Genomic DNA, 115,343 nt, shown 5'->3' on the forward strand with positions numbered 1-115,343 from the left:
GTCCACTTCCTGCCCGTCGGCGCTCACGACGTGGCGGTCGGAGTCGATGATGAGCCGACGATCCGCCAGCGTGATGCGGTTGGCGGTGGAGGTCGGGGCGGACGCCGCCCGCGTGCGCCGGACGATGTTCTTCACCCGCGCCATCAGCACCTTGGGGCTGAAGGGCTTGGTGAGGTAATCATCCGCGCCCAGTTCCAGTCCCGTGACGATATCGCTCTCCTCGCCCTTGGCCGAGACGATGAGAATGGGAATGGACCGGGTGTCCTCGTTCCACTTCAGCCGCCGGCAGATCTCCAGTCCGTCGATGTCAGGCAGCATCAGGTCGAGGATCACCAGGGCCGGCTCGCGCCGCTTCACCGCCTCCATCGCGTGCTTGCCCGACTGCACCACCGCCGTCTCGAACCCCTCCCGGTCGAGATGAAAACGGATCAGGTCCGCGATGTCGGGTTCGTCCTCCACGATGAGAACCGGTGTCTTCGCCACGGGGGTCAATCTCCGGGAGATGCTCCGCAGGGTGAACGATTCCTGAACGCCGGCATGATCGTAGAAGCCGAATGTTCAGGACTGGTTCACGTCCGGTTCGCGCCCCCTACATCTTGGATCGCCGGGACGCTTCGCCAGCCATGCTACACTCGCCCATGTTCAGTGGAATGGAACGCTGGCCCGCCGATCGGTTTCACCTGCCGCCCGAGGCGACCCGCGAAGTGGCCGCACCGGCGCTCGTGGTCTTCATGGACCATGTACGCGACAACATCACCCAGGCCCTTCACGTGGTGGGCGGCGACGTGCGCCGCTGGCGACCCCACCTGAAGACCACCAAGATGCCGCTGGTGTGGGATGAGCTGCTGCGCACGGGGCTGCGCTCCTTCAAGTGCGCCACCACGCGCGAGGCCCGCGTGCTGCTGGAGGAGACCGCCGCCCGCGACCTGCCCGGCGTCGATCTGCTGGTTGCGTATCCTCACCGTGATCTCGCGCTCAGGCGGCTGGGCGATCTGGCCCGCGCTCACCCGCGCGCCCGCGTGTCGGTGATCTGCGAGGACGAAGCCATCGCCCGATCTGCTCCGCCCGAACTGGGCATCTTCGTCGATGTCAACGTGGGCATGCACCGCACCGGCGTTCCCATCGAATCAAGGGACGAGATCGTGCGGATCGCCCGCGCCGCCGGCGCCGCTTCCGGGGGCCGCTTTCGCGGGATTCACGCCTACGAAGGCCACATCCGGGGCGGCACGATCGACGACCGCCGCGCCCGCACGCACGCCGCGCTGGATCAAGTCGCCCGGCTGGCGGATGACCTCGTCGCCGCCGGGATGTCCGTGGGCGAAGTCATCACCAGCGGCACGCCAACGCTGGCCCATGCCGCCACGTCATCCTGCTGGACGCGCGCCGGGGGGCCGTTCTTCAGCGCGTCGGCCGGCACCGTGGTCTTTCACGACTTCGGCTACCACGACATGCTGCCGGAACTGTCGTTCACGCCCGCGGCGTTGGTGCTCACGCGCGTCATCAGCCGCCCCGCGCCGAACATCGCCACCTGCGACGCCGGATCCAAGTCCATCGCCGCCGAGTCGGGCGACCCCTGCGCGGTCGTGATCGGCCGAAGCGACCTCGCGGCGCTCAAGCCCAGCGAGGAGCACCTGCCGCTCGAAGTCCGCGGCGGCGCCGCGCCCCAGCGCGGCGACCTGCTGCTGCTCGTCCCCCGGCACGTGTGCCCCACGGTGAACCTGCACGAGGAAGCGATCATCATCGACGGCGGCCGCTTCGCCGGGCTGGCGCCGATCTCCGCGCGCGGGCGCGAGCGGCCGTTGGCAACCGGCTGACCAACGAGCCACAACCATGAGGAAACGGGAATCCACCGCTTCCTCACGGGCGCGGCTTATTGAATGACATTACTCATTGAACAACCGAATCTGCACGTTCACGAACTCGAAGTCGTCCAGGTCGCCCATGTCGTCGGACGACTGGATGACCAGTTCGTTCTCACCCTCGAACAGGAGCCGGATGTCGAACGGCGCCACGAACTCGCCGTAACTGCCGTCGCGCGGCGAGCGGTTGAGCCGCGTGGGCAGCACCCGACCGTTGAGCCGGATGCGGTTGCCCGCCTGCGCCCCCTTGACCAGCATGCGCAGCTCGGCGCGGCGGTAGTTGGGCGGCAGTTGCTCCGGTCCCACGCGGAACACCACGCTGTACACGGCTCCCTCCGCCGCGCGCTGGAACTGGCTGTTGATCGATCCCTCGAACCGGTCGTTGCCCAGGTGATGGACCTCCGGCACCTGCTCCAGCGCGATGATGTCGGACGTGAGCGGTTCGAGCGCGAAGTCACGCTCCAGCACCTGCCCGCGCAGCGCCTCGCCCTGGGCGGTCATTGACAGCGGCGCGAAGCCCGGCCTGGCCGCCGACAGCGCGAAGTGCTCGGGCATCTCCGGCGACTGCAGCGCATAACGTCCCTGCCCGTCCGTCCGCACCTGCAGCGCCTCGCGCCCGGGAATGTCCAGCGTCACCACCGCGCCCGGCAGCGGCTTGCCGTCGGATCGACTCGTCACCACGCCGCGGATCGTGCCCACCGCGTCGATGGCCTCGTCCGGGTTGGTGAGCGGGTCGTAGCGGTAGTAGACCTCCAGGCACAGGGCGGCGATGGCGGTCTGGTAGACGCGCCCGCCGATCTGCGACCATTGATCGTTGGGATCCCAGCTTCCCGTCGCTGGCCCGCTGCGATGCTGACTGGACAGCAGGGCGTTTTTGAGCGCCGCGTTCCAGCGATCCCATTCCGGCCCCTGGTGGTGGAACATCGCCAGCGTGCCGTAGTACCAGTAGTAGGTGTCCGGCGTGTTCTCCCAGTCGGGCAGGTTCTCCAGCAGGAAGAGCGCGCTGCCCGCCTGGGCGCGCTCCTCGCGATGAGCGCCCAGCAACTGGCGGATGAACATGCCCTCCGCCGTCATGGCGTTGGTGTACTGCCGGCCCGGCTGATAGGCGTATCGCCCCGGCAGCGTGGGGTGGCGGACCGCGTCCATCCACCGATGCACGTGCGTGAGCGCCTCGGCGGGCACGTCGATCCTCGCCCGCCTGGCGCTGGCCAGCGCCATCACCTGCCAGCCGGTGACCGAGGTGTCCCCGAACTGCCCCGGCGCGTAGCGCCACCCGCCCAGTTCGCGGTTGCGGGCCTGGACCACGAAGTCCGTCGCCCGGCGCGCCGGGCTTTCGAGCCAGGGATCGCCCGTCATGGCGAAGGCCTCGGTGAGCGCGATGGTCACGATGCCCTGCGTGTACATCGTCTCCTCGGAAAGGAAGCCGCCGTCCGGCGCCTGTCGATCGACCAGCCAGCGCAGGGCGCGGGCCACGGTGTCGCGGTAGGGGCCTTCCCGCTCGTGGGTGTGATCGGCGCCGAGGAACGCCAGCACCGCCAGCCCGGTGAGTGCGGCATCAATGCGCGCGTTCGACTGCCCGCCGCACTGCTCGCACTTGGCGTCGAACCCCGATGCGCTCCAGCGGCCGTCGTCGCTCTGGTGCGCCGCCAGCCAGCGCAGGGCGAGCTGCACGGCGTTCTCCGTCTCCTGGTTGCCGCCCAGCCGGTCGAGCAGCGACTCGCGACGGTCCGCCCCGCGCTGCGACAGCGGGTTGTCCACCGGGGGGCGCTCGGAGGGCAGACGCAGATCGTTCATGATGCGGTCGATGCCCGGCAGGTCCGCGACGACCAGCGCCAGAACGGGCGGCATCGACACGGCGTCCGATGACGCGGCATCGCTGGTCGCCATCGCGCCGTCTGTTGCGAATGACGACTCGGGGGCGGGCACGCGCCGGTCGGATGGGTCGATGCGCGTCGTCCGAGGCGCGGCGGGACCGGCGATCCGGCTCCATGCCGACGCGGCGCGGCGTGTCGCCGCCTGCTCCGGCGTGATTGACGGTCCCGCCGACAACTCGTCGTTGGCGGCTGGTTCGATTGCCGTTTCATCCAGTCCTGGCAGAGCAGTCGCCAGCGCCGGCAGGTCGAGCAACGACGACGCGACATCGCGCCGCGGGGACGATTCCGGCCTTGTCGAGGCGGACTCGGATTCGTCCGCCCGAGCCAACGAGCCGGTCGCGGCCCGCTCCGCAGACGCCGCGTCAGTCGCCACAATGGTCGCCTCGGCGGTCGGCGGATTGTCGCCAACGCCATCTTCCGGCGCTCGACGGCTCGCAATGTGCTGAGGCGCGGCGACGACCGTCGTCTCCGCGGCCAACGCACCCTCGGGCGCGGGCTGTGCGACGGGCAGCGCCACGGCGATCTCCATCCCAGTCCGCGGCACGTCCGACGCCGCACCCGTCGCGGGAGGCCGGGATGCTTCGGGGGCATCGGCCTCTCGCGATGCGGCGTCACCGACAATCGCGGATGAATCGCCCTCGCGCCGGTTCGACGCAGGCGCGACCGCCACGACCTCGCTGGATGGCGGCGGGACGGCTGGCTTCGTCGCCGTGACTTCGCCGGCGCGTTGTGACGCCGTCGCCGATTGCGCCGCGATGCGCGTCGTCGGCTCGGCGACGCTCGACGGCTCTCCCCGCACCTCGCGCGGCAGCGCAACCGCGGCGTCCATGATGCGCGGCAGGTCCGCCGCCAGGGTCGCCTCACGCGCGGCCTCCTCGATGGGCGCCGCCTCACGCGGAGAGTGCTGGCCGGCGAGACTGGTCGAGGTCGCTCCGTCGCGGCGCTGGGCCGGCGCGGGCTCCATCGCCGCCGTCGTCGGGTCGGCGGTCTCCACTGCGGGCGCCCGTGTTTCGGCGCGGTCAGTCGCTGGCGACATCGCCACGTCGCCAGCCGCCACTTCCACGCGGCGTTCCTCGTGATGCGCCCGCTCCGGCTGCATGGGCAGCGCCGTCGGCGCGTCCGTCAACGCGGGCGGCGCCTCGGCGTGCGTCACGAATCGCTCGATGACCTCCGTCGTTGGCGCTTCCCGCGTCGCGGGAGGCACCTGCGAGGCGTCGGTCGCGGGGCGGCGCGGCTCGATCGCCGCCGTCGCCGAAAGCATGGGCATCGGCTGGAGGAGCGGCGACTCGCTGGGCCGCTCGCCCCCTTCGGTCGGCTGCTCGGCGTCGATTGAGACATCCGTCAGCCCCCCGCGAATCTGGTTCGCCACTGACTCGGCCGCCGAGTTGGACGTGATCGCCACCCGCACAGACCCGTCCTTCATGCGCTGGGCGATCGTGCTGGTCACGCCCCACACCGTCAGCAGCAGCATGATGAGCAGGTGCGCCAGCAGCGACGTGAGCAGACACTTGGCCAGCAGCGACAGCCGCCGGAACTGCGCCCGCCGCATGAAGTGCAGCAGCGCCAGAACCAGCAGCAGGCCCAGCAGCGCCAGCAGCAGGAGAGGCCAGAGTTCCGACCACAGGCCGGCCCAGTCGATCCGCGCGGCGAAGGGGTCGGTCTCGGTGAACACCTCGCGCGACAGGGCGCGATGCAGATCCGAATCCAGGTCCGTCTCGGCGACGGAACCGGCGGCAATCCGGGGGCGGGGACGCGCGGAGGCGAAGAAGAGCGCGAAACCGCCGAAATCCACCGCCGGGTCGAGTTCATCGCGGAACGTATTGATCGCAGCGCCGAGGTTGCGGGCCGGCAGCACCGCCCCGCGCACCACGCGCGAGCGATACAGGTCGAACCCGCCGAAGCCGCCCGCGCGATCAGACGCGAAGTAGAGGAAGTCGCCCGGCGGGCTGAGCGCGGGCGAGGTCTCGTTGGCGTCCGTGTTGACCGCGTCCACCGCGTGCGCCGCGCCCGGCCCGTCGGCCAGCAGCGACGCGACGAACAGGTTGTAGTCGCCCCCCCGTGCGCGCGGGTCGCCTTCATCGAGCGGCGCCGTCGGGTCCACGGCCCGGGGCCGGTTGGAGGCGAAGTACATCGCCATCCCGTCGGAGGTGGGCGCGGGGCCGTACTCGTTCCAGCGCGTGTTCACCGCGGGGCCGAGGTGCATCGGCTCGCCCCAGCCGCCATCGCCCTCTCGGCGCGCGACCCACAGGTCGTATCCACCCAGCCCGCCGGGTCGGTCGCTGGCGAAGAAGAGCGACTGCCCATCGGCGCTCATCGCGGGGCTGATCTCATCGAATCGCGTGTTGACGCCGTTGATCGGCGTCGGCTCGGTCCAGCCATGCACCGTGCGCTGCGTCACATACAGGTCCGCGCCGCCGCCCGGCGCGCCCCGCACCAGGATCATGGTCATGCCGTCCGAGGAAATGGTCGGCCCGGCCTCGTGCCGGGCGGAGTTGACCAGCCCATCGACGGGCAGCGCCGGCTCCCACAGTACGTCGCGCGTGGTGGTGGAGCCGATGGGCACGCGGATCGACTGAGCGTCGGTGTAGAACGTGTGGTCGCGCTGGCGCTTCCACCACAGCCCGCCGCCCACGACCGCAGCGATGGCGAGCGATGCGAGCACGAACCACAGGATGCGTCGGACGATGCGCATGCGTGAATCGTCGGAACGGGACCGCTAGTCGGTGACGGGCACGGTGTCCAGATAGGGCTGCTGCACGCCCGCGCCCTTGCACAGATCGAGCACGCGGGCCACGTGCTGGTACGGCGCGTCACGGTCGCCTCGAACGGTCACCTTCTGCTCGGGGTTCTGCTGCACGGCCTGGATGATGCGCTGTTGCAGGTCCTCCGGCGAAATGACCGCGCCGTTGAGGATGATCGTCCCCTCCCTGTCCACGTTGATGACGATGTCGCGCAGCGCCGCGCTGATGGGCCCGCCGTGCGCCGCATGGGGCAGGGCGATCTGCATCTCCCGCTCGGTCTGGTGGAAGGTCGTCGCCACCAGGAAGAAGATGAGGAGCAGGAAGACCATGTCGATGATGGGCGTGAGCTCGACCGCCGCGCCCTGGTCGTGGCCGAAGTCCGCGCGGATCATGCCCGTGCTCCTGTCGTCGCCGTCGCGGCCTGGGCCGCCTCGATTCCACGTCCCGCGTGCTGACCGCTGATTTCCGCCTTCTGACCCCTGCCCGCGGCGCCGTTCTCCGACGCCGGCGCGACGACCGACTTCGACTCGGCGCGCCGGGCGGCGTACTCGTCCACGAAGTTCACCGTCATCTCGTCGATCTCCATCACCAGGCGCTCGACCTTGGAGACGAGGAAGTGGTAGAAGATGAGGGCGGGAATCGCGACGATCAATCCCGCCGCCGTGGTGACCATCGCCTGGTAGATGCCCGCGGCGAGCAGTTCCGTCTTGCCCAGCGCCTCGCCGCTGCGCGACACCTCGGCGAAGGCCTGGATCATGCCGAAGATCGTGCCCAGCAGTCCCAGCAGGGGCGAGACCGAGGCGATGACCGACAGCGCCCGCAGATTCCTGCGCAGGCGCAGCACCTCGCGCTGGCCCGCCTCGACGATGTGCTTCTCCAGCAGTTCGGGCGATTCGCCCAGTCTGCGGATGCCCGCCGCGAACACGTTGGCCACCGGGCTGCCGTTCCTGCGGCAGTAGTCGATGCCCTTCTGCCGATCGCCCTCGGCGAGCGCCTTGCGCAGCCCCGCGAGAAAGCCAGGCGGAATGACCGAACGCCGCCGCAGCGTGATGAGACGCTCCACCAGCACCGCCAGCCCGATGAGCGAGCACAGCCCGATGGGAACCATCAGCGGTCCGCCCTTCTGGACGAGATCCCACACGGTTTCCACCGCGCCCGCTGGAGCCGGCGCGGCGAGAAGCAGAGCGGTGAGACAGGTGACGCTGGTCACGATGGGAGCTCCAGTTGAGGGAACAGAACAATCCTGATGGCGCCGGCGGAATGCCGGCGCCACCGGAGAGGTGGATTGCACGCGCTCATCGCCCACCCCCTGATCCGCCGCCCCGTCCCGGCAGGTCGGGCTTGCTCAAGGCGGCCAGGCGGGCCGTCGCCAGCTCCGCCCAGCGGGTGCCGGCGTGCTGGTCGCGCACGGCCTCGAACTGCTGCCGCGCCTGACCGACCTGGGCCATGGCCTCGAAGCAGCGGCCCGCTTCGTACAGCGCCGCGGCGCTCCACTCCGGGTAGGCGTAGAGAATGTCCACCTTGAGCAGTTCGCGGGCGGCCTCATCGTACTTCTTCTGCGCATAGAGGCATTCGCCGATCTGGAACTGGCTGCGCGCCGCGGTAGGGCCGTCGTGCTTCTCGATCACGGCGCGGTACGAGGTGATCGCCTCGTCAAATCGACCCTGATTCTCCATCGCGAAGCCCAGGCCGAACCGCGCCTGGAACCAGACCTCTGATTCGGGAAACTCGCGCAGGAAGCGGCTGAACGCCTGTTCGCTCTCCTTCCACGCCTGCAGCGCGGCGTGGGCCTCGCCCAGCCGCAGCAAGGCGGGAGCACGCAGCCGCGCTTCCTCCGACTCCGCGGCCCTGGCAAGATGCGCCGCCGCCTGCCTGTGCTGCCCGCGGCGGAAGTGCGCCTCGCCAGCCAGCAGCCGCGCGGACGGCGCGAGCGAGCTCTTCGCATGCGACTTCAGGAACGCCTCGAACGCCCTGGCTGCCGCTTCATCCCGGCCCAGTTCGTACAGGCACGCGCCGAGCCGGTACCCGGATCGCTCGCCCAGGTCGCCCGGCAGGTCGGCTCGCTCCGCGATCGGCTCCAGGAGCGCGACGGCCGCGTCGTGTCCGCCCGCGCCGGCTTCGAGTTCCGCCAGCTCCACGCGGGCGAACAGGTCCAGCGAATGTTCGCGCTGATCCCCGAGCATGGCGCGATAGGTGGCGGAGGCGCCCTGCACGTCGCCCGTCTCGCGCTGCGACCAGGCCTTCTCGTAGAGCAGCGATGTCGTGACCTGGTCATCCAGCGAACGCGCCTGCTCGCGCAGCACGCGGTCAATCTGCTTCAGCGCCCCGGCGTGATCGCCGCCTCGCGCCGCGCACAGGGCCACGTTGGCGCTCGCCATCGGCGCGCGGGCGTGCCCGGGGGCCTGTTCGACGAACCGGGCGAAGGCGCGCCCCGCCTCGTCGTATTTCGACTGAGCCATGAGCGCCTGGCCCTGCTGGAAGAGTGCTTCGTGCTTCAGTTCCTCCGGCGCGTCCAGACCGGCCAGTTTCGCATAGTGCATCGCGGCCTCGTCGTACCGTTTGCCCCGCATGGCGATGGCGCCAAGATGGTTGAGCGCATGGGCGGCGAACCGGGACGCCTCGCGGCTCTCCAGCACGCGCTGAAGCACCTCAACCGCGTCGTCATCCCGCCCCAGCACGACCAGCGACTGCCCGCGCTCGAAGTTCGCCTGGGCCGCGTGCGGGCTGCTCGGATGACGTTCCAGCAGCCGCTCGAACGCCTGCAGCGCGGTTTCGTGCAGGTCGCGCCGCTGGCGGCACAGCCCGATGGTGATAAGCGCATCATCGGCGTCGGGTGCATTCTCGTCGGCGGAGAGGTACTCGCTGGCGCGGGCTTCCGCCGGCTCCCACTCCTGACGCGCGAAGTGAATGTCCGCCAGGTCGAGCAGCGCCGAGCGGTACGCCGCCGGCGTCTTCGCACCGTTCACCACGGCGCGCAGATGCTCCTCCGCCCGCCGGGGGTCGTTCAGCCGCACGTATGCCGTGCCCAGTCGATAGCGCGCCGCGGCGACCTGCCCGTCGCCGGGCCGAGAAGCGATGAACTTCTCAAACCGCGCCGCCGCCTCCCGGTGATTGCCGGACAGGAAGGCGTTCTCCGCCATCAGGAACTCGATGGCGGGAAGGAGCGCGTGCTTCGCATGCTTCTCGATGAACTCCCGCCCCAGCGCGTCGCTGGCCGCGTACTCCCGCCGCTGGTGATCGATGATGGCGGCCAGGTGCAGCGCGTCCGGCGCCAGGACGTGCTTCGGATGGGCGGCGCGGAACTCGGCCAGCGCCGCCTGCGCCGCGTCCGCGTCTCCCGCGCGGTGCAGGGCGACCGCGCGGTCATATCGCATCTCGGCCAGCATGGCGCTCTTCGGATGCCGCGCAATCGCCTGCTCCAGCCGCGCCGCGGCCTGTCCGGGCTGATCCTGCCGCAGTTCGCACCGGGCGGTCCACCACGCCGCGCTGTCGGCGAGCGCCTCGTCCGCCTCGACCGCCTCGGCGAAGCGCGACACGGCCTTGTCGTATTCGCCCGCGTCGTAGTGGACGCGCCCGCGCTCCAGCAGCGCCAGCGGGATGACGGGATGTTCCGCGTGATCCTTCAGCACCCGGTCGAGCAGCGCCGCGGCGTCCCGGGGCTTCCCGTCGCGGCGAAGCAGCCCCGCCAGTGAGTACATCGCCTCCGGGGCGAAGGCCGGGTCATTCCGCCGGATGACGCGCTGATACTGCGCCGACGCCGCCTCCCACTGCTCCGCAGCGTGCAGCGCTCGGGCGTGCAGCAGCGACGCGCGGGCGGCCAGCTCGCCATCGGGAAACGCCCGGACCATCGCTTCGTACCGCCTGGCGGCGTCCGCGTGGCGCTCCAGCGCCGTCTCCGACAGACCCGCGAAGAACTCCGCCCGCTCGCGTCGCGGTGAATTCGTCCACTTCGCCGCCATCACGGCCGCGGCCTCGATGGCCCGCTCGTGCGCCGCGGCTCGCGAGTGCGATTCCACCAGCAGCGCGCAGGCCGCATCCGCCTGGGCGTGCCCCGCGTGTCGCTTCACGACCACGTCGAACGCCGCCGCCGCGTCGGCGTAGCGCTCCTGGATCATGCGGCACTGGCCGAGCAACAGGCACGACTCCGCCGCGAACTCAAAGCGCTCCAGCCCGATGAGCGGTTCGAGCTCGCCCGCTGCCTCGTCGATCCGGTTCTGACGCTGCAGCGCCACCGCCAGCCCGTATCGCGCCACCGGCGCCTTGGCGTGCGTCGGATGCGCGGCGAGGAACTTGCGGTACTCCTGCTCCGCCAGGTCGTGCATGCCCCGGTTGAGCAGCCCGTTGGCGCTGTGGAAGTCACGCAGGGTGGCGGCGTCATCCTGCGATGCAGCGCACCTTGCCGCGGCGTGCGCATCGAGCGCGGGCCACGTCACCGCCGGAGCGAGAAACACCAGCGGCGAGGCCGCCGCCCATACGCGATGCACACGAGCCATGGTCACACTCCCTCGAGACCGGACGCATCATCCCACACGGGCCGCCCACCGGCCACCCCGCACCCACGAGATTGTCAGGTTTCGCGACGCCAAGCCGACGGGCCGGGCCGGGGCGCGCAAAACGCCACGGCGCGGTTCTGAGCAGGCCGCGGCGAGGGGTGCAGTCGTGTCCCCCATGCAGGTTGGGGGGTGGGGGAGGACACGTGTGCGGCCCCGGCCCGTTGGCCCGTCGATGCTCTCACGTCACAGGACGCCTCAGCGGCCGCCCTCCTTCGCCATCTCGGACAGCGCCTGCTCGACCCGCTTGATCTCCGCCTGCAGGGTCTTGAGCTGGGCCTCAAGCGACTGGCGGGCGGCCTGGGTGCTTCGCACCGCCGCGTCGGTGGCGTTGACGCGGGCCTTCAACTCCGTCACGCGGGCGATCTCTTCCGCGCGCTTCTCGGCGCCGGCATCCCGCAGCGCCATCTCCGAGCGGCGCAGTTCCTCGATCAGGGCGCCCCGATCGCCTTCCAGCGACGACGCCTGGTCGCGCAGCGTGATCCGATGGGCCTCGATTTCGGCGGCGGCCCGCGCCAGTTGATCGTGGTGGGTCCGCAGCCGCACGTCGCCTTCAGCGATCAACTCCTTCTGTCGGGCCAGTGCGGCGTGGTCGCGCGTCAGCGACTCCACGGCGGCGCGTTCCGACTCCAGCTGACGCGAACGCCGGGCGGCCACGTCGCGCAGCCGCGCCGCCTCGGCCTGCTCCAGCGCCGCCATCTGGCCGATCACGGCCTCCATCCGGCGGCTCTCCGCCTCCGCGGAGCCGGAACTCGACGCCTCGGGATGAATCAACTCAATGAACATGCGGAAGATGCGGTGCTGACCCTCGGTGGCGTGAACCTCGATGGCGTCTTCTCTGGGCGCCACGCGCACGGGCACGTCATCGCGGATCATCAGCTCGACGAGCTCCTTCAGCTTGCCCTTGGGCAGGCGATACGTGCGCGCCAGAATGGGGCCGTCGGCGTTGAACAACTCGGCGGCCGTCGCAACCGGCGACGTGGCGAGACCCCCGCCCCCAGGCGCCTGACCCGCGCGCGGCGCCTGGGCGGTGGTCACCGCGCCCCCCGGACCCTGAACGCCCGGCGGCAAGGCCAGCGGCGCGGGGTGGCCCGGATGGGCCGGAGCCGCGGTCGTCGCCATGCCCCCAGGCGCAGCGCCGGCGCCGCCGTGCGACCGCACGGCCGTGGGGGCCATCGGCGGCTGGGGTGCGGTCGCGCCGCCCTGTCCGCGCGGCGCTGGTTCCGCAGGCGGCACGGGACGCATCGGCGGCGCGGAGGTCGTGACGCCTCCCACGACGCCCTGCTGACCGGCGTGAAGTCGCTCGACCGCCTGCATGAGCCGCTCCAGCCGCTCCTCGAGCCGGCGCAGCCGCGCCTCCACGTCGTCATGCGCCTCGGCGGCCTCGCCCATGAAGAACAGTTCGGCGGGAATGGGATACTCAAACGAGCCGGTCTCCGGCGCCGCGGCGCGCTCGCGCATGAACTGCTCGAACGTGCTGTCAGCCGACGCGGGCGAGCCCGCCCCGGGCGCGGCCTGAGCAGCGCCGCCGAAGAACGCGGGCACGGGTGACGCAAGCGTCGTCGTCGGCCTGGCGTCCTTGAGCGACTTGCCCTCCTCCGGCGGACAGGCGGCGATCGGCGACACCAGCAGCCCGGCGGCGGTGAGCGCTCCCGCCAGGGCGACGCCCCGGATCGAACGACGCGGAACGAACTCTCGTGTCATCACCATCGTGAGTCTCCTTGCGAAACGTCGAGCGCGGGGCGTCGCCGTCCCCAGGCCCACGGCGGGCCCGGCGAGCGGCATCGCGCTCAGGTACTTCCGTGAATCGAGCAGCGCCTGCGCATACGCCCGACGACGCGCCGGCTGAAGATGCGTCACCCAGGCGTCGCAGCACAGGTCGGCCTCCTCCCGAACCTGACGCCTCACCCACCACGCCAGCGGATGCCACCAGAACACCACCCCCACCACCAGGTCGAACCAGCACACCCAGTGGTCCAGCCGCCTCAGGTGCGCCAGTTCGTGGCAGATCACCGCGTAGCGGCCCGCCCCATCCAGTTGCGACCACAACCCCGCGGGCAGCACCAGCACGGGGCGGCGACCGCACCACATCATGGGAGACACCCGGTCCGACACCATCACCACGTCCGGCGGCAGGCCCAGTCCCACGTCACGGGCGGCGCGCTCCACCATCTGCCGCACGCTCCGACACGCGGGCACGCCACGTCGAACCAGACGCGCAATCGCCAGAACCCGCACCAGCATCACCGCCACCATGATGGCCATGCCCGTGATCCACGCCGGCGCGGGCACGGGGGGCAGCGCGGCGACGGCGTCGCGCACCGCCAGCAACGAGGCGACCCCGCCAGGCCGCGAAGCATCGCCCGTCGTCGGCGCGGGACGCCAAGCGTCGGAGGACGGCTGAACACTCGACGCGTCCAGTCGCGGAGAGGCGACGACAACCGACGACGGCATCCGCTCCGGCAGCGCGTCGGACGCCGGTTCCTCACGGACGGCGGCGTCCGCGGCGCGCGATGCGTCCACCGCTCGGCGAACGACCGGCTCCACGATGCCCGCCAGCCAGAGGGAGTCGGCGGGCTTGAGCACGCGGCGTGCGGACGGCGATGGGCTCTCCGCCGCCGCGTCGTGCGATCGGCTCATCACCGGCGACGACGCGTCACTCTTGCGGCCAGGCGTGATCAGCCGGGTGAGGGGCGATTCGGACGCGGGCAAGCCGGGTCGCGGCGCCGACTCGCGCTGCGGGGTCTGGGTCGCGCGGGTCGTGGATTGATCGACCGGCGCGACCGTCTCTTCGTCGCGCGGGGCGCGGGCGACGGTGCGCTGGTCATTCGCATGGGTCGCGCCCAGGTACGCCGCCGGGTCGCGGCGCGCCTCGTGGGGCAGCCAGCCGACGACGAAGGACGGCGCCAGGAACATGGCCAGCACCGCCAGCCAGATGAGATGCCGCGTGGAAGGCCGAGCCGGGAAGACGCGGCAGACAATGATCGCCAGCAAAGCCACCGGGATGATGCCCAGCGCATTGAGCCAGAGTTGGCCGAGCGAGAAATCGGGCATGGTCAGCCGCCCCTTCCCTTCTTCCGTCGCTTCGTCTGTTCATCCAGACGGTCGATGAGCGACTGGAGCTGGGCGACTTCCTCGGGCGTGAAGGTGCCGGTCTGCATGAGCTGCAGCACCAGCGGACAGGCCGATCCGTCGTACAACTCGTCGATCAGGGCCTTCAGCCGGGAGTGGCGCACCGTGTCGCGCGGCACGGCGGCGCGGTAGACGTGCGCCAGGTCGGACTTGTCGCTGACGACGTAGCCCTTCTGCGCGAGCCGGGTCAGAAACGTGAGGACCGTGGTGTACGCCACGGTGCGCCCGCGCCGGTGCAGATGCGTGAGCACCTCGCGCACCGTGGACGGGCCTTCATCCCAGAGGATGGTGAGGACTTCCAGTTCGGCGGGGCCGAGGTCGTGCTCCGGCTCGCGTTCTCGTTCGCGTGGTGGCATGATCGTCCAGACCTCCTACGACTGTCGGAGGACATCCTACTACGAAAGTCGTAGTCGCTGCAAGAGGTTTTCCGGAAGATCGCCGGAAAGTTTCACGGGACAGATGGAAAGATGGCGTGCGACAACCCATCCGCCGCAATCCGGATTGAAACCTGGCGAGCATCGCGGCATCTGGAGACATGGAATAAGGGAGGTCGTTCAGTCGCTGGTTGCGGAGAGCGTCTGGCTTTGACTCAACTACCCGATTCACCTGTCTTGCCGCTCCTGGCGGCCAGTCATCCACAAACCATCCACACCATTCCACATCGAAATGGAGCATCACATGAAGATTCGTCCCCTTCTCGTCGCCGGAGTGCTCGTCGGGGCGGCTGGCATGACCGCGTTGACCACTCAGCCCCGCGTCGAAGCAACGACCGCGGCGGTCGCCGAGTCGTTCTCCACCGACCCGGTGCATTCCAGCGTGGTCTTCCGCGTCGGACACCTGGGTGTGGCGGTCTTCTGGGGCCGGTTCAACGAGGTGTCGGGCACGTTTTCGCATGACGCCGCCAGCCCCGGCGCGTCGTCGTTCAGCTTCACCGTCAAGACCGCCAGCGTGGACACCGGCAACCAGCAGCGCGACCGACACCTGCAGAGCGCGGACTTCTTCAACGCCCGCGAGTATCCGGAGATCACCTTCAAGAGCACCAGGGTCACGCCTGCGGCGACCAACAAGCTGGAGGTCACCGGCGACCTGACGCTCCACGGCGTCACGAAACCCATCACCGCCCAGATCGAGATTCTCGGCGCGGGTGAGACGGCCCAGGGCTACAAGAGCGGCTTCGAAGCGACCTTCACCATCAAGCGCAGCGACTTCGGCATGACCAAGTACCTCGAGAACAACGCCGTCGGAGACGAAGTGCGGATCATCGTCGCCATCGAGGGCAAGCGCGGGTGAGGTGGGGCAAGGCATCAGCATCAGGCATTGGGCATGAGGCACTGGGCACTGGGCACTGGGATATAGGCAGTGGGGTCCGGGGCTCTTCGCTTCGCCCCGGGCTTGGCCCGGGGGCTGGTGCGGCAACAGAGTCGCGCCCCGGTGCCACGGTACGGCGCCAGCCGTTCCGTGGTGGTGCGTCCGATGCGGGGCCGACGGCACGCCTCTCGGCGTACCGTGGCACCATTGACTCCTGTCAACGGCCCTACTGATCTCTGACCTCTGATCTCTGACCTCAGACCTCTTCTCCTTGCTCTCCTCTCCCCATGACAGAACAACTGATCCGCGAAGGTCTGCTCGGCGTGGGGTTGCCGCTCGTCGTGGCAGGCGCGATTCTGGCGCTGGCGTGGCGCGTGTGGCGCGCCCGCGCCGGATCGCCGGCGGCGCACTCGTCCGCCTGGGCGGGGGCGCTCGCCTTCGGCGCGGCGATGATCGCTTCGCACATCGCGCTCAACGGAGGAGTCAACCAGAAGTGGGAGCGCGTGGTCTATCTGCTCATCGCCGCAGGAGTCATCGGAATGGCCGCCGCGGCGGCACGTTGGACGCTGACACAGCGCGCCAAACACGCCGCAACGACCACTTCTGAATCGGTGTGCGCGGGGGCTCGCCCGGGCGACTGGCTGGCGTGGGTCATCGCCGCGATGCTGACGGGTGCGGCGGCCCACTTCGTGATGGCCGGCATCTTTCAGGATGGCGATCCGACCTGGATGCGAATTGCGGCTGCCGGCGCGCCCGTGGCCTTCGCCCTGATCATGCAGCCGCTGGCACAGCGGCGGCCCGGCGCGACCCTTCCCGCCGCGCTGACGCTCGCCTGCTTCGGACAGGCGGGCGTGCTGGTGCTCAGCGGAAATCAGACGTTCGCGCTCATCCCCGCATCCCTGGCCGCCGCGTCGATGGCGGCGGTCCTGGTCGGAGGCGCGGTGGCGCTGCGCGGCGGAAGCGTCTCAATCGGCTCTGGCGCCATGCCGCTGGCGAGCGTCGCACTCACCATTCCGCCGGTGCTGGGGCTGCTGTGGGTGACGGGCCTACCCATCGCTTTCGCGTGGGCGGCGGGATTGGTGGCCTTCGCGCCCGCGATGCTGTGGATCGGCGAGGTGGGGTCCATCGCCCGTCGAGGCGCCCTCACGCGATTCCTGATACGGCTTGCTTTGGTCGCCCTGCCCATCGCGGCCGGCCTGTTGCTGGCGAAGGCGAACGCCGAGACGGATGTGTACTTCGGGTGAGGCCCGCAGGTGGCGCGCCACCCGGGCCGCCGCGTCACCCTACGCATCGATCGACGCATCCGCCTCGCGAACCGCCTGACAGAATGCGCGGATCATCGCAGCGTCCTTCCGCCCCGGCGCGCTTTCCACGCCGGTGCTCACGTCCACCGCGAAGGGCCTCACCGCGCGAATCGCCTCCGCCACGTTGTCGATGTTCAGTCCGCCCGCCAGGGCGATCGGCTTGCGGATCTCGTCCCGCATCGCCGCCAGGGACGTGAAATCCCACGCTTGCCCGCTGCCGGGCCGACTGCCCTCGACCAGCAGCAACTCGATGTGCGTGCATCCCGCCCATTGACGCACCGCCGACGATGAGAAGCGGAACCCCTTGATCAGGCGACGGCCGCGCGACGCCTGGCGGGCGACCCGCTCGTCCTCGTCGCCATGAAGCTGCGCCCACGGCGAGAGCGTCTTCCACTGCTCAAAATCCGCATCGACGCCCTTGCCGGAGAGCTGAAACACGCCGACCGCGGTCACGAAGGGCGGCAGCGAGGCCACGATCTCGGCGGCGCGGTCCAGCGACACGCGGCGCGGCGAGGAGGGCGCGAAGACCAGGCCGATGGCGTCCGCTCCGCAGGCCACTGCGGCGGCGGCGTCCTCCACCGTGGTCAGACCGCAGATCTTGATTCGCGTGCGGGGCACGGAGGATTCCTTGTCGTCGGTTGCTGGAGTCCGCTCCCTGACGGTCGCGGCTCGCTGTGAATGATCGCGGCTCGCTGACATCATTCGCGTGTCGCCGTCATCGGTCGGTCCGTCAGTTCACGTCAGCTCCGCGCGCAGCTGCTCGGCCATGGCGCGCTCGTCGTCACTGCGCAATCCAGTGGCGGCCCGGTCCAGCAGTTCCCTGGCTCGCGCGGCGTTTCGTAGACGCCGGGTGTAGATAACCGCCAGCATGAGCCGCACCGGATCGGCCTCGCGCGAGGTGGGGAAGGCGCGCAGCAGATTCTCATAGGCCCGCGCCGCGTTGGCGTAGTCGCCCTCGTGGTAGAGCTGGTTGGCGACATCCAACTGCCGCCGCTCGGGCAGCACCGCGTCGGGCGCCAGGGCCAGCAGCGTGCGGAAGCGCGCCGCGGCGGCGGGCATGTCGTGCCGCTCGATCAGGCGCAGCACCTCCGCCCGCGCCGCGGCATGCTGCTGCTCCTCGGCGGACATGGGTCCGGCTTCGCGCCGGCGCGACATCCGCTCGGCGGAATCGGCCCTGGGCGCGTCCCACACGCGGGCGTCCGGCGCGGTGGCGGCACGGAACTGACGACGACGACGCATCTGCTTGAACAGAAAGAACACGTCCATCTCCTCGCGCGTGAGCACCCGCGCCGCCAGCAGCCCGAAGCACACGCCGAAGCCGTACACGTATCCCGCCAGGTGCGCCGCATAGGCCACGTTGCCACCCGCGCCCAGCAGCGATTCGTTGGTCTGGCGCAGCAGGTCCACCACGAAGTAGAACAGGATGAACCACGCCGCGGGAACGTGATAGAGCCCGATGATGAAGAAGATCACCAGCACGCGGATGCGCGCCCGCGGGAACAGCGCCAGGAACGCGCCGCTCACGCCCGCGATCGACCCGCTGGCTCCGATCACCGGCGCCTGGGGGTTGAATGCTCCGTGCGCCAGCGCCGCCACGACGCCTCCGATCAGGTAGAACGCCAGGTAGCCCACGCGCCCCAGGCGGCTTTCCACCGCGTTGCCGAACACCCACAGGAAGAGCAGGTTGAACAGGATGTGACCCACGCCCCACGGATCGTGGATGAACTGGTAGGTGATCAACTGCCACGCCCTGAACTCGCCGGGGTGGTAATGCCCCCATCGCGCCACCGCGTCTCGCTCGAACCAGCCGAAGTACGCGCCCGCCAGTCCCGCCAGGTAGACCAGCAGGTTCACCATCACCAGGGTTTCATTGATGACCGGGCGCCGCTTGGGCGGTCGATCCGTGGAGAGCGGAATGAACATGACGGCGGAAGTGTAGGAGCGGGAGCCGCGCCTCCCGTCACACAATCCATCGAGCGAGGCGCCGATTGACCTCTGACGCCTGCGCAGCGATTCGCCCGTCAAGAACACCGGCGACACTCCTCAGAAATGTCGCCGGTGCGTGAGATGGGGCCTCGGTCGCTTGATCGCGCTGTTCACGCGCGGCGGCGGCCGCGGGCAAGCAGGCCGGCGCCGGTCAGCAGGGCCAACGCGCCGGGCGCGGGCACGTCGCCCACGCGGATCGTGAAGGTTCCCACGCCGCTCAGGCCGTTGAGCGAGTACTCGGTCACGGTCGCGGTCATGCCGCCAATGGTGAACGAAGTCTCGCCGTGGTAGGGACCGTCAGGGCTGAAGCCGCCCCAGGTGTTGACGAACACGCCCTGCGCCGGGAAGGCCAGCTGGTTCTGGGTGTCACGGTACACCACAAGGTGGGGCATGGCGCCGTTGGGACCGGGGAAGTGATTGGCGTTGTCGCCGAACCACAGCCCGATCGCGTGGTCGTTGGTGACGTTCGCCCAGATCTGGAACGTGAACAGGTTGTTCCCCGGCTGAAGCAGGAACGTGGTGCCGCGCGGCGTGTTGTTGATCTTCATCTCCGCCGAGACACCGTTGGGAATGTTCTCGAACTCCCAAGCGCCCCCGGCGTTGGACCCGTTGTTCGGGTTCACGATCCAGGCATTGGCGGAAGTGAGATAGATGTCCGCCTGAGCCGCCAGCGAAACCGAGGCGGCCAGGACCATGAGGCCGCCGTGGATGATTCTCCGCATGATCTTCTTTCTCCTTGCTCTCCAAGCGTGGGGGCGATGGTATGCCCCCATACTCGCACCCGGTAGATGTAGCATGTCAGTGATGGACTCTGACAGCGAACCCATTCAGGATTGATGAATCCCCGGATCGCCGCCATAGATGAATCTGGAATCTATTTTTATAGGACATTGACTCCCGCCGCTCGGCCACGACTGACCTTCCCGCGATCGGATTTGCCCGTCAATCGGACTTCCGCTCGGTCCCGGCCGGGCCCCTCTTGATCCCGTACAATCTGCTCATCATGTCACGAATCCCTCTCGTCCAGGTGGTGGTCGCCCTGGTGTGGCCATCGTCGGTCCTCGTGCTCCCCACGGGGCAGGAGCCGCCTCAGACCACCGTCATCACCGTCTCGCGGGACAACACCGTCATCACGCGATCCGCGACGGTCAGCATCGCGGACGCGGCCATCGCCGACGCGGACGGCGACGGCGTGATCCACGTCGCGGCAGACGGCGTCACGCTCGACTTCCGAGGCGCCATGCTCAACGGCGCGGCGCGCGGGCGCACGCCCGATACCTTCGCGGGCGTCGGTCTGCGCATCACGGGCAAGAACGTCACCATCCGCGGCCTGAGCGTGCGCGGGTACAAGGCGGGCATCCATGCGACCGGCGCCGACGGGCTGACCATCGAGGACTGCGACCTCTCCGGCAACTTCCGCCAGCGATTGCGATCAACCCCCGCCGCCGAGGACGGGGGCGACTGGCTCTGGCCTCACCGCAACGACAACAACGAGTGGCTGACCAACTACGGCGCAGGGCTGTACGTGGAGGACGCGAAGAACGTCACCATCCGCCGCGTGCGGGCGCGGGAGGGGCAGAACGGCATCATCCTCGATCGCGTGACCGACTCGAAGGTGTACGACAACGACTGCTCGTTCCTCTCCGGCTGGGGGCTGGCGATGTGGCGGTCGAGCGGCAACGTCATCACCCGCAACGCCTTCGACTTCTGCGTACGCGGCTACAGCCACGGCGTGTACAACCGCGGACAGGATTCCGCCGGCATCCTGATGTTCGAGCAGTGCTCGGACAACCTGATCGCGGAGAACTCGGTCACGCACGGGGGCGACGGCATCTTCGGCTTCGGCGGGCAGGACGCCCTGGGCGAGCACTGGCTCAACGCCGAGCGGGCGCGGCTTCGCAAGGAACTGGGACGCGACAACGTGGATGACGCGGTCGTCTATCCGGCCGACGTGATCGAGCGGGCGAGGAGAAACGGCAACAACCGCAACCTCATCATCAACAACGATCTTTCCCACGCGCCGGCCCACGGACTGGAGATGACCTTCTCCTTCGACAACCGCATCATCGGCAACCGCATGGCCGACAACGCCATCTGCGGCATCTGGGGCGGCTACTCCCAGTCCACTCTCATCGCCGGCAATGAGTTCATCGAGAACGGCGAGATGGCCTACGGCCTGGAGCGCGGCGGGGTGAACATCGAACACGGGCGCGACAACCTCATTCTCGGCAACACCTTCCGCGGCAACAAGGCGGGCGTTCACCTGTGGTGGGACGCGGATGACGGGCTGATGCTCTTCCCCTGGTCCAAGGCCAACGACCCGGCGATCACCCCGGGTGAGGATGGATCGATTCCGCTCGCCGCCCGCCCGCCCGCGGGAGCGGACGGGGCGTCGCGCATGCTGCCTTCGATCGACAACGTGGTCGCCGACAACCTGTTCGAGGGCGATGTGCTGGCGGTGCATCTGCGCGACGCCGACGCCACGGTGCTGCGGAACAACCGCTACACGCAGGTGGGCCGCGCACTGGACGCGTCCAACTCCGATGTGCGCAGCGAAACGGAGCGCGATCTGGAATGGACGAGGCCGGACTACACGCCCCTTGGCGAAACGCAGCCGGTGGGCGCGCGGGCGTCTCTGCGAGGGCGCGAGCACATCATCGTCACCGAGTGGGGGCCGTACGACTGGGAGAAGCCCTACCTCCAGCGTCTGGCTGACGCGGAAGGCGGCGCCCACGTCTATCGCCTGCTGGGGAAAGAACCGATGTCCCTGCCTCCCCGCGCCGTGGGCGACGTGGTCGTGACGCACGAAGGCGACGGCGCGAGTGAGCGGATCGTCGTTTCACCGGCCAAGCCCGGAACGATTGCCGCCTACACGCTCAGCGTCCACACCGAGTCGGACGTGCTGACGCGGGATGGCCTGCTCATCGCCACGCGCTGGAGCGTGAAGTTCTTCCCGTGGACCATCGACCCGCGCGAGAACCTCGACGGCTGGCACAATGAGGCGGCCTTGCACGCCGTCACCGCCGAAGTCGGCGCCCTGGACCTGCCTTTCGGCATGGGCGGACCAAGCAACTTGGCGTCGATGCCCCAGAACATCCGCGACGCCAGACTGGGCGGCAACCGCTTCGGAACCATCGCCACCACCACGCTGACCTTCCCGGCGGGGAAGTGGCGGGTCATCACCCGGTCGGACGACGGCATCCGTGTGTGGGTTGGGGATACCTTGTTGATCGACGACTGGACCTGGCATGGCCCCACCGAACACCGGGGCGAGATCGCCTTCGACCGCCCAACCGAAGCCGCGATCCGCGTCGAGCACTTCGAGATCGACGGCTACGCCGTGCTATCCCTGCGGCTGGAACGAGTGGATTGAAGCCCAAAAAGTCCTATAACCGCACACTCTGATCCCGAGGCGTTCGCAGGTCGAATCCCACTTTTTGTGGGAGCGATCTGAGAACCGTCCGCTCTTGCCCATCTTCCCAGCGATCCATGTGTCTAAGGCATGGATATTCGATAAGTTACGAAACTTCTATTGCGGATGCCGCCTGTCGGGGTTAGACTGTCGGTGCCTCAGGGAAGTCCTGAGGGCGTGATTTCGGAACACAGACCAAGTGCCTCGGCGGGTGGGCCGGTGTGCGGACACCACGTCGAGGTTCGCTACTTGACCGGGGTCGGGCTGGAAGGCCCTTGTCCCCCTTGGAGGAAAGACATGAGAAACAGCATGCTGCTGGCCGCTGCCGGGCTGGCCATGGGTGTGGGGAGCCACGCGTTCGCCGCGGATAGCGGCAATCGCCGACTGAACGGACCCGAGCGAACGACGGCGTTGCCGGCCGCCAAGACGCCGTACCGCATCGCGCGGGTCATCGGGCGCGACAAGAACGGCATGCCCATCCCGGGCCCGTGGCACGCCTACCGCCCCAACCGCGCGGACGGGCAGACGCTCATCGAACTCTTCGACCATTACGAGGGCTCGACCTTCTGCACCGTGGGCATGATTCCCTTCCCGCCCACCGATGGCGCGGTGCTCGGCGGCTTCGGCGACTCGTGCGCCGGCCTGACCGAGTGCGACAACGTCGGCTTCCTGCAGACTGGCCGCTGGTTCCTCGGCGCCACGTTCCGCGCCAGCGGCTACATCGGCAAGGTGGAGACGCTCGCCCAGGGCATGAACCCCACCGCCTTCGACCTCGCCCTGGACTGGTTCGAGCTCGGCAACTCGGGCACCGCCGATCCCTGCGGCGACACCATCGACCGTCTGGTCATTTTCATTTCGACCTACGACGAGACCGTCGGCGACCTGATCGACGGCGTGACGCCGATCACGCTGCAGAACCTCGAAGACGGCTTCGTGGACGGCGTTCTGCTGGACTTCGGCGCACAGGGCGCCGCGCAGCTTCCGGCCCGGTTCGTGTCGCAGGTCTTCCTCGATCCGAACCTCGACCCGGACCTGCCCATCGAGATGGTCGAGGGCGGCGCATGGGAGATCTCCTTCGTCGACGCCACCCTCGTCGGCAACGAGCTGCAGCTCAACCGCTTCAGCGCCAACAACCAGGCCACGCTGTGGCACTCCAAGGACGCCGCCGGTCAGGGCAGCTCCAACGGCTTCCTCGGCATCGACGGCGACGGCACCGCCACGCTCTGCACCAATCCCGATCGTCTCAACGGCACCTACGAGGCCGATGAGGTCGGCGAAGAGGACTTCGGCACACCCTGCCCCACCCTGCTCACCGCCGCCGTCGGCTTCTACGGCGAGCCCGGCTCCACCGGACCCGTCTGTCCGGACAGCTTCACCCGTGTGCGCGGCCTGCCGATCGGCGGCAACCTCGCCTCGCTCTGCACCAGCGATGACAACCACCTGATCACCCGTCCCGACGTCTTCCGCACCAGTGCGGTTCCGCCCGTGCAGATTCAGCTCGACTTCACCTCCACCGACCAGAACCCCCCGGTCCTGCGCCTGGTGGTCGAATCGGCGGCCAACGTCAACAACATCTCCCAGCGCGTCAACCTGTTCAACTGGGATACCCAGGCGTACGAGCTCATCGCCACCAACGTGCTCACCCAGGTGGACACCACGCGCGAGTACCTGATCTCCACCAACCCCGGCCGGTTCGTGCAGGACGGCACCGGCGCGGTCCGGGCGCTCATCCAGTGCAACTCGCTGGCCTTCTCGATCGCACCGATCTGGCAGTACCGCATCGACCTGACCCAGGTGTCGAAGAACCAGTAATCCGGTTCCTCGATCCCCCACGGGTCGCACCCTTGGTTCACTCGCCGCAGGCCCCGGAGACGGGGCCTGCGGCCTTCCCGGCGGACCGGCGTCTGAGCACCGCCCCCCGTCCATCCCGACGCTGACCTGCGTCCGACACGCTTCCCTGTCTGGATTGCCACCCGCCGCGTGCTATTCTTTCCCTTCCCCTGAAATCCCCGATCTCCCCTTTCCGGCCTGAGTGAGTGCCCGCCATGACCACCGCCGTCGATGCCGCCGCCGTCACCTCCACCGAGATTCCCAATCAGGTCGTCATCGAAGACGCCGGTCCCGCCAAGAAGCGGCTGACCATCACCATCCCCGCCGAGTCGGTCAACGAGAAGATCGACGACTCCTTCAGCACGCTGGCGGGCGAGGCGGCGCTGCCCGGCTTCCGCAAGGGCAAGGCCCCGCGCAAACTCATCGAGCGGCGTTTCGGTTCGTCCGTGATGCAGGAAACCCGCAATCAGCTCATCGCCGACGCCTACTCCAAGGCGCTCGAAGACCACAAGATCAAGGCCGTGGGCGAGCCCGAGGGCGATGACCTCAAGGACGTCAAGGTCGAGCCGGGCAAGCCGCTCACCTTCTCCGTGGAGGTGGAAGTCGCCCCCGAGTTCGAACTGCCCAACCTTGAGGGCGTCAAGATCCGCAAGCCCGTCGTTGAAGTCACCGACGCCGACGTGCAGGCCGAACTCGACCGCCAGTGCTACCGCTTCGGCGAGCCGGAGGAGCTGACCGAAGCCATCGGCGCGGGCGACCGCATGCAGGGGCGCGCCCTGGTGACGAAGATCGAGGACGGCAGCGTGGTGGAGGATCTGGCCGAGGCCGTCGTCGCCATGCCCCTCACCGAGGACGACAGGAAGGGCCACGTGCTCGGGCTGTTCCAGGAGGACATGTTCGCCCTCTTCGGCGGCAAGAGCGTGGGCGACACCGTCGCCCTTGAAGCCACCATCTCCGAGACGCACGAGCGCCCCACCCTGCGCGGGCAGAAGATCAAGGTGGAGTTCACCATCAACCGGGCCGTCCGCGTCAAGCGGGCCACGCCCGAGGGGCTGGTGGAGATGTTCGGCATGGACTCGGTGGACACCGTGCGCAACGAGATCCGCAGCGCCCTGCAGCAGCGCGCCCAGCAGGAGCAGCAGGCCGCCATGCGCGAGCAACTCGCCGAGCACCTGGTCGCCACCATCGACTTCCCCCTGCCCGAGAAACTCTCGGCCAACCAGGCCCAGCGCGTGCTGGAGCGGGCCCGGCTGGACATGCTCTACCGGGGCATCTCGCCCGACGAGGTGGAGGTGCGCGTCGCCGAGCTGCGCGAGTCATCGGTCGAGGAGGCGCGGCAGGGGCTGAAGATGTTCTTCATCCTCTCGCGGCTGGCGGAGCAGATGTCGATCGAGGTGTCGGAGCAGGAGATCAACGGTCGCGTGGCCATGCTCGCCGCCCAGCGCGGCGTGCGCCCCGAGCAACTCCGCGCCCAGCTGGCCCAGGAAGGCCGCCTGCAGCAGATCGCCCTGCAGATCCGCGAGCACAAGACCCTCGACCGCGTCCTCGAAAAGGCCTCGGTGGAGGAGATCAGCGCCGCCGACTGGAACAAGCTCGTCGAGCAGAAACGCGCCGAACGGACCGGCGGCGCCAAGCCCGCCCCCAAGGGCAAGGGCGGAGGCAAGGCGAAGAAGTAGGCGGACCACCCGACACGCAACTGCGTGCCGCGGCTCTGTGAGCCGTGCGAACCGCAAGCCCCCGGAGCACGGCCGATACGGCCGTGGCACACGTGTCGGCGACGCGCGTGCCCGCGTGCCACGGCTCTGTGAGCCGTGCGAGCGGTCCGAGGTGATGATTGACGCGGCGACGACTGGAGCATCGCCGAGCATCTCACCGCCACCGCTATGATCCTCGGTCCTCATGCGCCTCCCCACCGACGCACCGGTTCCCGCGATCCTCGCCGACTCGACCCAATCCTGGGGCGACGTGGCCCTGTGGTCGGCGGTGCTCTTCCTGCTGCTCTGCGCTGGCATGGTGGTCATCATCTTCGTCCGACGGGGCGTGCAGCGGACGACGGGCGAGAGCGACACGCCCGACGGCTTTACCCTGCAGGGGCTGCGCGACATGCACGCTCAGGGGCTGATCGACGACGCCGAGTTCGAGCGGGCGCGGCAGGCGATCATCGAACGCGTCAAGTCCCGTCCCGCGGCGGACAACGAAAGCGCCTCGACCAAGCTGCTGCGCGAGCTCCGCGAGCGACGGGACGACGCGTAAGCGATGCGCCGCAGGCCGCACGTTGAGGCAAGCCCAGGGTTTCCCGGTCCCTGCTTATTCCACCGCCGCGAGACACCGGATGCCATCTGCTGACGGCTGATCACTGACGCCCCCACCCGCCTCGCACGCGACTCGATGGCGCGGTACCTTGCCCGCATGTCGCGCGTCTCCGATCTCGGGCTGCGGCTGAGCGCGGTCTTCCGCCGCACCGCGCCGGACCCGCTGGTGCTGGCGATACTGCTCACATTGGCGACGTTTCTGCTGGCGCTGACGCTGGGTCGGTTCGAGGCGGCGGATGGGGGCCTGCTCTCCCGCGCGGCGCGTCTGCTCGATGCATGGCGCTTCGACGAGACGGCGCCGCCGGCGGCCCGCGTGGGGCTGTGGAAGTTCCTCGAGTTCTCCATGCAGATGTGCCTGATCCTCGTCACGGGCCACGCGGTGGCGATGACCAGCCCGGTGCGCGCGCTGATCGACGCCATCGCCTCGCGCCCTCGCTCGACGGGGCAGGCGGCGGGGCTGATCGCCTTCACCGCCTGCGCCGCGGGGCTGATCAACTGGGGGCTGGGGCTGATCGTCGGCGCACTGCTGGCCCGCGAGGTGGGACGGTCGATGGAGCGGCGCGGCGTGACGGCTCACTATCCCCTGCTCTGCGCCGCGGGATACATGGGCATGCTCATCTGGCACGGCGGGCTGTCCGGCTCGGCTCCGCTGGCCATGACCACGCGGCAGGCGGCGGAGAAGGTCATCCCCGCGCAGTACCTTGCCCAGGTCGCCGCCGAAGGCGTGCCGCTCACGCAGACCATCCTTTCTCCCATGAACCTGTTCATCACCGGGGGGCTGCTCTTCGGCGTGCCGCTGATGCTGTCGCTGCTCGCTCCGACGCGGCGCGAGGACCTGCTGCCCATCTCGCGCTTCGACGTGCGCGACGAGCCGGAGCCGGACGACGGTCCGCCCCAGACGCTGCCCGATCGGCTGGACCGCAGCCCGGTCATCTCGTGGCTCATCGCCCTGCCCATGCTTCTGGGGCTGGCCCGATGGGTGACGGCGGAGGGCGACTGGCGGAGCATCGGGCTGAACCAGGTGAACCTGTTCATGCTGGCGATCGGCCTGATCCTGCACGGCTCACCCACGGCGTACATGCGGGCGGCGACGGATGGGGCGCGGGGCTGTGCGGGCATCATCATCCAGTTCCCGCTCTATGCGGGCATCATGGGCATGATGGCCGCCTCCGGACTGATCGGCGTCATCAGCGACCTCTTCACCGCCATCGCCGGGGAGCGTACGGTGCCGGTGCTGACGTATCTCTCGGCGGGCGTGGTGAACCTGTTCGTGCCCTCGGGAGGCGGGCAGTGGGGCATCCAGGGGCCGATCGCGCTGGAGACGGGGCTGGCCGCTGGCGTGACGCCCGGCAAGATGGTGATGAGCGTGGCGTACGGCGACCAGCTCACCAACATGCTCCAGCCGTTCTGGGCGCTCCCGCTGCTGGGCATCACGGGGGTCAGGGCGCGTGACATCGTGGGCTACACGGCGATCGTGATGGTCGCCGCCGGCGCGTGGATCGCGCTGGGGCTTCTGGTGTTCTGAGCACGATCGAGGCGGCGCGAACCTGTCGCCAGCGCCGCCAGGCGCCGATCATCGACGACCGATCGCCGCCATCACGGCGCCATCACAGTTTGGCGAGCAGCGCCTTGGCGTCCTTGGCGGCGGCCTGGTTGGCGCCGTTGATGATGGTGTCCAGACCCTCTCGCAGTTCGTCAACGCCCTTGTTGGACAGGGCGATGATGCGGCCATTGAGCGTCATGCCGCGCGTCATCAGCGGGCCGAAGGCCTTCACGTCCTGCTCCTCGAACTTGGCGGCGACGCGCATCTTCACCACCTTGCCGGTGGATTCGCGGATGTCGTGCAGCGCCTTGGCCGAGTCGGCCTTGACCTTGATGAAGTCCTTGTTGAGCTTGTCCGCGACCTTCACCATGCCGTCGGGGTTCTTCTCCAGCAGCGGGTTGCCGTTGAAGCTCTGGCACTTCTTGTGCAGCTCCTTGGCCTCGCCGATGAACGAGTCGATTTCCTTGAGGACTTCCTTGTAGGCCTTCATCACCTCGTCGAACTTCTTCTTGTACGCCGGGTCCGACTTGCTGGGAACGGGGTCGGCCCCTTCGCCCATGTCGTCCAGTTGCTCCTCCAGCCCCTCGACGCGCTTGTACAGCGCCTTGAGCGTGTTCTTGCACGGGTTGAGGCGCGAGGCGAAGTCTTTGAGCGACAGCTTGCCCGGCGTCAGTCCGTTGTCCTTCTCGGCGTTGCGCACCGCGTCGTCCTTGTTGAGCGCGGTCACGCAGTACTTGATCTTGCCGTTGGCGTTCTGCAGCTGCGTTTCGGCGCTGCGGGCGTCACCTTGCTTGATGAACGCCTCCGCCTTGTCGAGAATCTCGGGAATCACCTCGTTGAGCTGACGCTCGGTCTCGGCGAAGACCTGCAGGAACTGCTGCCTGGCCTTCTCGATCTTGCCCTTCAGCTCCTCGGCCGCGGCCTTGACCACCGCGCCGTTGAGCTTGTCCTGATAGGCCCTGGTTTGTTTCTCCCAGTCGTCGAGCAGGTCCTTGGTGGCGTCGGCCTGCTTGTCGCCCTTCTTGGCCTTGGCGAGCTTGCCGCGCGCGGTCTTGAGGGCTTCGTACATCTCGTTGATGGTCTTGATCGCGTCGCTGGCCTTCTTGGGGTCGTCGGCCACCTTGTCGGGGTCGCCGCAATGCTTTTTCCACGCATCGCACGCGGCTCCCACGCCCGAGCCCTTGCACACGCTGGTCCGGGTCTTCTCCCACGTCTTCTTGTCGGCGAACGGCATGGCTGTCTGCTCCACTGACCGGGTAATGACACGCGCCGCGTCGCGGGCGCCTGGTTTCGTGTATCCTACTGGAATCCACGGAGACACAACGGGACTGACGTGTCCCGGACGCGACTCTCTCGGACATTCAGCCCGGCATGCCCGGAATCGCCGCGCCTGTCAGACGCGTTGCGTCGCACGCCCGGCCAGATGATCGCAAACCGGTGTCTTGACTCAGGATAGGAGAAGATCCATGCATCCCGACTGTCGCTTCGTCTCACGGCTGGCCATTGCCTGTGCCGCTGCCGGGTTCTTCGGCTCACCCGCGCCGGCGCAGGACTTCGCCCTTGAGCGCCTGAACAACTCGCCGCGCCATCACGAGTGGGTGGAAGTGAAGCGCGCCGTGAAGGGCGAGGCGGGCGAGGCCGAGCGTGTCATCCACTGCTTCGTCGCCTACCCGGAGGTCGAGCACAAGGCCCTGGCCGTCATCGTGATCCACGAGAACAAGGGGCTGACCGACTGGGTGCGAAGCGTCGCCGATCAGCTCGCCGAGCACGGCTACATCGCCATCGCGCCGGACCTGCTCTCGGGGCACGGGCCTGGCGGGGGCAGAACCAGCGACTTCGAAAGCCCCGACAAGGCCACGCAGGCGATCGGGCGGCTGAAGCCCGAGGAAGTCACCGCCGACCTGAATGCCGTGGCGGATTACATCAAGGCCGTGCCCGCCTGCAACGGCGCGCTGGCCGTGGGCGGCTTCTGCTGGGGCGGCGGGCAGACCTTCCGCTTCGCCACCACCCGCGCAGACCTGAAGGCCGCCTTCGTGTTCTACGGCAGTTTCCAGCACACGAAGGATGACCTGGCCAGGATCACCTGCCCGGTGTATGGCTTCTACGCGTCGAATGACGCCCGCATCAACGCCACCATCCCCGCCACGCAGGAGGCGATGAAGGAACTGGGCAAGATCTACGAGCCGGTGACGTACGAGGGCGCGGGCCACGGCTTCATGCGCGCCGGCGAAGACCCGAGCGGGTCGGAGGGGAATCGGAAGGCGCGCGAGGCGGCGTGGGGGAGGTGGTTGGGCGCATTGCGAAAAATGGAGTCATGATGCACAATGCGCAGACCTCGCTGGCGATGGTTTTCGAGAGCACGGCCGCGACGAGGCAGGCACTCGACGCTTACGACGGGTTCGCCCAAAAGGCACGCGGGTGGTCTGTTGAGGAGAAACTCAACCTGTATCACCTTGCTTCGAGGGCGTGGGACGTCACAGGTTCGACGAAGGCTCGATCGAATGCCTTTGGGGAGTTGATGGGTCGATTGCGTGGATACTGGCAGTTGAATCGCCCCGGCGGGCTGATGTCTGACGACGACATCTACGCGACCCTTCGTCCACTTGAGCATGTTCGGCGGTTGGGGCGAGCGAGCGATTCGCTCGAGGACGCTCTTGCGCCCGTTTTGGCATTGCGCCGAGTCAAGAAGTCCGTTTCACGCTGGTACTCGCCGATGGCACTGTCGAAGATCCTCCACTTCTTCAATCCGTCGATTTACCCGATCTACGACACCGCCGTCGTCGAAGATCGCGTTCTTCATCGCTTTCGGAACGACTGGCGTGAGTTCGACCCGACGTTCACAGCAATCAGCATCCCGCTACACACAGGCGCGATCTACTACTTCAAGTACATGCTGTGGTGTGAACACCTCCTGTCCATCAATCGGGCGTCGGTGCTGCAAGTATTCCGGAACTGGATCGAAAGCCAAGACATTCCGCTCGCGACGGCAGCGCTTGCTCACGGCCTCGACGCCACCGCCTTCGAGATGATCGCCATCGGCGCAGCCCATCTTCAGGCGGATGCGACGCGTGGGAGTTCGCCTCCGTAGACGACCCGCCAGTTTCGCGTCGCGTTCTCGCGCAGCCCCGGCTCGGCCAGCAGGCCCGCCATGCTGGTTCGCAGCCGATCCTCGATTCGCGCCCGGTCCAATCGCGGGGCCAGCGCCCGCAGGTCATCCAGGTCCTTCTCGCGGCGGCTGAAAAGCTTGCCCGTGAAGATGTCCACCGGATCGACCAGCCGCGCTTCCAACTTGCCGAACCGTCCCAGCGGCTTGGCCCGCTCCGACCAGCCCGTGGGAAGGTAGTGGGACTGAAAGTGCGTCAGCGCCAGCCCATATCGCTCCGACAGCGACCGCAGCAACGCATGATCCGATCGGATCGGCTCGGGCGCCTCATCCACCACATCAATGTCCTCGGTGGCGCGCGACAGCAGACCCGCCAGAATCAGCGCCGTCGAGCCGCCGATGTCGATCCGGGCTGGCGATTGCAACCGCTCACCCAACTCCCGCAGGAACTGAAGCACTGTTTCGGGCCGCGTTGCATCCATCAGCCGCCTCCCCAGCGTCGGAAATCCCGTCTCCTCGAATCTCGCATCCAGCAGTTCTCCCATTCGCGCCGCCGCCGCGCCTCCATTGAGCCGCCTCAGCAGCGCCTCGCGCCCCCACCGGCACGCCAGCGCGGCGAGCCCCTCGTGCATCAGCAGCCGAGTTCGATAGTCGAGCGGCTGGGCCGTCTCCGCCGTCTGCCGGATGGCTGATAGCAGCGAGTTCGCGTCGATGGGCTGGCCACGGGAGACCAGGTTCCACAAGTCGGATGGCGATGACTCCGAGGGCATGGACGATTCTAGCGATTCGCGTCGATCCGCCGCCACCTGAATCGTCCCGCCCCCCGCGCCGGTAGAATCCCCGCGAATGACCTTTGTCACCACATGGCTCGCGGTGGCCGGCGCGGTCGGGATGTCCATCCCGATCATCATCCACCTGCTCTGGCGGCAGCGGCGGCGGCCCATCGAGTGGGCGGCCATGCGGTTTCTCATCGAGGCCTTCAAGCGCAACAAGCGCCGTCTGCAGGTGGAGCAGCTCATCCTGCTGGCGGTGCGCTGCCTCATCGTGCTGCTCCTGGGCGGCGCGCTGGCCCGTCCCCTGCTCGACGCGGCGGGGCTGCTGGACAACGACGAATCTCGCGCGGTCATCCTCATCATCGACAACGGCGTGACCGCCGCCACGACGCCCCCGGGCGCCGAAAGAAGCGACGCCCTCGCCCGCCACGTCGCCCACGCCATCGGCGTCATTCGCTCGCTCGGACCGTCGGAGGCGGTGGGGCTGATCACGGCAGCAAGGCCCATCGCGTCACCCGTCATTCCACCGTCGGTGGACCACGGCGCAATCATCACGCTGCTGGAAGGGTTGACCGCCTCGCAGTCGCCCAGCGATCTGGCCGGCGCGCTGCGCCTCGCGCGCGATACCGTGACCGACCTGCAGAAGGACGGCCGCCGCGCCGTCGTCTACCTGCTCAGCGACTTCCGCGCCGGGGCGGCTCCGCTGGATCAGCCGCTTGGCGACCTGTTCGCCGGGCTGGGGGATGATGTGCTGCTGCTCGCCTCGCCGCCCGCCGAATCGCCCGCGCCCAACGTGCAGATCACCGACCTGACGCCGGTGCGCCGGCTCATCCTGCCCGGCGCGGCGGACGGATCGCAGCAGATCACCGTTCATCTGGCGCGACATGGGGGCGACCTGCCCCGCGGGGCGTCGCGCCTGCGGCTTTCGGGCGACGACATCTCCGCCGCCCCGCGCACGGTGGAGTGGGGCGCGGGTCAGGCGGATGCGTCGGTCACCTTCACCATCAACTACGATCGGGCCCTGGGGCGCGAGATCGGTCTGACCGCCATCGTGGATGATGACGACGCCCTGGCGGCGGACAACACGCGGTACGTCACGCTGGACGTGCGCGACCGGCTTCGCGTGACGCTGGTGAGCCCGCCCACCTTCGAGCGCATCGCCTCCATCGAGCGATTGACGCCGGGGCAGTGGATCCGCCGGGCGCTGCGCACCAGCGACCAGAGCCCCATTGATGTGATCGACCTGCCGCCCGGCTCGGTGGATGATGTCGAGTTGCGCGCGACGGACGCCGTCATCATCGCGCAGCCGGATCGGCTGACGGAGTCCGGCTGGGGCGCGGTGCGGCGGTTCGTGGATCGGGGCGGGCTGGCGATCATTGTGCCGCCCGCGGACCTGAACGTTCACTCGTGGACGGAGGTCTTCGCGTCGCACCTCGATCTGCCGTGGCGCTTCCCGCTGGAGGCGTCGTCCCACCCGAATGGGCTTCTCATGGCCGACGAGCAGCCCGCGTCGGAACTGCTTCGGCTGCTGCAGGGCGAACTGCCCGACCTGACGCGCTCGCTCATCACCTACCGCTCGCTGTCGGTGGACACGGCGTCATCGCAGGCGGAAGCGGTGCTGGTGTTCGAGAACGGCGCGCCGATGCTCGTCATCGGCTCGCCCCGCGCGGCGGCGCCCGATCTCGCCGAGCGAGGCGGCGAGTCGCACCAGTCCACGCGCGGGCTGGTGCTGTACCTGGCCGTTGCGCCGCAGTTCCCGGAGTGGACGACCCTGCCCATCCAGATGTTCATGGTGCCGCTCTTCCAGGAAATGGTGCGTCAGGGCCTGAACATGATCCGCTCCACGCAGCGCATCGAAGTGGGCGACCAGCCCGCTCTGCCGGGGCTGGCCCGCGCCGCGGAGAGCGTGGTCGCGCCCGATGGCGTGACCTTCGCGCTGGACGCCGCCCGCCGCCCGACGCGGCCGCTGGAGAAGGCCGGTCTGTACGAGGTGGTCGATGGCGCGGGTCTGCGCGTGGGGCGCGTGGCGGTGAATCTCGACCCGCGGGCCGCCCGAACCGATCCGCAGAGCGCGGCGGCGGTGGCGGCGTGGCTGGGGGCGTCGGGTTCGTGGCGCGTGTTCGACCCGGCGCAGCCCGCCGCACTGCTCGCCGAGGCGGAGACCGGCGCCGCGCTGGCGGGGTATCTGCTGACGGTGGTGCTGGCGCTGCTGGTGGCGGAGACGATTCTGGCGCGCCGGTTCAGCCACGCCTACCGTGGCAGCGGCGGGGTCAGCACGACGGGCGGATTGAGTCCGACGTTGGCAGGAAAGGCCTGAGGCGCCGGGCATCAGGCGCCAGGCACTGGCATCAGAACTCGGAACTTCCACAGCATTCACTCTCCTTATGAACTCCCCACTCGTCCGATGGCTGCTCGACCTGGAACGCATCCCTGCGGAGGCGGAGGGTCTTCGGCTGGCGTGGGAGCGGTCGCTGCCCGGCTGGGCATGGACGATCATCCTCTTCGCGGCGGTGCTCTTCGCCATCTGGTCGTACGCGCAGCTCGAGGGCGATCGTCGCGGGCGGGGCATCCTGGCGGTGGTGCGCGGCGGCATCCTGCTGCTGGTGACGGTGCTGCTCTGCGGTCCGCTGCTCGAACTGCCGCGCGAAACGGTTGAGCCGGACTGGGTGCTGGTCCTGTCGGATCGCAGCGAGTCGATGCAGATCGCCGACGCCCCCGGAGCGGGAACCGGCCAGCGGCGTCAGTCACGCGAGGAGCAGCTGCATTCGCTGCTCACGCGGACGAGCGGCGCCTGGGCGGAGATGCAGCAGCGCCGCCGGGTGCTCTGGCTGGGCTTCCACGACAGTGCGTTTGATCTTTCCGGCGGGGCGGACTCCGCCGCGGGCGGCTCGTCTGGCGTCGGCGACGGATCGTTCACGCTGCCCGACCTGGGTGAGCCGACGGGCCGCCGCACCAGCATCGCCGCCGCCATCGAGCAGGCGCTGCAGAAGGCCGCCGCCCGGCCCATCAGCGGCATCGTGCTCTTCAGCGACGGGCGCACCATCGACCCGCCCAGCCGGTCGCTGGTGCGTCGCCTCCAGGCGGATCAGATTCCCGTTTTCACGGTGCCGCTGGGCTCGCGCGATCCGCTGGGCGACCTGGCGGTGCGCCGTGTGGACGCGCCCCGCCGCGCCTTCGTGCGCGACAAGGTGCCTGTCGTGGTGGAGCTGGACCGCTTCGGCGAGGCGGTGCGCGACCTGGGGGCCACGGTGCGACTGGTGGACGAGGCCACCGGCGAAACGCTGGACGAGCAGCCCCTTCAGCCCGGCGGGGGCGACAGCGTCACCCTCACCGCCGAGCCGGGTGCGGCGGGGGACGCCACCTGGCGCGTCGAAGTGCGCACCGCCACCGACGACCTGGTGCCGGATAACAACATCCGTCCCTTCACGATTGAACTGGTCGATCGTCCGCTGCGCGTGCTCTACGTGGACGGCTACCCCCGCTGGGAGTTCCGCTACCTGCGCTGGCTGCTGATCCGCGAGCAGTCGGTGCAGAGCTCGATCATGCTGCTCTCGGCGGACCGCGACTTCGCGCAGGAGGGCAACACGCCCATCACGCGCCTGCCGCGCAGCCCGGAGGAGTTCGCCGAGTTCGACGTCATCATTCTGGGCGATGTGCCGGGCACGTTCTTCTCGCCCAGCCAGCTCGAGATGATCCGCGACCACGTGGCGGAGCGCGGCGCGGGGCTGCTGTGGATCGGCGGCGAACGGTGGACGCCCGCGTCCTTCACGGGCACCGCGGCGGTGCTGGCCGATCTGCTGCCCATCCGCGGCACGCTGTCGCTGCCCGCCATCGGCAGGCCGGTGACCATCGAGCCCACGCCGCTGGCTGATCGGCTGGGCGTGCTGCGGCTGGTGAGCGCGGGGCAGGTGGGTTGGCCGCGCGAGCTGGCCGACCCGAGTTTCCGCTGGTCGCGTCTTCAATGGGCGCAGCGGATTCTGCCCACGCAGCTCAAGCCCACCGCGCAGCCGCTGGCGGTGACCACCGAGCCCATCGGTGGTGCTCAATTGCCGGTGGTCATCCACATGCGATACGGCGCGGGGCAGACAATCTATGTCGCCACCGATGAAATCTGGCGCTGGCGCTACGGGCGAGGCGACCTGCTGCCCGAGCAGTTCTGGGTGCAGATGATCCGCATGCTGGGGCGCGAGACGCTCTCGGGCGGCGACACGCCCGCGCTGCTGGAGGTGGAGCCGAGACGACTGGCCGTCGGCCAGCCCATGCAGATCACGCTTCGGCTGCTCGATGCGCGGCTGGCGGAACTGGACGCCCGCTCCATCCGCGCCACCATCGAGGACGCCGCGGGGGCGCGGCTGGCGGAAGTCGATCTGCGCCAGGTCGATGGCGCCCCCGGCGAGTACGTGGCGACCATTCTGCCGGACGTGGCCGGCACGCTGCGTGTGCGCGTGCAGGATGCGCTCATCGCCGCCCAGCCCCTGCTGGCCGACGCCGAGGTCTTCAATCCGGAGAATGAGCTTCGACGCCCGGAGACCGATCATGACCTGCTCGCCGCCCTCTCGCGCGACACGGGCGGGCGCGTGCTGGAGACGGCGTCGGACATCGAGCGGCTCAACACCACCCTGCTGCGCGACCGGTCGGTGACGACGCCCAACCCCCTCACCGAGCGGCTGTGGGACACGCCGCTGGCCTTCCTGCTCGTGCTGCTGCTGCTCGCGTCGGAGTGGGTGGGTCGCAAGGCGCTGCGGCTGGCGTAGGGACGGCCGTCGTGGTCCTGCCTCTGGGGAGCAGCCCTGGAGCGATCCACCCCCCCCACGCCCCCACGCCCCCACGCCGACGCTTCCCCCGCTACCCTCTCCCGTGTCATCCGCCGCCGATGCATCAGGCCATCCCGCCGCTCCCGACCGTCGCCCGAGGCGGCTGCACCCGCTGTCGCTGTTCTTCCGCTTCGCCTCCCACGTCCGCAACCTGCTGATCCCGGGGCTGATCGTCCTCTTTCTCGCCCGCGAGCGCGGCGGGTGGGAAGTGTGGCTGATGGCCATGTTCATCCCCAGCATTCTGTTCGAGCTCTTCACCTACTTCACGCTGCGATACCGCTTCGCCCAAGGCGAGATCGTCATCAACCGCGGGCTGCTCTTCCGCTCCGAGCGGCACATTCCCTTCGCGCGCATCCAGAACATCGACCTCACGCAGAACCTCTTCCACCGGCTCTTCCGTCTGGCCGAAGTGCGGCTGGACACGGGAGGCGGCAACGAGCCGGAGGCGGTGCTCAAGGTCATCACGCTGGGCGCGGTGGATGAGATTCGACAGCGCGTCTTCGCCGGACGCGACCAGCGGGCAGGGGCGATTCGAAACGAGGCGGGGGTTGGCTCCGTACCGATCTCGCCGGGCGATGAGACCACCCTTGCCGCCGCCGACGGGACAGTCGTCCTTCACCGACTGCCGCCCGTCGAACTGCTCAAGCTGGGCGTGGTCGCCAACCGGGGCATCGCACTGGTGGCGGTGGCGGTTGGCGCGGCGTGGGAGTACGACCTGTTCGAACGCATCCGCTTCCGTCAGCACGTGGAGAACTACCTGCGCACGCTCGACTGGGCGGGCGGGCTGCTCATCGGGGCGGGCGTGGTGGTGTCCGCGGCGCTGGCGCTTACGCTGCTCTCCGTCGTCTGGTCGCTCCTGCGCTTCTGGGGATACACGCTGGAGCGGCGCGGCGACGACCTGCGCGTGCAGTGCGGATTGTTCACCAGGCGGGCCGCCACCGTGCCCAGGCGGCGCGTGCAGTTCGTCTCCGTGCAGGAGGGGCTGCTCCACCGTCTCTTTCGGCGCGTGTCGATCCGCATCGAGACGGCGGGGGGCGGCAAGGATGAGGACGACACCGTCTCGGGCCGCTGGTTCGTGCCCCTCGTGCCGCGCGACGACGCCCCGCGCGTGCTGCGCGAGATTCACCCGGCCTTCGACGTACTCCAGCCGGCGGAATGGCGACCCGTTCATCCCCGCGGGCGTCGAAGACTGCTCTTCTCGCACATCGTCGGCTGGCTGATCGTGGCGACGTTCTTTTCGCTCGTCTTCCGCCCCTGGGGGCTGGCGTCGGTTCCGCTGCTGACGGGGTTCGCGGTGTGGGTGGCCCTGCGGGAGTATCGCTTCATGCGTTACGCCCTGAGTGACGGCAGCGTGCTCTTTCGCAGCGGAGCGGTGAGGCGGAAGTGGAGCGCCACCATCATCGAGAAGATTCAGGCCGTCACCCTGCGCGAGTCGCCCTTCGACCGGCGTCACGGCCACGTGTCGCTCGCCGTGGACACCGCCGGAGCGGGACCGGCGGATCATCGCATCCAGGTGCCCTACCTTGACGCGGAAACCGGCCACGCCCTGCGGCGCGAGATCGCTGCTCGCACGGGCCGTTCGGCATTCCGGTGGTGAGGTTGCGCGGCAGGCCGCCCGATCACGCCGCCAGGCGGAAGGAGCCGCGCTCGCCGGGGTCGCCGACGCGACCATCGATATGGCGTTCCTCATCCCAGTCGTATCTGGTCGCCCAGTTCTCTCGCACCAGCCGCTCGGCGTACTTGCGCCCCGCCGCGGTGAGATCCTTGGCGGGACGGAAGCCCAGCCCCTTGGGCGTCGATCCGGGCGTGAGCCAGCCGGCCTCGGTCATGGCTTCGACGTGCTTCTCCTTCACGTCCGCGAAGGGTCGGGTGCGCCCCGGCTGAAACAGGCACCAGCCGCGCCCGTCCACCAGGCGAAGCAGCCAGCCCTCGTAGATGGCCAGCATCACCATCTTCTGCGTGTTGGTGGCGCCGTGGATCTTCATGCCGTTGATCTTCATCATGGTGCTTCCCCTGTCTGTGTCGGTTGTCTTCTCACCATCGGCGGTTTTCGGACGCGGATTCAGTGGGAACAATCCTCCAGCATCCAGTGTTTCCCTCTTGGTGGACGGCTCAGGCGCAGATGCTGCGCCGCCGCGATACGATGGACGGGGAAAGGATGCATTCCTCATGGCGACCGCCTCAACGATTCTCAAGATCATGGCCATTCCCGCGGTCCTGGCCGGATACGTCGTCGTGGCGGGCTCGACCGGGTTCTGCCCCGCCTGCACCGCGGTGCTGAGCGCCGTGACGGGCGGTTCCACCGGCGCGGCGGCCCACTCGGATCAACCGATCCGCGGCGATGAGATGTCCATCCGTGGGATGACCGCTCGCACCCTGGACGGACGCGCCGTGGACCTGGGCGAGTACCTTGATGGAACGACGCCCGTCATCCTGGATTTCTGGGCCACCTGGTGCCCGCCCTGCCGCGACCAGCGGAAGACCTTCGCCGACATGGCGGATGAACTGGCCGGACGGGCCGTGGTTCTTTCGCTCTCGGTGGACGACACGGACGACAAGGTGCGCGATTTCATCACGCGGGAGCGGCGCAGCGGCATGTCGGACGGTCATGGCATCGACCTGATGGCCTCGCTCGAAACCGCCAACGCATTCAACATTCGCGCCATTCCCACGCTCATCTATGCCGATGGGCGCGGGGTGATCCGCTTCATCCGCACCGGGGCGCAGTCCGCCTCGAGCGTGCGCCGCGACCTGCACATGGTCGCCTCCGGGCCGTGAACCATGCGGCGGGTCGGGCGACCGGCGCCGCGAATCGCCGCGATGACGCGCGACGCGGCGCGTCACGCCATCCACGCGTCAGCCGCGACGCGCGGCGCGTCGGCGCATCCACTTCTCGAACGAGACGATCAGCGCGACGAACCACGACGCGCCGATGACCGCGCCCCACGACGCCAGGTCCAGCGGCGCCGTCTGGAAGAGACGGTTGGCGACCGGCACGTGCGCGACGCCCGCCTGGAGCAGGGTCATGGCCGCCACGCCAGCCCACGCCAGCGGATTGGTGAACCAGCCGACCGATGACACCGATCGCACCAGTGAGCGGCAGTTGAACAGGTAGAACGCCTCGCCGAACACCACCACCGAAACGGCGATGGTGCGCGCCTGCGCATCGCTCAATCCGCGCCACTGCGCCCACTCGAACAACCCGTAGCCGGCGATGGTCAGCAGCAGCGACATCAACCCCGTGCGCATGAAGAGTTCGAAGGTGAAGATGGGCTGCCGGGGATCGCGCGGCGGACGCGCCATCACGTCCGCCTCGCGCGGCTCGAAGGCCAGCGGCAGACCCAGCAGAACCGCCGTGGTCATGTTGATGTAGAGCGCCTGCACCGGCAGGATGGGCAGCTGCTGCCCCGCCACCACGGCGGCGAGGATGATCATCGCCTCCGCCCCGTTGGTCGGCAGGGTCCAGACGATGAACTTGGTCAGGTTGTCGAAGACGGTGCGGCCTTCCTCCACCGCCGCCTCGATCGAGGCGAAGTTGTCATCCGCCAGCACCATGTCGGCGGCCTCCTTGGCGACCTCGGTGCCCCCCAGTCCCATCGCCACGCCGATGTCGGCCTGCCTGAGCGCGGGCGCGTCGTTGACCCCGTCGCCCGTCATCGCCACCACGTGCCCGCGGGATTGCAGGGCCTTCACCAGACGCAGCTTCTGCTCGGGCGTCATGCGGGCGAAGACATGGGTTCGCTCCGCCAGGTCCGGCAGATCGGCGTCGGGCGTCTGCTCCATCGTTGCGCCCGTGACCACCTGCGGCGCGGGCTCGGTCACACCAGCGGGCGAGCCATCCGCACCACTCGCCCGTCCGTGCCCAGCGGAAGCGGATGCTCCGCGGCCGGGGCCCAGGTCGATCATCCGAGCGATCGCCGCCGCCGTACCGGCGTGGTCGCCCGTGATCATCTTCACCGTGATGCCCGCGTCGCGGCACGTGGCCACGGCGTCGATCGCCTCCGGACGGGGCGGGTCGAGCATCCCCTGAAGCCCCAGGAACGTCAGCCCACGCTCCGCCTGCTCGCGCGAGAGCGACGAAGCCCCGGGCGGCGCCGCGCCGCGCGCGAACGCCAGCACGCGCAGCCCTCGCCGGGAGAGTCGCTCCGCCTCGGCCAGTATGACCGGAGCATTCAGCGGGGCGCGGCGTCCCTCATGGTCAAGCATGTCCACGGACATGCCCAGCACGCGCTCCACCGAGCCCTTGACGCAGATCAGCCGCCCGGCGGACCCTCCTGTCCCCGGAGCGCTCGCTTCCCCGTCCGCTCCCTCACGGACGCTGCTCGCCTCGGGCGCCGCGTGCAGCGTGGCCATGTACTGATGCTCCGATTCGAATGGAATCACGTCGATCCGTGGAGAAGCCGCTTCAATGGTCGTCTGCGTCATTCCCGCCTTGTGCGCCGCCACGATCAGCGCGGCTTCGGTGGGATCGCCCTGGATCGTCCATCGCCCGTCGGCGCGGAGCAGCGAGGCGTCGTTGCACAGCAGCCCCGCCCGCAGGCACTCCAGCAGGGCGGGATGCGCGGCGGGGTCCGCGGCCGCGGCGCCTTCGCGGATTTCGCCGGCGGGGTCGTACCCCGTTCCTGTCACCTCGAAGCCCCGCCCCCCGGCCCAGACGTGCTGGACGGTCATCTGGTTCTCGGTGAGCGTTCCGGTCTTGTCGGAGCAGATGACCGTGGTGCTGCCCAGCGCCTCGACCGCCGGGAGTTTGCGGATGATGGCCCGGCGCGACGCCATGCGCGACACTCCCACCGCCAGCATGATGGTCATGGCGGCGGGGAGGCCCTCGGGAATCGCGCCAATCGCCATCGCCACCGCCGCCATGAAGGTGTCGGACACATCCATGCCCCGCGCCACCCCCACGCCGAACATCGCCGCCGCCACCGCGATGATCAGCCACAGCAGCACACCGCTGAACTGCGCCAGTTTGCGGGTGAGAGGCGTGTCGATGCTCTCGACCGAGGCGATCAGTCCGCTGATGCGCCCCACTTCGGTGTCGTCGCCCGTGGCGATCACCACGCCTACGGCATGGCCGCGCGTCACCAGCGTCGAGGCGTAGGCCATATTGCGCCGATCCGCCAGCGGCGTGGACTCGGGCAGCGGGTCGAAACGCTTGGACACCGCCATCGATTCGCCCGTCAGCGCCGATTCATCCACGTGGACGTCGCGCTCGTCCACCACGCGCAGGTCCGCCGGCACGCGGTCGCCCGCGGCGAGGATCACCACGTCGCCCGGCACGAGCAGCGAGGCGTCGAGGCGACGGCGCTCCCCGTCTCGCAGCACCGTGGCCTCGGCGCTCAGGGTGCGGGCCAGCGCCTCGATGGCGTGAACCGCGCGCGACTCCTGCACGAAACCCACCACCGCGTTCACCAGCACCACGGCCAGAATCACCGCGCTGTCCACCCACTCGCCCAACCCGGCCGTGACCACCACGGCGACCACCAGGATGTAGACCAGCGGAGAGTGAAACTGCGACAGGAATCGCATCAGCGCGCCGCGCCCGCGCCGCGGCGTGATGACGTTGCGGCCATGTCGCTCCAGTCGCTGACGGACCTCGTCGGCGCTCAGGCCGCGCGTCAGCGTGACGCCCAGCGCCGAGGCCACCTCCGGAACGGGCATTGCATGCCAGGTCGGGGGGCTGTCGCCGGTCGAGATGGAAGGCGCTGGATGCATGGATTCTTCGTGCGCGGCGGGCGCTCGCCACCCCGGACCGCCGATCGGCGACATCAGAGCCGGATCGTCCCGTCTGGTCGAGTGCGGAAAAGTGCGGGAAAGACGGGTGGCCCCCAACCATCTCCCACCCCCGTACAATCCTCCATGACCGCCACCCCGTCGCGACCCTCGTCGGTGCCCGAGATCGTACTGGGAGACGCCGCATCCCGCCCGCTCGCGTCGCCGCGGTTCGAGCCCATCCGCCAGCCGATGACGGCGCGGTCAATCGCCCGGCTTGTCGAAAAGGGCGAGCCCTTCGCCTGCCTCACATGCTACGACGCCACCACCGCCCGATGGCTGCAGCAGGCGGGGATTCCCGTCCTGCTGGTGGGCGACACGGCGGCGGAAATGATTCTCGGTCTGCCCAGCACCATCCATGCGCCGCTGGACTTCCTCATTCTCATCACCGCGGCGGTGAAGCGAGGCGCTCCCAACTGCCTTGTCATGGCGGACATGCCCTTCATGTCCTACCAGACCAGCGACGCCGACGGGCTTCGCAACGCCGGTCGCTTCATGACCGAGGGGTTGGCCGACGCGGTGAAACTCGAGGTGGACCGATCATTTACGGGGCTGGTCTCGAAGATGGCCCACGCCGGCGTGCCCGTGGTCGCCCACCTCGGACTGCGCCCCCAGCACGTGCGGCGGGAGGGCGGATACCGCTTCGCCGGCCGCACCGCGTCGGAGGCGCGGGAACTGATCGACGCCGCCCGGGCGATGGAGGACGCCGGATCATCCATGCTGCTGCTGGAGGCGATGCCGGCGGAGGTGTCCGAGGCGATCGTGAGCGCCGTGAAGATTCCCGTGATCGGATGCGGCGCCGGCCCGGCCTGTCACGGCCAGATCGTGGTGCTGCAGGATCTGCTGGGGCTGACCCCCCGCCAGCCCCCCTTCGCCCCCCCGCTGACGGATGGCGGCGGACACCTGATGGACGCCGCGGCGAAATGGGCCGACCGGGTGAAGCGGCGCGATCTGGGGGAGCATCCGTACCGTATGGATGCCGGTGAAATGAACGGGTTGAAGGGTGTTTCCGAAGGATGAGGGGGAGTTCACCGTCGATCAAAAGGAGTTGGGCATGTCATCGCGCAATCTGGGCGCGTACGGGCCGAGCGTGGCGGTGCTGGTGACGGTGGCGGCGGTGCTGCTGGCCGGACCGATGGCGGTTCGACAACTCACCTACGCCCGCACGCAGGCGTCGATCATCCAGGCCAGCGATCGGCTGCGCACGGACAACGTGCTGGAGCAGATCAATCAGGCCCACCGCGACATCGCGGCCAAGGTCGAGCCGTCGGTGGTCTACATCTCCACGTATCGAAAGGACTCGGAGTCGCGCCTCATGCTGCGCACCGGCCCGCAGGTGCAGCTTTCGTCCGGCTCCGGCTGGGTCTTCGATGAGGACGGGCACATCGTCACCAACGCCCACGTGATCGAGGAGGCCCAGCGCATCCAGGTGCAACTGCACGACGGCACGCTGCGCGACGCCGAGGTGGTGGGAACCGACCTGCGCACCGACATCGCCGTGCTGCGCATCGCGCCGGGCGGCCTGCACCCGGCGGAGCGAGCCGACTCGACCACCGTGCGCCAGGGCGACCGCATCTTCGCCTTCGGGTCGCCCTTCGACTTCCGCTTCTCGATGAGCCAGGGCATCGTCTCCGGCATCGGGCGGGACGCCCAGCTCGAGACGCTGCACTATCAGAACTTCATCCAGGTGGACGCCGCCATCAATCCCGGCAACTCGGGCGGACCGCTCACCAACATCTACGGGCAGGTGATCGGCATGAACACCGCCATCGCCACGGGGCGGCGGGAATCCACCACCAGCCAGGGCTCCTTTGCGGGCATCGGTCTGGCGATTCCCATGACCATGATCGAGTCCGTCGTGCCGCAGCTCATCAGCAAGGGCGAGGTGTCGCGCGGCTTCATCGGCGTGCAGCTGCAGCCCGCCATCTCGCAACCCACGCTGGCCCGGGGGTTCCAGGGCGAGGGGGTGGAGATTCTCAGCGTCAACGAGGGCGGACCGGCGGCGAACGCAGGGCTGCGGCCAGGCGACGTGATCCTCACCGTCGATGGCGGACGCGTGGCCACCCTGGCGCAGCTGCGGTCGATGGTCTCCTCCCGCTCCCCCGGCGACACCATCTCGCTGGACGTGTGGCGCTACGAGGAGGAGGCGAAGCAGGGCGTCCGACGCACCGTGGGTGTGACGCTGGCCGAACTGCGCCCCGAGCAGATGGTGCAGCCCGCGCTGCTGCGATTTCTGCGCACGCTGGGGCTGGTGCAGCTCTCCACCAGCACGCCCGAGCGGGCGCGGCAGCTCAACGTGCCCTTCCGCCGCGGCGTGATCGTGGAGCAGATCCTCGCGGGCCGCCCCGTGGACACCGTCATCGACCCAGGCACCATCATCACGCACGTCTTCGACGAGCCGGTCAACAACATCGACGAGTTCTACGCCCGCATGGAGCGGTACTTCTTCTCCTCACCGCGGGGCGTGGTGGTTCGGCTGGTGACCCCCAGCGGACGCGAGGACGTGATCAACCTGCGGCCGTGATCGCTACGATGGAGCGTGACCACCGGCGCCGTGCCATCACGAACGGAATCGGTCGGCGCCCCTGAGCAGCATGCCCCCGGCGCGGAAGCCCCGTCGCCTCTCCTGCGCGTGTGCAACCTCCGCGTCCACTTCCCCGTGCGGGCCGGGCTGCTGCAGCGCATCGCCGGCTGGGTGAAGGCCGTCGAGGATGTGACCTTCGATATCGCGCCCGGCGAGGCGCTGGGGCTGGTGGGCGAGTCCGGCAGCGGCAAGACCACCGTGGGACGGACCGTGCTGGGGCTGGTCCGGGCCACATCCGGCGAAGTGCTCTTCGACGGGCGACGGATCGTGGATGGACCCGCAGTCCGCCTGAGCAAGGCCGACCGCCGCCACGCGCAGATCGTCTTCCAGGACCCCGGTGGCTCGCTCAACCCGCGCCTGCGCGTGAAGACCATCGTGGGCGAGCCGCTGGAGGTGCATCGCCTCGCTCGGCGAGGCGAGCGGGCCCGCCGCGTGGCCGAACTGCTGGAGCGCGTGGGGCTGTGGTCCGGCGCGGCGGAGCGCTTCCCGCACGAGTTCTCTGGCGGGCAGAAGCAGCGCATCGCCATCGCCCGTGCCCTGGCGCTCAACCCGCGCCTGCTGGTGCTGGATGAGCCCACCAGCGCGCTGGATGTGTCGGTGCAGGCGCAGATTCTCAACCTGCTGGCCGACCTGCGCCGCGACCTTGGGCTGGCGTACCTCTTCATCAGCCACAACCTGGCGGTGGTGGACCATCTGTGCGACCGCATCGCGGTGATGCGGCAGGGCCGGATCGTCGAAATCGGTCCGCGCGAGCAGGTGATCGACTCGCCCCGGCACGAGTACACGCGGGCACTGCTTGCCGCCGTACCCGTGCCGGACCCGAGGCGGCGGATGGCTTTGGCATGAGGCGCTGAAGCGCGATCCGCTGTTCGATCGTGCCGGCGCCGCTCGCGCGTTATCATCACCCGACATGCGTCAGTATCTCGACCTGCTCCGCGACATTCTCGACCACGGCGTGGAGAAGCACGACCGCACAGGCACGGGCACGTTCTCGCTGTTCGGGCGGCAGATGCGGTTCGACTTGCGCCGGGGCTTTCCGCTGCTCACCACCAAGAAGCTGCACGTCCGCTCGATCATCTACGAGCTGCTCTGGTTCCTGCGGGGGAGCACCAACGCGCGCTGGCTCAACGAGCGCGGCGTGACCATCTGGGACGAGTGGGCCGACCCTGCCACGGGCGAACTCGGTCCGGTGTACGGCCACCAGTGGCGCTCGTGGCCCGCGCCGACGCCGGATGATCCCAACCGAACGATCGACCAGATCAGCATGGTGGTGGAGCGGATCAAGCGCGACCCGGACTCGCGGCGGCTGATCGTGAGCGCGTGGAACGTGGCGGAGATCGAGCGAATGAAACTGCCGCCCTGTCACGTGCTGTTTCAGTTCTACGTAACGCCGCCACGTGACGCGGAGCGTCGCGGCACGCTCTCCTGCCAGCTCTACCAGCGCAGCGCGGACGTGTTCCTCGGCGTGCCCTTCAACATCGCGTCGTACGCCCTGCTCACGATGATGGTGGCCCAGGTGTGCGACCTGGAGCCGGGGGAGTTCATCCACACGTTCGGCGACGTGCATCTCTACGCCAACCACGTGGAGCAGGCCCGTCAGCAACTGACCCGCACGCCGGGAGCGCTGCCGCGCATGAAACTCAACGCCGCCCGTCGGTCGATCTTCGACTTCGAGTACGAGGACTTCGAACTGCTGGACTACCGCCCGCAGCCGGCGATCCGGGCGCCGGTGGCGGTGTGAGGGGGAGGAGTTCACCACAGAGGCACGGAGGACACAGAGGGGGGAGGAGTCAGAGGTCAGAGCGACAGAACTTCAGACACTCAGCACTCAGCACTCGGAACTCGTGACTCGAAACTCGGAACTCGGAACTCACAATCCCCCGGTGGGCCTCGTGGACTCGACCCACCCGACAGCCGAGTCGACTGCCGACTCTCCAATGCCTGGTGCCCAGTGCCTGTCTCCTGATGCCTCATTCGCCCCATGCTCCTCTCGCTTATTGCCGCCATCTCGAAGAACGGCGTCATCGGACGCGATGGCGGGCTGCCCTGGCGCCTGCCGGATGACCTCAGACGCTTCAAGCATCTGACGATGGGTCACCACGTCGTCATGGGGCGGCGGACGTTCGACGAGATCAAGCGCCCGCTCCCGGGGCGCACCAACATCGTCATCACCCGTGACCGCTCATGGGCTCACGAAGGCGTGCAGGTGGCCCATTCCCTGGATGAGGCCATCGCAGGCATCAGCCCCGACGAAACCGAGGCATTCATCATCGGCGGCGGCGAGATCTATGCGCTGGCCCTGCCGCGGGCCGATCGCCTGTACCTCACGCGGGTCGAGGCGACGATCGAAGGCGACACGTATTTCCCCGCGTTTGACGCTTCGACGTGGCGCCTCGTGAGTGCGGAGCATCACGCCGCCGACGAGCGGCACGTCCATGCGATGACGTTCGAGGACTACGTGCGCGTGGAGTGAGGCACCAAGGCATCGAGGGATCGAGTCGTTGCGGTTGATGGCGCGTGCGCGCGACGCGGAGCGTCGCGCCACCCGCAGGCCGCCCTGTCGTCAATCGGGAACCTCGCTACTCCGCCGGTTCGGCGCGGATGGCGACGAGGCACACCATCGGAGCGTCCTCCGCCATCTGAATCTCCACCAGGCGCACGGGCGTGGGCACGTCGGTGCGGAAGAGGCCGCCCGCGTTGATGGTCTCGCCACGCTCATCCCAGAAGTCCCACAGCGACAGCCGCAGCGTGCCGCCCGCGCGAAGCACCTCGACGCGGCGGACCCAGCGCTGGTTGATCCACAGGTCGAAGTCGCGGTAGGTCGTGGCCGTGGCGTTGCGCAGCTCGATGGACTCACCCTCGCGGAAGACCTGAATGTCCACCACGGTGGTCGTATGGAGCGATTCGGGGTAGGCCCGAGTGGCCTTGTCCGCATCGTACAGGGAACGATGACAGCCGAGCGGGGACGCGCCCAGAACAAGCGCGGCGCCGAGGCACACGATGAACCGGCGGCCCGTGGAAGGAATCATCCGCATGACGTGATACGGTAGCCGATCCCGGCCAGAAGGGGTAGGCGAGGGCGCCGGTCACCAGCAGCCATCGGCCCACAGTCGGTCACCGACCCTCCCGAATCAGCCCGATCAGGCGCGGCTGGGCGTGGGGCGACACCTCGTTCAGCGACACCGAGTCCAGCACAGCCCCGTGCTCGAAGACGCCCTCGCGCGCGGCGTCCTTCTCCATCTCATGCTTGGCCTGCTGACCGCCGACCAGCACGGCCCGCCGGTCGATGAACACCACCACGTCGGCCCCATCCACACGGGCCAGCAGCGCGGCGCACCACGGCGAGACCCTGGGGCACGTCGCCATGCCGCGAACCTCCACGCCGGACGGAAGATCGCCGATGGCGAGCGGCACGCCCACGTGGTCGCCGACCGCCCGCAACGCAGCGGCCGGATCGGTCAGCGCCTTCTCGGGAACGAAGCCCGCCTGACGCAGTGCGAGGAAGGCGTCGAGCCGGGTCAGCTGCGTCTCGCACGCCTCGCCCGCGGGCATGGGGCGGAAGTACGCCCACAGACTCCAGCCGCTGAACGCAAGCATCGCCAGGCAGGCCGCCACCGCGGCGACGCGCATCCACGCGGGGCGAACCGCGCGTGAAGCGCCCGCCAATGGTCCGGACGATGAGGCCGTTCCCGATTCCGCGGCGAACACCGTTGGCGGAATGAACCCCGTCGCCGCCGGCGGCTCGAACCCGCGCGACAGCGCATCGTCAATCATCCGATCCACCGAGTCCGTTCGGCCATCGTGATGGTCATGGGGCATGGGAACCACTCCGTTCATCCGGTGCGGCGTCGGGCGGCGTCTGGCGTCCGGAGAGACGCTCCCGGAGCGTAGAACGTGTTCGATGCACGTGGCTCATTGCAGTTCCCTCGGGGATGCCGAGGATTGAGGCGATTTCCCTGTACTCCAGCCCTTCCACCACGCGAAGCAGCAGGCACGCCCGTGCGATATCGGATACCCCCTGCAGCGCCTTCACCACCGCGTCGTCAAAGCCCGACTGATCGACGCGCAGGCGACCGGCGCTGTCGATGACGGGCGCCGGGTCCACGACCGCGCCGCCCGGCAAGGCGTGGTCCATCTCCAGCGGGTCCACGCTGGTCGAAAGCCGGTGCTCGGCGCGGCGACGGTGATTGAGCGACTCGAAGCGGACAATCTGCGCCAGCCACGCGGTGAAGTTGGTGCCGCGACGGTACTGGTCGATCCGGCGCCACGCGATCAGCGCCGCCTCCTGCACCACGTCGTCGGCGAGCGTTCGGTCGCCGAGAATGCTCACCGCCAGCAGCCACGCCGAACGGAATGACCGTGTGAAGTGCGCGGCGAACTCCTCCCCGCTCAGGGGACGGGGCTCGACGCCGGGATTCATTGACTCGGGTCGTTCCGCCGACATGGTGACCTGCCCGCGGCGGAGGGTAGCCGCCGCCCGCACCAATCTTCTACCAGAAACCGCCGGACGGGGCATGGAAGAAAAAATCCGGCGATCGCCGCAAGACGTGACGGGTGACGCGACATGAATGCGTTGGCGGGCGTCAAGTCCGGCGTCATCATCACATGCAACGTGGCGCTGCTCGCCGGGGGATGGGGTCGGTCAGGGAGTTGGGAAAGGAGAGTCCTCGTGATGTTCCTTCGAGCAACGCTGGCGCTGGCGTGCTGTGCGTTCATCGCCCCCGCGGCGATGGCGGATCTGTTCTTCTTCCGATGCGACATGAACGGCCTCAACGAGGTGCCGCCCAACAACTCGCCGGGCACGGGCAAGGCCCTTCTGACGTTCGACGACACGACCAGCATGCTGACGCTGACCTCCGGCACATACCAGGATCTGCTGGCCAACTCGGTCGGCGCGCACGTTCACATCGGCCAGGCGGGCGTCAACGGTCCCATCATCATTCACCTGACCCACTCCAACAGCACGTCCGGCGTACTGACCGGCTCCGGCCCGCTCAACGCGCAGCAGATCACCGCGCTGTTCAGCGCGGGGCTGTACATCAACGTTCACTCGACGCTGTTCCCCGGCGGAGAGATCCGCGGGCAGATCCTCGCCATTCCGTCCCCGGGCGCCATCGCGCTGCTTCCTCTCTCAGCGTGGGTGACGCGTCCGGGCCGGCGGCGCGGCGGCTGATCCGTGCCCGTTCGGCGCGACACGGAGCGCGTCGAACCAGTGTGAGATCGAGTGCGAGAAGTCGAGGGAGGGACGCTCCGTTCTCTCTCGCTGGGGAAAGAGGCCGGGCCGCGGCGCACGTCGCGGCCCGGCTTATTCATCCGACGTCGCACAGGTCCGCGGCTCCGACCGCTCACCAGGGCAGGTCGCGCCCGCGCCCCAGCGACTCGGTGAGCCACTCCAGCAGCATGTCCGGTGTAACGCAGTGATGGGCGTCAAGGTGCAGCCGACCCAGCGACGTGGAGCCCTCGCCGCCCAGTCCGCGCACGCAACACGAGCCCAGATGCACCGCCAACCGCAATGACGCGGCGCCGAAGCGCTCGCGCTCGTCGCGGTTGATCAGGCGCAGAATGAACGCGGGCGCGGGGTCGCCGAGCAGTGCGCCGGGCGCGGCGTCCCATTCGATCATCGCGCCCCAGCGCGACCCGCGAAGGTCGAACATGGCGCGACCCACGGGGTCCACCAGCCGCGGATGCAGGAACGGCGTTGCAATCTCCGGCTCGCCGGGCCAGAGTTCGAGCACGTGGCAGGGCGGCTCGACGGTGACCCGTCGCGGCGGCTCGCCCACGAATCCGACCGCGCCGTCGATCACCGGAATGGACGCGGCGGGCTGATCGCTCGGCGCCGGTCCGCGCATGAGCACGCCGCGCAGCACGTCGATTCGGTCGTACAGGTGGTAGTTGCGCATGGCGCGCTGGACGAAGTCCATCGGGTGTCGCGGTCCGCCCGGCAGCGACGCCTGCTTCTCGCCCGGCCACATGCGCAGTTCCAGCCGCGTGCCTTCGTGCGGACGCACCAGGTTCAGGGTCCAGTGGTCGCCTTCGATGCGGCCTTCGCCGAACCAGCCGCACTCCGTCAGGTCGAAGACCGGCCTGCGATCCGGGCCGAGCAGGCGCAGCTGCTCCTCGAACCAGTGCGGCGCGATCTCGACCGGGTCGGCGTCGAGCGTGAAGGCGTCCGGCGCAAGGGTCGCGGGCTGAGCGGGATTCTCCCACCAGCGCGAGTTCGGCGCGGTATCGGTCGGCTTGGGCGCCAGCGACTCGAAATAACCGGCCCTGACGGGGATTGCTCTGGGCGACTGACGCGCGGCAGCGTCGATGGCGGCCAGTTCTTCGCGGGCGCGGGTGAGCGACATGACGGACCCGAACGGATCGAGCTTGGCCTGCTCCACCGCCGGCCAGATGAGCACCTGCCTGATCAGCAGGGGGTCATCCGCATGGACGAGGTGGAACGCGCGGCCGTTCTCGAACGACTCCAGCCCGAACAGTCGCCAGCGCGTCCCCAGCGTCGTGAGCAGGTTCCTTCCCGCCCGGTCGCGCAGGGTGAACTGGGTGAGTCGCAGCCCGTCATCGGTTGGGACGACATGCAGACGCCCTTCGCCCGCGTCGAAGATGGCCCGCTGCATGGCGCCGTAGTCCAGCCCGGCAGCGTGCATGCTGGCGGCGGCGACGGGGTCGGCCCGCGGCTGAGGGGCGTCGGGGAGTGGAACGCTGGAACTCGATCCGGCCTGACGCGACGCATCAGGCGCGGCTGGCGCGTGTTTCAGTGTGGGAACGAAAGAACGAGCGGAAACATGAGTCGGAACAGGGTGAGGGACAGGAATCGAAGCGCGCTGCGGCGGATCGTCATCCTCGGGCTCGGGCACGCCATATGACACGTGCCGCTGGGTCGCCACGAGCACGTCATACGAATCGACGTCGTCGATGGTGAAGGATTCGACTCCCGCCGCGCTCACCACGGCGAAGCGACGCTCATCCAGCGAGGTGGCGAGCTGCTCGTGGGTGAGGATGAGGATGGAGCGACCGTCCCTCAGCCGCAGCGCGACGGGGCGGAACGGCCTGGCGCGCCACAGAGCGATGAGTGGAGAGGAGGGCATGGTGTGGAACTCGACGACCACTGTAACGATCGCCTGCGGTCACCTTGGTGGAAACCACGTTCGAAGAATGTTCAGCAACCGCAGGAACGCTCGATCCTGGCATCGTGTGAAACTGACTTTTTGCGCAAGCCGTCCGAAGATGGAGGATGATGGCACGACGCGCCGATGGCGAGTGGCTCGCTCGAACGCCCGTTTCGGGTCGGGTGGCTTGGGCAACCCTGCGGGCCAGAGTTGTTCGCTGGCGAGCCACTCCCGTAGTTCGCTCGGGGAGTTCCATCCGAGTGCTTCAGCGACATGCGGCGAATCGCTCCACACCCATGCTTCCACTTCGGGCGCAATGCACACGCAGCGGCATCGATTACCCCAAACGTCATGACATCTTGCTTCAACGTCGGATTCGATGCGAGCCGGATCTTGGGAGGGGACTCCGTCCCACGCTAGGTCAAGCAGCACGAGGGCGCATTCGGCTTCGCCCTCGAAGGCCCGGAGGAGGTCATGTCCGGTGTGATACACGCCCGGATCGCGCCCCGGATGCGTGATGAGTTTGAATGAGTGGAGAGGCCGCATGCCGACACTCTCGGGGCGCAAGAGCAGGTGGTGGAGCGTCTGTTCGATGTCCTTGTCGGGAACCAGGATGACCAGTTCCGGCGTCACCCCAACACCCCCGCGGCGAATAGCGTTCCGAGGTCCAAGGCACCTTTCCAGTTCTTCAGACGGGGGTGCTCGTCTCCGCGAACGATGTCGGTCGCGCCATGCTCATCCTTGGCGAAGCACAGGAGGTCGGCTGGCTTGGCGAGACCGAGTATCACGGGCGAGTGCGACGCACAGAGCACCTGTGCGTTGTAGACCGACGAAAGCGACTGGAACACCGTTTCAACCGCCCGCGGGTGAATACCGTTCTCGGGCTCCTCGATAAGGTACACGCCTTCGATACCGTCGATGAACGCGAGAAGCGTCAGCGCCAGGAGGCGAAGGGTTCCGTCCGACACAACCCACGAGGGGGCCTTGAGACCGTTCTCGTACTCCACGACGAGATATCGGTGACGATCCTCCTCGCGCTCAATGGTCGTAACAGTCCTCAGGTCGGGTATGGCGGTTCGGAAGTGTTCAATCCAGCGGGCAAAACGGTCGCGATCCCGCGTCTCCAGTTCATGGACGACCCACGGCAGATTCGAGCCATCGGGCAGAAAGTGGCGGGGAGAACCAGGTGGACTCGGACGACGCATTGCCTCGGCGTTCAGCGTCACGCGCCGGATACCTTCCATCAGCACGCGCTTCACCCACGTCGCCACGGGAAAGCGATCCTCGTCCTCGGGCAGGTTGGCAAGCGCCGATTTTGCGGGGCCAAGCCGGAACGGGTTGTTCCAGCCAGTCGTTTCCGACATGAAGTAGTCCGTCCCGGCCTCCGTGTTCTTGGTGACGACCTTCTTCCAGCCCTCAGGTTTCTGTCTCCCGGGTGCACGCACGACCGATTCGGGAACGGCGGGAGGCGTGGGAAAGAGCGTTCGCTCAACGGTCGCACCGGCGTCGTCCGCCGGCGTCAGCCACAGCGTCTCAATGGCAATTCGCACCTCGCCGCGGTCACCCCCGACTTCGATCCGCGTCTCGTATCTCGCCCGCTTCGTGCGCCCGTTGCCCAACCGCTCCAACCGCGCCGCTGGGATGTCCATCTCGACCGCGAGTTCGAACCATCCGCCCTGACGCATCCAGCACAGGTGCATGGGATCGGCGGCACGCTGGGGAACCGCCATCCCTTCGCCTTGAATCGCACGCAGCGGGCCAACCCGAAGCAGGTCACCGAGAAATCCCACGACGTCCAGAAACGAACTCTTGCCCGATCCGTTCGGACCGACAAGCGTTTGAAAGGGCGAAAGTCGCTCCGACACGTATCGGAGTGAGCGGTAGTTCAGTGCTTCGATGCGGGTCAACACGCGCGGGCCTCGGGGAACGGACCAATCAGAGCATCGTAGCGAGTCGTGCCAACGTCGCCATCGGCTGCCACCGCGCCCGGTTCCTGCATTTGAAGAAAACAGCCGCGGCGACCACCGCGGCTGTGTCAGGGTGCTCCGAAACGCGCCGCCCGTGCGGCCATGCGGTCACTTCAGCCCCGTGATCAACTCCGCCCCGGCGGGCACCTGGGCGCTGGACTTCTTCACGTCATCATCAATCGGCTGGTACTGCCCGCCGAGATGCTGGGCCAGGAAGACCTCCGTCACGGCGAAGAACGCCATGCTGTTCTCAGGCCGGGCGAAGCCGTGGCCCTCGTCGGGGAAGAGCACATACGTCACCGGGATATTGCGCTCCTGCATGGCGCGCACGATCTGCTCGCTCTCGGCCTCCTTGACGCGCGGGTCGTTCTTGCCCTGACCGATGAGCAGCGGCCGCCTGATCTGATCGACCCTGGTGAGCGGCGAGATCGAATCGAGATACTCCTTCTCGTGCGCCGCGCCCACGCGGGTCTCGAACATGGCCTTGATCGGCTCCCAGTAGGGCGGAATGGAGGCCAGCAGCGTGCCCACGTGGCTGGGGCCGACGATGTCCACGCCCGCCGCGAACACGTCCGGCGTGAAGGTCAGACCGACGAGCGTGGCGTATCCGCCATATGACCCGCCCATGATGGCCACGCGGCGCGGATCGGCGATGCCCTTCTCCACCGCCCAGTTGACGGCGTCGATCAGGTCATCGTGCATCTTGCCCGCCCACTCGCGGTTGGCGGCGTTGATGAACGCCTTGCCGAAGCCCGTCGAACCGCGGAAGTTGACGCTCAGCACCGCGTAGCCGCGGTTGGAGAGCCACTGGTGCAGCGAGTTGTACCCCCACGAATCGCGCGCCCACGGGCCGCCATGCACCAGCAGCACCATCGGAAGGTGATTCGCAGGTCCATGCACCGGCTTGGTGAGATACGACACCAGTTCCAGCCCGTCGCGGGAGGGAATGATCACCGGCTCCATCTTCGCCAGCTTCAGCCCTTCCAGCGCCGGACGGTTGGAGAACAGGTACGTCGCCTTGCCGGCGGCACGGTCGTACAGGTAGTACTTCACCGGCCCGTCATCGACCACGTAGTTGACGACCCATTTGTCATCGGTGCGGCTGCGCGAGGTGATGTTCATCTCGCCATCTTCCACGGTGGACAGGTAGTCCCAATCCTTCTGGATGGAGGGGTCGAGGATGGTCCACTCCCGCCTTGCGTACTCCCACGACACCGCCTGCGGCCTGCCGGTCCTGGGGTCGCCCACCGCGCCGCTCAGGTCGGCCTTCTCGCTGGAGGCCACCAGCGTGCGCGGCATGGCGGGGTCGCTCACGTCCACCGAGAAGAGAGCCGCGGTGTTGCGGTCCGCCGAATCCAGCAGGTACAGCGTCTTGCCGTCGCGGGTGAACCCCATGGGGCTGGATGTCAGGGCGTCCTGCTGATCCCACTCCGCGAACCTGGTCCACTCGCCCTCGCCGGCGGGACGCAGGAACGCCGTGATGCCGCCGTCGGGTCGATACCGCAGCGCGCCGCGCACGCGATACTGGCTGTCGGCGATGACGCCCGCGAAGCCCTCGGTGTTCTCATGCACCAGCGTGCGGGCGCCCGTGCGGGTGTTCACACGCCAGGTGTCATGCAGCTGCGGCACGCGGTTGTTCACCGCGATGAGCATTTCGTCCGGGAAGTTCTCGTCCGACGCCACCACGCGGGCCTGCACGTGCTCGAAGGGCGTCAGGTCGACTTCCGCTCCGGTCTTCAGGTCCACGGCGTAGAGATGCCAGTTCTCATCGCCGCCGCGGTCCTGCAGGTAGATGATCTGATCGTTGTTCTCCGCCCAGAAGTACTGACGGATGGGGCGTCCGGTGGAGTTGGTGACGGGCCGCGCGTCCTGTTTCCCGACCGTCTGCACCCACACGTTCATCACGCCGTTGTGCGGCGCGATGTAGCCGAGCCGCGTACCGTCCGGGCTGATCTGCACCGCGGCCCGCTCGGGGTTGCCGAAGAAAACGTCGCGGGGAATCAGGTTCCCGGATCGTGGGGCGGCCTCAACCTCCACGCCCGCGCCGCCGGAAATGGTCTGAGCCAGACCGGCGGAGGGGAGCAGGAACGACGTGCTCAGCACCAGCGCCGAGCAGAACAGGCGGGATTCCAGCATGAGGGGTTCTCCGGATGGGCGACGCCGGAGCGTCCGGCCCGTGGGTGAGCGGTCGAAGGTGATCGTATTCCGCGGGAATCGCGGCTCAAGTTGTTGGGCGAGCAGGCCGGGACGTTGCAGTGGGCACTTGCGTGACTCGGTTTCATCGCGAAGATGGTTCCGGCGCGAGGAACGCGAGATCGATCCCCGCTCCCTCACGGTCGCGGCTCTCCTGAGGTCGTGGGTGTCGCCACGCGCTCCGTCAGTCCGTGCTCGAGGAAGGAACAACGCCATGACCAGCCCCGCCGATGGAACGACGGCAAGCCCCGCGCCTCGCCCGCCGCGCGGCGGTTTCATCGCGCGCTTCCTCACGCTGGTCGAGTGGCTGGGCAACCTGCTGCCGCACCCGGTGACGCTCTTCGCCCTGTGCGCCGTCGCGGTGGCGATCATCAGCGCGATCACTACGTACTTCGGCGTGAGCGTGGCCGATCCGCGTCCCGCCGCCGCGGACGGCGCCATGCTCACCACCACCAACCTGCTCAACGCCGACGGCATCCGCTGGATCGCCCAGAACCTCGTTCACAACTTCGTCTCGTTCGTGCCGCTGGGCACGGTGCTGGTCGCGCTGCTGGGCGTGGGCGTGGCGGAGAAGTCCGGGCTGCTCTCGGCGGCCATTCGCGCGCTGATCCTCGCCGCCCCGCCTCAGCTGGTCACGCTCGTGGTGGTCTTTGCGGGGGTCATCAGCAATACCGCCAGCGAGATGGGCTACGTGGTGCTGATCCCGCTGGCGATGGCCGTCTTCGCCGGGCTGGGGCGGCATCCGCTGGCGGGCATGGCCGCGGCGTTCTGCGGGGTGAGCGGCGGCTACAGCGCCAACATCTTCATCGGCACCGTCGATCCCCTGCTGGCGGGCATCACCGAGGAAGCCGCGCGGCTGATCGACCCGGGCTACGAAGTCCACCCCGCCGTCAATTGGTATTTCATGTCCGCCAGCACGTTCCTGGTCACGGCCATCGGCTGGTTCATCACCGCCCGCATCGTCGAGCCCCGTCTGGGGAAGTACAACCCGGCGGACGCGGACGACGCCGACGGTCCGCCCCCCAGCGCCGCCATGAACACCGTAACTGCGCGGGAGAGGAAGGGCCTGCTCGCCGCCGGGCTGGCCGCGCTCATCGTCGCGCTGGGCTTCGTGGTGCTGGCCGGTCCGCGCGTGGCGTGGCTCGACTGGGCGTCCTTCCTGCCCGGCTGGGGCGTGCTGCGCGACCCGGACGGCTCGCTCACCGGACCGGACTCCTTCCGCCCCATGCTGCGCAGCGTGGTGACGATGATCCTGATCTTCTTCGTGATCCCTGGCTTCGTGTACGGCCGGGTCGTGGGCACGATGAAGTCCGACCGCGACATCATCGACGCCATGGCCGGGGCCATGCGCTCGATGGGGCTGTACATCGTGCTGGTGTTCTTCGCCGCCCAGTTCGTGGCGTTCTTCAACTACTCCGGGCTGGGGCAGATCCTGGCCGTGGTGGGCGCGGACTGGCTGGTGGCGATGAAACTCGACAACCCGCTGGTGTTCATTCCCTTCATCCTGATGTGCTGCTTCGTGAACCTGATGATCGGCTCCGCCAGCGCCCAGTGGGCGGTGACGGCGCCCATCTTCGTGCCCATGCTCATGACCGTGGGCTACAGCCCGGAGGTGATCCAGGCCGCCTACCGCATCGGCGACAGCACCACCAACATCGTCACGCCCATGATGTCCTACTTCGGGCTGATCCTGGCGGTGGCGGTGCGCTACCAGAAGAACCTGGGCATCGGCACCATGATCGCCACCATGCTGCCCTACTCGATCGCGCTCATCATCGGCTGGACCGCCCTGTTCTACGTATGGGTGTTCCTGCTGGGTCTGCCGGTGGGCCCGGGGGCGCCCACGTATTACCCGGCGGGGTGATCGGCCTGGTGATTTGACAACCTGGCGTGACCGGGGTGGCGATCGAGACGAGTTCTCTCGTCGCATGACACGATCCGACGCCCGGCAGGATTCGCCTCACCGGCGGAGGTCTCCGCGGCTTCCTCACGACAACCGGCGGCGGACGATGAACATCACCGTCAGCCCCGCGGCGCCGAACAGGGCCGCCAGCAGAAACGCCGTCGCGTCGTGGCCCGCCTGCAGCAGCAGCCCGACGTACACGCTCGACGCCATGTCGCCCACCGCGTTGCCGCAGGCGAGGATGCCGAAGCCAAGACTGCGCAGATGCCGCGGCAGCAGTTCCGCCGCCACCGCCTTCTCCAGCGTCTCCTCGATCGAGATATAGACGCCCGAGAGCACGATGGCGACCACCACCATCGCGATCGATCCGCTTCCGACCGCCAGCAGCAGGTTCACCACCACGCCCAGCCCGTACCCCGCCGCCAGCACGCCCCGCTTCGAGCGCCGGTCGCCGACGTGTCCCGCCGGATACGCCGCCAGCGCCGCCACCAGGTTGTGACCCGCGTACAACAGCACCGCCATCGACAGCACGCCTCCCGTGGAAAAGTCCGCTCCCATGGATCGCGCCGCGATCCAGATCAGGAACGTGCGCGAGAAGTCGCCCATGCCGAACAGCACCACCACGATCAGGAACAGCCAGAACGCCCGCGGAAAGCCCGGCCAGCGCCCGGATCGTCCGGCCTCCCGCGCCGCGCCCACCGGATCGGCGACCTCCGCGTGGTGATCGCCCTTCTCCCGCGCGATGAAGAACAGCGCCCCCGCCGCGATCAGGCCCGGCACGACCGTCCACAGGATCAACTCGCTGAATCCCAGCCCCAGGGCGATCGCGCCCGCCGCGATCAGCGGACCCACCACCGCGCCCAGCATGTCGCCGGCGCGCTCCAGCCCGTAGGCCCGACCGAAGTGCGTCGGCTCCACCGCGTCCGCCAGCAGGTAATCGCGCAATGGCGAGCGGAACCCCCGTCCGATCCACGCCGTCGTGCGCAGCGACACGATGGCGCCCAGGGCGCCCACCAGCCCGATCGCCGCCGTCGCCAGCGTGGTCACCAGGTATCCCAGCGAAGCCCACGGTTTCTTGCGCTTCACGTGATGGCCCAGGTAGCCGCCCCCGAGCTTGGAGATGCTCACGAAGAAGTCCGCGACGCCCTCGATCAGTCCCAGCCCTGCTGGTCCCAGCCCGACCGTCGCCAGGTAGAAGGGCAGCACCGCCGTCGCCATCTCATGACTGACGTCGGAGAAGAACGTGGCCAGCACGATGCCCAGCACGGTGCGCGTGATCCATCGCCGGGATGGAGCCGTCCCGCTCGCGGAGTCAGTTGCAGCCATGACCGCAAGGATACAGCGTCTGACCGGCGCATGACCACGCCGCCCGAACATGACGACGGCGAACCGCAAGTGCGTGTCGTCCGGGCGTCAGGCGCAAGGGCAAGGGCGACCCGAGGCCCCTTCCACGCTCCTGAAGGGTTCATCCGCGATGGGGCAATCCAGGTTCCGGGGCCAGTTTCTGACGTGCGTTCTTTTCTCTATCCCCCGACGTGCTTGCGCAGATCCTGCATGAAGCGCATGATCTGGCCCTGCTCGGAGGGGGTGGCGACGGACTCCACCTCGCGGCGCCAGAAGTCCATGATGCGAACCGCGTCGCGCTCGCTCCACTGGCTGGCGTCCGGACCGCGCTGGGCCTCGCGCTCGCGCCCACGGGCGGCGTCGCGCTTGACCATGGCGAGCCGATCCTCGTCGCTCATGGCGCGTTCCTCGCCTCGCTCCATGCGCTCGCCGAACTTCATCCACTCCACCAGCCATTGATCGAGGTACCGGGCGCGCTCCTCGGGCGGGATGCTGAAGTAGCCGCTGGCGCCCTCCTTCATGAAGTCGCGGGCCAGGATGCGCACGTTTTCGCGCAGCTGGTCCATCGTCTTGCCGGTCAGGCCCGCCATGAAGGCCGAGAGCACCGCCGACTCCGACTGCGTCAGCCCCTGAAAGCGCTTGACGAAGTTGCCGATCAGCTCCATCCGCTCCTGCACCGAGAGCCGGTTGAAGTCGGGCGAGACGAAGAACGACGCCACGTCGTCGACGGGCGTGTCGAAGATGCTGGGGGGCCGGCGCGTGCGCCCCTCGAAGAACCAGTACCCGGCGACAACCACGATGAGCAGCACCAGCGCGGCGATCGCCATGCGGCGAATCCGCGCACCGTGGTCGCGGAAGAAGCGGTCGATCTCGTATCGGTCGGGAAGTCGCATGGGTGTTCTGCGTGCCGCGAGAGTACGGAGTTCCGAGTCCGAGTTCCGAGCTTTGATGCCTGACGCCTCACCCCTCCGGAATCGTGAACGGCTCGCCCACGCGCTCGGTGCGCCCGTCAATGTACAGGCCGTTGCGCGGCAGTGCGGTGCCGATGGGGTGACGATCCTCGCTGTCCCACACGATGGGAATCGAGTTGGCGGCCTGCTTTTCGAAGTACTCCGTCACCTGCCGCGCCGCCGGGAAGGGATCGGGCGGCAGGAAGAGCATAAACGCCCCCGCCACGTAGAAGTAGCTGGCGCTGACCCGCCCGCGCACGTGCCGGTGGTCGGCGGGACAGACCCAGGTGTCGCTGGTGGGGTCGATGAAGTGCTTCAAGGCCCCGCACAGCCCGTCGGGCTCGCTGAAGGGGTCGCCGCTGGGCAGAGGGGCGACGCGCGGCAGGAGCCGGTTGTGATTCTGCCGGTACCCCTCGATGGCCACGCCGATCTGGCGCAGGTTGGCCAGGCACCCCGCCTCGTGGCTCTTGTCGCGCACCGTGTCCATGACGGGCAGCAGAATCCCCACCAGCAGGGCCAGGATGCCCATGACCACCAGCAACTCCACCAGCGTGAAGCCCGCGCCCGCATGGCGCGACCGCGGGTGGCGACGGCGAAACCGCCCGGCTTGCACCGCCCCGGATTGTCCCGCCTTCGGTCCCATTCGCACGTTCACGCGACTCCACCAGACGCCATGAGTTCCTGCCCGCCCCATTCTTCGGGCGACGCCCGATGGCCGTTTCACGCTTCCCGGACTGTTCCCGCGCCCCACCCGCACCGACGGAACGATTGGCGCGGAGTTGTCCACAATCCATCCTTTTTCACTTGCACATCGCACGATCACGATTCATCATGGACGCACCAACACCGGGACCACATCCCGGTCACGAGCGACGTCCGCGGCGTCGTTCACCTTGAAGCAACGGGGCGATTTTGACGAGTCGCCCCGATGCTTTTGGTGAGAGGGAGTGCTGGCCAGCCGGTCACCCCAGTCGGATGATCGGCGTCGGTGACGGGTGCGGTTCGCACGCGGCGCTCAGCTGGGGCGGTGCCGCTCCACCTGCTCCACCGCCAGCCGGTCGCATCGCTCGTTTTCGGGATGGTCGTTGTGCCCGCGCACCCAGTGACTGCGGATGGTGTGAACCTGACGCAGGTCGTCGAGCCGCCGCCACAGATCGAGATTCACCACCGGGTGCTTGCCGCGTTTCCAGCCCTTGTTCTTCCACCCGTCCATCCATTCGTTGAGCCCGTTGACGACGTACTGACTGTCCGAGTACAGGTCAACGATTGTGGGGCGTTTGAGCGCCGAAAGCCCCTCGATGACCGCGGTCAGCTCCATGCGATTGTTGGTGGTGCGGACCTCGCCGCCCGCGCGCTCGACTTCCTTGCCCGACTCGGGGTGTCGCAGGATGTACGCCCACCCGCCCGGCCCGGGGTTGCCCGAGCAGGCCCCGTCGGTGAACAGCTCCACGCGGGTCATCACGCCCGCTTCATGCTCCCCACGACCACCGGAACTCATTGAACACGCTCCTTGCACCGACCCGGTCTGACGCACGCCGACCGTTCCCGATTCATCTTCCGTATGACAACGCCGGGGAGAAACAGTATGCTGGCCTCAACTTCTTCGAGGGAGCCCCATGATCATCATCAAGATTATCTTTGCCATCATTCTGCCGCCCGTCGCCGCCGCGCTGCAGGTGGGCATCTCCACCCACTTCTGGATCAACCTGGCCCTCACCCTGCTGGGCGGCATCCCCGGCGTGATCCACGCCCTGTGGCTGATTGTGACTGACAAGCGCGCCTAACTTGCGTCTGCACGTCATCGACCAGCCAACCACGACCGAGAGCGGCATGAAGCCGCGGACGAACATTGAAGGCCGCCGATGCCCGGCTTCGGGTCTTTCACCCGGTATCGGTGATCAGCCGTGGTTCCGTTCACCGGCTGCTTCCTGAACCGGTACCATCAACCATGCGTACCGTCCGTCTGCTGCCGCTCGTCCTGATCCTGCTCGCCTCCTGCGCCGCCGCCCAGGGAGATCGTTATGTCATCACGCTCGACCCCGCCGCCCGCGTCGAACCCGCCACGGGTCGGCTGCTGCTCTTCTTTCTGACCGAAGGCAGCCCGGACTGGGGCGCGAGCCCCATCGACGGCCCGTTCTTCGACCGCCCCGAGCCGATCGCCGGGGTGGACGTGACCGACTGGAGGCCCGGTACATCCATCACCATCGACGGCGCCGCGATGGCGTTTCCGCACTCGATCGACCACCTGCACGGATCAATCCGCGTGCAGGCGATTCTCGACATCGACCGCACGGAGCGATCGTTCCAGCATGGTCCCGGCAACATGTTCAGCGATGTCATCTCCGCGCGTGTTGATCGCAGCAGGCCGGATGAGGTGAAACTGACGCTCTCGCACGTCGTGAAGCCGCGCGAGTTGCCCGCCGAGCAGGGGAATCTGAAGTGGGTGCAGGTCCGCAGCGAGCGGCTGAGCGCGTTCTACGGGCGTGATGTCTACCACCGCGCCGGGGTGGCGCTGCCCAGGGGCTGGTTCGACCCCGCGCAGCCGGAGAAGAAGTGGCCGGCGATCTACATCGTTCCGGGCTTCGGCGGGCGTGAGGAATCCGCCGCCAACTACGCCGAGATGCTGGCGACCGTCGAGCCGGAGTACGCCCCGCAGGCGGTGATCATCGTGCTCGACCCTGAGTCGCCGCTGGGGCATCATGGCTTCGTCGATAACGACAACCACGGACCGCGCGGCAGCACGCTGGTGGAAGAGTTCATTCCCGAACTGGAGAAACGCTTCCGACTCGACGCCCGGCCCGACCGCCGCCTGCTCTACGGCCACTCCTCCGGCGGGTGGACGGTGCTGTGGCTGCAGCTCAACTGGCCCGCGTTCTTCGGGGGCTGCTGGTCCAGCGCGCCGGACCCGGTGGACTTCGCCGCGTTCCAGATGACCAACCTGTACACGGACGGCAACCTGTTCACCATCGCCACGGGCGCGGACGCCACGGCCCGCAATGACACCCCCTCGTACCGCACGGTGGACTTCGAGGGCCGCGATGTCGTCCACATGACGGTGCGGCAGGAGGCCGGCATGGAGCGCATCATCGCCCCCGACGGCACGAGCGGCCTGCAATGGGACGCATGGGAGGCGATGTTCTCCCCCCGCGACGGAGCCACCGGCCTGCCGCGGCCCATGTTCGACGCCCTCACCGGCGTCATCGACAAACAGGTGGTCGAGCACTGGTCGCGCTTCGACATCGCGCTTCGGCTGCGCGACAACTGGGAGACACTCGGCCCGGTGATGCGGCAGAAGGTGCGGCTCTTCTGCGGCGAGCACGACTCGTTCTACCTGGACCGCGCGGTCAGGCGGGTCAAGGAGATGGTGGACCTGCGGTCGCCTGACCTGCCGCCGGGGCCGGGGTACGTGGAGATCGTGCGCTTCGCCTCGCACGGCTCGCTGGTCAACCTGACGGCGGAGCGCGTGCACAAGGAGATGATCGAGCAGTTGAAGCGCACGGAGTAGATGTTGGCGTGGGCGCGGCTCACGGAGTGGTGGGGCAGGCGTCCCCGCCTGCCGATCGTCCGACGCTGAAGAGATCGCAGGCGCGACGCCTGCGCCATCTGGCGGAGCAACCTGAGCAAGAATATCGTTGCTGCACAAGTGAAAGCAGCCGCCATGTCCTCCCCCAACCTCCCCCACAACCCCCCCCACAACCCCATCGACATCCTCCTCGATCACAACCTTTGGGCCACGCGGCAGGTGCTGGACGCCTGCGCCGCGCTCTCGCCCGAGCAGTTCCACCGCCGCTTCGAGATGGGCGTCGGCTCGCTGCACGACACGGCGAGGCACATCCTCGGCGCCATGCGGGTGTGGACCGATCTGTTGGCGGGGCGCGCCTACCGCCCGCGGCTGGAAGATGGGCCGCAGCTCGCCATCAGTGAACTCATCGCCTTGCTCGATGACGCCGCGGCGGACCTGAAGCGGCACGCCCACGCCCACCCGCTCGACGGCACGGTCACGCGCGAGCGGGGCGGCAGGTCATACACCTTCACCCGCGGCGCGGTGCTCACCCATGTCGCCACGCACGGCATGCACCACCGGGCGCAGATGCTCAACATGCTGCGGCATCTGGGCGTCAGCGTGCTGCCGCAGAGCAGCGTGGTGGAGTGGTGTCGCGCGTTGAGTTGAGAGACATGCTCACGTCGGCTTGGCGACGGGCACATTGAGTCGATCATGCCGCGCGTCGCCGCGCCTCCTGATCCTGGGCGGCGCTCTGACCGGCGATGCACGATGATCCGGGTGTGCCTGCGGGTTTCATTGGCGCCGTCTTCGGCGATGTCGGTTCCTCACGTCCCAGCCGTGCGAAGAACCCGCCTCCCTCCGCCGCCCGCATGTCGGAAGCGATGATCGCCGCGTGACCGACGTCAATCGCTTCGCCGCGCTCGATCAGCGCCTCTTCCAGCGTGGTGCTGCCGGTCTTGAAGGCCGTGCCCGCCGCCAGCACGGCGCAGAACGTGCCGAACAGGCCGAAGTCGAACAGCAGCGCGAAGGGCGTGAACAGGGCGGCGGCCTCGTCGCTTCCCTCGGTGAGCATCGACATGAACTCCTCCTGCTCCGTCTCGCTCATGTCGGTCCAGCGGTCGGTGGCCTCGTCGTAGACTTCGGGCAGGTAGTCCTCCTCCTGCTCGTCCCACACTTCGTAGCCCTCCTCCTCCCACTCCTCGGCCACGCCGTAGGCGATCTCGTTGATGACATTCTCCTCGCTGACGGCGAGGTGGGATTGAATCTCGTTGTTCACCACGATGAAGCGCACGCCGAAGATGGCGAAGAGCGTGAGCCCCGCCGCCAGCACGCCGGCTGGGAAGCCGCCGCGCATCTGCGTGCCGCGCATCATGCCGTACCCCGCCGCCCCGCCCACGATGGGCGCCAGCACCCACAGCGACCAGCCGGTAATCTCGATGATCACGAACCACACCAATGCGCCGACCACCGCGCCCACGACGGCGAATGTGAAGCCCTTGCCAAGCATGATGCGTTCTCCCTGCGAGTCCACGGCGCTGGCCGATGGCGAGTCCTCCGGCGCGGCGCCGCGGCGGACTCCTCAATGATGACCGATCCGCGGAATTCTCGTATGGGAATCGTCCCGAGCGAACCACCGGTTGAGGCGGATGCACGACTCGGCACGGCGTGCGGCAGTTTCTCCGGGCTCGGAAGGTCCGTAAACACGGATCGTCCGCGGCGAAAACGTGATCGGACCCGGCTACGATGGATCAAACGCTCGGGGCGCGGACGAGTCACAGGCGGGACGCCTGTGCCGCTGACGTTCGCTGAGAAGCACCCGTGGAACCTGATCCGGTTCGAACCGGCGGAGGGAAGCGACCATGACGCATTCGATGACATCCAACGGTCATTCCTCGAACGGGCACGCCACGAACAGAGCCAGTGTCGGCTCGGCTCCGGCCTCCGACGCGCCATCACGACGGCCGGAGGTCGGCGGCTTTCCGCTGCCTCTGCACGGCGCGATCAACCCCGGCGACACGCCCAACGTCACCACGCCAGGCAGTTTTGCGCTCAGACCCGACATCGGCGGCCCGCGCATGTTCGCCAGCCCAGACACGCCCGGCATGCCCGCGCCCAGCGACAAGACCGCCTGGGACTTCATGCCCGACGGCTGGCTGGTCGAGATCCTCGGCGAGCGCGAGGCGGCCGCCGCTCCGCGCGGCTGCGCTTCCTCTCCCTGCGCCGCGTGCGAGTCGTACACCTTCGCCGACGCCCGCGGCATTGTCCGCCGCGTGACGCCCCCGCCGGGTTTCAAGCCCGTCACGCAACTGGAGCACGCGCGACTCGGCATCGTCACGCCGCAGATGCGCCGTGTCGCGCAGCGCGAGCCGCACTTCGAGACGCTCTTCCCCGGCAGGGCCGCGGAGGCGGTGCGCGACGAGGTCGCGGCGGGCCGGATGGTCATCCCCGCGAACATCAACCACCTGAAGTTCAACCTCGACCCGATGTGCATCGGGCGTGCCAGCCGCACCAAGGTGAACGCGAACATGGGCGCCTCGCCCGTTTCGTCGGGCACCGACGAAGAAGTCGAGAAACTCAGGTGGGCCGAGAAATGGGGCGCGGACACGGTGATGGACCTCTCCACCGGCGGCGACCTCGACGCCTGCCGCGAGGCCATCATCCGCGCCAGCACCGTGCCCATCGGCACCGTGCCCATCTACTCGATGATCATCGGGAAGAAGATCGAGGACCTCGACTGGGCGACGATCGAGGCCTCGCTGCACCATCAGGCGCGGCAGGGCGTCGACTACTTCACCATCCACGCGGGCGTGCGCCGCGCGCACCTCAAGCACGTCAAGAACCGCCTGATCGGCATCGTCTCGCGCGGCGGGTCGCTGCTGGCCAAGTGGATGCTCGTCCACAACCGCGAGAACATCATGTACGAGCGGTGGGAGGACATCTGCGACATCCTCCGCGCCTACGACGTGACCTTCAGCATCGGCGACGGCCTGCGCCCCGGCGGGCTGGCCGACGCCACCGACGCCGCCCAGATCGCCGAACTCGAAACGCTCGGCGAACTGACCGAGCGTGCGTGGCGCCGCGGCGTGCAGGTGATGATCGAAGGCCCCGGGCACGTGCCCTTCGACCAGATCGAGTGGAACGCGAAGGTGCAGCGGGCGATCTGCCACGGCGCGCCGTTCTACGTGCTCGGACCGCTCGTGACCGACATGTTCCCTGGCTACGACCACATCACGTCTTGCATCGGCGCGACCGCGATGGCGTACCACGGGGCGGCGATGCTGTGCTACGTCACGCCCAAGGAGCACCTGGGCCTGCCGAAGAAGGACGACGTGAAGCAGGGGTGCATCGCGTACAAGATCGCGGCCCATGCGGCGGACGTGGCGCTCGGAATCCCCGGCACGCGCGACCGCGACGACGAACTCACCAAGGCCCGCGCGGCCCTCAACTGGGAGAAGCACTTCGAGTTGTCCTTCGACCCCGACACGGCCCGCGCGTATCACGACGAGGACCTCGACGTGGACACGGACTTCTGCGCCATGTGCGGGCACGACTGGTGCAGCGTGCGCATCAGCAAGGAGATCCAGGAGTTCGCCAGCGGCAAGGCCCCCGGCTTCGAGCGACTGGGCGGCCGCGACCGAACCATCCCCGGCGCCCCCGTCCGTTCCGAGGCCCTGACCCCCGAGCAGCAGGCAATCCTCGCCCGTCGCGGCGTTCTCAGCCCGGACGAAATCCACCGGCTGGCGGCGAAGGGGAGGAAGCCGTCGGCCATCGGCCACCAGCAACCGACCGCCGACACCCCCGCGGCCAAACGCTCCTGCCACTCCGACTACGTGCCCGATGCGGAAGAGGCCAAGCGCATCCAGCGCGAGACGCTCGTGCCGCTCAACACCGCCCCGGCCCACAACATCCCGACGCATGACTCGGTGATCTGAGCGAAGCGGGCCGGCTCCGGGTCCAACAAGGGGGCCGTGGTGAGCAGGAGCTGGGGGCGGCGCCCGGCTGATCGCCGACTTTCGCAGCGTCGGCTTCCGCCACCCCGCACAGGCCGCACATCTTCACCCGGTTTCCCGACAGTCACGCTTCGATCTGGTCGAGTTGTTTCGTACGGTTGATGCATCGGGTCGGTGCGTGGCCGCCCGGAGGGAACTGCCATGATGCGTCTCGTGATTGACAGTCTGGTCGCGGTGATGCTGGCGGCGGTGCTGGCGGGGGTCATCATCCACAATCGCGGGCAGGATGAGCAGATGCTCGCGGTGGAGACGACGCGGACCTCGTTGCGCCAGATTGACCGGCAGCTGGCTCTCCGCATCACGCTCGAACAGGTGGACCTCACCGACACGGGCCATCCTCGAACGATCGACCCGTCGTGGTTCCAGGGCGAGCTGCCCCGCAACACGCTGCTCGACGCCGCCCGCCCGTGGATGGACATCGCCGGGCTGGAGGACCGCGACCGGGTGCACCCGTGGAACATCGCCGCCACCGACGGCAGGACGGCGGCCTTCTGGTACAACCCCTATCAGGGCGTGGTGCGGGCTCGCGTGCCGCAGGCCCTCACCGACCGCGAGATGCTCGACCTCTACAACCGCGTGAACGCCACCAAGCTGGAGTCGATGACGGGCCGGTGACGCACGCGCCTGTCAGCGATGGATGAGGCGAGTCGGACGCCGATCCGCGCACGGGTCGGCGTTGTTGTTGATGAGCCCAGGGCGCCCCGCCGCACCTCGACGTGCGGCGTGAATCACGACGACGAGTCGAGCCCGATGGCCTGCTCGATCTCGTACCGGCCCGGCGTCCGCCGCGCCAGCCACGCGCCCGCCCGCAGCGCGCCGAGCACGAAGAGGTCGCGCGTGGTGGCTCGGTGAGTGATCTCGAGATACTCGCCCTGCCCCATGAAACGAAGCGAATGCTCGCCCACGATGTCGCCCCCGCGTGCGGCGAGGATCGCCTCGCGCGGGAAGGGTCGTCCCGCGGCCCGCTCCACGGCCTCGGCCAGCCGCAGCGCCGTGCCGCTGGGCGCGTCCTTCTTCGCATTGTGGTGGTGCTCGACCAGCCCCACGTCCCAGGTCGGCCCGAGCAGGCGCGCCGCGGTCGCCGCCAGGTGCTTCATCACCGCCACGCCCACGCTCATGTTGGGCGCGATCATGACGGGAATCTCGCTCGACGCGCCCGCGAGCGATTGCCGCGTTTCCTCGGCGATTCCCGTGGTTCCCACGAGCAGCGCCGCCTTCGCCCCCCGCGCCAGCGACAGCGCGCCGCGGGCTCCGGCGTCGGAGGAGACGTCGATCACCAGGTCGAACGCGCCGCGCGACAGCGCTTCGGCGCCCTCGACGGGCCCGTCACGATCGACCGCGCCGACGAGTGCGAAGCGAGGATCACCCGACGCCAGTGCGCGGATTCGAGCGCCCATGCGCCCCAGCGCGCCGGTCACGACGAGCCGAATCGGATCAGTCCGGTTGTGGGTCACGCCAAAGATTCCACAAGGAAAAGTGTCAAGCCCCTTTCTTTTCGCTTCCGATAGTAGTACAACAATGGCGGCGGGTGGTCCGCCGATGTGTTTCGCTTCGCTGCTCCGACAAGCTCGCGAAAGCAAATGGAGACTTGAACATGGCAAAGAAACGCGCCACGAAGAAGGCCGCCAAGAAGGCGACCAAGAAGGCCGGCAAGAAGAAGGCCAAGAAGAAGGCCACCAAGAAGATGTGAGATCGTCTCACATCGCCGGGGGCTGAACGTCACCAACCCACAACTCCAACAGGCAGGCGGAGAGAGACTGATCGAGAACGAGACGGGGGCCAGCCGGGGCGAACCCGGCCCAACAACGAGCGAAACACGGGAAAGGGGCCGGCTCACGCCGGCCCCGATCCTTTTTGCCGCGCTGCGTCGCACACGGGCCGCGCGCGAATGGAACCCGCGTGCCGGAAGGATCGACGAAGCGACCGAGGCCCGGGCTCCAGCAGGCGCCGCCGCGGCGCGCGTCACCGCACGTCCCTGCGTCTTGCCGATCCCGCCTGTTCCCGGCTAGGATCGGGTCCGCTCCCCACGACTCGCCGAGAGGACCACGCCACATGGCCCACGTGATCGCAGAGCCCTGCATCGGCACCAAGGACGCCTCCTGCGTCGAGGTCTGCCCGGTCGATTGCATCCACCCCACCAAGGATGAAGCCGACCACGCCGACGCCCAGATGCTCTACATCGACCCCGACACCTGCATCGACTGCGGGCTGTGCGTGGATGAGTGCCCCGTGCAGGCCATCTACCCCGAGGAAGACCTGCCCGACGAGTGGCGCAAGTACGTGCAGATCAACGCTGACTACTACGCGGCGAAGTGAGGCGCACCCGCCGTGTGCCACGGCTCCGTGAGCCGTGCGGGTGTTCGCCGTCGGGCGGCTCGCCTGCACGACTCGACCGCATCGTCACCGCCCATCACTCGCACCAACGCACGGCCGATACGGCCGGGGCACACGCAGGTGGAGCACCATTCCGAATAGCGCGCTCAGGAACCGGTGGAGCGCCGCCGAACCCATCGGTACCGTGGCGGCATGATCAGAACCCTCCCCAGCCCGGATGAGATGTACCAGGCCCTGCTGCAGCGCGACCCCGCGTGGGACGGGCTGTTCGTGGTCGGCGTGCGAACCACGGGCATCTTCTGTCGTCCGGTCTGTCCGGCGCGCAAACCCCGGCGTGAGAACGTGGAGTTCTTCGCCGACCCGCGCGAGGCGCTGCTCGCGGGCTACCGACCCTGCCGCCTCTGCCGCCCGGTGGATGGCGCGGCGGCTCGGCCCCAGTGGGTCACGCGCGTCATCGACGCCATCGAGCACGAGCCCGCCGCCCGGCTGACCGACCAGCGGCTCCGCGAGCTGGCCATCGAACCCGTCCGCGCCCGCCGCTACTTCAAACGGCACTTCGGCATGACCGTTCACGGCTACGCTCGGGCGCGGCGGATGGGCTCCGCGCTCTCGCTGGTGCGCAATGGTCGGGCGCCCGGCCGCACCGCGCACCACGCAGGGTACGCGAGCGAAAGCGGCTTCCGCGAGGCCTTCGCCAAGGTGTTCGGCGTGCCGCCCGGCAAGGCCGGCGGCGTCGCCGCCCTGCTGGCGGAGTGGATCGACACCCCGCTGGGGCCGATGCTGGCGGTCGCCTCCGAGCGCGGGCTGTGCCTGCTGGAGTTCGTCGATCGTCGCGCCCTGCAGTCGCAGATCGAGGCCATCCGTCGTCGCTTCAGCGCCGCCATCACGCCGGGCGACAACGACCATCTGCGACTGACGGCGCGCCAGGTCGCCGCCTACTTCGCGGGCGAGTTGCGACGCTTCACCGTCCCGCTCGACCAGCGCGGCACGCCCTTTCAGCGGAACGTGTGGGACGCGCTGCGGCGGATTCCGCATGGCGAAACACGCTCCTACGCCGATATCGCCCGACAGGTGGGTTCGCCCGGCGCGGTGCGCGCCGTCGGCCGCGCCAACGGACAGAACCCGCTGGCCATCATCGTCCCATGCCACCGCGTGGTGCGGGCCGATGGAACCCTGTGCGGCTACGGCGGCGGCGTGTGGCGCAAGCAGTGGCTGCTGGAGCACGAGCGAGGCGCAACCGCCCGGCGCTGAGGCCGCGCCGCGCGCCATCGCCCTGAGAGCCGTACCGCATGGGGCGCCACGGCCCTGCAAGGTGCGCCACGGCTGTCTCAGCCGTGCGAGCGGCCCGAGGGTCCGATCGCGTCGCATGGACGGGGGCTCTCACCTCACTCACGTGAGGCGGCTCCAGCACGACTCCATTCATCCTTCCGCCGCACGTCCGCCGCGTGAGCACATGTCCTACACGGCCGTCGCATACCGTGCGGGTCTTTCGTGCGGGGTTCCATTGGTGTACCATCAAGCCCAGTTCGGCGGTGTGTTGTTGACTTGACTTGTTCACGTCGTCGCGGGCTTGCTTGCCCATTGTCAGACCGGATTCTGGCGGGAGGTTGTCATGATGCGTTCCGCGTGCCTCGTCGTGCTGTTGCTTGCCGCGTCGCCGCGCCTTGAGGCGCTTTCAGCCCGCTCCGCCCCCCCCGACCCGGAGCAGGTGCTGGACGAGCAGGTCGAGAACATCCGCACGGTGCTTCGGCAGAACCGGGTGGACCCGGCGCGGGATGGCATGCTTGACATTCTCACGAAGAAACAAAACGTGCGGCAGGCCGTAAGCGATGCCTCGACCGCGGTCGTGACGTCGGCGTTCGACCTCTCGGCGGTGATGCGCCATGTCGTTACGCTGCGCAACGACACGCACCCGCGACTATCGGGACGGGTGATCCACGTGGGACCGGATCAAGTGATTCAGACACTGCGCGGCGCGCTGCTCGCTGCCGCACCCGGTGATCTGATCCTGCTTGACGAGGGGGAGTATGAACTTGGCATGGAACGTCGCGGGCCGTATCGAGACGTGCCGCAGGATGTCGCCATCGTCGGCCTGGGGCCGGAAAGGACGACGCTGCTCGGAACGACTGTGGGATCGGCTCCTCGCACCCTTCTGGAGGGTCTTCGGATCGAGTGCCGCAACTCTCCCATCACGGACATCCGCTCCAATGGCGCCTTCATGCTGCGGAACTGCCGCATCACCGGGTACAACTCCGGCGCGGGTGGTTCCAATGCGCTCTCCGCCAGTGGAGGCAGCATTCTGTTCATCGAGCGCTGCATCTTCGACGGCTGGCCCGGTCGCTCCACCGATGGCGGGCGCCTGTCGAGCGGCGGCGTCGCCTTCGACTTGCGCGGCGACTTCGCGCTGTTCGTCCGCCACTCACAGTTTCTCGACAATTTCGGGATTGTTCACGCCACCGGACCGGTTGTGTTCGACGGATGCATCAATCTGAATCGGGAGGGTCGTTCGCAAGGCATATCCCCCCACCCCGTCGGGCTGACTTTGGTGCGGGAGAATCGTGTGGAAATCCACAATCCCAACAGCGCCGCCGTCCGGGAGTTCACCATCGCCACGGATGACCCGCCGTTCGTCGAGTTTGTCGCGGGACGGGCGGCCGCGCCGAGTGCCGAAGCCCGCGATCTGGCCGCGGCCCTGCAACTGGAGCGTTCGCTGCCCTACTGGATCGGCCTGATCCGCCATGAGGACGCCTCGGTGCGGGCCATCGCGGTCGAGCGCGTGCGGGCCCTGGCGGGCGTCACGGTCGCCGACGCCGAGCCGAACGCGCCCAACGAATCGCTGCGCGACCTGGGCGCAATCTTCCGCGCCGAGGTGGAGGCCGGGCGGCTCCTCAACTGGTGGGACAGCGTGCGCGCCCGCCTGAAGTGGGACGACGCGGCCGGAGTGTACCGCGAGCGACCGGTGGACCAAGCGGGACAATGAGTCGTCGTGGTCGAGTCCATCGCTGGGTGATTCGCATCGGAGTCATCTTCGCCGCGCTGCTCATCGGGGCGGCGACCAACATCCTCAACGTGTGGCGGCTGGCGGCGACGGGGCCGGAGTTTCTGCCGGAGCGAGGCCCGGATTGGTCAGTCCACTCCGGTGACGGGTGGTATGTCATTCACTCCACCGCGCCCGGCTCGGACCGATTCGACGGTCTGTCCGTACCCGCGTGGGTCGTCGCAGGGCGCGGGGACGCCTTGCCCATCCCCCTGCCCCCGTGGAGCCGTCTGCGGAACCCGCCTGCCGACCCGTCCAAGACGACGCGGCTGATTGAAGACGCCCGGGGCTGGCCGTTTCGATCGCTGACTTGCGCGTTCGAGGTGGATGGCCGCACCATCCGTACACCGGGTGACCCGCGCGGCGCGCCGCCGCGGCTGGTGGACGGGCGTGAGTTGTCGGCCGTCAATCCTCCCGGTCCGTTCATCGGGCCGCGACCGGCGTCGCTGCCTCGTGTAATGCCGATGAAGCCCTGGTGGCCGGGCATGATCGGCAACACCCTGTTCTTCGGCGTGCTGGCGTGGGTGGCGATGCTGACAGCAATGCTCGGCTGGCGTGGGCTGCGTGCCGCGCGGGCGTGGCTGCGCCGTCGGCGCGGCCGCTGCCCCCACTGCGCCTATGTACTCATCGAAGGACTCATTCACGGATGCCCGGAATGCGGTTGGAAACGAGCCAGTGCGGATTCGCCCGAGTGACGCGACGCCGCCGCCCAACCGGATCGCACCACCTTCCGGACGGAAGCTCCCTCCGACGCACGGGTCTCGTTGGATACGATCATCCCGAGGCGACGGATCACCTCCGCCGGCTGGTGCCGGACTCGTTTCGCCATTTCTGACAAGGATCCATGCATGCACGTTGTTCCACCAGCCACACGCTGGCTCACCCTGCTGCTCGGGTTCGGACTGATCGCATCCGGCGGCGCGCCCTTAACGGACGCGCGAGGGAAGCACCACTCCCTCGCAGCCGTGGCTCACGTCGCGCCGATGACACCCCCCGCCGCCCCGCCGCACGCGCCGCCTGTCGATGGCGAGCCGGCCGTCCGGCCCCACGTCCTGACGCGCGTGGTCGCCATCGGCGCCAGCGCCACGTACGGGTTCGGGGTGGAGATACGCGTGCCCAAGAAGCCCGCACCGCCCAGGCCCGCAGGCGAGGGTGAAACCGACGGCGAGACCGCAGTCGACACCGAGATTCACCGCGTCCCCCTCGGGCTGGTCATCGACGCCGCCATCATGCGCCAGCACGAGCCGGTGCGCACCTACGCCAACCTCGGCTTCTTCGGCAATCCGACGGTCATCGGCCCTCGGCTGGCCGTCGCCGCCAGCAAGGTCAACCCCACGCTGATCGTGGCGGCGGACTTCCTGTTCTGGTTCGGCTACGGGCACGCCGACCCGCAGCGCCGGCTCATCACCGATGAAGCCCAGCGGCTGGACCTGCTGGAGGAAGGGCTGAAGCACCTGGAGATCTTCACCTGTCCGGTGATCGTGGGCGACTTCCCCGACATGTCGCCCGCGGTGGGGCTGATGCTGCGGGCCGAGCAGGCGCCCAGGCCCGAAACGCTCAAGGCCATGAACAATCGAATCCGCGAATGGGCGGCGGCGCGACCCAACATCATCGTCATGCCGCTGGGCGAGATGATCGAGCGCATCGGCCGCGGCGAGGCGATCACCATCGGCCAGCAGTCGTGGACGGCGGACGAGGCGAAGAACTTCGTGCTGTTCGACAAACTGCACCCATCGCTCGACGGATTGATCGCCATCACCCACCTGATCGTTCGGCAGGTGATGGAGTCGGAACTCGGAGCGGACGAGGCGGACTTCACGCTCGATCGGGAGACGATGCTGACGCGGCTGCGAGAGCGGCTGATGAAACTGGCCGGGTGATGGAGCCGCCCGACGGCGCGACGGGTTGCGAAGGTGGCGTGGGGCTGGGGTTGCCTCGCATCAGAATGCTCGTCCGAAGAACCAATCCGTCATTCCTGGCCGAACAATGTCGTTCGTACACTCCATTGTTCGCTTGAAGTTGTCTGTCAGATCGTCGATTCCGTCACGCGCAGCACTTCCTCGACGGTGGTGAACCCGCCCTTGACCTTCTTGAAGCCGTCCTCGCGCAGGGTGACCATGCCGCGCTCCGAGCAGATGCGCCGGAACTCGGTGACGTTGGGGTTGCGGGCCACCGCGTCGCGCAGGAAGTCGTCGAGCACGAGCATTTCGTAGAGGCCCAGGCGGCCCGTGTAACCGGTTTCGCGGCACTTGGAGCAGCCCTTGCCGTGGGGCAGGGCGTCGGCGGCGATGCCGTGCATGGTGAGGAAGTCCACCATCTCCGGCTTGACGGGGATCTGCTCCTTGCAGCCCTCGCAGATGCGCCTCACCAGGCGCTGGGCCAGCACCGCGTTCAGCGCGGCGCCGATGAGGAACGGTTCGATGCCGATGTTGATCAAGCGCGTCACCGAGCCGGGCGCGTCGTTGGTGTGCAGGGTGGAGAGCACCAGGTGGCCCGTGAGCGCCGCCTGAATGGCGATGGTGGCGGTGTCCATGTCGCGGATTTCGCCCACCATGATCACGTCAGGGTCCTGACGCAGCAGGGCCTTGAGGGCCGTGGCGAAGGTCATGCCGATGCGCTCGTGCGTCTGCGTCTGCGTGATGCCCGCCAGGTTGTACTCGACGGGATCCTCGACCGTGGAGACGTTGAGCCGCTGCGTGTCCATCTGCCGCAGCGAGGCGTAGAGCGTGGTCGTCTTGCCCGAGCCAGTGGGTCCGGTGACCAGGATGATGCCGTGCGGCTGGTCGATCTGGTTCTTCCAGATCGTCAGGGTGTCCTGCTCGAAGCCGAGTTGATCCAGCGACACCTGGATCGAGCGGTTGTCGAGGATGCGCATCACCACCTTCTCGCCGTGCGCGCTGGGCAGGGTGGAGACGCGCAGGTCCAGCTTGCGCCCCAGCACGGTGGCGCGGATGCGACCGTCCTGGGGGAGGCGGCGCTCGGCAATGTCGAGGTTCGCCATGATCTTGATGCGCGAGGTGAGGGCCGCCTGCATCTTCCAGGGCGGGTTCATCATCTCGAAGAGCACGCCGTCGATGCGGAAACGCACCTTCAGCTTCTTCTCGCCCGGCTCGATGTGGATGTCGCTGGCGCCTTCCTTCACCGCGGTCTGGATGATGTGGTTGACGTAGCGGACGACCGGGGACGACTCCGCCTCCTCGGCGAAGTTGTCGTCGCCCTTCTCCTCCTTGACGACCTCCACGTCATCCTCGTCAACGTCGGCGAGAATCTCGTTGACGTCGTACTCCTGATTGTCGGGCTGCTCCTCGGTGCTGGTCTCGATGACGCCGCGAACGTCGGTGGCGGCGACGAGCACGTGACGGATCGACAGCACGCCCAGCTTGCGCCGCACCTCGTCAAGCAGAAACACGTCCTCGGGCCGGGTGGTGCCGACGACCATGCGGGCGCCCTCGCGCCGCAGCGGAAGGACGAGATTGGCCTTGCAGTAATCCGCTCCCAGGCGCTTGAAGGCCTTGGCGTCGACGGCGTTGTCAGCGGTGAAATCCACCCGTTCAAAGGGCAGACGGGCCACTTCCGCCACGCCCTGCTGCAGGGCGTGCTCGTCCACGCCCATTTCCAGCAGCGTGCTCACCAGGCGCTTGCCGGGCGTCTGCTTCATCACGCGCACGGCGTTGGCCAGCTGGTCCGGCTTGATGACGTCGTTCTTGAGCAGCACCTGCCCCAGGTCCAGCAGCGGGCCGCGCTGCGCCAGATCAGGCGAGTACAGCGGCGCCAGGGCGTCCGTGGGTCGGATGCGCCCGGCGTCGGGCTGAGCCGCGGCGGGGGCGGCGGGAACCGTGTCGCCCAGCCCCCTGCCGGACGGGTCGGGCGGACGGGGCGTGTCGGCGGGGTTGTTGCGCACAAAGACGGGCGGCGGTTCAACCGGACGGCTGGCGACCGCGTCCCCCGGCTCGCGCGGCGCGTCCGGGTGGGGCTCCGCCAGCTCCTTCAGCAACTCGTCGAGGTTGAACTGACCCACCGTGTCACCCTTCCTTGAGCGTCCGCGGACGACGCGACATCTCCGCGGTCAATCCAGCTTGAGCAGTCGCAGCGTGATGTCGTGGGTCAACCCGATCTCGGGCTTCTCACCGCGGATCACCACGGCGTCCCGCGTGATCTCGACCACCGTGAACTCGATGTCGGACTTGGCGTCGGCGATGATGTCGCCCACGCGCACCACGCGACCGCTCACGTTGGCCATGTCGCGCATGATCATCTTGACCATGAGCTTGGCGGACGCCTTCTCGAAGGCGACGCGGGCGTCCTGCCGGGCCGTCTCAAGCCGGGCGGCCTCGGCGGCGGCGTTGTCAGTGGGCGGCTTGGGCGCGGACGACGTCGTCGCCGGCTTGTCCTCCACGGGCAGCACGAAGGGATTCTTCTGCACGCCGTCCAGCGGCACCTGGCGGTCGGTGCGGTTGTCCACCAGCACATCGCCCGCGCCGGCCTCGGCGGAGCCCACCAGCACGCGATCGGCGTTGCGCTCGTCCTTGCCGGCGATGGAGTTGAGGAACGACTCGATGGTCTTCTCGATGCCGGCGTCGCCGGACTTGGAGGAGGCCACCGCCCGCGCGATGGAGCGCATCGAGTACAGCCCGCCCGCCGCCAGCAGCACCAGCGCGATGAGCAGGATGGTGCCGGAGCCGAAGCGGCGCGAGGGGGGCGCGTCGGACTCGCCCGCGGCGCCGTCGCCTTCGAACCCGCCCACGCCCAGCGGCATGACGCGCTCATCCGGTTCAGAACCCGACTCGGGGCGCGGACCAGCGGCGTTGAACGTCGTGAAATTGGGATGCTCGGATTGCACGGTGGCTTCTCCCGATCACTGGCCGGAGGCGACGCGTCGCCCGGCCTCGTAGTAGATGCTCAGGGTGAACTCGGCGTACATGGCGCCGGGTGGGATGACCTCGTCGGGCTTGGGCTTGGGCGCTCGGCGCGACGACTTGCCGTACCCCACCCGCGTGATCATCAACTGATGCACGCGCGTGATGCGCGGCAGCTGCTCCAGCTCCAGCAGAAACTGGTAGAAGGCGTCGAAGTCACCCATGATCTCCACCTTCAGGGGCAGCTCCATGTAGGCGGCGGTGGGCACCGCCGGTTCGGCCTGGGTCGCCAGGATGGTCAGCCGGTTCTTCTCGGTGAGGTTCCACACCTGCTCGAGAATCTCCTCGATGCCCTGCTCGGATGGCAGCTTGCCCTCGACGATGCGCACCGCCTCGCGCCACTCCTCGATGGCCTCGCCGATGTTCTCGATCCGCCCGCTGATCTCGCGCAGCTTGTCGAGCTTGGCCGTCTTGGTCTCCACTTCCTTCGCCGCCTGGCGGATCTCTTCGTTGCGCGGCTTGAAGACGAAGATGAACGACGCCACCGGCACCGAGAGGAGCACGGCCAGGAACAGCAGTTCACGAAGTCCGAATCGCATGGTCCACCTCTCCTTGACTCACTGCCCGGGGATCGTCGTCCGCGGGGGTCCCGCCACCGGAGCGCCCCATCCGCGCGGCACCAGCAGCGGCCTGACGTTGCGCACGTCGGCCCGCGGATCGAGCCGCATCTCCACCCGGAACTCGCGCAGCGTCTCGTCGTTGATCGTCGTCTGCACCGAGTACTTCAGCGTCACATCCTTCAGCAGCGGGTAGGCGTTGAGTTCGCTGATATATCGCGAGATCTCCAGATCGGTGGCGGCCACCCCGACCATCACCACCTCCACGTTGAACTCCGGCGCCTGCACCGTCCGCTCCTCGGTCGCCTCCTCCTTCGTCTTGGCGCGGTCGGCGGCCGACTTGCGCTCCGACAGGCGGCTCGTCGTCGTCGACTGCTTGGGCGGGGCCTTCTTCACCGCCACCGAACGCAGCTGGAACTCCTGCAGCGACAGGCGGCTGGGCATGCGGTTGATGAGTTCGGCCAGCAGGATCGAGCGGGGCACGCGCTCCACCAGGGCGGCGGCGATCTCCGCCTTGTTGAGCATGCGCTCCTTCTGCTCCTCGAGCTGGTTGAGCTCCTCGATGCGCAGGGCCGCCTCCTTGAACTGGGCGTTGATCGACGCCTGCGCCGCCTTGATCTGCGCCGCCTGGCGGTTGGTCACCAGGAACGCGCCGAACACCGCCGCCATCACCACCACGAACAGCGTCAGCGACAGCGCGTTGGTGCGCCGCTCCGCCTGACGGGCCAGGTAGTCCTCGGGAAGGAAACTCGTGTCAGCCATGATTCATGCTCTCCCGTTCACTGATCCGACCCGGCGCACAGACCGCAGGCCACCGACCAGCCCGGCTGCACGCGACCGAACGCCACGTTGCCCGCGTCGCCGCCCTCGACCTTCACGCGCGCCAGCGGATCGCCCAGCATCGCTGGCAGCTCGAGTCGCTCGGCAATGACGCGGCACAGTTCCAGTTGACGCGCTTCCCCGCCCGTGAAGATCACCCGGCTCGCCGGACGCGACTCGAAGAATGACTGGTGGTAGCGCAGGCACATGGCCAGTTCATCCACGATCGAGTCCACCAGGTCCCCGCAGTCCACCCCGCCGGGCGCCAGGGCGGTCCCGGTACGCTCGCCCGCCTCCAGCAGCGACCGGGGTCGTCCCGCGCCGCGACGGTCGGTCGCCACCGCGGTCGAGACGGCGCCGGCCTCCCGCGCCTCGTGCGCGCGAATCAGCCCGGTGTCGAGGATCGCCGAGCCCGTGGTGGCGGCGCGCGATCCCGCCAGCGTGGCCGCCCGCAGCGATTCCTCCGCCGCCGCCACTCGGTGCGCCCGGGCGGTGGCCAGGTCGCAGTGCAGCGTGTCGGCGATGCGCTGATCGAAGTGCCATCCCCCGATGGGGATGCCCTTGGCGAACACCAGCGAGGCGCCGTGACTGATCGCCACGCGCGTGCCGCTCCACCCCAGGTCCACGAACAGATTGGTGATGCGGTCATCCCCCTGACGACGATGCAGATGCCCGTACGCCCACACCATCGCCTGCTGTTCGCTGTGAACGCTCGACGCCTCCAGCCGACACCGCTTGATGAGATCGATGTATCGCATCACCACGTCGCGCGGCACGGCGAAGCAGATGGTCTCACGGATCGGGCCGCTTTCATGGATCGCGTCCGTCACGTTGACCGTTCGGATGACCATGTTGCCCGGCGACATGCCGGTGTACACCTGAAGCTGGGTGCGGATGTATTCATCCGGGTCCGCGCCGCCCGAGGTGGGGGCCTGGAAGTGCTGCACGAACGTGTGCGCTCCGGGAATCGCGCAGGTGGCCCGACGCCCCTTGAACTTCCCCTTGCGCAGCGCCTTGGGCAGTTCCTCGGCCAGGTACTCCAGCCGCTTCCCCACGTCCATGCGAGCCGACTCGGGAATCGCCACCTCGCAGGCGCTCACCAGGCCGGGGTCGTCGCCCGACCCCAGCTGCAGCACCTTCACTGACGCGGCGCCGAAGTCGATGGCGATCGGCGACGGCTGCGATGTGAACATCGAGATCGGCATGGTGACTCCAACCGCGCCCCGTACCGCCACGGTCGCGTTCCGACCCCATCGAATCGACCCGATCGACCCACCGGTTGAGGTTGGGTGGTCTGTACCGGCGGAAACACGTCTCCCCGATCCGCACAACCCCCAGCCCCACAATCGCACGAGAAGACAAGTCCCGTAATATCCCCGCTGACAAGACGAATTTTTCTTCAGATCAACCAGACCCATGAGGTACACTGCCCTCAAGCTGCAGTTCTTGCTTCCGGCGGTCGAATCAACCATGCTCAGGTATCCCCCATGCGCACCCACGGCCACATCCCGGCGCTGACATGCCTGTCGGCGCTGACGTTCCTGCCCCTGGTCGGCTGCTCCACGCCTCGAACCGGCGAGTCGGTCACGGCGGCCCCCCGTGACGCCGCCCCTTCTGACGTTTCCCTCGTCGCCTCGACCACCGACCCGACCGACAACCCCAAGCAGGCGGCGTGGAAGGCCGCCACGCGCGGGCTGCACTTCGACACGGGTCGCCTGGTGGTCGACCCCCAGGGGCCGCCGGACGCTGACGCCGCCTTCCGTCACTACCGTGATGGCCGGCGCTTCTTCGCCGAGAACCGCTTCGTTGACGCCATCGGCGCCTACCGCGACGCCCTGTCACGCTGGTTCGACTCGCCCGAGACCATCGAGGCCCTCGGCGACGCCTGTCACATGAAGGGCGAGACCGGATGGGCCATCGCCTGTTACCGCACCCTGCTGGATGACGAGCCGACCCGCGCGGACGTGCGATTCAAACTGGCGACCATGCTCTGGGCCGACAGCCAGTCGAACGACGCCGTCGCTGAGATGACGCGGGTGACCGAACTCGATCCCGCCCGCGCCGACGCTCACGAGCGACTGGCGATCTGGCACTACTACCTGGACGATCCCGCGACGGCGTGGCGCCATGTCCACGCCGCCCGCGCCGCCGGAGGCGACGTGCCGCCCCAGTTCATTCCGCTGCTCAGCACGCGAATGGCGGACCCCGGCGCAGGGCGGTGACGGCGGACACAGCACCGCACAGCACGGCTCGCAGAGCCGTGGCACACCACCGGATGGCGTGAGTTGGTCGGCGCCGTGTGCCACGGCCGTCTCGGCCGTGCGGGCGTCCGCGAAATCAGTCCTACTCGATGATGCCCAGCTGGCGGTACTTCTCGAGGTACTTGTCGTAGAGCCGCTTGTGGCGGCTGCCCAGATCGATGTTGCGCCCGTCGATGAAGGCCATCAGGGTGTCGCTCGTGATCTCCAGCGGGTCGCCGGTGGTGACGATGAGCGTGGCGCTCTTGCCGCTCTCCAGCGAGCCGTACTGGTCGGCGATGCCGAGGATTTCGGCGGCGGAAAGCGTCACCGCCCGCAGGGCCTCGTGTCTTGGCAGGCCGTAGGCGGCGGCAGTGGCGGCCACGTGGTTGAGGTCGCGCTCGTGGGCCGTCTCGGCGCCCGAGGCGATGGCGAATCGCACGCCCGCCTCGTACAGCCGCGCGGGCAGCGTGAAGGCGTCGTCGTAGGCGTCGTGACGGCGGGTGGGCACGCGGTGCGTGCCCCCGATGATGACGGGGATGTCGTGCTTCTTGAGCACCGCCGCCGCCTCATCCGCCTCGCTGCCGCCCACGATGATGATTCTCAGTCCGCGCTTCAGCGACCACGCCACCGCCGACTCGATCTGGCCGGCGGAGTTGGCCCGCACGTACACGGGGGTGCGGCCTTCGAGCGTGGAGCGCATGGCCTCGAAGCGCAGGTCGGTGTTGAGCGAGGGATTGGCCTCCTTGGCCTTCAGATACGCGCTCGCCTCGTCGAAGAAGTCGTCGATCTTCTTCATGGTTTCCTTGAAGCGGTCGGCCGGGCTGCCGCCCTCGCCCTCGGGGCGGAACGAGCCGCGACCGAAGAAGGCCGGCTCGGTGCGAGGCCAGTTGATGACCAGCCCCGCCTCGGGCGTGATGGCCATCTCCTCCCACGTCCAGCCGTCGTAGCGGATGATCGAGCACCGGCCCGAAATGATCCCGCCCGTCGGGAATGTCAACCCCAGCATGATGCCGTTGGCCCGCGTGACCGGCAGCAGGTCGCTGTCGGGGTTGACGGCGACCACGGCCCTCACCTCCGGGGTGAAGTCCCCCAGTTCGCGCATGTCCAGCGTCACATCCACGCTGGCGGTCTCGGTGAGCCCCAGCGTGGTGTCGGTGGAGATGAGCGAGGGGTAGACGTGCAGTCCATCGGCGTTGAAGCGCTGCGCCCCGGGAATCTCGGGCGCTGGGCCCTGCCCGATCTGCGCGATGCGCCCGTTCTCGAACACGATGAACGCCGGGCCTTCGATGGTCTCGCCCGGCCGCGGATGGATCACCGCGTTCTCGATGACGATGGGCTTCTGCTGAGGCGGCGCGGGCACCTGGGCGGATTGGGCCAGGGCGGGGGCGGCGACGAGCAATGACATGGTGAGCAGGGCAAGTTGGCGAACCATGGTTGAACCTTCTGTTGTCAGTGATCGTTTGTTGGTCGTCAGTCGATGCAGGAATCGCGTGAGAGTCACTTCGAGTCGACCAGGAAACCCGGTTGACCTGTTCCCGGGGTTCCTCCGGGGGTTCCGGGGTTTCCGCCCGGCGTCGGTCGCGTTCCGCCCGGCCGTCCGCCTCGCCCCCCTGTTCCTCCCGGCCCGCCGGGACCGGCGCCTTCACCGCCGCGACCTTCGCCCTCGCCGCCGCCCGCTCCCCCGCCTGTCTTGGCCGGGTCGCCGTGGGCGAGCGTGAGGATCTTCTGGATGAGCCGCTGCCGCTCTCTGGCCACCTGTCGGCGCAGTTCCTGATCCTGCTCGATGGAGAAATACCGAGCGCCTTCGATCCACGTCTGCTCGCAGCGGGTGTACGTTGAAAGCGGGTCGCCCGACCAGATGACGAAGTCCGCGTCCTTGCCCGGCTCCAGCGAGCCGGTGCGGTGGTCGATGCGCAGCTGCCTGGCGGGGTTGATGGTGACGAACTTGAGGGCATCGACCGGCGACACCCCGCCGTACCGCACCGCCTTGCTGGCCTCGGTGTTCATGCGGCGGGCCAGTTCGTTGGAATCGGAGTTGAAGGACACGGTGATGCCGGCGGCGGCCATGATGGCGCCGTTGTAGGGGATCGCGTCCATCACCTCCACCTTGTAGGCCCACCAGTCGCTGAAACTGCTGGCCCCCGCGCCGTGGGCGGCGATGGCCTCGGCCACCTTGTACCCTTCGAGAATGTGCTGCAGCGTGCCAATCTTGAAGCCGAAGTCGTCGGCCACGCGGATCAGCATGAGAATCTCATCCTGCCGGTACGAGTGGCAGTGGACCAGCCGCTTGCCCTCGAGAATCTCGACGAGGGCGTCGAGCTCCAGATCCTTGCGGGGCGGCATGGTGCGATCCTGCACGTCGCGCGGCAGGGCGAGGTAGCGATCCCATTCCGCCTTGTACTCGCGGGCGGCGGTGAAGGAGTCGCGGATGATCGTCTCCACGCCCATGCGCGTGTTGGGATAGCGGTTCTGGCTGCGCTTGACGTTCTCGCCCAGAGCGAACTTGATGCCGGGAATGGCGTCACGGATGGGGAAGTCCTCCGCGCCGCCTCCCCATTTGAGCTTGACCACCGAATTCTGACCGCCGATCGGGTTGGCCGAGCCGTGCAACTGGTTGGCCGCGGTCAGCCCGCCGGCCAGTTGCCGATACCAGTTGATGTCGTCGGGGTCGATGACGTCGGCGATGCGCACTTCGGCGGTCACCGCCTGCGAGCCCTCGTTCACCCCGCCGGAGATGCCGGTGTGGCTGTGACAGTCGATCAGCCCGGGCGTGACGTGCTTGCCCGTGGCGTCGATCACCAGCACGTCGGGCCCGATGGCTCCGGGCGCGAAGGGCCGGTTGCTGACGGCGGCGATGCGGCCGTCCTCCACCAGCATGTGTCCGTTCTCGATGACGCCCTGAGGACCGCTGGTCCAGATGGTGGCGTTCTTGATGAGCACGCGCTGAGGCCTGGGCGGCTCGGAGAGCCCGTACTCGCCCAGCGGGTACATCACGGTGATGGGCGCGGGCGTCTCCTCGGCCCCCTCGCCTCGCCCGCCGCGCCCTCCAGCGCCGCTTCCTCCGCTCGCGGCGGCGCGCACGCTGCGCGAGGCGGCGAGGTCGGCGTTGAAGCCCTGACCCGAGACGCGCCCCGTCATGGCGTTGCCCTGCACCGTCGCCTCGGTGCGCGTGGTCATGCCGCTGCCGGTCACGGTGAACGCCACCTGTCCCGAGGCGCGGTCGAACGTGCCGTCGGTGATGTCCGCCGTGAAGAAGTCGGATGACAGATTGCCCGTGAGCACGCCTCGCTCGAAGCGCAGCGTGAGAGTCATGGGAATGCCGTCGGGCATCTGCTCGGAGGTGACGATCGCCGACCACTCGCCGGTGATGCCGTCATCCATGCCGGGGCCGGAGCCGGGAGCGGCGGCCCGCTCGCCCGCGGCGCCCTCCTCCGGCTTCTCGTCATCGGCGGCGGCGACCTCCACCGGATCATCCGTGGGCGTGATGGTGAAGGTGAAGCGCGAGAGATCAGGCATCGCGCCCGAACCGGTGAAGGAGCCATCCGTCAGCGCGCCGGTGAACTGCACGTAGCCCGGCTGTCCGAACAGGCGGCCCTCGATGAGGAAGGACAGCCGCGTCCCGTCGAAGGTGATCGTCCGCGCCCTGGCCTGTTCGCCCGTGGGCAGGTCCATGCTCAGCGTCTTCCTGGCGGTGTCGATGACGACCTTGGTTTCGACTGGCTGGCCGTCCGCCGCTACCACGCGCAGCAGGCCCGCGCCCTTGTACGACGGCGCGTCGGGGGGCGTGATCTCGTAGCGGCGTCCATCGATCCACGTGTCGCGGATCTTGGTGTCCCTGGCGAAGAGCGGTCCGTCGGCGACAACCAGGTTCGCCGCCTTGCCCGGCTCGATCGTTCCCATCACGTGCGACAGCCCGAGCAGCCGCGCTGGCGTGGTCGTCAGCGCGGCGAGGGCCTGATCCTCCGTCAGCCCGTTGACCATCGCCAGACGCACGTTGGCCCGGAAGTTCGACTTGTTCCGCAGTGCGTGCGTGGTGAGGGCGATGGTGGCCCCCGCATCCGCCAGCCGCTTGGCGTTGGTGGGCGCCTGCTCCCACGTGAGCATGGTCTGCAGCGTGGTGTTGTCCGCCTGTGTGAGCGTGGAGACATCCGGCCGCTCGGGGTAGTTGACGGGCACGATGATCGGCAGTCCGGCGGCGACCACGTCGCTCAGCCGCCGGAACTCGGTGCCGCTGCCGAGGATGACGCCCTCGATGTCGAACTCGCGCATCACCCTGGCGGCGCGGAGCAGGTTGTGCTCGTCGCTCACGTCAAAGAGCACCTGCTGACGGCGCGAGATCACATCATCCAGAGCGGCCAGTGCGTCGGAGCGCGGCGGGGGTTCGTTGCCCTGGGGGTAGCCCTCCCACACCCGGCGCGAGCGCTGGTACCACTGCGCGTCATACAACGTCTGGCGGAACGCGGCGATCGAGCCCATCAGCGAGCCGGGATACCCGCCGCCCCGGTCGAAGCCCACGGCCATCATCGCCCGCTCGCGGTACATGGCGGGACGGTTGCCATCGCCAGCCAGCGACACCACCGCGCCCGTGCCGCGGAAGATGCCCGCATCCGGGTACACCGCCGCCGCCGTGAACCCCAGTTCGCGCAGCGACTTGGCGACGGCCTCGCCCGGCATGTCGCGCGTGGCGGCGTTGATCTCGGGTCGAACGTGGCGATTCCAGTGCGAACCGGGCCCGCGCTCGATGACGCCCGGCGTCACCAGCACCGAGGGATCGATCAGCCCCGCGTAGATGCGCTTGCCCGAGGCGTCCCACACCCGCGCATCGCGCGGCACGGTGAGCCCCACGCCCACCGCCTCGATGACGCCGTCGCGAATGAGGATGGTCGCGCCCTCCAGCACCTCGCCGGGCCGGGTAACGACCGTGGCCCCGACGATGGCGTGCGCTCGAAGGTCGGCCGGACGCATGCCGTTGATGGGTTCATCCTGGGCGAAGACGGACAGGGTGACGGCGGCTGAAGCGACCGCCGACGCCATCCCAACGGCGACTGTGGCGAGGGCGGCAAGCGAGGAGCGGCGAAGAGCGAGAAACATGGGCAAACTCCAGACGGCGCGAACTGTCGAGGCGAAGGACAGCAAGGCAAAGGGCGGCGAGGTGAAGCGATCTCACGAGCACCCGGTCGAGCCGAGTCATCCCGCAAACGATGGGCGCACCGAACCGGCCCGGCGAGCCGACGAAGGGAGACGCCCCGTCCCACCCATTGGCAGGGCGTCCAGCCGGACCGGCGAATCGGCTCCACATGGTAACGGATTACGGGGCGGAGGTTGAGGGGGTGGGACGGCATCATCGTTTCCCTCGGCTTCGCTGATGGTCGATGTCACTCCAATCCGGTGGACGCAGGAGGGTGTGGCGGCGACCCTCCAAGAGCTATGCCGCGTCCGAGTGACATCCTCTGCCGTCGATTCGGTCGTGCTGTTCGTGAACGGCGATTGGAACTTGGGTTGACGCAGGAAGCGCTCGCCGTCCGCGCCAAGCTGAATCGCTCGTACATCACCGATGTCGAGCGAGGAGCCAGGAATATCGCACTGGTCAACATGGCACGACTCGTTCGTGCGTTGGACATGACCGTGATCGAATTTTTCCGCAGGTATGACCTGGAAGGGAGTGAGTGATGCCAACCCTTCTGGAAACAGTGCTGGCGGCCTCGGATCTTTTCGATGTCGAGGCGGTGATTGCTCGGTACCCGTGGGTGGTGGGGAGCGGACACGACTGCATTCTCAGCCCCGACGCCGACGGTCAGCTCTGCGGGCTGCTGCTTTCCAATGCACTCGGATGGCGAATCCGCGGCTTCTACGACGGCAAAGCGCTTGTCGTTGACGCAGGAGTGGACCCGTCCCGCTGCATCTACGTGGACATGGAGATCTGTCGTGCAGGCGTGCGGAGTTTCGGGAACCACATGCTGGCGTTCAATCTCGGTCGCAGGTCCGATGATTGGGACGTGAGATTCGCGGACTGTTTTTCCATCAATAACTGGCGATCGCATGATCGACGGGCCTTCAACCGGAAGTACCCGTTCGCTTCGATCCACTTTCTCCTGCCCACTCTCGCGGCGCGATTCCCGATCACCGTCCCGCCCACTGCGGCAGGCCCACTGTTGTTTGCCGATGGCGTCTACAAGATATTGCTCCAGTACACCGAGAACGCGTGGGACTGGATGCGCTACCTTGGCGTGGAACGATCCGAGAGTCCGCTTCATTCGCTGTTTCACAGCCCCGATCTCAGTGTCTATGAGGTGATGACGAAGATGCTCGATTTCTGGCGCCGCCGTGACGAGTTGAGCACGACGGGACACCGCGGAGATCGAATCGCCATCACGGAGCGCGGCGGCGACGGTCGCGTCGTCAACCTGATCGAATCGGGAAGCGGATCGGCTCGTACGTGGAGGTACGCCGATGAACCACGGGGGCGAATCGAGACGTTTCTTACCATGCTTGGCGAGTTGACCGGCTGGCCCTACCGGAAGTCGATGTGGACGTGGAGCGGATGGCGGCTGGTCGAGTTTGAGAAACGCATCGCGAGCGACGTCACCGACCTCGCGGCGTTCAGGGGGATCATGGACCGGTCGCCGCTTTCATGGGCGATCACCGCGCGAGACCGTGTCGAGTACACACTGGACCCACACGGCGTTTTCTGACCGGTCAGAACAGGAGGTTCGCGTCCTTGCCAAGCCGTTGCCGAACCAGTTCACAGTACTCAGCGCTGATGTCGAAGCCGATGAAATGGCGGCCCATCTGCTTCGCCGCGACGGCTGTCGTTCCGCACCCCATGAACGGGTCGAGAACAATACCCCCCTCCGGGCAGAAGCACTGAATCGTGTCACGCGGAATCGCATCCGGGAACACCGCCGGGTGCTTCCGCTTGAGCGGATCCTTGTCACCGGCCATCAGATAGGGCCAGACAGTCCCACGGCACTTCATCTCATTGATCGGCCGACGCACCGTGGAGTTGGTTTCCCCATCGGTACGCCGGTTGCCGCTTCCGCTCATCACCTTGCCGCCGTGCTTCGAGGGCACTTTCAGCGGCTCCTTGTTGAAGTACGCCGGACGGTCGCCCTTGAGAAACAGTGGGATGTACTCGTGATCTACGCGAAATCGATGCGTCCACCACGCGCCCTCCGACCCGTGCTTGCGATAGATGACGCACTCGAACAACTTGAAGCCGATGCGGTCGCACCAGTCCACGATCGTGCGGAAGGATGTCAACGACTTGCCGAACTTGATCGTCTGGTCCTGAATGACCATTGCGGCGATGGCGCCGTCCTTGAGCACCCTGAAGAGCTCCTCGCCGGTCCGAGCGAGGTCGTACGAGAACCCCTTGTAGGTACGAATCTGGTCGTACGGCGGAGAGAACACCGCGTGGTCGATACAGACGTCTGGTAGCTGGCGCATCCCCTCAACGCAGTCCATGCACTGCACCGTGTCGAGCCACGAGGCGATCGGGTCCATCGGCGTCGCCGCCGGACTGGTCATGGTCGCCACGCTGACATCGCCGTTCCGTACCATGCGATCAGGGTACTGGTTGTAGCGTTGAGGAGCAACAGCAGCTCACACAACCTCGGCCAACCACACCAGCGCCCTACTTCTCGCCCCCGTCCACCCCAGCCGCGCCGCGGCCAGCGACGACGCCGCCTCGCGGCGCAGCGTCTCCACGGGCGGCTCTGCTGCGGCGACACAGGGGGAGCACAGTCGGGGATGGGGTCGAAGGCAAAAGGATGGATGCTGATCATCCGCTCGTCAGACGATCAGCATCCAGTTCGGCCGACCGGGTGGTCTGCGGCTCAGTTGTTTCCGTGGCTCTTCTCCACCTCATCCAACCCCACCGGCTCACGCTTCATCGCTTCCTTCGCCCACTTCAGCGCCTGCTCGGAGGGGTTGAACAGGGCCACCAGCTCCATGGTGATGTCCACGGCCTCCACGCCCTCGGCGCGGTGGTTGACCTCGAAGGCGATGGCATCCAGGTCCAGCCGCTTCGCCAGAGCGGGGAGCTGGTCCTTCACCGCTTCCAGCAGGTCGGTCACGGGCACGCGGGCGAAGCCCTGGCGGTGGAGTTGCCGCTGATGCTGCTGGCCCCACGCCTCCAGTTCCTTCACTTTGGCCGCGTCGCCCGCCTTTCTGGCGGCCTCGAACTCCTTCATCTTCTCACCCACCGGGTTGAACTTCGACCCGGCGTAGGCGATCGCCACGGCCCGGCTGTCATAGGTGCCGATGCGGATGGCCCCGCCGGACGCGGCGGCCTCACGCGGCGCGGTCGAAGCCCCATCCTGCGGGCCGGCCCCGCCGGACGCGGCGAAGCCCCGGCCCGCGCCCATGCCCAGCCCCGCGGCGACGGCGCAGACGGCGAGCGTGCAGAGAATGGAAGCGAGAAGCGTGCGGTTCAACATGATGCGACTCCTGAGAAACGGACCTTGATGCACCCGCCCGGCAGACGACCCCGCGACGCCGGACAATGTGTTAGTGCGTGCTAGTATATTCGGCGAACGGCCCGAGTCAATTTCACGACTTCAGAAAAAAGGGGACGGGACGGATCAAGCCCCGCAGGCGGCGGATCGGGGCCTGGCATGGGTGTGCCACGGCTCTGCGAGCCGTGCTGTGTGGTGCTGTGACGCGGCGGCGCCCGCACGGCCGAGACGGCCGTGGCACACGGCGCCGACGAACTCGCGCCATCCGGTGGTGTGCCACGGCTCTGCGAGCCGTGCTGTGCTGTGACGCGGCGGCGCCCGCACGGCCGAGACGGCCGTGGCACACGGCGCCGGTGAACTTACGCGACGCGGAGCGCCGCGCCACCCAGGGCGCGGCACTTCCAGTCACTTCTCCCCTACGAGGTACGCGATCCAGCCGGGACACGCCTCGCCGCGCATGGTGGGCGTGAAGACGCCGTCGCCTTCGTTCGTCTCGGGGTCGGTGCCCTCCCAGTAGACGGTGACGTGGCGGAATCCCGCTTCCTCGAGCATCTCGCGCAGTTCGGGCAGGGTCCACAACCGCCAGTCGTACTCGAAGGCGCTGCGGATCTCGGTGCCGTCAGGGAAGCGGAAGTGAATGCGGTTGATGACCTCGCCGGTGACGGGGTTGTAGAGGTGCTGATCCCAGACGTAGGTGAATCCGTCCAGGTCGCGTTCCTCCTCCATCTCCTCGAAGGACTCGCTGCCGCCGTAGGCGTCCATGAAGAAGATGCCGCCCCTTGCCAGGTTGGCGTGGACGGTGCGCAGATATCGCAGCATCGCCGGGCGCGTCTTGAAAATGAACGAGGAGAAGTTCATCGCCACGATGGATTCGACCCTGGGCGTGCGCGCCGTGAGCACGTCGCCCTGCACCAGCACGAGGCGTCGTCGCTGGGCGGAGGTGAGGCGCCCGGGCAGCCGCGCCGCGGCCCACGCCAGCACCGCGGGGTTGACGTCCACGCCCCACGCGCGGTTCTCGCGGCGGCGCTTCACCCATGCGCACGAGGCGATCGCGCTGCCGCAGAAGTCCTCGCGCAACGTACGGGCCAGGCGGCCTCGGCGCTCGGTCCATACGCGGTCGATGAAGTCCATCTCCGCGTCCGGATCCTGCACCGAGAGTTCGTAGAGCTCCTGCGGGTCGCTGGTCGAGGCGCTGCGCCAGCCGGGCTTCTTTGACTTCGCGGCGCGGACCGGACGCGTTGAGGCGACGCGCCGCTTGGCTGACCGCGAAGAACGCTTCGAAGCGCCGCGCTGCATGCTGGAAGGAGATCGCGTGGGCATGGGGGCGGCAGTGTAGAACCATCCCGGCGTGCTCTCCCGCGCCGGGGGCGCCGGATCGCGGTGATCGTCGAACTCCGGTTTCACCGCAGCGTCCCGGGGAGCGCTGAGCCCGAGGTTTCGGCACTGTCTCCGCCACGTCAGCGGCTCAGCGGTGAATCCGGGTTGTTCGCGCGGTCATGCAGGATGACGCCGCCCTCGCTCAGACCCTCTCCCAGGGGAGCGGGAGTCGAAGTCGGACAAGCGACTCAATCCAGCTTCACCGGCACGCGCACCATCGCCGGCTGCTGCGTCACGCGCGACTTGGGATCGATCATCGGTTCGCCGTTCACCAGCCGCTGCGGGAACTGCGCCATCAGTTTGCGCACGTCCGGGGTGTACAGGTGGCTCACCGGGTTCACCGCTGTACGGTCGAACTTGCCCACCGTGACCGACGTGATGCGCTGCGTCTCGTCGTGGTAGAAGTACGCCTCGTACCCCTGGGCGCGCAGTTGGGCGGCGTAGGCCTCGGCGCGGCGACGGCAGTCGCGCCACGAGGCGTCGTTCTCCTCCGCGATCCACACCGCCACGTCCAGCGTGTAGAGCGGGTCCACCTTGGGGAACTGACGCCGAAGCGTCCGCAGGTCGTGCGGGTGGGCGGCGTTCGACTGGCCCAGCCGCACCGGTGCGAGCCGGGCCGCCACGAAGGGCGTGCGATCCTCGACACGCATCTCCTTGATGAACCGCAGGTGGGCCTGGGCGGCGGGATCATCCACCGAGCCAAAACGCCCGCTGAGGACCATCGACCCGCGTTCCGAGCCGTGCAGCCACAGGTCGCCGACCTGCGGGGCGGCGGCGCGGATGTTGTTCGCCACCGCCAGGGCCTGCTGGGCATGACCGTCGCCGGTGGTGGTGGCCAGCACGACCGTCCACACCGTCTCCGGTTCACCTGCTGAAGCGCCTGTTGCGGAAGAACCCCCGGAACCGCCGCCGGCAACGGGATCCACGGGACGGGGCGTCATGGGACCGGGGGCCGCGCTCCCTCCGCTTCCACCGCCCGCGCCGGACGCCACGGTCGGATCGCGGGGCGCCGCACCGGCGCCGGTCCCACCCCCCCCACCGCTTCCACCCGGCGAGGCGACGGGGTTGCGCGAGGTGGTGGTCGCATCGCCTGGTCCGGGAGTTCCGGGAGTTCCGGGGGTTCCGGGGGTTCCGGCGGGGATTCCGGGGGTTCCGCCGCGCCGCGCCGCCTGGTCGGCCGCCTTCTGCTGGGCGAGCAGCATCTCCCGTTCCTTCTCACGCTGCTTGAGGCGCTCGCGGTCGCGCATCACCTGCTCGGCGGTGATGATCTTGGTGGTGTGAACGTCCACGAAGTTCGTGGTGGGCGACTTGGAATCGATGGAGCTGGTCCGCGAACCGTCATCGCCGCACGATGCCAGCACGATCGCGGCGACGCATCCCGCGACGACCCATCGAAGCGATCGACCTGTCGAAGCGACGAGAATCATGACATCACACCCGACGGGGAATCGCACCATGCCGACATGGTCCACGCAGCCCGCCCGACACGATTCGCGCAACCCGTGTGCTCGGCGTCACGGTCCTTCGACCCGCCGATACGGCCGCCGAGTCACGTCCTCCACATGACTTGGACAGTGTAGCGGACGAATCCCGCCGCATCGTCGGGCAGGAACCGGGAATCTGACGTGTCCCACGACGGGACATGTCAGCGGTTTGCTCTTCGGATCGTCTGCAAATCACGGAATCGGCATGAGTTGCGCGATTGTGGATGAATTGGGCAAAGTTCAAGCGTTTTCGACAGCCGGACCGATCAATATGGCGGAGCAACGGGCCACGATCTGCCCGCCGGACCGCCATGACCGCGGGACAATGCGTGAGGAGAAAGGTGGCGGAAGCGTCCTCACGAAACCGATAGCCCGAAGGGAGTGTTCGATGTCAGATTTCGCGCCGATCGGCCCGGCGGGTGCGCCCGGGCAGGTGTCCCGTTCACACCTGAACGGGCACGCCGGAAGAGCCCACGCGCCCACGACGACACCAATTGAGATCAAACTCGATCGCGATGATCGCGTCGAGTTGTCCGACCGAGCCGTGCTTCTGGAAGAGCTGCGACGGCTGCCGGACATCCGTCAGGACCGCGTGGAAGCCGCTCGGCAAGCCATCGCCCGGGGCGAGTACCCCACCGACGCCCAGGTGGATGCCGCGCTGGAGCGACTGCTGGAGGATCTGGCCGAGTAAGCCGCGCCGTATCCATCACCGATCCACCCCACGGGGCGTCGCAGCAGTGCGGCGCCCCGTTTTCTTGAGTCGGCGCCGTCGCGCGTCCGGCACGCCGGGGCGTACGATCTCCCCCCATCGTCCCGACGGAGCGCCGCGCGTGACCCCGCCCCACCCCATGCCCCAGGCGATCGACCCGGCTTCCGCCGCGGCGCGACGGCGCGTGGTGGTCGCCGCCGTGCTTCTGCTGGTCGCGGGCGGGTTCACACTGTGGACGGAGGTCCAGGGCCGGGGCTCCAGCATGGCCTTCGCTTATCCGATCGGCTTCGCGCTGCAGCTGTTCTTCGGGCTGATCGCCCTGCATGCGGCGTCGCACGCCTGGGCGGGGGGTGCGGGACGGGTGCGCACGAGCGCCCTGCTGCTGGGCGGCTGCTATGCGGCCGTCGACGCCCTGCACTACCTGCTCGACACGCAGGCCAGCGGCGCCCCCGGGCCGCTGGCGGCGGGCGCCATCGCACTGACGCACCTGTCGCTGGTGGCGGCGCTCTTCCGGCTGCGACTGGCCAACGCGCTGTGGCTGGGGTCGGTGACGTTTCTCATCAAGGTGGCGGGACTGGCCAGCGTGCCCAACACGCTGTACACGCTGTTCGTGTGATGGCTTGGCGAGGTCGGCAGGCGAAGACGTCCGCTCCCCCACCCATCCATGCTCACACCATCCGCGCCCCGTTGGCCCGCGCCGAGGCCACGATCCGCTCCGCCGTGCGCACCGCGGCGAAGCCCGCCTCGGCGTCCACCAGCGGCTCTTTCTCGCCCCGCACCGCCGCCAGAAAGTCCTGAATCTGCAGCGTCAGCGCGTCGGCAGGATCGACCTTCAGCGGCTCCACCTGCACCAGTTCCAGGTAGTTCACGCTCGACAGGTCCGCGCCCTGCCTGAGCTGCTCGCGCACGCGGGCCAGTTGCTCGGCGTTGGCGGTCTTGCGCACCACCGTGCCCTCGCGCTTCACGAAGTCGGCGGAGATGTAGCAGTCCTCGGAAATGATGCGGAGTTTCCGCTCCGTCTTGAGCGCCAGACGGCTGGCGGTGACGTTGGCCACGCAGCGCACTCCGTCCGGCCCGGGCGGAAACGTCAGCCGCGCGTTGCACACGTCCTCCTGTTCACCCATCACGCACACGGCGTTGGCGTCCACGCGCTCGGGCTCCACGCCGCCCATGAACATGAGCAGCAGGTCCAGGTCGTGGATCATCATGTCCAGCACCACGCCCACGTCCACGCTGCGGAAGGTCATGGGGCTGATGCGATCGACCTCGATGAAGCGCGGCGTGACGCCTTCGATGGCGCGAATCGCCCGCATCACCGGGTCGTAGCGCACCACGTGGCCCACCTGCAGCACCGCGCCGCTCTTCGCCGCGGCGTCGGCGATGGCCCGCGCCTCGGTGACGTCGGGCGCGAGCGGCTTCTCGATGAGGCACGCCACCCCCGCCGCCAGCAGCTCCTCCGCCGCGGCGCGGTGATGCACCGTGGGCGTGGCGATGGTGACGGCCTTCACGCCCGCGTCGATCATCGCGCGCACGCTGTCGAACCCGGCGCCGCCCCACTCGCCGGTGATGTCGCGCACACGCTCGGGGTTGCGGTCAACGACGCCGAGGAAGTTCACGCCCGGAAGTTGCGAGTAGATGCGGGCGTGGTGGCGGCCCATGCGCCCCACGCCGATCACGCCGCAGGGAATGGGTGAGCGGGGAGAATGGATGGCTGGCGTCATCGGTCGCTCCGTGTCATCCGGTCGAACCCTCGCCGACGCGGCGACCCGGCACTGTATTCGTCCGGCGGCGATCCGCCACGACGGGACAGTCCTGCGCGAGGCGGCCCCTGACGCCGCGAGGGACGCGCCTCGACCGGGCGGCCGCCCGAGGCGCCGCATGGTCAGGAAGCCATCCGATCCCCCGCCGCACCACCCGGCGTGCGCATCCGTCGCCCCTTCTCGTCCGCCACCGCGAGCACGGCGGCGATGACGCGGACCGCTCCCAGCTCGCGCAGCATCCTGGCGCAGGTTCGCAGCGTCGCGCCGGTGGTCTTGATGTCGTCGATGAGGACGACCGTGGCGCGGGCCAGCGGCCAGCCGCCCCAGCGCTTTCTCGCGACAATCCAGCCCTTGCGCGGACGCCGTCGCTCGGCGGCGGACAGCGAGGCCTGGGCCGGCTCCAGGCGCTTGCGCAGCACGCAGGCGACCTCCAGCTTCATCTCGCGGGCGGCGCCGTCGGCGATGAGGCGCGTGTGGTCGATGCCGCGGTACAGTCGCCGCTGCCACGGCATCGGCACGGGCACGATGATCGAGCGGCGCGGCTCGAGCGCGTGTTGAGCGGCCACGGCGCGCCCCAGCAGGGCGCCCAGGGCTTCGAGCATCTCGCTCCACCCATCATACTTGCCCGCCGTCACCCAGTCGCGCAGCGGGCCGTCGTAGACGCCCAGCCGCACGAAGGCGTCGGCGATGGACGGCTCGTCGCGGCAGGAGGCGCATCCATCCGCTCCGCCCTCACCCGGACCGACCGATCCGCCGCAGCGCGGGCACCACGATGCGGGCGCATCCGGCGCGAAACCCGCCTGCCTGATGGCGCGATGGACCGGCGGACAGGACAGCCCGAACACGCGCTCCACCAGCGCATCCACGGCATCGCGGCATCGGACCAGCGTCCCCGCCATGAGGGCAGTGTAGCGGATATGGGGCGCTCGTTGAGCCCACAGAGGCCGCCTCACGCCTTCCACGGCGACGCTTTTCGCGTCAAGAACGCCCGCGACGCGGAGCGCCGCGCCACCCCCGCGTTCTCCTGTCATGGCTTCCCACCGCACTCCGCTCGCGTGACGTCATCGTGCCCCTACCATTCGAGGGTGCTTCGGGAGTCCGCCATGTGGTCGCCGCCCGACGATTCTCGCACGCTGGTGCTGATCTACGACGGACGATGCGCCTTCTGCGAGCGGAACTCCGCCCGGCTGGTGCGATGGGTCCGGCGCGGATCGCTGGTGCGGGTGAGCTCCTCCGAACCAGGCGTGCTGGAGCGGTACCCCTCGCTCACGCGGGAGCAATGCGACCGCGCCATGCAGCTGGTGCTTCCGGACGGCCGCATCGTGTCGGGGGCGCAGGCCGCGGCGGAAGCACTCAAGACCCGCCGCTGGACGGGCTGGCTGGCCAGCGTGTACTACCTGCCGGGGCTGCGATGGGTGTTCGATCGCCTGTACAACTGGGTCGCGCGGAACCGGTATCGATTCTCTCGCAGCGCGACGGTCTGCACGACCAGTGGCTGCGCGGTCGCGGCGAAGCGGCCGTAGCGCGGGTGCGCACCGCTCGAGTCCGAGGCGTCAGTGGCACGGGCATTCCGCCTGTGAACCCGATTGCAGTGGCGCAGGCGTCCCGCCTGTGTGCGTCAGTTCACCACCAGATGCGAGAGACTCTCCCGATTCCCGCATTCACCGCCAAGCCGCGGAGAGCACGGACGTCGGAATCGCGGATGATTTCTCCCCGCCGCCTCGGTGGCCCCACGGTTCCATATGCCTCTGGGAATTCCAGGACAGTCGCTACAGACCGTACTCCGCCCACGAGGTGGGCGTCTCGGTCACGCGCACGCGCTCCAGCACCAGGTGTCGCGGCAGAGGGTACGCGGCGCCTTCGTCATCGTGGAACACCTGCCCCGACGCGATGGCCGCGGACAGATGATCGAACAGGCGCTTCGCCAGCACCTCGGTGGTGGGATCGACGTTGTCGAAGACCACCAGCCGCTGCTCCGACCCCTTGAGCCGCCCGATGAGCGGGTCGCGGCTGTTGACGGCGAGCGCGTGATCGAACTGGTCAAGATACTCGCTCAGCGCCAGCTTGATCGCCTTGAAGTCGCACACCATGTCGCGCTCGTCCAGCCGGTCGCTGGCCACGACCACATCCACCCGCCGCGAATGCCCGTGGGGGAAGCGGCAGCGACCCGGATGCTTGGAGAGCACGTGGCCCGTCTCGACGTGGAACGACTTGCAGATGCGGTACTTCATGGACGTGGAAGGCGTCGGATGCGCCACGGGGAATCACGTGCCGCGGCGGTGGCCGAAGAGCTCGATGTGCAGACGGTGACAGTATCGCCACCCGCGGCTGAGACAAAGCCCCAGCACCAGTTGCCGCCTGGCCTCGTCCGGCGGGGTGACGCCCTCGGGCATGAGCAGGATGTCCTCCTTCGCCCATCCGCGCAGGCGGGCCAGGAGGGATTCGATCTCCGCCGCATCATCCGCGCGGGCGACGACGAACTTGAGCTGCCGCTCGGGGTGGGCGTCGATCAGTTGCTGCAGCGGCTCGATGTTGAGGCGGCGTTCCTCATGCCGCTTCAACCAGGCGCCATGCTCCGGGCCGGGGGTCGAGTTGGCGAGTTTCGGGCTGATCGACATCAGGTCGCACGTCACGGGCCGGAGAACCGTGCCTGCTGTCTCGATGGTGATGTGAAACCCCGCCTCGTGGAGTCGGCGCGTGAGTTCCGTCACCGGCTCGAAGATCATCGGCTCGCCGCCGGTGAGAACGACGTGGCGCACGCCCGACCGCCGCGCTTCATCCACCAGGGAGTCGATCGAGCGTGCCTCGCCCTCCGGGTTCCAGCTTGCATAGGGCGTGTCGCACCAGGCGCAGCGCAGGTTGCAGCCGCTGACGCGGATGAAGAACGACGGCATTCCGGCGAGTCTGCCCTCGCCCTGGATGGACGTGAACGTCTCGGCGATGGGAATCGCGTTGTGGATGGCGCGATGCCCCGCGTCGTGCGACGCCCCGACCCCTGCGGCGATCGAATCCCCGGTCGGTCGTTCTGATCCATCGCGCCCGCTCATGGCGCCACCCCGCCGACGTATTCGGTGGGATCCTCCACGCCCGCCTCGAGAAACCCCCGTGCCCGCAGGCGGCAGCTATCGCACCGCCCGCAGGCGCGGCCGTGCGCATCCGGGTCGTAGCAACTGAACGTCAGCCCGTAATCGACGCCCAACTCCGTCCCGCGATGAATGATCTGCGACTTGGTCCAATGCACCAGCGGCGCGTGGATGCGCAGCGGGCTGCCGGTGACGCCCGCCTTCGTGCCCAGGTTCGCCACGCGCTCGAACTGCTCCACGAACTCCGGGCGGCAGTCCGGGTAACCGGAGTAATCCAGCGCGTTGACGCCGATGAAGACATCCCGCGCCCCCAGCGGCTCGGCGAACGCCACCGCCAGCGACAGGAATACGAGGTTGCGGGCGGGAACGTAGGTGACGGGAATGATCCCGGGAGGAACGCCGTCGCGGGGCACTTCAGCGCCAGGGTCGGTCAGCGCGCTGCCGCCGAAGGAGCGCAGGTCGATCACCATCACCACGTGACGCGCCACGCCCAGTTGCCGGGCGATGCGCCGGGCGGCATCCAGTTCAAAACGGTGACGCTGGCCATAGTCAAAGGAGAGCGCGTGACACTCGAACCCCTCCGATCGGGCGATGGCCAGCGTGGTCGCGCTGTCCAGGCCGCCGGAAAGCAGGACGACGGCCCGGGGATTCGATTCCGCGGGTTGGGAGGGGGTGCGATCCACGGGTCTCCGGAACAATAGGGGCGGGGATTCGGACTCACCATCTTCCTATGATTTTCCCGCATGTCGCCGGACCCCTCCACTCCTCCTTCGCCGGCCGGTTCATCGACTCCCGGCGGCGCCGGCGCCCCGAGTGAAGCCGCCATCGCCCGCACGCTGGCCCGCCACCCCCGCCCGCTGGGGGGCGACACGGCCCGGCACGTCGGCCCGCCCGTGCTGTCGCTCACCGGCATGGTGCTCAACAACGCGCAGTCGCCCGTCAACCACGTGCGCCTCGGCCGCAAGCCCGACTGGCTCCGCGCCCGGGTGCCGGGCGGCGAAGGGTACAACCGGCTCAAGGCCATCGTCGATGAGCACCGGCTGCACACCGTCTGCCAGGAAGCCAGTTGCCCCAACATGGGTGAATGCTGGAGCCGCGGCACCGCCACCATCATGATCCTGGGCGACGTCTGCACACGATCGTGCGGGTTCTGCAACGTCAAGACCGGCAAGCCGCTGCCCGCCGACCCGGATGAGCCGCGCCGAGTTGCGGCGTCGCTCGCCCTGATGGGGCTCAAACACGTGGTCATCACCTGCGTCGATCGGGATGACCTGCCGGACGGCGGAGCGGCGATCTGGGCCGAAACCATCCGCCGCGTGCATGAATCGTGCCCGCACATGTCGGTCGAGGTGCTGACAGGCGACTTCAAGGGTGATGCTGAAGCTCTGGGCGTGGTGCTGGCCGCGCGCCCGGAAATCTTCGCCCACAACTTCGAGACCGTGAAGCGCATGCACCCCGCCGTGCGCCCGCAGGCCCGCTACGAGCGCACCATGCAGGTGCTGCGTCAGGCCAGGGACGCCGGGCTGGTCACCAAGACCGGCCTCATGGTGGGCATCGGCGAACGGGACGACGAGGTGTTCGACCTCATGCGCGACATTCGCCAGCGCGCCCAGACGGACATTCTCACGATCGGGCAGTACCTGCAGCCCACGCGCAACCACCTGCCGATTTCGCGCTGGGTGACGCCCGACCAGTTCGCGGCGTACAAGGTCGAGGGGCTGCGGCTGGGCTTCCGCGTCGTGGAGTCCGGCCCGCTGGTGCGCAGTTCGTACCACGCCGAGGAGCAGGCCGAGCGTCTGAGCCCCGACCGACGCGAGACCGTGGAGATGATGGAGCGCCTGATCGCGGGGGCGAAGGGTGGAACAGCGAGGCGCCCGGCATGAGCGACGGACTCGACGCATTTCGACTCGACCGCACGCATCTCTCCGTCGTGTCGATGCACGACCCGGATGACACCCCGCGCACTGGCTCACCCGACCCGTCGAGGAGCGCCTGGCGGCGCTGGAGTTCCTGCGGCAGCAGATGTACGGTTACGATCCGCTGACCGCCCGACTTCGAAGAGTTCTTGCGGTGACTCGGCTCGATCGGAGTTGAGTACATGCTCGTGGGCGGCGACGCGGCGGCCTTGCATGCTCACCCGCTTGTCTTGCCGCGCCCCACGGCGCCGATCGCGGCCCGCGCCCGCTGCTCGACCCGCTCGTAGTCGCCCGCCGCCAGGTCGTTGGGGTCGAAGAGCGTGTTCACGAACCCCACGGCGAAGGCCCCGGCCTTCAGCCACGCCGCCGCGTTGTTCTCATGCACGCCGTTGGTGGGCACGACGTTGAGGAACGGCATCGGGCCGAGGACGGCCTTGAGGTACTTCGGGCCGCTGTCCGGCGCGGGAAACAGCTTCTGAAGTCGCGCTCCGGCCCGGTGCGCTCGCAGCATCTCCGTGGGCGTGAACGTGCCGGGCATCACCGCCGCGTCGCGCTCCAGGGCCGCCGCGATGACCGCCTCGTCCACCACCGGCGACACCAGGAACACCGCCCCGGCGTCCACGGCGGCGTGGGCCTCCTGCGGCGTCAGCACCGTGCCCGCGCCCACCACGATCTCCGGCCGCTTCGAAAACTCGCGGATCAGGTCCAGCGCGCCCGGCACCGTGAGCGTGAACTCGCACACTCGGAACCCGCCTCGGATCGCCGCCTCCATCGCCGGGGCGGCGGCGTCGCGCAGGTTGGTGCGCAGAATCGCGCTGGCGCGGGCCTCGGAGAAGAAACGAAGAAAGTCATCGGACGTCATGGGTTCGCTGATCCGCATCGGGTGAAGGAGCCGCTGGCCTCGGTCGCCCGCCGAGAGTCGAGGATTCGAGGGCGGCCGGGCGCTCCGCCTCGTGCGGGCTCGCGGCGACGCCCCCCATCGTACGGGCGCGGCGATCACGCGGCGCGACGCACAACGCCACGACGCTCAACAGGCACGCATGGAACGCCGCGTCGAGGCGGCGCTCGCGGTGAGCATGACGGGGCTGGCGGCGGCGGACGCTGCGCCCCCACGGTCGCGGTTCGATGAGTCGGCGGGGATCACGGTCACGCGCACGTGCTTGAACGTCGGGGTGCGCGACTCGCCGTCCACCGCGCGCGGCACGAGCACGTTGGCCTCTGGATAGTACATGGCGGCATTCCCCGGGCGGATGTCGATCGCCCGCGCCAGCACGCCGCGCATCACGCCGGTGTCGCTCCGCACGTCCACCGGCTGATTCTCGCGCAATCCCAGCCGCTCGATGTCCTCGCGGGCCATGAGGATCACGTCCCGACGCTCCTGCCCGCGGTAGAGGTCTTCCTCCTCGTAGACCACGGTGTTGAACTGGCCCTCGGAGCGGATGGTCATGAGGCGGAGGGCGGGGGAATGTCGGTTCTCGGGTGTCGGTTGTCGATCGTCGGTGGCCCGGTTCGTCACGCCGAACGCGGGAATCGCCACGGGATGGAATCGGGCCTTGCGGGAATCCGTGGCGAACACCGGCTCGTGGAACACGCGACCCTGCACGTGGAACTCGCGCTTGCTCGAATCAATCGCGCCAATCGGCGCGTAGCCCGGCACGGTGGCGGAAATCGCCTGGCGGATTGCGCCGTGGTCGCGCAAGTGGTCGAAATCAACGTCGCCCAGGTCGCGCCGCCCGCCGTCGCCGCTCGCACGCTCTGCCAGCGCGGCGAAGGTCCGTCTGGCCAGTTCCGCGATGATCTCCACCTCGCTGCGCGGGCCGTCGAGCCGGCGCGGGCCCCCGTCGCTCAGACGCACGAAGTTGAACATCGACTCCTGCGTGGTTGGCTGCGGCTCCTCATCCCGCGCCAGCACGGGCAGCACCATCGTGCGTTGTCCAACGCCCCACGCGTGCCCCGTGTTGAGCGTGGTCGAGAGATACACAACAAGATCGACGTTGGCCAGCGCACGCGCCGCGTACGCCGCATCGGGATTCGAGCCGAAGAGATTGCCGCCCAGGCAGAAGACCACGCGCAGCTTCCCCCCTGCGGCGCGCTCGATGCCCTCGAGCGTGTCCAGCCCCGGCCCGCGCGGCAGGGTGACGGCGAAGTACCGCTCGATCTTCTCCAGCATGTGCTGCTTGAGCGCGGGCACGGCTCCCACCGAGCCGACGCCCTGCACGTTGCTGTGTCCCCGCAGCGGCAGCAGGCCCGCGCCCGGGCGGCCCACCATGCCTCGCAGCAGCGCCAGGTTGGCGATCATGCGCACGTTGTCCACGCCGTGCGCGTGGTGGGTGATGCCCATCGTCCAGCAGAACACCGCGTTGCCCGCCCGCGCGTAGAGCCGCGCCACGCGCTCCAGGTCCGCGCGGTTGACACCGCTCTCTCGTTCAATCACCCCCCATGCCGTCCCTCGCACGAGCCGCTCGAACGAGGCGAACCCTTCGGTGTGGGCGTCAATGAAGCGGGCATCCGCCGCCCCCAGTTCCAGCACCGCTTTCGCCAGCCCCGTCAACAGGGCGATGTCGCCCCCGATGTGCGGCTGCAGGTATTCATCCGCGATACTCGACCCGAACAGCAGCGAGCGTGGGTCGCTGGGCACCTTGAAGCGCAGCAGTCCCAGTTCCTTGAGCGGATTGATCACCACCACCGAGCCGCCGCGCCGCTTGATCTCGACAAGCGTGCGCATGAAGCGCGGGTGGTTGGACGCGGGGTTGCCGCCGATGAGGAAGAGCACATCGCCGTCGCCCAGCCGATCAAGATCTTCCAGTGTGATGGTCGCCGTGCCCGAGCCGGTCACGCTCGCCAGCCCCACGCCCGAGGCCTGGTGGCAGTAGTACGAGCAGTTGTTGATGTTGTTGGTGCCGTACAGCCGCGCGAAGAGATGCAGCAGGTACGCGGCCTCATTGCTGGAGCGCCCGCTGAAGTAGAAGAACGTTTCATCGGGCGGCGCCGCCGCCAGCGCGCGGGCGATGGTGTCCAGCGCCTCATCCCACGCGATGGGGCGGTAGTAGTCGCTGCGAGCGTGTGCCGCGGCCGTGCCGACCGCGCCAAGATGGTCCGATCCTGAACCACGCACCGATGACTCGCCCGTCCGACCAGGCGGCGTCTTCGCGATTCCATCGTCTTCGGCGGAACGCTCGCACGGCTCACAGAGCCGTGGCACACCGGTCTCCATCATCACCGGCTCGACCAGCCGCCCCGCGGCCTCGAGTTCGCGGGGAGTCAGCGCCCGCAGTTGATCGAGCGAGAACGTCTCAAAGAACCGCGGGGCGATGCGGCCCTGCATGTCCGCCGCCATCGCCTGCACGGACTTCTTGCACACCTCGGGGAAGAGCCCGAGTTCGTTGACCATGCCGCCCTTCTGCCCGCCCATGCCCAGGGCGCAGGTCTTGCAGGCGTTGCGCGAGCGCAGCGCCCGCAGCATGCGCCACACCCCGCCCGCGGCGCGGGCCTTCCTGATCGTGTACCAGATGGCGGGCCAGCCGCCTGCGGCGGAAGGACGATGCATGTCCAAGAGCGTACCAGACGGGATCGGATCGTGAACCCCATGAAACGCGGAACCGCCGCCAGCGAGGGACACACCCTCCGGCTCCAACACTGGCACGTCCGACCGACCGGCTGTACGATGCCCATCATGATTCGTTCACGGCGGCGGACAGGTTGGTCGCTCCTTCATGCGTGGGTTCCGGCGGGGCTGGCGGCAATCTGGGTCGTCGGGCTGGGCGGCTGCGCCTCCAACTCCGGGCCCGAAGTGGTGATGGTGGACGGCTCGCGCTACGCCGAGGCCTTCGACGCCGCCGTCGAAGCCGCCCGGCGCGAGGGCATGCCCGCCACCCTGCGCGATCGGCGGTCAGGCGTCATCGAGACGGACGCCCGGCCCTCCGGCAGCATCTTCGAGCCGTGGAAGGCAGACGCCGCGTCCTCCACGCAGGCGTGGGAGCAGACGCTGCACTTTGAGCGGCGACGGGTGCGCTTCGAGTTCGCCCCCGCCGACCAGCCCCCGGTCGCGTTGACGCCGGACCAGCCCCTGACCGGGGCGGACCCATCCGGCGCGGCGGATGCGCCCATCGACCTGACCACGCACGCGGGGCCCCTGCGACTGGTGGCGATCGTCACCATCGAACGGCACTACCGCACGGGCGACCGCCGTTCCACGTGGTCGCGTCGGATTTCGTCCCAGTTCACCTACGGCCCCGGCGACGCCGACGCGACGCGACCCAACGCCTTCTGGACGCCCGTGGCCCGCGACGAAGCGTATGAGCGGCGCATTCTGGCGACGGTGGAGAAGATGCTCGGCTCGGGCGGGTGACGGACGACGACAAGAAACGCCGCAACAGCGCGGACGTTCCCAGGAGCGCGGGGGTTTTCCGTGGCGCGGGGGATTCCCAGTGGCGCGGGCGTCCCGCCCGCGATCCTCAGTTCTGACTGGTGGACGACGCTTCCCCTGACTCCGGACCCACGCGCTCGCGCAACGCCCTGGCGCGCTCCAGCAGCGCCGCGGGGTCGTCGCTCTTTGGAGGCAGTTCGTAGTGCCAGTGGATGCGCGCGTGCGGCTCGCCCGGCGCCGCTTCGGCGATCAGGTCCAGACCGATTGTGTCCCACCACGGGGCGCGGGCCTTGCCCATCGTCACCAGCGGCTCGCGATCCGGGTGGACCAGACGCACGTCGTAATCGCCGTAGTAGAGGAAGTCCACTTCAACAGGCGTGCGCCCGACCTCGGTGTCGTTGAGGTACACCAGCGCGCCTTCCGGCTCGGACGTGATGAAGATGGTGCGGCGGACGCAGCCCATCGAACTGGCCAACGCCAACGAGGCGAGCATCGCCGGACAGATCAACCTCAATGCGAACCAGGAGACGGGCATGGGTGGATTGTACCAGATCATCGCGGGGGGCGGGCGAATCAGCCAGCCGCCGTACACTCCCCCATGCCGGTTCGCGACCTGGAGTTCATCTTCCTCGGCACGGGAACCAGCGCGGGGGTGCCCATCATCGCCTGCGACTGCGAGGTCTGCCGCTCGCCCGACCCGCGTGACAAGCGCACCCGCTGCGGGGCGTGCCTGCGCTTCACCGACGGCAACGGCCAGCCCCGCGTCATCCTCATCGACGCCACGCCCGATCTGCGCGAGCAGGCGCTGCGTCACAAGCTCCACCGCTGCGACGCCATCGTCTTTACGCACAACCATGTGGACCACACCTTCGGACTGGATGAAGTCCGGCGCTTCAACGCGGTGATGCGCGCCCCCATCGACATCCACGCCGACGGCCACACCATGGAGACGCTTCACCGCATCTACCGGCATATCTTCGAGCGCGACCGCAACATCAACGACTCGTTCGTCGCCACGCTTCTGCCTCACCTGATCGACCCGGCGACGCCCATCATGCTGCACGGGCTGCGCTTCACGCCGCTCAACCTGCTGCATGGGCGGCTGCCGGTGCTGGGATTCCGCATCGAGTCGGTCGATGCGGCGGATGACGCCGGACACAGGTCGATCCTGCCGCTGGCGTACTGCACGGATGTGTCGGCCATTCCGCCCGAGACCTGGCCGCGCCTCACGGGGTTGCGCACGCTGGTGCTGGACATGCTGCGCTACCGCGCCCACGCCACGCACATGACGGTGGACGAGGCGATCGACGCCGCCACGCGCATCGGGGCCGGTCGAACCTACTTCACGCACATGACGCACGACATCCGTCACGCCGACCTCGATCCGAAACTGCCCGAGGGGATGTCGCTGGCGTACGACGGGTTGACTCTGCGCGGCGGGTGACGCCGTGTCCGGTGTGCCACGGCCGTCCCGGCCGTGCGAGCGCGAAAAGAGACTCCGACGAAAGAAGCGGTCCTGACGTGAGCCGACCCGCGCGGCGGATCAGCCGCGATGTCGGACGCAACTGCACGACCGCACGGCTCACAGAGCCGTGGCACACGAAGTCCCGGCGTCACCCGTTACACGCCCGTTGCGCACGGCTCGCCTGCGGCTCCGTATGTTCTTTCGCAGGAGCGATCAGCTTCGATCGCCCGCCTGGCTTCATCTGACCATTTCCACGGAGCAGCCGGATGACACGTTTCGCCCCCTTCCGTCGTTTCCGGACGTTGACTTCCGCCCTGGCTCTCTCGGGGGCGATGCTCGCCGGGCCTGTGGTTGCGGCCCAGTACACCGCCGAACCGCCCGCGTCGTGGGGCGGCGCCTCGCACGTCATCATGCCGCAGACGCGCAGCTTCGCCATTCACAACCGGCACGGGCGCCGCGCGGCGGTGATCATCGAGAAGATCGACGCGCTCGTGCGCATCCGCGAGCAGACGGCGGCCACCACGCTCGACATCCGCCTCGTCAACACGTCAAATGCAAGGCAGGAATCCATCCTGCTGCTGCCCATCCCGGGCGACGCGGCGGTCAGCGACTTCATGTTCGAGGGCCCCGCCGCCGAGCCCACGGTGCAGATTCTCCGCGCCGACGAGGCCCGCCGCGTCTACGACCAGATCGTCGCCCAGATGCGCGACCCCGCGCTGCTGGAGTTCGCCGGGTACAACCTGATCCGCTCCAGCGTCTTTCCCGTGGAGCCCAATGGCACGCAGCGCATCCGGCTGACCTACGAGACGATCCTGGAGGGCGACGGCAATCGCTTCGATTATCTGCTGCCGCGCAGCGAGTCGCTCCTCGCCACCGTGCCGTGGAACATCACCGTCGATGTGCAGGCGACCACGCCGATCTCGATGGTCTACTCGCCCAGCCATGCGCTGAAGGAAGATCGCCAGAGCGCCCGGCATGTGCGGCTCTCGACCACCGCGGAATCCGCCACCGCGCCAGGGGCGTTCCGGCTTTCCTACCTGCTGGAGCGCGACGGCGTGACGGCGACGCTCTTCGCCTATCCCGACCCCAAGGTCGGGGGCGGGTACTTCCTCCTGCTCGCCGGGCTGCCCGCCACGGTGGACGCCGAGCGGCAGGCCATCAAGCGCGAGGTGACGCTGGTGCTCGACCGCTCCGGCTCGATGGCCGGGCGCAAGATGGACCAGGTGCGAGCCGCCGCGCTGCAGATCGTCGAGGCCCTCGGCGAGGGCGAGCACTTCAATATCATCGACTACGCCACCCGCGCCGAGCGATTCGCCGAGCGCCCCGTGGCCCGCACCGCAGCCAATGTGCTGAAGGCCCGCGAGTATCTCGAATCCCTGCGCCCGATCGGGGGCACGAACATCCATGACGCGCTGGTGGAGGCGCTGCGTCAACCGCCCACGGCCGGCACGCTTCCCATCGTGCTCTTCCTCACCGACGGTCTGCCCACGGTGGGGCAGACGTCCGAGGTGCGCATCCGTGAACTGGTGGAGCAGCACAACGAGCACCGTCGCCGCGTGTTCACCTTCGGCGTGGGCACGGATGTCAACGTGCCGCTGCTGGACCGGCTGGCCGACGTTTCCCGCGCCCGCACCACATACATCCTGCCGGATGAGGACGTGGAGGTGAAGGTCGGGCAGGTCTTCCGCCGCCTCTACGGGCCGGTGCTGTCGGACCTGTCGCTCACCACGCGCGGCAAGGACGGGCAGCCCTCCACCGCGCTGCTGCGCGAGTTGATCCCCGGCGCGCTGCCCGACGTGTTCGAGGGCGACCAGATCGTGCTGCTCGGCCAGTACCGCGAGAACCAGCCGGTCACGTTTGAGCTGGCCGGCAACTTCCTGGGCCGCCAGCGCACCTTCACGTTCTCATTCAACTTCGACGAGGCGACGACGAAGAACGCCTTCGTGCCGCGGCTGTGGGCGGCGCGCCGCATCGCGTGGCTGGTGGATGAAATCCGCCAGGCAGGCGCGGCCACACCCGGCACGCCGCTCTCCTCCAACACCGCGATCCTCTCCGACGCCCGCTACAAGGAACTGATCGACGAGATCGTTCGGCTCTCCACCGAGTTCGGCATCCTCAGCGAGTACACGGCCTTCCTGGCCACCGAGGGGGCCAACCTGGGCGACTGGGAGAACCTCGTCGAGGCCTGCCGCTTTGAGCTGGACACCAAGGCCATTCGCACCCGATCGGGTCTGGCCGCGGTGAGCCAGGGACAGAACCTGATCGAGGGCAAGCAGCAGTTGCAGCTGAAGGCCGACAACCGCTACTGGAACGCCCAGATGGAGAGCGTGACCATCACCACCTGCCAGCAGATGAACGACAAGGCGTTCTTCAAGCGCGGGCAGACCTGGGTGGACGCGCAGATCGTGGCCAGCCGCGGCGCCATCGAGCCGCAGCGCACCGTCGAGTTCGGCAGCGACGAGCACTTCGACATCGTGCGCGACCTGATCGCGCAGAACCGCCAGGGATGCGCCTCGCTGGATGGCGACATCCTGCTGCACCACAACGGCCAGATCGTGCTGATTCGCCGCACCGACAACTGACCATCAAGAACCAACAACCGATCACCGACAACCCACTCCAAGGAACTCCCCATGTCACGCACCCTTCTCACCACGTCGCTCTTCGCCGGCATTCTCTCGCTCGGCTGCCCCACCTTCGTCCATACGCAGGAATCGGTTCGCGTGCGCGAGAAGGAGCGGGCCGGCGACGACGCCCTCAGGCAGCGCGTCGTGGAGCTGGCGATCTGCCTCGACACCAGCGGCTCGATGGACGGACTGATCGACGCGGCGCGGCAGAAACTCTGGTCGATCGTCAATGACCTGGCCCTGGCCACCCCCGCGCCGAAACTCCGCGTGGCCCTGATCACCTACGGCAACACGGGCCACCCGGCGGAGAACGGCTGGGTTCACGTGCAGACCGGCTTCACTGAAGACCTCGACAAGGTGTCGGAGCTGCTCTTCGGGCTCACCACCAACGGCGGCGATGAGTACGTGGGCCGCGTGGTGCAGACCGCGGTGCAGGAACTGGACTGGAACCCCTCGGACGACGCCCTCAAGATCATCTTCGTGGCCGGCAACGAGTCGGCGGACCAGGATCCCAAGGCGTCCTTCCGCGACCAGTGCCGCGCCGCCATCGCCAGGGGCATCATGGTCAACCCCATCTACTGCGTGTACGGCAGCGATGCGCCGGATGTGGCTTCCGGCTGGCGCGAGATCGCCTCGCTGGCGGACGGCCAGTACGCCGCCATCGACCAGCAGAACGGCACGGTGGTGATCGAGACGCCCTACGACGCGGCGCTCTCCATGCTCTCTTCCGCCGTCAACGCCACGTACATTCCCTTCGGCGCCCAGGGGCAGGCGGGCTGGGCCAACCAGATGCGCCAGGACGCCAACGCCCAGACGCTCAACACCGAAGCCGCCGCCCAGCGCGCCCAGACCAAGGGCGGCGCCATGTACCACTGCTCGTGGGATCTGGTGGACGCCTGCAGCAGGCAGGAGATCAAGCTCGCCGAGGTGAAGGACGAGGATCTGCCCGTCAATATGCGCGCCATGACCGCTGGGCAGCGTCAGGCGTACCTCGACGAGATGCAGACCGCCCGCGCCGCCATCCAGAAGCAGATCACCGACCTGACCACGCAGCGCCAGGCATGGGTGACCGAGTGGCAGAAGCGCCAGGCGGTGGACGAGAGCAGGAGCTTCGACTTCGCGGTGCGCAACATCGTGCGCGAGCAGGCGGCGGCCCGCGGGTTCTCCTTCAAGTCCGATGCCGCCGAGCCGAAGACGGAGCCCGGCGAGCCGATGAAGCCGGTGGACCTGGGCTCGGCGCACCTGTTCGTCAAGATCGCCGGACGGTGGATCGACACCGTTCACGCCAACGAGTTCATGCAGCTGGAGCGTGACGGCAAGGCGGGCGAGATCAAGCCCATCGAACGCGGCACCCCCGAGTACGACGCCGTGCTCAAGCAGCTGCCCCAGACGCATCAGGCCGCCGCGACCGCACTGGACGCGGAAGCAGTGGTGCGCGTGGGCGAGACGTGGCATCGGTTGGCGCCGGCGGCGAAACAGCAGGACGAGGCCGCCACGACCGCTGGACGCGTGGCGGCGATCCAGCCGACCTCGACATCAACTGACATTCGCATGTCAACCGACATCGCCGACCCCGCCGCGCGAGCGGACGTGGAGAAACGCTTCGTCGCGGTGGACGGCGTGTGGGTGGACAAGCGCCTCGCCGATCAGTACCGCGCCGACCCGCGTCATGCCCAGCGGGAGTACGGGATGGGGTATCCCGTGATGGCCATCTACCTCGATCCCGCGTTCGAGACGGCGTTGAGAACGCTGGATGCGGAGTACGCCGCGGTCATCCGCAAGGCGTTCGCACACGTCTCCGGCAACGTCATCGTGATCGCGATCGTCGATGGCAAGCCGGTCGCCTTCGTCGATCTGCGGTGCTGACACGCCGGGTTCTCCCTGCGCGTCCGTGGTGTGCTCCTTCCATCGGGCGGCGCGGCGTGAACCGTCGCGCCGCCCGGCTTCACGTACACTTGAGAGGCCGTCACCCGTCAGCACGTGGTGCTCGGAACTCGGAACTCCATCAGCCCTTCTCCCCCCATGCCTCCCCGCCAGACCATTCTCGTCGTTGAGGATGACGCCCCGATCCGGCGCGGGCTGGTGGACGCCCTCACCTTCGCGGGCTATCGCGTGCAGGAATGCGCGGACGGCGCCAGGGCCGTGGACGCCGCGGTGGAAGGCGGACCGGACCTGGTGCTGCTGGACGTGCTGCTGCCGGGGCGCACCGGCTTCGAGATTCTCGGCGACCTGCGCCGCATCGACCCCACGCTGCCGGTCATCATGGTGACGGCCAAGGGATCGGAGCATGACCGCGTGCAGGGGCTGTCCGGCGGGGCGGATGACTACGTGGTCAAGCCCTTCAGTCCGCGCGAACTGCTGGCCCGCATCGAGGCGGTGCTGCGCCGATCGCCCGAGCGCGGCACGGATGTGAGCCGCCTGCGACTCAACGGACGGTCCATTGATCTCAACCGGCGCGAGGTCGCCCTGCCCGGGGGCGAGCGGCGTCAACTTTCCGAGCGCGAGGCGTCCATCCTGCGCTATCTCGCGGTTCACCGCACGCGGGCCGTCGATCGTGACGAACTGCTTCACCGCGTCTGGGGCCTGGACCCGCGCGGTCTGGCCACCCGCACGGTGGACATGCACGTCGCCCGCCTGCGCGAGAAGGTGGACGACGGCGAGGGCGAGGCGTTCATCCTCACCGTGCGAGCCAAGGGCTACATGCTCGCCGAGGGCGTGGAGGTTCAGGTCGCCGCCCGTGGAGGAACGCCGTGACGCGGGCGCGAGGCACGCCCCGCACCGGCCGACGCTGGTGGATCGTCTACGCCCTGTGCGTGGCGCTCCTGCTGAGCGCAATGGCCGGCGTCTCGCTGCTGGTGCTGCGCATCGAGCGTCAGGCGACGCTCGCCGGGGCCGAGGCGGATCGCCAGGCGGTGCTGCGCCTGGCCCTGTGGCGCATGGACTCGTGGCTTTCGCCGCGCCTGGGGCGCGAGGCGGCAAGGCCCTACTTCGAGTACCTGGCGTTCTACTCCAACGACACCGCGTACACGCGGTATCTGAGCGAGATTCCGCCTGGCGACGTGCTCACGCCCTCGCCGCTGCTTTCGTTCGAGAGCGACTACATCCTGCTGCACTTCCAGATCGCCCCGGACGGTGGCGTGACGTCGCCCCAGGTGCCCACGGGCAACGAATTGGACCTGTGGCAATCGAAGAACGACTCCGATGCGCTGCTGGCGAAGTCGGGACTGCTCGAACGGGTGCGCGGACTGGTGCAGGCCAACGACGTGTTCATCGCCTGCCGCGTGCAGGAGTCATTCGTCACCTCGGCCGCGCCGCCCATTCCACCGGCGCCGCCCGGAGCGCCGGGGGCGGAGACGGGCGCGTACTGGTCGCTTCCCCCGCAGCAGCGCGGCCAGCAGCAGGTGCAGCAGGCGCTCAACCAGGCCGAGTTTCAGAAGCGCAGTGAAGCCAGCCAGCGGGCCCGGCAGCTGGAGGAGCCCTCGCAGGTCGGGCTGAGCAACCTGCAGTGGCTGGATCAGCAGCGCGGATCGATCAACGCCTCAACGGACGACGCGATCTCCATCGGCCCGCTGGTGGCGGTGTGGGCTCAGCGCGCGGCGACAACGGGCGAGGCGCTCCCCGGGTCCGTCGAGCCGGAGTTGTTGTTCATGCGCCGCGTCACGGTGAATGGGACGGACCTGTTCCAGGGCTTTCTCGCCGACTGGCCCCGCATCCGTGCGGCGTTGATCGAGGAAGCCAGCGACCTGGTGCCGGGCATCGGGCTGACGCCGGTGCTCGAACCGTCGCACGATTCCGCGACGGGCGTCCGCGGCGCCGCGGAGAGCGCCAGCACTCCGTGGATGCTGGCCTCGATTCCCGCGGTGGTGGAAGCCCCGCCCGCGCCGTCCGTGTCGTCGCCGCTGCTCTCGCCGGCACGGGGCACGCTGGCGCTGGCGTGGGCGGCGGTGCTGCTCGCCGCGCTGGCCGCGGGGTTGACGCTGCGCTCGGTCATCGACTTCGGCGCCCGCCGGAGCCGCTTCGCCTCGGCGGTGACGCACGAACTGCGCACGCCCCTGACCACCTTCCGCATGTACTCGGAAATGCTCGCGGAAGGCATGGTGAACGACCCCGCCCGCCAGGCCGAGTATCACCGCACGCTGCGGGACGAATCCGCCCGTCTGGCGGGGCTGGTCGAGAACGTGCTGGCCTACGCCCAGGTGGAGGACGGTCGAGCCGACCGTCGGCTGGAGACGCTCACCCTTCACTCGTTGATCGATCGGCATCGCTCCGCGCTGGAGCGCCGGGCCCTCGAGTGCGGCGCCACGCTCATGGTGTCGATCGAAGGATCGTCGGATTCCACCTCGGAAGCCCGCACGTTCGCGACCGATGCCGACGCGATCGGGCAGATCCTCGTCAACCTGGTGGACAACGCCTGCAAGTACGGCCTCACGGCGGATGCCGCGGCGATCATCACTCTGACCGCCCGACTGGAGAGCCAGCGACTCGTGATCTCGGTGCGCGACCACGGCCGGGGGGTCCACCCCGGCATGGCCAGGCGAATCTTCGAGCCGTTCGACCGCGGCGCCATCGAACCCGGCGCCCCGACGCCGGGCGTCGGGCTGGGGCTGGCGCTCTCGCGCGAACTGGCCCACGCGCTGGGCGGACGTCTGACGCTTGAACCAACGCCCGATGGAGGGCGTGGAGCGCTCTTCCGGCTGACCGTGCCCGTGGTCGGGTAACGCGGGTCGGATCAGTTCTCTTCCGAAATCGACCCCGTCATGGGGGCGATGACGAGGGTCAGCGTCCGATTGTCCACGGTCAGGGTGATGCGCGGCGAGGCGCTGAAGTCCACCAGCCCGCCCGAGGCGTCGAAGGCCACGGTCTCGCCCGGCATGTTCTGCACGCTCACGCCGATGTCGCCCACCGACGCGGCGCGGCCCTGCCCGAAGGTCACGTCATAGGGCTGATTTGTCCCCGGTCGATTCAGGGGCGCGTCCGGCGCGCTGGCGTAGGCCAGCCAGTAGCGCGACTTCGCCGCGTCGAACCGCACGACGACGGGATTGTCCGGATGGCTGATCGAAAGCACCTGGGCGTACTCGACATCGGAAATCAGAATGCTCGCGGCCCCGCGGAGACGGAGCACGGCGTCGTCCGTGAGTCGAGGCAGCACCACGGCGGCGGTGACGGCGATGATCGCCACCACGACCAGCACCTCCACCAGCGTGAAGGCCCGGCGATGGGCGAGCGTCATGATGGCTGCGTAGCGCGTTGTCACGGAAGAGGGTCCTGAATCCGATCCGCGGGCGTGGGAAGGCGCTGGTCGATCGCTCCCGGACATCAGAGGCCGTCCGCGGCGCGCTGGAGCCGCCCGGACTCGGAGCGCACGCTCTGCTGGGCCGCCCCCGTCACCATGAACTGCGTGACGCCCAGGTTGCCGCCGGTACGCTCGAAGATGTACAGCAGCTCCGATTCCGCCAGGGCGTAGTTGCCCGCGACGATGGCGTCCGCCGCGTTCGTCGCGCGGGCGGCCAGATCGTTGCGCCGCGTGGTGCGCTGCAGCACGTTCGAGCCGGTGAACTGGGCGGTGTCGAAGGCGCCGATCCTGGCGGCAAGCGCGCGGCTGTCGGCCTCGACGCGCTGCGGCGTCTGCTTCCAGTCGGTCCCGCGCCCCTCCCAGGCGCCCAGCGTCAGACCGGCCGACTCGATCGTCACATCGACCGGGATGGGACGCTCCGTGGGCACGCCGGGCACGGTCGGATCGTCCGTCTGCGCATCAACCGACCCCAGCAGGCCGGTCAGGCCCTTGACCACCACCCCCTCCAGTGTGGAGGCGGCGAGCATGGAGACGTCATCCATCGAGGCCAGCGTCTTGAAGGTGAACTTCACCTTCTGATCCGGCCCGTACACCTTGCTGCGCGGGTTGGTGTAGCCCCGTCCCGTGTTCATGGACGGGTCGTGGAACAGGCCCGACGCGCCGTTCAGCGTCAGACCGTTCACCACCGCGTTGCCGTACAGCGCCGCGTTGTCCGACAGGGTGACGGCGGCGGAGGGCGCGTACAGGCGACCCTTGAAAAGGGTGTCGCCGGTCAGCTGCCAGACGCGCCCGTCGCTCAGCAGCGAATCAATCGAGAACATGATCAGGCGCGAGGGATTCATGTACCCCGCCTGGCCGCGCTTGACCGACTCGTTCCAGCCGCCGGCGTCGCCGAAGTAGCCGGACGTGATCGTCACATCGTCGCCCACGAACAGGGCCAGCACGGTGGCGTCGCCCTTCATCACGATGCCGCCCTTGTTGATGTTCACGTCGCCCCACACCACCAGGCGCGGCTTGCCGGAATCGACC

General features: G+C 68.4%; 91 protein-coding genes, 1 pseudogene and 1 riboswitch (2 of these 93 only partly in view). Of the genes and pseudogenes, 44 read left to right on the plus strand and 48 right to left on the minus strand.

The window, feature by feature from the left end:
* On the minus strand, positions 1–483 hold the 5' portion of the coding sequence (locus HRU76_05310) for a response regulator transcription factor (GenBank protein ID QOJ17035.1). Its footprint begins 246 nt before the window's first position; 483 of the gene's 729 nt are visible here — the first part of the coding sequence; its start codon is at positions 481–483; the stop codon falls past the left edge of the window.
* A 155-nt stretch (positions 484–638) separates the two neighbouring features.
* Between HRU76_05310 and HRU76_05315 the strand changes: the two genes are divergently transcribed.
* Complete coding sequence (locus HRU76_05315) at positions 639–1,814, plus strand: alanine racemase (GenBank protein QOJ17036.1); 1,176 nt, start codon at positions 639–641, stop codon at positions 1,812–1,814.
* A gap of 69 nt (positions 1,815–1,883) precedes the next feature.
* Here the strand turns inward: HRU76_05315 and HRU76_05320 are convergent, their stop codons facing one another.
* The 6 genes from HRU76_05320 to HRU76_05345 form a co-directional block, all read right to left on the minus strand.
* Positions 1,884–6,425: a PD40 domain-containing protein gene (locus tag HRU76_05320; GenBank protein QOJ17037.1), complete on the minus strand. Its 4,542-nt coding sequence runs from the start codon at positions 6,423–6,425 to the stop codon at positions 1,884–1,886.
* A 24-nt stretch (positions 6,426–6,449) separates the two neighbouring features.
* Entirely contained in the window at positions 6,450–6,866 is a 417-nt protein-coding gene (locus HRU76_05325; protein QOJ17038.1) for a biopolymer transporter ExbD, read from the minus strand.
* Positions 6,863–7,684 carry a MotA/TolQ/ExbB proton channel family protein gene (locus HRU76_05330; GenBank protein ID QOJ17039.1) on the minus strand — a complete coding sequence of 274 codons (822 nt, stop codon included), beginning with the start codon at positions 7,682–7,684 and terminating at the stop codon, positions 6,863–6,865. Before HRU76_05330 ends, HRU76_05325 begins: the two co-directional genes overlap by 4 nt.
* A gap of 85 nt (positions 7,685–7,769) precedes the next feature.
* Complete coding sequence (locus tag HRU76_05335; protein QOJ17040.1) at positions 7,770–10,967, minus strand: tetratricopeptide repeat protein; 3,198 nt, start codon at positions 10,965–10,967, stop codon at positions 7,770–7,772.
* 255 nt (positions 10,968–11,222) lie between these two features.
* Positions 11,223–14,078 (minus strand): hypothetical protein, encoded by a 2,856-nt coding sequence (locus HRU76_05340; GenBank protein ID QOJ17041.1) that lies wholly within the window; start codon positions 14,076–14,078, stop codon positions 11,223–11,225.
* A 2-nt stretch (positions 14,079–14,080) separates the two neighbouring features.
* Entirely contained in the window at positions 14,081–14,512 is a 432-nt protein-coding gene (locus HRU76_05345; protein QOJ17042.1) for a BlaI/MecI/CopY family transcriptional regulator, read from the minus strand.
* Positions 14,513–14,834: 322 nt separating this feature from the next.
* Here HRU76_05345 and HRU76_05350 point away from each other — a divergent pair, with 322 nt between their 5' ends.
* Together HRU76_05350 and HRU76_05355 are read left to right on the plus strand one after the other, a co-directional pair.
* Positions 14,835–15,446 (plus strand): YceI family protein, encoded by a 612-nt coding sequence (locus tag HRU76_05350; GenBank protein ID QOJ17043.1) that lies wholly within the window; start codon positions 14,835–14,837, stop codon positions 15,444–15,446.
* Positions 15,447–15,751: 305 nt separating this feature from the next.
* Entirely contained in the window at positions 15,752–16,708 is a 957-nt protein-coding gene (locus HRU76_05355; GenBank protein QOJ17044.1) for a hypothetical protein, read from the plus strand.
* A gap of 39 nt (positions 16,709–16,747) precedes the next feature.
* On the opposite strand, the gene HRU76_05360 is transcribed toward HRU76_05355, so the two are convergent.
* The 3 genes from HRU76_05360 to HRU76_05370 form a co-directional block, all read right to left on the minus strand.
* Positions 16,748–17,467, minus strand: coding sequence for a phosphoribosylanthranilate isomerase (locus HRU76_05360; GenBank protein QOJ19105.1), 720 nt, complete (start codon positions 17,465–17,467; stop codon positions 16,748–16,750).
* Positions 17,468–17,503: 36 nt separating this feature from the next.
* Positions 17,504–18,691 carry a rhomboid family intramembrane serine protease gene (locus tag HRU76_05365; protein QOJ17045.1) on the minus strand — a complete coding sequence of 396 codons (1,188 nt, stop codon included), beginning with the start codon at positions 18,689–18,691 and terminating at the stop codon, positions 17,504–17,506.
* 173 nt (positions 18,692–18,864) lie between these two features.
* Complete coding sequence (locus tag HRU76_05370; GenBank protein ID QOJ17046.1) at positions 18,865–19,476, minus strand: hypothetical protein; 612 nt, start codon at positions 19,474–19,476, stop codon at positions 18,865–18,867.
* A 281-nt stretch (positions 19,477–19,757) separates the two neighbouring features.
* Between HRU76_05370 and HRU76_05375 the strand changes: the two genes are divergently transcribed.
* From HRU76_05375 to HRU76_05395, 5 genes are all read left to right on the plus strand, one after another.
* Positions 19,758–22,127, plus strand: coding sequence for a right-handed parallel beta-helix repeat-containing protein (locus HRU76_05375; protein ID QOJ17047.1), 2,370 nt, complete (start codon positions 19,758–19,760; stop codon positions 22,125–22,127).
* A gap of 336 nt (positions 22,128–22,463) precedes the next feature.
* A complete protein-coding gene (locus tag HRU76_05380) occupies positions 22,464–23,978 on the plus strand; it encodes a hypothetical protein (protein ID QOJ17048.1) in 1,515 nt (504 codons plus the stop codon).
* A gap of 233 nt (positions 23,979–24,211) precedes the next feature.
* A complete protein-coding gene (tig, locus tag HRU76_05385; protein ID QOJ17049.1) occupies positions 24,212–25,672 on the plus strand; it encodes a trigger factor in 1,461 nt (486 codons plus the stop codon).
* 223 nt (positions 25,673–25,895) lie between these two features.
* Positions 25,896–26,249: an SHOCT domain-containing protein gene (locus HRU76_05390; protein QOJ17050.1), complete on the plus strand. Its 354-nt coding sequence runs from the start codon at positions 25,896–25,898 to the stop codon at positions 26,247–26,249.
* Between the two features lie 135 nt (positions 26,250–26,384).
* The gene (locus HRU76_05395) at positions 26,385–27,833 is read left to right on the plus strand and encodes a short-chain fatty acid transporter (GenBank protein ID QOJ17051.1); all 1,449 of its coding nucleotides are present in this window, start codon (positions 26,385–26,387) and stop codon (positions 27,831–27,833) included.
* A gap of 82 nt (positions 27,834–27,915) precedes the next feature.
* On the opposite strand, the gene HRU76_05400 is transcribed toward HRU76_05395, so the two are convergent.
* The gene (locus HRU76_05400) at positions 27,916–29,085 is read right to left on the minus strand and encodes a hypothetical protein (GenBank protein QOJ17052.1); all 1,170 of its coding nucleotides are present in this window, start codon (positions 29,083–29,085) and stop codon (positions 27,916–27,918) included.
* A gap of 232 nt (positions 29,086–29,317) precedes the next feature.
* Between HRU76_05400 and HRU76_05405 the strand changes: the two genes are divergently transcribed.
* Together HRU76_05405 and HRU76_05410 are read left to right on the plus strand one after the other, a co-directional pair.
* Entirely contained in the window at positions 29,318–30,169 is an 852-nt protein-coding gene (locus HRU76_05405; GenBank protein QOJ17053.1) for a dienelactone hydrolase family protein, read from the plus strand.
* Positions 30,166–30,939, plus strand: a complete 774-nt coding sequence (locus tag HRU76_05410; GenBank protein ID QOJ17054.1) for a hypothetical protein — start codon at positions 30,166–30,168, stop codon at positions 30,937–30,939. The genes HRU76_05405 and HRU76_05410 overlap by 4 nt, the downstream gene beginning before the upstream one ends.
* On the opposite strand, the gene HRU76_05415 is transcribed toward HRU76_05410, so the two are convergent.
* Positions 30,903–31,724 carry a hypothetical protein gene (locus HRU76_05415; protein QOJ17055.1) on the minus strand — a complete coding sequence of 274 codons (822 nt, stop codon included), beginning with the start codon at positions 31,722–31,724 and terminating at the stop codon, positions 30,903–30,905. The two genes, HRU76_05410 and HRU76_05415, sit on opposite strands and share 37 nt — an antisense overlap.
* 76 nt (positions 31,725–31,800) lie before the next feature.
* Here HRU76_05415 and HRU76_05420 point away from each other — a divergent pair, with 76 nt between their 5' ends.
* From HRU76_05420 to HRU76_05430, 3 genes are all read left to right on the plus strand, one after another.
* Positions 31,801–34,044, plus strand: a complete 2,244-nt coding sequence (locus HRU76_05420; GenBank protein QOJ17056.1) for a BatA domain-containing protein — start codon at positions 31,801–31,803, stop codon at positions 34,042–34,044.
* Positions 34,045–34,111: 67 nt separating this feature from the next.
* Positions 34,112–36,481 (plus strand): hypothetical protein, encoded by a 2,370-nt coding sequence (locus tag HRU76_05425; GenBank protein ID QOJ17057.1) that lies wholly within the window; start codon positions 34,112–34,114, stop codon positions 36,479–36,481.
* Between the two features lie 103 nt (positions 36,482–36,584).
* Positions 36,585–38,138: a PH domain-containing protein gene (locus HRU76_05430; protein ID QOJ17058.1), complete on the plus strand. Its 1,554-nt coding sequence runs from the start codon at positions 36,585–36,587 to the stop codon at positions 38,136–38,138.
* 22 nt (positions 38,139–38,160) lie between these two features.
* On the opposite strand, the gene HRU76_05435 is transcribed toward HRU76_05430, so the two are convergent.
* On the minus strand, positions 38,161–38,544 hold the full coding sequence (locus tag HRU76_05435; protein QOJ17059.1) for a hypothetical protein: 384 nt from the start codon (positions 38,542–38,544) through the stop codon (positions 38,161–38,163).
* A gap of 166 nt (positions 38,545–38,710) precedes the next feature.
* On the opposite strand from HRU76_05435, the gene HRU76_05440 reads away from it, so the two are divergent.
* Positions 38,711–39,319 carry a TlpA family protein disulfide reductase gene (locus tag HRU76_05440; GenBank protein ID QOJ17060.1) on the plus strand — a complete coding sequence of 203 codons (609 nt, stop codon included), beginning with the start codon at positions 38,711–38,713 and terminating at the stop codon, positions 39,317–39,319.
* A 78-nt stretch (positions 39,320–39,397) separates the two neighbouring features.
* Here HRU76_05440 and HRU76_05445 read toward each other — a convergent pair whose 3' ends face one another.
* On the minus strand, positions 39,398–42,199 hold the full coding sequence (locus tag HRU76_05445) for an HAD-IC family P-type ATPase (protein ID QOJ19106.1): 2,802 nt from the start codon (positions 42,197–42,199) through the stop codon (positions 39,398–39,400).
* A 198-nt stretch (positions 42,200–42,397) separates the two neighbouring features.
* Between HRU76_05445 and panB the strand changes: the two genes are divergently transcribed.
* The 5 genes from panB to HRU76_05470 all read left to right on the plus strand — a co-directional run bounded on the left by panB (position 42,398) and on the right by HRU76_05470 (position 47,367).
* Positions 42,398–43,330, plus strand: coding sequence for a 3-methyl-2-oxobutanoate hydroxymethyltransferase (gene panB, locus HRU76_05450; GenBank protein ID QOJ17061.1), 933 nt, complete (start codon positions 42,398–42,400; stop codon positions 43,328–43,330).
* Between the two features lie 34 nt (positions 43,331–43,364).
* Positions 43,365–44,834 (plus strand): trypsin-like peptidase domain-containing protein, encoded by a 1,470-nt coding sequence (locus HRU76_05455; protein QOJ17062.1) that lies wholly within the window; start codon positions 43,365–43,367, stop codon positions 44,832–44,834.
* A gap of 15 nt (positions 44,835–44,849) precedes the next feature.
* Positions 44,850–45,740, plus strand: coding sequence for an ABC transporter ATP-binding protein (locus tag HRU76_05460; protein QOJ17063.1), 891 nt, complete (start codon positions 44,850–44,852; stop codon positions 45,738–45,740).
* A 64-nt stretch (positions 45,741–45,804) separates the two neighbouring features.
* Entirely contained in the window at positions 45,805–46,635 is an 831-nt protein-coding gene (locus tag HRU76_05465) for a thymidylate synthase (protein ID QOJ17064.1), read from the plus strand.
* 240 nt (positions 46,636–46,875) lie between these two features.
* Positions 46,876–47,367 (plus strand): dihydrofolate reductase, encoded by a 492-nt coding sequence (locus tag HRU76_05470; GenBank protein QOJ17065.1) that lies wholly within the window; start codon positions 46,876–46,878, stop codon positions 47,365–47,367.
* Positions 47,368–47,473: 106 nt separating this feature from the next.
* Here the strand turns inward: HRU76_05470 and HRU76_05475 are convergent, their stop codons facing one another.
* The 3 genes from HRU76_05475 to HRU76_05485 all read right to left on the minus strand — a co-directional run bounded on the left by HRU76_05475 (position 47,474) and on the right by HRU76_05485 (position 49,338).
* Complete coding sequence (locus tag HRU76_05475) at positions 47,474–47,929, minus strand: hypothetical protein (protein QOJ17066.1); 456 nt, start codon at positions 47,927–47,929, stop codon at positions 47,474–47,476.
* Positions 47,930–48,008: 79 nt separating this feature from the next.
* Positions 48,009–48,713: a hypothetical protein gene (locus HRU76_05480; protein ID QOJ17067.1), complete on the minus strand. Its 705-nt coding sequence runs from the start codon at positions 48,711–48,713 to the stop codon at positions 48,009–48,011.
* The gene (locus HRU76_05485) at positions 48,703–49,338 is read right to left on the minus strand and encodes an RNA polymerase sigma factor (protein ID QOJ17068.1); all 636 of its coding nucleotides are present in this window, start codon (positions 49,336–49,338) and stop codon (positions 48,703–48,705) included. The genes HRU76_05480 and HRU76_05485 overlap by 11 nt, the downstream gene beginning before the upstream one ends.
* 228 nt (positions 49,339–49,566) lie before the next feature.
* Here HRU76_05485 and HRU76_05490 point away from each other — a divergent pair, with 228 nt between their 5' ends.
* Positions 49,567–50,067, plus strand: a complete 501-nt coding sequence (locus tag HRU76_05490) for a CHRD domain-containing protein (protein QOJ17069.1) — start codon at positions 49,567–49,569, stop codon at positions 50,065–50,067.
* A gap of 172 nt (positions 50,068–50,239) precedes the next feature.
* Here HRU76_05490 and HRU76_05495 read toward each other — a convergent pair whose 3' ends face one another.
* The 3 genes from HRU76_05495 to HRU76_05505 form a co-directional block, all read right to left on the minus strand.
* On the minus strand, positions 50,240–51,982 hold the full coding sequence (locus HRU76_05495) for a hypothetical protein (GenBank protein QOJ17070.1): 1,743 nt from the start codon (positions 51,980–51,982) through the stop codon (positions 50,240–50,242).
* A gap of 650 nt (positions 51,983–52,632) precedes the next feature.
* Positions 52,633–53,913, minus strand: coding sequence for an AAA family ATPase (locus HRU76_05500; GenBank protein QOJ17071.1), 1,281 nt, complete (start codon positions 53,911–53,913; stop codon positions 52,633–52,635).
* Positions 53,914–54,078: 165 nt separating this feature from the next.
* Positions 54,079–56,106: a S9 family peptidase gene (locus tag HRU76_05505; protein ID QOJ17072.1), complete on the minus strand. Its 2,028-nt coding sequence runs from the start codon at positions 56,104–56,106 to the stop codon at positions 54,079–54,081.
* A 271-nt stretch (positions 56,107–56,377) separates the two neighbouring features.
* Between HRU76_05505 and HRU76_05510 the strand changes: the two genes are divergently transcribed.
* Positions 56,378–58,027 (plus strand): AbgT family transporter, encoded by a 1,650-nt coding sequence (locus HRU76_05510; GenBank protein QOJ17073.1) that lies wholly within the window; start codon positions 56,378–56,380, stop codon positions 58,025–58,027.
* A 123-nt stretch (positions 58,028–58,150) separates the two neighbouring features.
* Here the strand turns inward: HRU76_05510 and HRU76_05515 are convergent, their stop codons facing one another.
* The 4 genes from HRU76_05515 to rnhA all read right to left on the minus strand — a co-directional run bounded on the left by HRU76_05515 (position 58,151) and on the right by rnhA (position 61,819).
* Complete coding sequence (locus HRU76_05515; protein ID QOJ17074.1) at positions 58,151–59,392, minus strand: MFS transporter; 1,242 nt, start codon at positions 59,390–59,392, stop codon at positions 58,151–58,153.
* A gap of 197 nt (positions 59,393–59,589) precedes the next feature.
* On the minus strand, positions 59,590–60,303 hold the full coding sequence (locus tag HRU76_05520) for a hypothetical protein (protein QOJ17075.1): 714 nt from the start codon (positions 60,301–60,303) through the stop codon (positions 59,590–59,592).
* A gap of 67 nt (positions 60,304–60,370) precedes the next feature.
* Positions 60,371–61,015 carry a type II secretion system protein gene (locus HRU76_05525; protein ID QOJ17076.1) on the minus strand — a complete coding sequence of 215 codons (645 nt, stop codon included), beginning with the start codon at positions 61,013–61,015 and terminating at the stop codon, positions 60,371–60,373.
* Positions 61,016–61,375: 360 nt separating this feature from the next.
* On the minus strand, positions 61,376–61,819 hold the full coding sequence (rnhA, locus tag HRU76_05530; protein ID QOJ19107.1) for a ribonuclease HI: 444 nt from the start codon (positions 61,817–61,819) through the stop codon (positions 61,376–61,378).
* Positions 61,820–61,976: 157 nt separating this feature from the next.
* On the opposite strand from rnhA, the gene HRU76_05535 reads away from it, so the two are divergent.
* The 3 genes from HRU76_05535 to HRU76_05545 all read left to right on the plus strand — a co-directional run bounded on the left by HRU76_05535 (position 61,977) and on the right by HRU76_05545 (position 64,531).
* Entirely contained in the window at positions 61,977–62,144 is a 168-nt protein-coding gene (locus HRU76_05535) for a YqaE/Pmp3 family membrane protein (protein QOJ17077.1), read from the plus strand.
* A 164-nt stretch (positions 62,145–62,308) separates the two neighbouring features.
* The gene (locus HRU76_05540; protein ID QOJ17078.1) at positions 62,309–63,865 is read left to right on the plus strand and encodes a hypothetical protein; all 1,557 of its coding nucleotides are present in this window, start codon (positions 62,309–62,311) and stop codon (positions 63,863–63,865) included.
* 153 nt (positions 63,866–64,018) lie between these two features.
* Positions 64,019–64,531 carry a DinB family protein gene (locus HRU76_05545; GenBank protein QOJ17079.1) on the plus strand — a complete coding sequence of 171 codons (513 nt, stop codon included), beginning with the start codon at positions 64,019–64,021 and terminating at the stop codon, positions 64,529–64,531.
* Positions 64,532–64,574: 43 nt separating this feature from the next.
* On the opposite strand, the gene HRU76_05550 is transcribed toward HRU76_05545, so the two are convergent.
* Positions 64,575–65,372, minus strand: coding sequence for a hypothetical protein (locus HRU76_05550; protein QOJ17080.1), 798 nt, complete (start codon positions 65,370–65,372; stop codon positions 64,575–64,577).
* Positions 65,373–65,612: 240 nt separating this feature from the next.
* Positions 65,613–65,734, plus strand: a riboswitch (TPP riboswitch).
* Positions 65,735–65,967: 233 nt separating this feature from the next.
* On the opposite strand from HRU76_05550, the gene thiC reads away from it, so the two are divergent.
* A complete protein-coding gene (thiC, locus tag HRU76_05555) occupies positions 65,968–67,797 on the plus strand; it encodes a phosphomethylpyrimidine synthase (protein ID QOJ19108.1) in 1,830 nt (609 codons plus the stop codon).
* Positions 67,798–68,028: 231 nt separating this feature from the next.
* Positions 68,029–68,490: a hypothetical protein gene (locus tag HRU76_05560; protein QOJ17081.1), complete on the plus strand. Its 462-nt coding sequence runs from the start codon at positions 68,029–68,031 to the stop codon at positions 68,488–68,490.
* A 113-nt stretch (positions 68,491–68,603) separates the two neighbouring features.
* On the opposite strand, the gene dapB is transcribed toward HRU76_05560, so the two are convergent.
* Positions 68,604–69,272 carry a 4-hydroxy-tetrahydrodipicolinate reductase gene (gene dapB, locus HRU76_05565; protein ID QOJ19109.1) on the minus strand — a complete coding sequence of 223 codons (669 nt, stop codon included), beginning with the start codon at positions 69,270–69,272 and terminating at the stop codon, positions 68,604–68,606.
* Positions 69,273–69,927: 655 nt separating this feature from the next.
* On the opposite strand from dapB, the gene HRU76_05570 reads away from it, so the two are divergent.
* The 5 genes from HRU76_05570 (at position 69,928) to HRU76_05590 (ending at position 75,126) form a co-directional block, all read left to right on the plus strand.
* Positions 69,928–70,191, plus strand: a complete 264-nt coding sequence (locus HRU76_05570) for a ferredoxin family protein (protein ID QOJ17082.1) — start codon at positions 69,928–69,930, stop codon at positions 70,189–70,191.
* Between the two features lie 240 nt (positions 70,192–70,431).
* Positions 70,432–71,460, plus strand: a complete 1,029-nt coding sequence (locus HRU76_05575) for a methylated-DNA--[protein]-cysteine S-methyltransferase (GenBank protein QOJ19110.1) — start codon at positions 70,432–70,434, stop codon at positions 71,458–71,460.
* A gap of 361 nt (positions 71,461–71,821) precedes the next feature.
* Positions 71,822–73,189 carry a hypothetical protein gene (locus HRU76_05580; GenBank protein ID QOJ17083.1) on the plus strand — a complete coding sequence of 456 codons (1,368 nt, stop codon included), beginning with the start codon at positions 71,822–71,824 and terminating at the stop codon, positions 73,187–73,189.
* Positions 73,190–73,215: 26 nt separating this feature from the next.
* Entirely contained in the window at positions 73,216–73,941 is a 726-nt protein-coding gene (locus HRU76_05585; GenBank protein QOJ17084.1) for a hypothetical protein, read from the plus strand.
* A 153-nt stretch (positions 73,942–74,094) separates the two neighbouring features.
* Entirely contained in the window at positions 74,095–75,126 is a 1,032-nt protein-coding gene (locus HRU76_05590; protein QOJ17085.1) for a hypothetical protein, read from the plus strand.
* A 146-nt stretch (positions 75,127–75,272) separates the two neighbouring features.
* On the opposite strand, the gene tadA is transcribed toward HRU76_05590, so the two are convergent.
* The 5 genes from tadA to pilM are packed head-to-tail and all read right to left on the minus strand — an operon-like array spanning position 75,273 to position 80,743.
* Positions 75,273–77,264, minus strand: a complete 1,992-nt coding sequence (gene tadA / locus HRU76_05595) for a Flp pilus assembly complex ATPase component TadA (protein ID QOJ17086.1) — start codon at positions 77,262–77,264, stop codon at positions 75,273–75,275.
* A gap of 48 nt (positions 77,265–77,312) precedes the next feature.
* Positions 77,313–78,086 (minus strand): hypothetical protein, encoded by a 774-nt coding sequence (locus tag HRU76_05600; GenBank protein QOJ17087.1) that lies wholly within the window; start codon positions 78,084–78,086, stop codon positions 77,313–77,315.
* 15 nt (positions 78,087–78,101) lie between these two features.
* Entirely contained in the window at positions 78,102–78,701 is a 600-nt protein-coding gene (gene pilO / locus HRU76_05605) for a type 4a pilus biogenesis protein PilO (GenBank protein ID QOJ17088.1), read from the minus strand.
* An 18-nt stretch (positions 78,702–78,719) separates the two neighbouring features.
* The gene (locus tag HRU76_05610) at positions 78,720–79,481 is read right to left on the minus strand and encodes a PilN domain-containing protein (GenBank protein ID QOJ17089.1); all 762 of its coding nucleotides are present in this window, start codon (positions 79,479–79,481) and stop codon (positions 78,720–78,722) included.
* Between the two features lie 17 nt (positions 79,482–79,498).
* A complete protein-coding gene (gene pilM, locus HRU76_05615; GenBank protein ID QOJ17090.1) occupies positions 79,499–80,743 on the minus strand; it encodes a pilus assembly protein PilM in 1,245 nt (414 codons plus the stop codon).
* A 282-nt stretch (positions 80,744–81,025) separates the two neighbouring features.
* On the opposite strand from pilM, the gene HRU76_05620 reads away from it, so the two are divergent.
* A complete protein-coding gene (locus tag HRU76_05620) occupies positions 81,026–81,760 on the plus strand; it encodes a hypothetical protein (GenBank protein ID QOJ17091.1) in 735 nt (244 codons plus the stop codon).
* A gap of 121 nt (positions 81,761–81,881) precedes the next feature.
* Here HRU76_05620 and HRU76_05625 read toward each other — a convergent pair whose 3' ends face one another.
* The 3 genes and pseudogenes from HRU76_05625 to HRU76_05635 form a co-directional block, all read right to left on the minus strand.
* Positions 81,882–83,210 carry an amidohydrolase family protein gene (locus HRU76_05625; protein QOJ17092.1) on the minus strand — a complete coding sequence of 443 codons (1,329 nt, stop codon included), beginning with the start codon at positions 83,208–83,210 and terminating at the stop codon, positions 81,882–81,884.
* 65 nt (positions 83,211–83,275) lie between these two features.
* On the minus strand, positions 83,276–85,678 hold the full coding sequence (locus HRU76_05630; GenBank protein ID QOJ19111.1) for an amidohydrolase family protein: 2,403 nt from the start codon (positions 85,676–85,678) through the stop codon (positions 83,276–83,278).
* Positions 85,577–86,869: pseudogene (locus HRU76_05635) on the minus strand (amidohydrolase family protein). Before HRU76_05635 ends, HRU76_05630 begins: the two are co-directional and overlap by 102 nt.
* Positions 86,870–87,205: 336 nt before the next feature.
* Between HRU76_05635 and HRU76_05640 the strand changes: the two are divergent.
* Positions 87,206–87,448, plus strand: a complete 243-nt coding sequence (locus tag HRU76_05640; protein QOJ19112.1) for a helix-turn-helix transcriptional regulator — start codon at positions 87,206–87,208, stop codon at positions 87,446–87,448.
* On the plus strand, positions 87,448–88,470 hold the full coding sequence (locus HRU76_05645; protein ID QOJ17093.1) for a hypothetical protein: 1,023 nt from the start codon (positions 87,448–87,450) through the stop codon (positions 88,468–88,470). The genes HRU76_05640 and HRU76_05645 overlap by 1 nt, the downstream gene beginning before the upstream one ends.
* Positions 88,471–88,474: 4 nt before the next feature.
* Here HRU76_05645 and HRU76_05650 read toward each other — a convergent pair whose 3' ends face one another.
* The 4 genes from HRU76_05650 to HRU76_05665 form a co-directional block, all read right to left on the minus strand.
* The gene (locus HRU76_05650; GenBank protein ID QOJ19113.1) at positions 88,475–89,281 is read right to left on the minus strand and encodes a site-specific DNA-methyltransferase; all 807 of its coding nucleotides are present in this window, start codon (positions 89,279–89,281) and stop codon (positions 88,475–88,477) included.
* A gap of 332 nt (positions 89,282–89,613) precedes the next feature.
* On the minus strand, positions 89,614–90,216 hold the full coding sequence (locus tag HRU76_05655) for a hypothetical protein (GenBank protein QOJ17094.1): 603 nt from the start codon (positions 90,214–90,216) through the stop codon (positions 89,614–89,616).
* Between the two features lie 423 nt (positions 90,217–90,639).
* A complete protein-coding gene (locus tag HRU76_05660; protein ID QOJ19114.1) occupies positions 90,640–91,386 on the minus strand; it encodes a class I SAM-dependent methyltransferase in 747 nt (248 codons plus the stop codon).
* A 413-nt stretch (positions 91,387–91,799) separates the two neighbouring features.
* Positions 91,800–93,068, minus strand: a complete 1,269-nt coding sequence (locus tag HRU76_05665) for a hypothetical protein (GenBank protein QOJ16072.1) — start codon at positions 93,066–93,068, stop codon at positions 91,800–91,802.
* Between the two features lie 232 nt (positions 93,069–93,300).
* Between HRU76_05665 and HRU76_05670 the strand changes: the two genes are divergently transcribed.
* Complete coding sequence (locus tag HRU76_05670) at positions 93,301–93,786, plus strand: flagellar biosynthesis anti-sigma factor FlgM (GenBank protein ID QOJ19115.1); 486 nt, start codon at positions 93,301–93,303, stop codon at positions 93,784–93,786.
* A gap of 139 nt (positions 93,787–93,925) precedes the next feature.
* Complete coding sequence (locus HRU76_05675) at positions 93,926–94,420, plus strand: hypothetical protein (protein ID QOJ17095.1); 495 nt, start codon at positions 93,926–93,928, stop codon at positions 94,418–94,420.
* Positions 94,421–94,472: 52 nt separating this feature from the next.
* On the opposite strand, the gene HRU76_05680 is transcribed toward HRU76_05675, so the two are convergent.
* Positions 94,473–95,525: a Gfo/Idh/MocA family oxidoreductase gene (locus HRU76_05680; GenBank protein ID QOJ17096.1), complete on the minus strand. Its 1,053-nt coding sequence runs from the start codon at positions 95,523–95,525 to the stop codon at positions 94,473–94,475.
* 161 nt (positions 95,526–95,686) lie between these two features.
* Positions 95,687–96,463 carry a ComF family protein gene (locus HRU76_05685; protein QOJ17097.1) on the minus strand — a complete coding sequence of 259 codons (777 nt, stop codon included), beginning with the start codon at positions 96,461–96,463 and terminating at the stop codon, positions 95,687–95,689.
* Between the two features lie 204 nt (positions 96,464–96,667).
* Here HRU76_05685 and HRU76_05690 point away from each other — a divergent pair, with 204 nt between their 5' ends.
* Positions 96,668–97,087 (plus strand): DUF393 domain-containing protein, encoded by a 420-nt coding sequence (locus HRU76_05690; protein ID QOJ17098.1) that lies wholly within the window; start codon positions 96,668–96,670, stop codon positions 97,085–97,087.
* A 246-nt stretch (positions 97,088–97,333) separates the two neighbouring features.
* On the opposite strand, the gene HRU76_05695 is transcribed toward HRU76_05690, so the two are convergent.
* The 3 genes from HRU76_05695 to queC form a co-directional block, all read right to left on the minus strand.
* Positions 97,334–97,795, minus strand: a complete 462-nt coding sequence (locus tag HRU76_05695; GenBank protein ID QOJ19116.1) for a 6-carboxytetrahydropterin synthase — start codon at positions 97,793–97,795, stop codon at positions 97,334–97,336.
* A 33-nt stretch (positions 97,796–97,828) separates the two neighbouring features.
* Positions 97,829–98,512, minus strand: a complete 684-nt coding sequence (locus HRU76_05700; protein QOJ19117.1) for a 7-carboxy-7-deazaguanine synthase QueE — start codon at positions 98,510–98,512, stop codon at positions 97,829–97,831.
* Between the two features lie 95 nt (positions 98,513–98,607).
* Positions 98,608–99,330 (minus strand): 7-cyano-7-deazaguanine synthase QueC, encoded by a 723-nt coding sequence (gene queC / locus HRU76_05705; protein ID QOJ17099.1) that lies wholly within the window; start codon positions 99,328–99,330, stop codon positions 98,608–98,610.
* A 228-nt stretch (positions 99,331–99,558) separates the two neighbouring features.
* Between queC and lipA the strand changes: the two genes are divergently transcribed.
* Positions 99,559–100,530: a lipoyl synthase gene (lipA, locus tag HRU76_05710; protein ID QOJ19118.1), complete on the plus strand. Its 972-nt coding sequence runs from the start codon at positions 99,559–99,561 to the stop codon at positions 100,528–100,530.
* Positions 100,531–100,780: 250 nt separating this feature from the next.
* Here the strand turns inward: lipA and HRU76_05715 are convergent, their stop codons facing one another.
* Positions 100,781–101,425 carry a bifunctional 4-hydroxy-2-oxoglutarate aldolase/2-dehydro-3-deoxy-phosphogluconate aldolase gene (locus HRU76_05715; protein ID QOJ17100.1) on the minus strand — a complete coding sequence of 215 codons (645 nt, stop codon included), beginning with the start codon at positions 101,423–101,425 and terminating at the stop codon, positions 100,781–100,783.
* 165 nt (positions 101,426–101,590) lie between these two features.
* Positions 101,591–103,780 (minus strand): FdhF/YdeP family oxidoreductase, encoded by a 2,190-nt coding sequence (locus HRU76_05720; protein QOJ19119.1) that lies wholly within the window; start codon positions 103,778–103,780, stop codon positions 101,591–101,593.
* 456 nt (positions 103,781–104,236) lie between these two features.
* Here HRU76_05720 and HRU76_05725 point away from each other — a divergent pair, with 456 nt between their 5' ends.
* A complete protein-coding gene (locus HRU76_05725; protein QOJ17101.1) occupies positions 104,237–104,911 on the plus strand; it encodes a hypothetical protein in 675 nt (224 codons plus the stop codon).
* A 106-nt stretch (positions 104,912–105,017) separates the two neighbouring features.
* On the opposite strand, the gene HRU76_05730 is transcribed toward HRU76_05725, so the two are convergent.
* Positions 105,018–105,464, minus strand: a complete 447-nt coding sequence (locus tag HRU76_05730; GenBank protein ID QOJ17102.1) for a PEGA domain-containing protein — start codon at positions 105,462–105,464, stop codon at positions 105,018–105,020.
* A 63-nt stretch (positions 105,465–105,527) separates the two neighbouring features.
* On the opposite strand from HRU76_05730, the gene HRU76_05735 reads away from it, so the two are divergent.
* The 5 genes from HRU76_05735 (at position 105,528) to HRU76_05755 (ending at position 113,739) form a co-directional block, all read left to right on the plus strand.
* Entirely contained in the window at positions 105,528–106,373 is an 846-nt protein-coding gene (locus HRU76_05735) for an MBL fold metallo-hydrolase (protein QOJ17103.1), read from the plus strand.
* Positions 106,374–106,660: 287 nt separating this feature from the next.
* Positions 106,661–108,976: a VWA domain-containing protein gene (locus HRU76_05740; protein ID QOJ17104.1), complete on the plus strand. Its 2,316-nt coding sequence runs from the start codon at positions 106,661–106,663 to the stop codon at positions 108,974–108,976.
* Between the two features lie 51 nt (positions 108,977–109,027).
* Positions 109,028–110,887: a VWA domain-containing protein gene (locus tag HRU76_05745; protein ID QOJ17105.1), complete on the plus strand. Its 1,860-nt coding sequence runs from the start codon at positions 109,028–109,030 to the stop codon at positions 110,885–110,887.
* 156 nt (positions 110,888–111,043) lie between these two features.
* The gene (locus HRU76_05750) at positions 111,044–111,775 is read left to right on the plus strand and encodes a response regulator transcription factor (protein ID QOJ17106.1); all 732 of its coding nucleotides are present in this window, start codon (positions 111,044–111,046) and stop codon (positions 111,773–111,775) included.
* Positions 111,772–113,739: a HAMP domain-containing histidine kinase gene (locus HRU76_05755; protein QOJ17107.1), complete on the plus strand. Its 1,968-nt coding sequence runs from the start codon at positions 111,772–111,774 to the stop codon at positions 113,737–113,739. The genes HRU76_05750 and HRU76_05755 overlap by 4 nt, the downstream gene beginning before the upstream one ends.
* Before the next feature lie 11 nt (positions 113,740–113,750).
* Here the strand turns inward: HRU76_05755 and HRU76_05760 are convergent, their stop codons facing one another.
* Together HRU76_05760 and HRU76_05765 are read right to left on the minus strand one after the other, a co-directional pair.
* Positions 113,751–114,275, minus strand: a complete 525-nt coding sequence (locus HRU76_05760) for a prepilin-type N-terminal cleavage/methylation domain-containing protein (GenBank protein QOJ17108.1) — start codon at positions 114,273–114,275, stop codon at positions 113,751–113,753.
* Between the two features lie 62 nt (positions 114,276–114,337).
* Positions 114,338–115,343, minus strand: partial view of a hypothetical protein gene (locus HRU76_05765; protein ID QOJ17109.1) — the 3' portion only. The gene runs 923 nt beyond the window's last position; only the last 1,006 of its 1,929 coding nucleotides appear in the window; its start codon lies beyond the right edge, outside the window; the stop codon is at positions 114,338–114,340.

It is taken from the genome of Phycisphaeraceae bacterium (assembly GCA_015709595.1).
Classification (GTDB): Bacteria; Planctomycetota; Phycisphaerae; order Phycisphaerales; family SM1A02; genus CAADGA01.

What these genes read in the sequence shown, in the direction of transcription:
- HRU76_05695 (QOJ19116.1), bottom strand. Translation starts at nt 97,795, where the DNA reads ATGAAGTACCGCATCTGCAAGTCGTTCCACGTCGAGACGGGCCACGTG.
- HRU76_05685 (QOJ17097.1), bottom strand. Translation starts at nt 96,463, where the DNA reads ATGGCGGGGACGCTGGTCCGATGCCGCGATGCCGTGGATGCGCTGGTG.
- HRU76_05715 (QOJ17100.1), bottom strand. Translation starts at nt 101,425, where the DNA reads ATGACGTCCGATGACTTTCTTCGTTTCTTCTCCGAGGCCCGCGCCAGC.
- HRU76_05580 (QOJ17083.1), top strand. Translation starts at nt 71,822, where the DNA reads ATGATGCGTTCCGCGTGCCTCGTCGTGCTGTTGCTTGCCGCGTCGCCG.
- HRU76_05420 (QOJ17056.1), top strand. Translation starts at nt 31,801, where the DNA reads ATGACCTTTGTCACCACATGGCTCGCGGTGGCCGGCGCGGTCGGGATG.
- HRU76_05465 (QOJ17064.1), top strand. Translation starts at nt 45,805, where the DNA reads ATGCGTCAGTATCTCGACCTGCTCCGCGACATTCTCGACCACGGCGTG.
- HRU76_05470 (QOJ17065.1), top strand. Translation starts at nt 46,876, where the DNA reads ATGCTCCTCTCGCTTATTGCCGCCATCTCGAAGAACGGCGTCATCGGA.
- HRU76_05590 (QOJ17085.1), top strand. Translation starts at nt 74,095, where the DNA reads ATGCACGTTGTTCCACCAGCCACACGCTGGCTCACCCTGCTGCTCGGG.
- HRU76_05410 (QOJ17054.1), top strand. Translation starts at nt 30,166, where the DNA reads ATGATGCACAATGCGCAGACCTCGCTGGCGATGGTTTTCGAGAGCACG.
- HRU76_05355 (QOJ17044.1), top strand. Translation starts at nt 15,752, where the DNA reads ATGACAGAACAACTGATCCGCGAAGGTCTGCTCGGCGTGGGGTTGCCG.
- HRU76_05670 (QOJ19115.1), top strand. Translation starts at nt 93,301, where the DNA reads ATGAGTTGCGCGATTGTGGATGAATTGGGCAAAGTTCAAGCGTTTTCG.
- HRU76_05425 (QOJ17057.1), top strand. Translation starts at nt 34,112, where the DNA reads ATGAACTCCCCACTCGTCCGATGGCTGCTCGACCTGGAACGCATCCCT.
- HRU76_05750 (QOJ17106.1), top strand. Translation starts at nt 111,044, where the DNA reads ATGCCTCCCCGCCAGACCATTCTCGTCGTTGAGGATGACGCCCCGATC.
- HRU76_05610 (QOJ17089.1), bottom strand. Translation starts at nt 79,481, where the DNA reads ATGGCTGACACGAGTTTCCTTCCCGAGGACTACCTGGCCCGTCAGGCG.
- HRU76_05520 (QOJ17075.1), bottom strand. Translation starts at nt 60,303, where the DNA reads ATGCGACTTCCCGACCGATACGAGATCGACCGCTTCTTCCGCGACCAC.
- HRU76_05620 (QOJ17091.1), top strand. Translation starts at nt 81,026, where the DNA reads ATGCGCACCCACGGCCACATCCCGGCGCTGACATGCCTGTCGGCGCTG.
- lipA (QOJ19118.1), top strand. Translation starts at nt 99,559, where the DNA reads ATGGTGCTCAACAACGCGCAGTCGCCCGTCAACCACGTGCGCCTCGGC.
- HRU76_05625 (QOJ17092.1), bottom strand. Translation starts at nt 83,210, where the DNA reads ATGGTTCGCCAACTTGCCCTGCTCACCATGTCATTGCTCGTCGCCGCC.
- HRU76_05510 (QOJ17073.1), top strand. Translation starts at nt 56,378, where the DNA reads ATGACCAGCCCCGCCGATGGAACGACGGCAAGCCCCGCGCCTCGCCCG.
- panB (QOJ17061.1), top strand. Translation starts at nt 42,398, where the DNA reads ATGACCGCCACCCCGTCGCGACCCTCGTCGGTGCCCGAGATCGTACTG.
- HRU76_05735 (QOJ17103.1), top strand. Translation starts at nt 105,528, where the DNA reads ATGCCGGTTCGCGACCTGGAGTTCATCTTCCTCGGCACGGGAACCAGC.
- HRU76_05650 (QOJ19113.1), bottom strand. Translation starts at nt 89,281, where the DNA reads ATGGACCCGATCGCCTCGTGGCTCGACACGGTGCAGTGCATGGACTGC.
- HRU76_05495 (QOJ17070.1), bottom strand. Translation starts at nt 51,982, where the DNA reads ATGCCCTCCTCTCCACTCATCGCTCTGTGGCGCGCCAGGCCGTTCCGC.
- HRU76_05475 (QOJ17066.1), bottom strand. Translation starts at nt 47,929, where the DNA reads ATGCGGATGATTCCTTCCACGGGCCGCCGGTTCATCGTGTGCCTCGGC.
- HRU76_05435 (QOJ17059.1), bottom strand. Translation starts at nt 38,544, where the DNA reads ATGATGAAGATCAACGGCATGAAGATCCACGGCGCCACCAACACGCAG.
- HRU76_05405 (QOJ17053.1), top strand. Translation starts at nt 29,318, where the DNA reads ATGCATCCCGACTGTCGCTTCGTCTCACGGCTGGCCATTGCCTGTGCC.
- rnhA (QOJ19107.1), bottom strand. Translation starts at nt 61,819, where the DNA reads ATGACCCGCGTGGAGCTGTTCACCGACGGGGCCTGCTCGGGCAACCCC.
- HRU76_05545 (QOJ17079.1), top strand. Translation starts at nt 64,019, where the DNA reads ATGTCCTCCCCCAACCTCCCCCACAACCCCCCCCACAACCCCATCGAC.
- HRU76_05490 (QOJ17069.1), top strand. Translation starts at nt 49,567, where the DNA reads ATGTTCCTTCGAGCAACGCTGGCGCTGGCGTGCTGTGCGTTCATCGCC.
- HRU76_05740 (QOJ17104.1), top strand. Translation starts at nt 106,661, where the DNA reads ATGACACGTTTCGCCCCCTTCCGTCGTTTCCGGACGTTGACTTCCGCC.
- HRU76_05370 (QOJ17046.1), bottom strand. Translation starts at nt 19,476, where the DNA reads ATGCGGAGAATCATCCACGGCGGCCTCATGGTCCTGGCCGCCTCGGTT.
- pilM (QOJ17090.1), bottom strand. Translation starts at nt 80,743, where the DNA reads ATGCCGATCTCGATGTTCACATCGCAGCCGTCGCCGATCGCCATCGAC.
- HRU76_05485 (QOJ17068.1), bottom strand. Translation starts at nt 49,338, where the DNA reads ATGTCGGCGGAACGACCCGAGTCAATGAATCCCGGCGTCGAGCCCCGT.
- HRU76_05315 (QOJ17036.1), top strand. Translation starts at nt 639, where the DNA reads ATGTTCAGTGGAATGGAACGCTGGCCCGCCGATCGGTTTCACCTGCCG.
- HRU76_05540 (QOJ17078.1), top strand. Translation starts at nt 62,309, where the DNA reads ATGCGTACCGTCCGTCTGCTGCCGCTCGTCCTGATCCTGCTCGCCTCC.
- HRU76_05665 (QOJ16072.1), bottom strand. Translation starts at nt 93,068, where the DNA reads ATGGTGCGATTCCCCGTCGGGTGTGATGTCATGATTCTCGTCGCTTCG.
- HRU76_05340 (QOJ17041.1), bottom strand. Translation starts at nt 14,078, where the DNA reads ATGCCCGATTTCTCGCTCGGCCAACTCTGGCTCAATGCGCTGGGCATC.
- HRU76_05640 (QOJ19112.1), top strand. Translation starts at nt 87,206, where the DNA reads ATGCCGCGTCCGAGTGACATCCTCTGCCGTCGATTCGGTCGTGCTGTT.
- HRU76_05415 (QOJ17055.1), bottom strand. Translation starts at nt 31,724, where the DNA reads ATGCCCTCGGAGTCATCGCCATCCGACTTGTGGAACCTGGTCTCCCGT.
- HRU76_05375 (QOJ17047.1), top strand. Translation starts at nt 19,758, where the DNA reads ATGTCACGAATCCCTCTCGTCCAGGTGGTGGTCGCCCTGGTGTGGCCA.
- HRU76_05515 (QOJ17074.1), bottom strand. Translation starts at nt 59,392, where the DNA reads ATGGCTGCAACTGACTCCGCGAGCGGGACGGCTCCATCCCGGCGATGG.
- HRU76_05380 (QOJ17048.1), top strand. Translation starts at nt 22,464, where the DNA reads ATGAGAAACAGCATGCTGCTGGCCGCTGCCGGGCTGGCCATGGGTGTG.
- dapB (QOJ19109.1), bottom strand. Translation starts at nt 69,272, where the DNA reads ATGGGCGCTCGAATCCGCGCACTGGCGTCGGGTGATCCTCGCTTCGCA.
- HRU76_05505 (QOJ17072.1), bottom strand. Translation starts at nt 56,106, where the DNA reads ATGCTGGAATCCCGCCTGTTCTGCTCGGCGCTGGTGCTGAGCACGTCG.
- HRU76_05730 (QOJ17102.1), bottom strand. Translation starts at nt 105,464, where the DNA reads ATGCCCGTCTCCTGGTTCGCATTGAGGTTGATCTGTCCGGCGATGCTC.
- HRU76_05680 (QOJ17096.1), bottom strand. Translation starts at nt 95,525, where the DNA reads ATGACGCCAGCCATCCATTCTCCCCGCTCACCCATTCCCTGCGGCGTG.
- pilO (QOJ17088.1), bottom strand. Translation starts at nt 78,701, where the DNA reads ATGCGATTCGGACTTCGTGAACTGCTGTTCCTGGCCGTGCTCCTCTCG.
- HRU76_05480 (QOJ17067.1), bottom strand. Translation starts at nt 48,713, where the DNA reads ATGCCCCATGACCATCACGATGGCCGAACGGACTCGGTGGATCGGATG.
- HRU76_05440 (QOJ17060.1), top strand. Translation starts at nt 38,711, where the DNA reads ATGGCGACCGCCTCAACGATTCTCAAGATCATGGCCATTCCCGCGGTC.
- HRU76_05320 (QOJ17037.1), bottom strand. Translation starts at nt 6,425, where the DNA reads ATGCGCATCGTCCGACGCATCCTGTGGTTCGTGCTCGCATCGCTCGCC.
- HRU76_05345 (QOJ17042.1), bottom strand. Translation starts at nt 14,512, where the DNA reads ATGCCACCACGCGAACGAGAACGCGAGCCGGAGCACGACCTCGGCCCC.
- HRU76_05630 (QOJ19111.1), bottom strand. Translation starts at nt 85,678, where the DNA reads ATGGGAACGATCGAGCCGGGCAAGGCGGCGAACCTGGTTGTCGCCGAC.
- HRU76_05335 (QOJ17040.1), bottom strand. Translation starts at nt 10,967, where the DNA reads ATGGCTCGTGTGCATCGCGTATGGGCGGCGGCCTCGCCGCTGGTGTTT.
- HRU76_05325 (QOJ17038.1), bottom strand. Translation starts at nt 6,866, where the DNA reads ATGATCCGCGCGGACTTCGGCCACGACCAGGGCGCGGCGGTCGAGCTC.
- HRU76_05745 (QOJ17105.1), top strand. Translation starts at nt 109,028, where the DNA reads ATGTCACGCACCCTTCTCACCACGTCGCTCTTCGCCGGCATTCTCTCG.
- thiC (QOJ19108.1), top strand. Translation starts at nt 65,968, where the DNA reads ATGCCCGCGCCCAGCGACAAGACCGCCTGGGACTTCATGCCCGACGGC.
- HRU76_05400 (QOJ17052.1), bottom strand. Translation starts at nt 29,085, where the DNA reads ATGCCGTTCGCCGACAAGAAGACGTGGGAGAAGACCCGGACCAGCGTG.
- HRU76_05550 (QOJ17080.1), bottom strand. Translation starts at nt 65,372, where the DNA reads ATGCTTGGCAAGGGCTTCACATTCGCCGTCGTGGGCGCGGTGGTCGGC.
- HRU76_05575 (QOJ19110.1), top strand. Translation starts at nt 70,432, where the DNA reads ATGTACCAGGCCCTGCTGCAGCGCGACCCCGCGTGGGACGGGCTGTTC.
- HRU76_05360 (QOJ19105.1), bottom strand. Translation starts at nt 17,467, where the DNA reads ATGTCAGCGAGCCGCGATCATTCACAGCGAGCCGCGACCGTCAGGGAG.
- tig (QOJ17049.1), top strand. Translation starts at nt 24,212, where the DNA reads ATGACCACCGCCGTCGATGCCGCCGCCGTCACCTCCACCGAGATTCCC.
- HRU76_05395 (QOJ17051.1), top strand. Translation starts at nt 26,385, where the DNA reads ATGGCGCGGTACCTTGCCCGCATGTCGCGCGTCTCCGATCTCGGGCTG.
- HRU76_05645 (QOJ17093.1), top strand. Translation starts at nt 87,448, where the DNA reads ATGCCAACCCTTCTGGAAACAGTGCTGGCGGCCTCGGATCTTTTCGAT.
- HRU76_05390 (QOJ17050.1), top strand. Translation starts at nt 25,896, where the DNA reads ATGCGCCTCCCCACCGACGCACCGGTTCCCGCGATCCTCGCCGACTCG.
- HRU76_05350 (QOJ17043.1), top strand. Translation starts at nt 14,835, where the DNA reads ATGAAGATTCGTCCCCTTCTCGTCGCCGGAGTGCTCGTCGGGGCGGCT.
- HRU76_05365 (QOJ17045.1), bottom strand. Translation starts at nt 18,691, where the DNA reads ATGTTCATTCCGCTCTCCACGGATCGACCGCCCAAGCGGCGCCCGGTC.
- HRU76_05720 (QOJ19119.1), bottom strand. Translation starts at nt 103,780, where the DNA reads ATGATGGAGACCGGTGTGCCACGGCTCTGTGAGCCGTGCGAGCGTTCC.
- HRU76_05655 (QOJ17094.1), bottom strand. Translation starts at nt 90,216, where the DNA reads ATGTTGAACCGCACGCTTCTCGCTTCCATTCTCTGCACGCTCGCCGTC.
- HRU76_05725 (QOJ17101.1), top strand. Translation starts at nt 104,237, where the DNA reads ATGATTCGTTCACGGCGGCGGACAGGTTGGTCGCTCCTTCATGCGTGG.
- HRU76_05445 (QOJ19106.1), bottom strand. Translation starts at nt 42,199, where the DNA reads ATGCCCGTTCCGGAGGTGGCCTCGGCGCTGGGCGTCACGCTGACGCGC.
- HRU76_05690 (QOJ17098.1), top strand. Translation starts at nt 96,668, where the DNA reads ATGTGGTCGCCGCCCGACGATTCTCGCACGCTGGTGCTGATCTACGAC.
- HRU76_05570 (QOJ17082.1), top strand. Translation starts at nt 69,928, where the DNA reads ATGGCCCACGTGATCGCAGAGCCCTGCATCGGCACCAAGGACGCCTCC.
- HRU76_05535 (QOJ17077.1), top strand. Translation starts at nt 61,977, where the DNA reads ATGATCATCATCAAGATTATCTTTGCCATCATTCTGCCGCCCGTCGCC.
- HRU76_05455 (QOJ17062.1), top strand. Translation starts at nt 43,365, where the DNA reads ATGTCATCGCGCAATCTGGGCGCGTACGGGCCGAGCGTGGCGGTGCTG.